General features: G+C 73.8%; 105 protein-coding genes, 4 tRNA genes, 3 pseudogenes and 1 riboswitch (1 of these 113 only partly in view). Of the genes and pseudogenes, 65 read left to right on the top strand and 47 right to left on the bottom strand.

Translation table 11 applies throughout. The annotated features are described in order from the left end of the window. The 3 genes in view from ACFP6A_RS08235 to ACFP6A_RS08225 are tightly spaced (at most 36 nt apart) and all read left to right on the top strand, a layout consistent with a single transcriptional unit that may run on beyond the window. Positions 1–408, top strand: partial view of a formimidoylglutamate deiminase gene (locus ACFP6A_RS08235; protein ID WP_379603023.1) — the 3' end only. The gene continues 918 nt to the left of window position 1, outside the view; 408 of the gene's 1,326 nt are visible here — the last part of the coding sequence; its start codon lies off the left edge, out of view; the stop codon is at positions 406–408. Further along, on the top strand, positions 405–1,550 hold the full coding sequence (hutI, locus tag ACFP6A_RS08230) for an imidazolonepropionase (RefSeq protein WP_379603022.1): 1,146 nt from the start codon (positions 405–407) through the stop codon (positions 1,548–1,550). The genes ACFP6A_RS08235 and hutI overlap by 4 nt, the downstream gene beginning before the upstream one ends. Positions 1,551–1,586: 36 nt before the next feature. Beyond that, positions 1,587–1,730, top strand: a complete 144-nt coding sequence (locus ACFP6A_RS08225) for a hypothetical protein (RefSeq protein WP_379603021.1) — start codon at positions 1,587–1,589, stop codon at positions 1,728–1,730. 40 nt (positions 1,731–1,770) lie between these two features. Here ACFP6A_RS08225 and ACFP6A_RS08220 read toward each other — a convergent pair whose 3' ends face one another. Then, positions 1,771–2,040 (bottom strand): DUF4235 domain-containing protein, encoded by a 270-nt coding sequence (locus tag ACFP6A_RS08220; protein WP_379603020.1) that lies wholly within the window; start codon positions 2,038–2,040, stop codon positions 1,771–1,773. Between the two features lie 54 nt (positions 2,041–2,094). Next, positions 2,095–2,201, top strand: a riboswitch (TPP riboswitch). Between the two features lie 74 nt (positions 2,202–2,275). Between ACFP6A_RS08220 and ACFP6A_RS08215 the strand changes: the two genes are divergently transcribed. The 7 genes from ACFP6A_RS08215 to ACFP6A_RS08185 all read left to right on the top strand — a co-directional run bounded on the left by ACFP6A_RS08215 (position 2,276) and on the right by ACFP6A_RS08185 (position 9,767). After that, positions 2,276–3,088 carry an ECF transporter S component gene (locus ACFP6A_RS08215; RefSeq protein WP_379603019.1) on the top strand — a complete coding sequence of 271 codons (813 nt, stop codon included), beginning with the start codon at positions 2,276–2,278 and terminating at the stop codon, positions 3,086–3,088. After that, the gene (locus tag ACFP6A_RS08210; protein ID WP_379603018.1) at positions 3,088–4,677 is read left to right on the top strand and encodes an ABC transporter ATP-binding protein; all 1,590 of its coding nucleotides are present in this window, start codon (positions 3,088–3,090) and stop codon (positions 4,675–4,677) included. Before ACFP6A_RS08215 ends, ACFP6A_RS08210 begins: the two co-directional genes overlap by 1 nt. Further along, positions 4,674–5,483 (top strand): energy-coupling factor transporter transmembrane component T family protein, encoded by an 810-nt coding sequence (locus ACFP6A_RS08205; protein WP_379603017.1) that lies wholly within the window; start codon positions 4,674–4,676, stop codon positions 5,481–5,483. The genes ACFP6A_RS08210 and ACFP6A_RS08205 overlap by 4 nt, the downstream gene beginning before the upstream one ends. 186 nt (positions 5,484–5,669) lie before the next feature. Then, positions 5,670–7,556, top strand: a complete 1,887-nt coding sequence (gene dnaK, locus ACFP6A_RS08200) for a molecular chaperone DnaK (RefSeq protein WP_379603016.1) — start codon at positions 5,670–5,672, stop codon at positions 7,554–7,556. Next, a complete protein-coding gene (gene grpE / locus ACFP6A_RS08195) occupies positions 7,553–8,209 on the top strand; it encodes a nucleotide exchange factor GrpE (RefSeq protein WP_379603015.1) in 657 nt (218 codons plus the stop codon). The genes dnaK and grpE overlap by 4 nt, the downstream gene beginning before the upstream one ends. A 64-nt stretch (positions 8,210–8,273) precedes the next feature. Beyond that, positions 8,274–9,293 carry a DnaJ C-terminal domain-containing protein gene (locus ACFP6A_RS08190; protein ID WP_379603014.1) on the top strand — a complete coding sequence of 340 codons (1,020 nt, stop codon included), beginning with the start codon at positions 8,274–8,276 and terminating at the stop codon, positions 9,291–9,293. 3 nt (positions 9,294–9,296) lie between these two features. After that, positions 9,297–9,767 carry a heat shock protein transcriptional repressor HspR gene (locus tag ACFP6A_RS08185; RefSeq protein WP_379603013.1) on the top strand — a complete coding sequence of 157 codons (471 nt, stop codon included), beginning with the start codon at positions 9,297–9,299 and terminating at the stop codon, positions 9,765–9,767. A gap of 104 nt (positions 9,768–9,871) precedes the next feature. On the opposite strand, the pseudogene ACFP6A_RS08180 reads toward ACFP6A_RS08185, so the two are convergent. Further along, positions 9,872–11,490 (bottom strand): annotated as a pseudogene (locus ACFP6A_RS08180) (alanine/glycine:cation symporter family protein). Between the two features lie 134 nt (positions 11,491–11,624). Here ACFP6A_RS08180 and clpB point away from each other — a divergent pair. From clpB to ACFP6A_RS08160, 4 genes are all read left to right on the top strand, one after another. Then, positions 11,625–14,240, top strand: a complete 2,616-nt coding sequence (gene clpB / locus ACFP6A_RS08175; protein WP_379603012.1) for an ATP-dependent chaperone ClpB — start codon at positions 11,625–11,627, stop codon at positions 14,238–14,240. Between the two features lie 61 nt (positions 14,241–14,301). Then, positions 14,302–15,156, top strand: a complete 855-nt coding sequence (locus tag ACFP6A_RS08170; RefSeq protein ID WP_379603011.1) for an alpha/beta fold hydrolase — start codon at positions 14,302–14,304, stop codon at positions 15,154–15,156. Positions 15,157–15,215: 59 nt separating this feature from the next. After that, positions 15,216–18,314, top strand: coding sequence for an efflux RND transporter permease subunit (locus ACFP6A_RS08165; RefSeq protein WP_379603010.1), 3,099 nt, complete (start codon positions 15,216–15,218; stop codon positions 18,312–18,314). A 117-nt stretch (positions 18,315–18,431) separates the two neighbouring features. Then, positions 18,432–21,389, top strand: a complete 2,958-nt coding sequence (locus ACFP6A_RS08160) for an EAL domain-containing protein (protein WP_379603009.1) — start codon at positions 18,432–18,434, stop codon at positions 21,387–21,389. A gap of 522 nt (positions 21,390–21,911) precedes the next feature. Here the strand turns inward: ACFP6A_RS08160 and ACFP6A_RS08155 are convergent. After that, a complete protein-coding gene (locus tag ACFP6A_RS08155; protein WP_379603008.1) occupies positions 21,912–22,811 on the bottom strand; it encodes an SDR family oxidoreductase in 900 nt (299 codons plus the stop codon). A 380-nt stretch (positions 22,812–23,191) separates the two neighbouring features. Here ACFP6A_RS08155 and ACFP6A_RS08150 point away from each other — a divergent pair, with 380 nt between their 5' ends. The 4 genes from ACFP6A_RS08150 (at position 23,192) to ACFP6A_RS08135 (ending at position 27,877) form a co-directional block, all read left to right on the top strand. Continuing rightward, a complete protein-coding gene (locus ACFP6A_RS08150) occupies positions 23,192–23,824 on the top strand; it encodes an SRPBCC family protein (protein WP_379603007.1) in 633 nt (210 codons plus the stop codon). A gap of 96 nt (positions 23,825–23,920) precedes the next feature. Beyond that, positions 23,921–24,793, top strand: a complete 873-nt coding sequence (locus ACFP6A_RS08145; RefSeq protein WP_379603229.1) for an FAD binding domain-containing protein — start codon at positions 23,921–23,923, stop codon at positions 24,791–24,793. Continuing rightward, on the top strand, positions 24,790–25,314 hold the full coding sequence (locus ACFP6A_RS08140; RefSeq protein WP_379603006.1) for a (2Fe-2S)-binding protein: 525 nt from the start codon (positions 24,790–24,792) through the stop codon (positions 25,312–25,314). The genes ACFP6A_RS08145 and ACFP6A_RS08140 overlap by 4 nt, the downstream gene beginning before the upstream one ends. After that, complete coding sequence (locus tag ACFP6A_RS08135; protein ID WP_379603005.1) at positions 25,307–27,877, top strand: xanthine dehydrogenase family protein molybdopterin-binding subunit; 2,571 nt, start codon at positions 25,307–25,309, stop codon at positions 27,875–27,877. The genes ACFP6A_RS08140 and ACFP6A_RS08135 overlap by 8 nt, the downstream gene beginning before the upstream one ends. An 84-nt stretch (positions 27,878–27,961) precedes the next feature. On the opposite strand, the gene ACFP6A_RS08130 is transcribed toward ACFP6A_RS08135, so the two are convergent. Further along, positions 27,962–28,753, bottom strand: coding sequence for an exodeoxyribonuclease III (locus tag ACFP6A_RS08130; protein WP_379603004.1), 792 nt, complete (start codon positions 28,751–28,753; stop codon positions 27,962–27,964). 39 nt (positions 28,754–28,792) lie between these two features. Between ACFP6A_RS08130 and ACFP6A_RS08125 the strand changes: the two genes are divergently transcribed. The 3 genes from ACFP6A_RS08125 to ACFP6A_RS08115 are packed head-to-tail and all read left to right on the top strand — an operon-like array spanning position 28,793 to position 30,875. Beyond that, a complete protein-coding gene (locus tag ACFP6A_RS08125; RefSeq protein WP_379603003.1) occupies positions 28,793–29,611 on the top strand; it encodes an SDR family NAD(P)-dependent oxidoreductase in 819 nt (272 codons plus the stop codon). Then, positions 29,608–30,204 carry an orotate phosphoribosyltransferase gene (pyrE, locus tag ACFP6A_RS08120; protein WP_379603002.1) on the top strand — a complete coding sequence of 199 codons (597 nt, stop codon included), beginning with the start codon at positions 29,608–29,610 and terminating at the stop codon, positions 30,202–30,204. The genes ACFP6A_RS08125 and pyrE overlap by 4 nt, the downstream gene beginning before the upstream one ends. A gap of 14 nt (positions 30,205–30,218) precedes the next feature. Beyond that, on the top strand, positions 30,219–30,875 hold the full coding sequence (locus tag ACFP6A_RS08115; RefSeq protein ID WP_379603228.1) for a TrmH family RNA methyltransferase: 657 nt from the start codon (positions 30,219–30,221) through the stop codon (positions 30,873–30,875). A 506-nt stretch (positions 30,876–31,381) separates the two neighbouring features. Here ACFP6A_RS08115 and ACFP6A_RS08110 read toward each other — a convergent pair. Beyond that, the gene (locus ACFP6A_RS08110) at positions 31,382–32,308 is read right to left on the bottom strand and encodes a DUF368 domain-containing protein (protein ID WP_379603001.1); all 927 of its coding nucleotides are present in this window, start codon (positions 32,306–32,308) and stop codon (positions 31,382–31,384) included. A gap of 48 nt (positions 32,309–32,356) precedes the next feature. Between ACFP6A_RS08110 and ACFP6A_RS08105 the strand changes: the two genes are divergently transcribed. From ACFP6A_RS08105 to fbaA, 6 genes are read left to right on the top strand one after another with little or no spacing between them, the layout of a single operon-like run. Then, positions 32,357–33,715: an FAD-dependent oxidoreductase gene (locus ACFP6A_RS08105; RefSeq protein ID WP_379603000.1), complete on the top strand. Its 1,359-nt coding sequence runs from the start codon at positions 32,357–32,359 to the stop codon at positions 33,713–33,715. Between the two features lie 3 nt (positions 33,716–33,718). After that, on the top strand, positions 33,719–35,593 hold the full coding sequence (locus ACFP6A_RS08100; RefSeq protein WP_379602999.1) for a hypothetical protein: 1,875 nt from the start codon (positions 33,719–33,721) through the stop codon (positions 35,591–35,593). Next, entirely contained in the window at positions 35,590–38,454 is a 2,865-nt protein-coding gene (locus ACFP6A_RS08095; protein WP_379602998.1) for an FtsX-like permease family protein, read from the top strand. The genes ACFP6A_RS08100 and ACFP6A_RS08095 overlap by 4 nt, the downstream gene beginning before the upstream one ends. Beyond that, complete coding sequence (locus ACFP6A_RS08090) at positions 38,451–39,461, top strand: ABC transporter ATP-binding protein (protein WP_379602997.1); 1,011 nt, start codon at positions 38,451–38,453, stop codon at positions 39,459–39,461. Before ACFP6A_RS08095 ends, ACFP6A_RS08090 begins: the two co-directional genes overlap by 4 nt. Beyond that, complete coding sequence (locus ACFP6A_RS08085) at positions 39,458–40,159, top strand: ABC transporter ATP-binding protein (protein ID WP_379602996.1); 702 nt, start codon at positions 39,458–39,460, stop codon at positions 40,157–40,159. The genes ACFP6A_RS08090 and ACFP6A_RS08085 overlap by 4 nt, the downstream gene beginning before the upstream one ends. Positions 40,160–40,192: 33 nt before the next feature. Beyond that, positions 40,193–41,215 carry a class II fructose-bisphosphate aldolase gene (fbaA, locus tag ACFP6A_RS08080; protein WP_379602995.1) on the top strand — a complete coding sequence of 341 codons (1,023 nt, stop codon included), beginning with the start codon at positions 40,193–40,195 and terminating at the stop codon, positions 41,213–41,215. A gap of 12 nt (positions 41,216–41,227) precedes the next feature. On the opposite strand, the gene ACFP6A_RS08075 is transcribed toward fbaA, so the two are convergent. Continuing rightward, the gene (locus tag ACFP6A_RS08075) at positions 41,228–41,641 is read right to left on the bottom strand and encodes an STAS domain-containing protein (protein ID WP_379602994.1); all 414 of its coding nucleotides are present in this window, start codon (positions 41,639–41,641) and stop codon (positions 41,228–41,230) included. Positions 41,642–41,724: 83 nt separating this feature from the next. On the opposite strand from ACFP6A_RS08075, the gene ACFP6A_RS08070 reads away from it, so the two are divergent. Then, positions 41,725–43,800 (top strand): SpoIIE family protein phosphatase, encoded by a 2,076-nt coding sequence (locus tag ACFP6A_RS08070; protein WP_379602993.1) that lies wholly within the window; start codon positions 41,725–41,727, stop codon positions 43,798–43,800. 21 nt (positions 43,801–43,821) lie between these two features. On the opposite strand, the gene ACFP6A_RS08065 is transcribed toward ACFP6A_RS08070, so the two are convergent. Beyond that, a complete protein-coding gene (locus ACFP6A_RS08065; RefSeq protein WP_379602992.1) occupies positions 43,822–44,184 on the bottom strand; it encodes an STAS domain-containing protein in 363 nt (120 codons plus the stop codon). A gap of 95 nt (positions 44,185–44,279) precedes the next feature. Between ACFP6A_RS08065 and ACFP6A_RS08060 the strand changes: the two genes are divergently transcribed. Continuing rightward, positions 44,280–44,696 carry a DUF3151 domain-containing protein gene (locus ACFP6A_RS08060; RefSeq protein ID WP_379602991.1) on the top strand — a complete coding sequence of 139 codons (417 nt, stop codon included), beginning with the start codon at positions 44,280–44,282 and terminating at the stop codon, positions 44,694–44,696. Positions 44,697–44,705: 9 nt separating this feature from the next. Here ACFP6A_RS08060 and ACFP6A_RS08055 read toward each other — a convergent pair whose 3' ends face one another. Beyond that, positions 44,706–45,668, bottom strand: a complete 963-nt coding sequence (locus ACFP6A_RS08055; RefSeq protein ID WP_379602990.1) for a diacylglycerol/lipid kinase family protein — start codon at positions 45,666–45,668, stop codon at positions 44,706–44,708. A 65-nt stretch (positions 45,669–45,733) separates the two neighbouring features. Here ACFP6A_RS08055 and ACFP6A_RS08050 point away from each other — a divergent pair, with 65 nt between their 5' ends. From ACFP6A_RS08050 to purD, 3 genes are all read left to right on the top strand, one after another. Next, on the top strand, positions 45,734–47,020 hold the full coding sequence (locus tag ACFP6A_RS08050; RefSeq protein WP_379602989.1) for an adenylosuccinate synthase: 1,287 nt from the start codon (positions 45,734–45,736) through the stop codon (positions 47,018–47,020). Between the two features lie 125 nt (positions 47,021–47,145). After that, on the top strand, positions 47,146–47,610 hold the full coding sequence (locus tag ACFP6A_RS08045) for an SRPBCC family protein (RefSeq protein ID WP_379602988.1): 465 nt from the start codon (positions 47,146–47,148) through the stop codon (positions 47,608–47,610). A 24-nt stretch (positions 47,611–47,634) separates the two neighbouring features. Then, entirely contained in the window at positions 47,635–48,888 is a 1,254-nt protein-coding gene (purD, locus tag ACFP6A_RS08040) for a phosphoribosylamine--glycine ligase (RefSeq protein WP_379602987.1), read from the top strand. A gap of 87 nt (positions 48,889–48,975) precedes the next feature. On the opposite strand, the gene ACFP6A_RS08035 is transcribed toward purD, so the two are convergent. Continuing rightward, the gene (locus ACFP6A_RS08035; RefSeq protein ID WP_379602986.1) at positions 48,976–50,448 is read right to left on the bottom strand and encodes a S10 family peptidase; all 1,473 of its coding nucleotides are present in this window, start codon (positions 50,446–50,448) and stop codon (positions 48,976–48,978) included. 86 nt (positions 50,449–50,534) lie between these two features. Here ACFP6A_RS08035 and ACFP6A_RS08030 point away from each other — a divergent pair, with 86 nt between their 5' ends. Next, positions 50,535–51,293 carry a class I SAM-dependent DNA methyltransferase gene (locus tag ACFP6A_RS08030; protein ID WP_379602985.1) on the top strand — a complete coding sequence of 253 codons (759 nt, stop codon included), beginning with the start codon at positions 50,535–50,537 and terminating at the stop codon, positions 51,291–51,293. A 160-nt stretch (positions 51,294–51,453) separates the two neighbouring features. Here the strand turns inward: ACFP6A_RS08030 and ACFP6A_RS08025 are convergent, their stop codons facing one another. The 3 genes from ACFP6A_RS08025 to ACFP6A_RS08015 all read right to left on the bottom strand — a co-directional run bounded on the left by ACFP6A_RS08025 (position 51,454) and on the right by ACFP6A_RS08015 (position 53,666). Continuing rightward, positions 51,454–51,729 (bottom strand): DUF2277 domain-containing protein, encoded by a 276-nt coding sequence (locus ACFP6A_RS08025; RefSeq protein ID WP_379602984.1) that lies wholly within the window; start codon positions 51,727–51,729, stop codon positions 51,454–51,456. A gap of 41 nt (positions 51,730–51,770) precedes the next feature. After that, a complete protein-coding gene (locus ACFP6A_RS08020) occupies positions 51,771–53,105 on the bottom strand; it encodes a DUF222 domain-containing protein (RefSeq protein WP_379602983.1) in 1,335 nt (444 codons plus the stop codon). 63 nt (positions 53,106–53,168) lie between these two features. Beyond that, entirely contained in the window at positions 53,169–53,666 is a 498-nt protein-coding gene (locus tag ACFP6A_RS08015; protein WP_379602982.1) for a GNAT family N-acetyltransferase, read from the bottom strand. Between the two features lie 66 nt (positions 53,667–53,732). On the opposite strand from ACFP6A_RS08015, the gene ACFP6A_RS08010 reads away from it, so the two are divergent. Next, a complete protein-coding gene (locus ACFP6A_RS08010) occupies positions 53,733–54,614 on the top strand; it encodes a phosphoribosylaminoimidazolesuccinocarboxamide synthase (protein WP_379602981.1) in 882 nt (293 codons plus the stop codon). Here the strand turns inward: ACFP6A_RS08010 and ACFP6A_RS08005 are convergent. Then, positions 54,592–55,254 carry an MBL fold metallo-hydrolase gene (locus ACFP6A_RS08005; RefSeq protein ID WP_379602980.1) on the bottom strand — a complete coding sequence of 221 codons (663 nt, stop codon included), beginning with the start codon at positions 55,252–55,254 and terminating at the stop codon, positions 54,592–54,594. The genes ACFP6A_RS08010 and ACFP6A_RS08005 overlap by 23 nt on opposite strands. 71 nt (positions 55,255–55,325) lie before the next feature. Here ACFP6A_RS08005 and purS point away from each other — a divergent pair, with 71 nt between their 5' ends. The 3 genes from purS to purL are packed head-to-tail and all read left to right on the top strand — an operon-like array spanning position 55,326 to position 58,548. After that, the gene (gene purS / locus ACFP6A_RS08000; RefSeq protein ID WP_379602979.1) at positions 55,326–55,589 is read left to right on the top strand and encodes a phosphoribosylformylglycinamidine synthase subunit PurS; all 264 of its coding nucleotides are present in this window, start codon (positions 55,326–55,328) and stop codon (positions 55,587–55,589) included. Further along, positions 55,589–56,272 (top strand): phosphoribosylformylglycinamidine synthase subunit PurQ, encoded by a 684-nt coding sequence (purQ, locus tag ACFP6A_RS07995; protein ID WP_379602978.1) that lies wholly within the window; start codon positions 55,589–55,591, stop codon positions 56,270–56,272. The genes purS and purQ overlap by 1 nt, the downstream gene beginning before the upstream one ends. Then, entirely contained in the window at positions 56,269–58,548 is a 2,280-nt protein-coding gene (purL, locus tag ACFP6A_RS07990) for a phosphoribosylformylglycinamidine synthase subunit PurL (protein ID WP_379602977.1), read from the top strand. The genes purQ and purL overlap by 4 nt, the downstream gene beginning before the upstream one ends. Before the next feature lie 393 nt (positions 58,549–58,941). Here the strand turns inward: purL and ACFP6A_RS07985 are convergent, their stop codons facing one another. Then, positions 58,942–59,970: a zinc-dependent alcohol dehydrogenase family protein gene (locus ACFP6A_RS07985; RefSeq protein ID WP_379602976.1), complete on the bottom strand. Its 1,029-nt coding sequence runs from the start codon at positions 59,968–59,970 to the stop codon at positions 58,942–58,944. Between the two features lie 46 nt (positions 59,971–60,016). Here ACFP6A_RS07985 and ACFP6A_RS07980 point away from each other — a divergent pair, with 46 nt between their 5' ends. Continuing rightward, positions 60,017–60,409 carry a sterol carrier family protein gene (locus ACFP6A_RS07980; RefSeq protein WP_379602975.1) on the top strand — a complete coding sequence of 131 codons (393 nt, stop codon included), beginning with the start codon at positions 60,017–60,019 and terminating at the stop codon, positions 60,407–60,409. Then, on the top strand, positions 60,406–60,663 hold the full coding sequence (locus ACFP6A_RS07975; RefSeq protein WP_379602974.1) for a hypothetical protein: 258 nt from the start codon (positions 60,406–60,408) through the stop codon (positions 60,661–60,663). Before ACFP6A_RS07980 ends, ACFP6A_RS07975 begins: the two co-directional genes overlap by 4 nt. A gap of 16 nt (positions 60,664–60,679) precedes the next feature. Here ACFP6A_RS07975 and ACFP6A_RS07970 read toward each other — a convergent pair whose 3' ends face one another. Continuing rightward, positions 60,680–61,303, bottom strand: a complete 624-nt coding sequence (locus ACFP6A_RS07970; protein WP_379602973.1) for a hypothetical protein — start codon at positions 61,301–61,303, stop codon at positions 60,680–60,682. An 80-nt stretch (positions 61,304–61,383) separates the two neighbouring features. Here ACFP6A_RS07970 and purF point away from each other — a divergent pair, with 80 nt between their 5' ends. Then, positions 61,384–62,850, top strand: a complete 1,467-nt coding sequence (purF, locus tag ACFP6A_RS07965) for an amidophosphoribosyltransferase (RefSeq protein ID WP_379603227.1) — start codon at positions 61,384–61,386, stop codon at positions 62,848–62,850. Between the two features lie 91 nt (positions 62,851–62,941). Next, entirely contained in the window at positions 62,942–64,057 is a 1,116-nt protein-coding gene (purM, locus tag ACFP6A_RS07960; protein ID WP_379603226.1) for a phosphoribosylformylglycinamidine cyclo-ligase, read from the top strand. A gap of 22 nt (positions 64,058–64,079) precedes the next feature. On the opposite strand, the gene ACFP6A_RS07955 is transcribed toward purM, so the two are convergent. Next, positions 64,080–64,352: a DUF3073 domain-containing protein gene (locus tag ACFP6A_RS07955; protein ID WP_379602972.1), complete on the bottom strand. Its 273-nt coding sequence runs from the start codon at positions 64,350–64,352 to the stop codon at positions 64,080–64,082. Between the two features lie 84 nt (positions 64,353–64,436). Continuing rightward, positions 64,437–65,471, bottom strand: coding sequence for a Glu/Leu/Phe/Val dehydrogenase dimerization domain-containing protein (locus ACFP6A_RS07950; protein ID WP_379603225.1), 1,035 nt, complete (start codon positions 65,469–65,471; stop codon positions 64,437–64,439). Between the two features lie 368 nt (positions 65,472–65,839). On the opposite strand from ACFP6A_RS07950, the gene ACFP6A_RS07945 reads away from it, so the two are divergent. Continuing rightward, positions 65,840–66,064 carry a BldC family transcriptional regulator gene (locus tag ACFP6A_RS07945; protein WP_379602971.1) on the top strand — a complete coding sequence of 75 codons (225 nt, stop codon included), beginning with the start codon at positions 65,840–65,842 and terminating at the stop codon, positions 66,062–66,064. A gap of 72 nt (positions 66,065–66,136) precedes the next feature. On the opposite strand, the gene ACFP6A_RS07940 is transcribed toward ACFP6A_RS07945, so the two are convergent. The 3 genes from ACFP6A_RS07940 to ACFP6A_RS07930 form a co-directional block, all read right to left on the bottom strand. Further along, positions 66,137–66,213, bottom strand: a tRNA-Phe gene (locus tag ACFP6A_RS07940). 31 nt (positions 66,214–66,244) lie between these two features. Then, positions 66,245–66,318, bottom strand: a tRNA-Asp gene (locus tag ACFP6A_RS07935). Positions 66,319–66,396: 78 nt separating this feature from the next. Continuing rightward, positions 66,397–66,469, bottom strand: a tRNA-Glu gene (locus ACFP6A_RS07930). A gap of 144 nt (positions 66,470–66,613) precedes the next feature. On the opposite strand from ACFP6A_RS07930, the gene ACFP6A_RS07925 reads away from it, so the two are divergent. Further along, positions 66,614–66,958 (top strand): metallopeptidase family protein, encoded by a 345-nt coding sequence (locus tag ACFP6A_RS07925; protein WP_379603224.1) that lies wholly within the window; start codon positions 66,614–66,616, stop codon positions 66,956–66,958. A 5-nt stretch (positions 66,959–66,963) separates the two neighbouring features. On the opposite strand, the gene ACFP6A_RS07920 is transcribed toward ACFP6A_RS07925, so the two are convergent. Then, complete coding sequence (locus tag ACFP6A_RS07920) at positions 66,964–67,986, bottom strand: DNA topoisomerase IB (protein WP_379602970.1); 1,023 nt, start codon at positions 67,984–67,986, stop codon at positions 66,964–66,966. Between the two features lie 47 nt (positions 67,987–68,033). On the opposite strand from ACFP6A_RS07920, the gene ACFP6A_RS07915 reads away from it, so the two are divergent. Beyond that, complete coding sequence (locus tag ACFP6A_RS07915) at positions 68,034–68,387, top strand: hypothetical protein (protein WP_379602969.1); 354 nt, start codon at positions 68,034–68,036, stop codon at positions 68,385–68,387. 89 nt (positions 68,388–68,476) lie between these two features. Here ACFP6A_RS07915 and ACFP6A_RS07910 read toward each other — a convergent pair whose 3' ends face one another. After that, a complete protein-coding gene (locus ACFP6A_RS07910) occupies positions 68,477–68,896 on the bottom strand; it encodes a ChaB family protein (RefSeq protein ID WP_379602968.1) in 420 nt (139 codons plus the stop codon). Between the two features lie 198 nt (positions 68,897–69,094). Here ACFP6A_RS07910 and ACFP6A_RS07905 point away from each other — a divergent pair, with 198 nt between their 5' ends. Next, on the top strand, positions 69,095–69,688 hold the full coding sequence (locus ACFP6A_RS07905) for a CueP family metal-binding protein (protein ID WP_379602967.1): 594 nt from the start codon (positions 69,095–69,097) through the stop codon (positions 69,686–69,688). Between the two features lie 199 nt (positions 69,689–69,887). Here ACFP6A_RS07905 and ACFP6A_RS07900 read toward each other — a convergent pair whose 3' ends face one another. After that, complete coding sequence (locus ACFP6A_RS07900) at positions 69,888–70,208, bottom strand: nucleotidyltransferase family protein (protein WP_379602966.1); 321 nt, start codon at positions 70,206–70,208, stop codon at positions 69,888–69,890. A 275-nt stretch (positions 70,209–70,483) separates the two neighbouring features. Here ACFP6A_RS07900 and ACFP6A_RS07895 point away from each other — a divergent pair, with 275 nt between their 5' ends. Together ACFP6A_RS07895 and ACFP6A_RS07890 are read left to right on the top strand one after the other, a co-directional pair. After that, on the top strand, positions 70,484–71,191 hold the full coding sequence (locus ACFP6A_RS07895) for a class I SAM-dependent methyltransferase (RefSeq protein ID WP_379602965.1): 708 nt from the start codon (positions 70,484–70,486) through the stop codon (positions 71,189–71,191). A gap of 118 nt (positions 71,192–71,309) precedes the next feature. Continuing rightward, complete coding sequence (locus tag ACFP6A_RS07890; RefSeq protein ID WP_379602964.1) at positions 71,310–71,459, top strand: hypothetical protein; 150 nt, start codon at positions 71,310–71,312, stop codon at positions 71,457–71,459. 2 nt (positions 71,460–71,461) lie between these two features. Here the strand turns inward: ACFP6A_RS07890 and ACFP6A_RS07885 are convergent. The 4 genes and pseudogenes from ACFP6A_RS07885 to ACFP6A_RS07870 all read right to left on the bottom strand — a co-directional run. Continuing rightward, a tRNA-Lys gene (locus ACFP6A_RS07885) sits at positions 71,462–71,534 on the bottom strand. A gap of 61 nt (positions 71,535–71,595) precedes the next feature. Beyond that, positions 71,596–72,585 (bottom strand): MFS transporter, encoded by a 990-nt coding sequence (locus ACFP6A_RS07880; RefSeq protein WP_379602963.1) that lies wholly within the window; start codon positions 72,583–72,585, stop codon positions 71,596–71,598. Between the two features lie 291 nt (positions 72,586–72,876). Beyond that, positions 72,877–74,490, bottom strand: coding sequence for a peptide chain release factor 3 (locus tag ACFP6A_RS07875; RefSeq protein WP_379602962.1), 1,614 nt, complete (start codon positions 74,488–74,490; stop codon positions 72,877–72,879). A 62-nt stretch (positions 74,491–74,552) separates the two neighbouring features. Then, positions 74,553–74,642, bottom strand: a pseudogene (locus ACFP6A_RS07870) (MerR family DNA-binding transcriptional regulator); the annotation flags it as partial. Between the two features lie 103 nt (positions 74,643–74,745). Between ACFP6A_RS07870 and ACFP6A_RS07865 the strand changes: the two are divergent. Continuing rightward, positions 74,746–75,075 (top strand): hypothetical protein, encoded by a 330-nt coding sequence (locus ACFP6A_RS07865; protein WP_379602961.1) that lies wholly within the window; start codon positions 74,746–74,748, stop codon positions 75,073–75,075. A gap of 105 nt (positions 75,076–75,180) precedes the next feature. Then, positions 75,181–75,621 (top strand): DUF2795 domain-containing protein, encoded by a 441-nt coding sequence (locus ACFP6A_RS07860; protein WP_379602960.1) that lies wholly within the window; start codon positions 75,181–75,183, stop codon positions 75,619–75,621. 5 nt (positions 75,622–75,626) lie between these two features. Here the strand turns inward: ACFP6A_RS07860 and ACFP6A_RS07855 are convergent, their stop codons facing one another. The 5 genes from ACFP6A_RS07855 to ACFP6A_RS07835 form a co-directional block, all read right to left on the bottom strand. Then, positions 75,627–78,152 (bottom strand): DEAD/DEAH box helicase, encoded by a 2,526-nt coding sequence (locus ACFP6A_RS07855; protein WP_379602959.1) that lies wholly within the window; start codon positions 78,150–78,152, stop codon positions 75,627–75,629. 4 nt (positions 78,153–78,156) lie between these two features. Beyond that, positions 78,157–78,879 carry a PspA/IM30 family protein gene (locus ACFP6A_RS07850; RefSeq protein ID WP_379602958.1) on the bottom strand — a complete coding sequence of 241 codons (723 nt, stop codon included), beginning with the start codon at positions 78,877–78,879 and terminating at the stop codon, positions 78,157–78,159. Positions 78,880–78,892: 13 nt separating this feature from the next. Beyond that, a complete protein-coding gene (locus tag ACFP6A_RS07845; protein WP_379602957.1) occupies positions 78,893–80,923 on the bottom strand; it encodes a TPM domain-containing protein in 2,031 nt (676 codons plus the stop codon). A 121-nt stretch (positions 80,924–81,044) separates the two neighbouring features. Beyond that, the gene (ribD, locus tag ACFP6A_RS07840) at positions 81,045–82,088 is read right to left on the bottom strand and encodes a bifunctional diaminohydroxyphosphoribosylaminopyrimidine deaminase/5-amino-6-(5-phosphoribosylamino)uracil reductase RibD (RefSeq protein ID WP_379603223.1); all 1,044 of its coding nucleotides are present in this window, start codon (positions 82,086–82,088) and stop codon (positions 81,045–81,047) included. A 37-nt stretch (positions 82,089–82,125) separates the two neighbouring features. Then, on the bottom strand, positions 82,126–82,776 hold the full coding sequence (locus ACFP6A_RS07835; protein ID WP_379602956.1) for an HAD family hydrolase: 651 nt from the start codon (positions 82,774–82,776) through the stop codon (positions 82,126–82,128). Positions 82,777–82,914: 138 nt separating this feature from the next. On the opposite strand from ACFP6A_RS07835, the gene galE reads away from it, so the two are divergent. After that, positions 82,915–83,931 (top strand): UDP-glucose 4-epimerase GalE, encoded by a 1,017-nt coding sequence (gene galE / locus ACFP6A_RS07830; RefSeq protein ID WP_379602955.1) that lies wholly within the window; start codon positions 82,915–82,917, stop codon positions 83,929–83,931. Here galE and ACFP6A_RS07825 read toward each other — a convergent pair. Further along, positions 83,916–84,959 carry a PHP domain-containing protein gene (locus tag ACFP6A_RS07825; RefSeq protein WP_379602954.1) on the bottom strand — a complete coding sequence of 348 codons (1,044 nt, stop codon included), beginning with the start codon at positions 84,957–84,959 and terminating at the stop codon, positions 83,916–83,918. The genes galE and ACFP6A_RS07825 overlap by 16 nt on opposite strands. A 124-nt stretch (positions 84,960–85,083) precedes the next feature. Here ACFP6A_RS07825 and ACFP6A_RS07820 point away from each other — a divergent pair, with 124 nt between their 5' ends. Together ACFP6A_RS07820 and ACFP6A_RS07815 are read left to right on the top strand one after the other, a co-directional pair. Next, complete coding sequence (locus tag ACFP6A_RS07820; RefSeq protein WP_379602953.1) at positions 85,084–86,586, top strand: metallophosphoesterase; 1,503 nt, start codon at positions 85,084–85,086, stop codon at positions 86,584–86,586. Between the two features lie 52 nt (positions 86,587–86,638). After that, positions 86,639–86,896, top strand: coding sequence for a hypothetical protein (locus tag ACFP6A_RS07815; RefSeq protein ID WP_379602952.1), 258 nt, complete (start codon positions 86,639–86,641; stop codon positions 86,894–86,896). Here the strand turns inward: ACFP6A_RS07815 and ACFP6A_RS07810 are convergent. Further along, the gene (locus tag ACFP6A_RS07810; protein WP_379602951.1) at positions 86,828–87,991 is read right to left on the bottom strand and encodes an APC family permease; all 1,164 of its coding nucleotides are present in this window, start codon (positions 87,989–87,991) and stop codon (positions 86,828–86,830) included. The two genes, ACFP6A_RS07815 and ACFP6A_RS07810, sit on opposite strands and share 69 nt — an antisense overlap. A gap of 96 nt (positions 87,992–88,087) precedes the next feature. On the opposite strand from ACFP6A_RS07810, the gene ACFP6A_RS07805 reads away from it, so the two are divergent. From ACFP6A_RS07805 to ACFP6A_RS07790, 4 genes are all read left to right on the top strand, one after another. After that, on the top strand, positions 88,088–88,342 hold the full coding sequence (locus tag ACFP6A_RS07805) for an ArsR/SmtB family transcription factor (protein WP_379603222.1): 255 nt from the start codon (positions 88,088–88,090) through the stop codon (positions 88,340–88,342). After that, entirely contained in the window at positions 88,332–89,087 is a 756-nt protein-coding gene (locus ACFP6A_RS07800) for an aquaporin (protein WP_379602950.1), read from the top strand. The genes ACFP6A_RS07805 and ACFP6A_RS07800 overlap by 11 nt, the downstream gene beginning before the upstream one ends. A gap of 50 nt (positions 89,088–89,137) precedes the next feature. Beyond that, positions 89,138–89,788, top strand: coding sequence for an arsenate reductase ArsC (locus ACFP6A_RS07795; protein ID WP_379603221.1), 651 nt, complete (start codon positions 89,138–89,140; stop codon positions 89,786–89,788). A gap of 98 nt (positions 89,789–89,886) precedes the next feature. Then, a complete protein-coding gene (locus ACFP6A_RS07790) occupies positions 89,887–90,309 on the top strand; it encodes an arsenate reductase ArsC (RefSeq protein ID WP_379602949.1) in 423 nt (140 codons plus the stop codon). Positions 90,310–90,318: 9 nt separating this feature from the next. On the opposite strand, the gene pstB is transcribed toward ACFP6A_RS07790, so the two are convergent. The 4 genes from pstB to pstS all read right to left on the bottom strand — a co-directional run bounded on the left by pstB (position 90,319) and on the right by pstS (position 94,427). Beyond that, positions 90,319–91,098 (bottom strand): phosphate ABC transporter ATP-binding protein PstB, encoded by a 780-nt coding sequence (gene pstB / locus ACFP6A_RS07785; protein WP_379602948.1) that lies wholly within the window; start codon positions 91,096–91,098, stop codon positions 90,319–90,321. A 25-nt stretch (positions 91,099–91,123) separates the two neighbouring features. Beyond that, positions 91,124–92,212: a phosphate ABC transporter permease PstA gene (gene pstA / locus ACFP6A_RS07780; RefSeq protein ID WP_379602947.1), complete on the bottom strand. Its 1,089-nt coding sequence runs from the start codon at positions 92,210–92,212 to the stop codon at positions 91,124–91,126. Positions 92,213–92,215: 3 nt separating this feature from the next. Then, a complete protein-coding gene (pstC, locus tag ACFP6A_RS07775) occupies positions 92,216–93,157 on the bottom strand; it encodes a phosphate ABC transporter permease subunit PstC (protein ID WP_379602946.1) in 942 nt (313 codons plus the stop codon). Positions 93,158–93,287: 130 nt separating this feature from the next. Then, positions 93,288–94,427: a phosphate ABC transporter substrate-binding protein PstS gene (gene pstS, locus ACFP6A_RS07770; RefSeq protein ID WP_379602945.1), complete on the bottom strand. Its 1,140-nt coding sequence runs from the start codon at positions 94,425–94,427 to the stop codon at positions 93,288–93,290. A gap of 227 nt (positions 94,428–94,654) precedes the next feature. Between pstS and ACFP6A_RS07765 the strand changes: the two genes are divergently transcribed. Genes ACFP6A_RS07765 through ACFP6A_RS07755 form a run of 3 tightly spaced genes read left to right on the top strand, consistent with a single transcriptional unit; the run spans position 94,655 to position 98,225 of the window. After that, complete coding sequence (locus tag ACFP6A_RS07765) at positions 94,655–96,019, top strand: hemolysin family protein (protein ID WP_379602944.1); 1,365 nt, start codon at positions 94,655–94,657, stop codon at positions 96,017–96,019. After that, positions 96,012–97,058 (top strand): hemolysin family protein, encoded by a 1,047-nt coding sequence (locus tag ACFP6A_RS07760; protein ID WP_379602943.1) that lies wholly within the window; start codon positions 96,012–96,014, stop codon positions 97,056–97,058. The genes ACFP6A_RS07765 and ACFP6A_RS07760 overlap by 8 nt, the downstream gene beginning before the upstream one ends. A gap of 51 nt (positions 97,059–97,109) precedes the next feature. Beyond that, positions 97,110–98,225 (top strand): AI-2E family transporter, encoded by a 1,116-nt coding sequence (locus ACFP6A_RS07755; RefSeq protein WP_379602942.1) that lies wholly within the window; start codon positions 97,110–97,112, stop codon positions 98,223–98,225. 10 nt (positions 98,226–98,235) lie between these two features. Here the strand turns inward: ACFP6A_RS07755 and ACFP6A_RS07750 are convergent, their stop codons facing one another. The 4 genes from ACFP6A_RS07750 to mshD form a co-directional block, all read right to left on the bottom strand. Further along, positions 98,236–98,409, bottom strand: a complete 174-nt coding sequence (locus ACFP6A_RS07750; RefSeq protein WP_379602941.1) for a CsbD family protein — start codon at positions 98,407–98,409, stop codon at positions 98,236–98,238. A gap of 110 nt (positions 98,410–98,519) precedes the next feature. Then, positions 98,520–99,494 carry an NUDIX domain-containing protein gene (locus tag ACFP6A_RS07745; protein ID WP_379602940.1) on the bottom strand — a complete coding sequence of 325 codons (975 nt, stop codon included), beginning with the start codon at positions 99,492–99,494 and terminating at the stop codon, positions 98,520–98,522. After that, the gene (locus ACFP6A_RS07740; protein WP_379602939.1) at positions 99,491–101,695 is read right to left on the bottom strand and encodes an RNA degradosome polyphosphate kinase; all 2,205 of its coding nucleotides are present in this window, start codon (positions 101,693–101,695) and stop codon (positions 99,491–99,493) included. The genes ACFP6A_RS07745 and ACFP6A_RS07740 overlap by 4 nt, the downstream gene beginning before the upstream one ends. A 545-nt stretch (positions 101,696–102,240) precedes the next feature. Beyond that, on the bottom strand, positions 102,241–103,188 hold the full coding sequence (gene mshD / locus ACFP6A_RS07735; RefSeq protein WP_379602938.1) for a mycothiol synthase: 948 nt from the start codon (positions 103,186–103,188) through the stop codon (positions 102,241–102,243). Positions 103,189–103,339: 151 nt separating this feature from the next. On the opposite strand from mshD, the gene ACFP6A_RS07730 reads away from it, so the two are divergent. Continuing rightward, a complete protein-coding gene (locus tag ACFP6A_RS07730) occupies positions 103,340–103,792 on the top strand; it encodes a thioredoxin family protein (RefSeq protein ID WP_379602937.1) in 453 nt (150 codons plus the stop codon). Further along, positions 103,785–104,207, top strand: coding sequence for a DUF4395 domain-containing protein (locus tag ACFP6A_RS07725; protein WP_379602936.1), 423 nt, complete (start codon positions 103,785–103,787; stop codon positions 104,205–104,207). Before ACFP6A_RS07730 ends, ACFP6A_RS07725 begins: the two co-directional genes overlap by 8 nt. 44 nt (positions 104,208–104,251) lie before the next feature. Here ACFP6A_RS07725 and ACFP6A_RS07720 read toward each other — a convergent pair whose 3' ends face one another. Beyond that, entirely contained in the window at positions 104,252–104,593 is a 342-nt protein-coding gene (locus ACFP6A_RS07720) for a NifB/NifX family molybdenum-iron cluster-binding protein (protein ID WP_379602935.1), read from the bottom strand. A gap of 59 nt (positions 104,594–104,652) precedes the next feature. On the opposite strand from ACFP6A_RS07720, the gene ACFP6A_RS07715 reads away from it, so the two are divergent. Next, positions 104,653–105,234: a low molecular weight phosphatase family protein gene (locus ACFP6A_RS07715; RefSeq protein WP_379602934.1), complete on the top strand. Its 582-nt coding sequence runs from the start codon at positions 104,653–104,655 to the stop codon at positions 105,232–105,234. Positions 105,235–105,302: 68 nt separating this feature from the next. Here ACFP6A_RS07715 and ACFP6A_RS07710 read toward each other — a convergent pair whose 3' ends face one another. Then, positions 105,303–106,586 carry an alkaline phosphatase family protein gene (locus ACFP6A_RS07710; RefSeq protein ID WP_379602933.1) on the bottom strand — a complete coding sequence of 428 codons (1,284 nt, stop codon included), beginning with the start codon at positions 106,584–106,586 and terminating at the stop codon, positions 105,303–105,305. Positions 106,587–106,777: 191 nt separating this feature from the next. Between ACFP6A_RS07710 and ACFP6A_RS07705 the strand changes: the two genes are divergently transcribed. Next, positions 106,778–108,025: an EAL domain-containing protein gene (locus ACFP6A_RS07705; RefSeq protein ID WP_379602932.1), complete on the top strand. Its 1,248-nt coding sequence runs from the start codon at positions 106,778–106,780 to the stop codon at positions 108,023–108,025. A 395-nt stretch (positions 108,026–108,420) separates the two neighbouring features. Here the strand turns inward: ACFP6A_RS07705 and ACFP6A_RS07700 are convergent, their stop codons facing one another. After that, the gene (locus tag ACFP6A_RS07700; protein ID WP_379602931.1) at positions 108,421–108,867 is read right to left on the bottom strand and encodes a hypothetical protein; all 447 of its coding nucleotides are present in this window, start codon (positions 108,865–108,867) and stop codon (positions 108,421–108,423) included. Between the two features lie 157 nt (positions 108,868–109,024). Between ACFP6A_RS07700 and ACFP6A_RS07695 the strand changes: the two genes are divergently transcribed. Then, a complete protein-coding gene (locus tag ACFP6A_RS07695) occupies positions 109,025–110,476 on the top strand; it encodes a sugar transferase (protein ID WP_379602929.1) in 1,452 nt (483 codons plus the stop codon). Positions 110,477–110,491: 15 nt separating this feature from the next. Here the strand turns inward: ACFP6A_RS07695 and ACFP6A_RS07690 are convergent, their stop codons facing one another. Then, positions 110,492–110,803: a hypothetical protein gene (locus ACFP6A_RS07690; protein ID WP_379602927.1), complete on the bottom strand. Its 312-nt coding sequence runs from the start codon at positions 110,801–110,803 to the stop codon at positions 110,492–110,494. 14 nt (positions 110,804–110,817) lie between these two features. Between ACFP6A_RS07690 and ACFP6A_RS07685 the strand changes: the two genes are divergently transcribed. Next, positions 110,818–111,936, top strand: a complete 1,119-nt coding sequence (locus ACFP6A_RS07685) for a glycosyltransferase family 4 protein (protein ID WP_379602925.1) — start codon at positions 110,818–110,820, stop codon at positions 111,934–111,936. 65 nt (positions 111,937–112,001) lie between these two features. Here ACFP6A_RS07685 and ACFP6A_RS07680 read toward each other — a convergent pair. Then, positions 112,002–112,178, bottom strand: a pseudogene (locus ACFP6A_RS07680) (IS3 family transposase); the annotation flags it as partial. Positions 112,179–112,395: the final 217 nt, after the last annotated feature.

Raw genomic sequence — 112,395 nt, 5'->3', positions numbered from 1 at the left:
GACGCGGGGTCGCCGCTGTGCCTGGGCAGCGACCAGCACGTGCTCGTCGACCTGCTCGCCGAGGCCCGGCTGCTCGAGGCCCACGAGCGGCTGGCCGCCGGTCAGCGCGGCCGGTTCACCCCCGGCGAGCTGGTCGCCGCGCTCACCGCCGACGGGCACGCGGCCCTGGGCCGTCCGGACGCGGGCCGGATCGCCGTCGGTGCGCCCGCCGACCTGCTCGCCGTCCGGCTGGACACCGTCCGTACCGCCGGCGCCGACCCGGAGCAGGCCGTGCTCGTGGCCGGCGCCCCCGACGTCGACACCGTCGTCGTCGGCGGGCAGGTCGTCGTCGAGGGCGGCCGGCACCGGCTCGGGGACGTGGCCGCGCTGCTCGCCGGCGCCGTCGCACCGCTGTGGGAGGACCGATGAGCACGCTGGTCACCGGCGTCGCCGAGCTCGTCACCCAGGACGCCTCGCTCGGCACCCTCACCGACGCCGCCCTCGTCGTCGACGCCGGGCGGGTCGCGTGGGTGGGTCCGGCGTCCCGTGCCCCGGACGCCGACGAGCGGGTGGACGTCGGTGGCCGGGCCGTCGTCCCCGGGTTCGTCGACTCCCACACCCACCTCGTGTTCGCCGGGGACCGCTCGGCCGAGTTCGCCGCCCGGATGCGCGGTGAGCGGTACGACGGCGGCGGCATCGCCTCCACCGTGGCCGCCACCCGGGCGGCCGGTGAGGAGGAGCTGCGCGTCCGGCTGCAGGGCCTCGTCACCGAGATGCGCCGGCAGGGCACGACGACCGTCGAGGTCAAGAGCGGCTACGGGCTGACGACCGCCGACGAGGTCCGGGCGCTGCGGCTCGCCCGGGAGGTGACGCCGGAGACGACGTTCCTGGGCGCCCACGTCGTCCCGCCGGAGCTGGCCGGCCGGCGCGAGGAGTACCTCGCCCTCGTCACCGGCGACATGCTCGCCGCCTGCGCGCCGCACGCCCGGTGGGTGGACGTGTTCTGCGAGCCGTCGTCCGCGCACGCCTTCGACGCCGAGGAGTCCCGGGCCGTGCTGCAGGCGGGCCGGGCCGCCGGGCTCGGGCTGCGGGTGCACGCCAACCAGCTCGGCCACGGCCCGGGGGTGCGGCTCGCGGTCGAGCTGGGGGCCGCCAGCGCCGACCACTGCACGTACCTGTCCGCCGCCGACGTCGACGCCCTGGCCGGGTCGGCCACGGTCGCGACCCTGCTGCCCGGGGTGGAGTTCTCCACCCGCTCGCCGTACCCGGACGCCCGCCGGCTGCTGGACGCCGGGGTGGTCGTCGCGCTCGCGACCGACTGCAACCCGGGCACGTCGTTCACCTCCTCGATGCCGCTGTGCATCGCGCTCGCCGTCCGGGAGATGGCGATGACGCCGAGCGAGGCGCTGTGGGCGGCCACCGCAGGCGGGGCCAGGGCCTTGCGCCGGGACGACGTCGGGCACCTCGGCGTCGGCGCCCGGGCCGACCTCGTCGTCCTGGACGCGCCGAGCCACCTGCACCTCGCCTACCGCCCCGGCGTCCCGCTGGCCACCCCCCTGCTCGGGCCGTGACGGCGCTGCGGCGGCGGGCCGTGGGAGGATGCCGAGGTGCTGCGTGCCCTGCGTCGACCGCGTCCGGGGGAGCCGTCGCTGCTGGTCCGGGCGCTCGCCGTGCTCGTCGTCGTCGGGATGGTGCTGGCCGCGGCGCCGGTACTCGTCCCGGTGCTGCGCTGGGTGGTCTCCCTGTTCTGAGTCTCTCCCCGGATTCTGAGTCTCGTCGGGACGCCCAGGGTCAGCCGACCTCCTCCAGCCCCTTCGGCAGGTGCCCGGTGGACTTGCGGTAGTAGTCGGCCGCCTTGCGGGTGGCGAGCATCCGGGCCAGGCCGACCAGGGCCCCTGACGCGGCCGCCCAGGCCACCGCCTCCTGCCACGACGTCGTCGGGGACTCGGGGTTGTTCGGCGGCTGGTGGCCGGTGCCCTTCACCCAGGCGGTCGAGAGCACCTTGCGGGCTGCGACGCCGGCGAGGACCGCGGACAGCAGACCCATGAGCTTCCACATCATGGGGCCACGGTGCCGCAGGCCTGCCCGGCCGGCAACCGGCGGTGTAGCGTGGACGGCGTACGACAGGGGAGCGCCGAGAGGCGCTGAGAGTGCGGACCCTCCGCAGACCCTTCGAACCTGAGCCGGTTAGCACCGGTGGAGGGAGTCGGGCATCTCGAGCAACCCCGCCGTCGCGGGCTCCTGCCCGCCGCCGGCGGGCGCGTTCCCCCTCCTGTGACCCACGGGAGGACACTCGATGAGCACCACGCACGACCGGCGCCGCGACCCGCGGGCGCCGCAGGACGACCCCAGCGGGCTGCGGCCCGCGACCGTCGTCGCCGTCCTCGCCGGCGCCCTGCTGTGCGCCGTCATCTGGGCCGTCGGCCTGCCGGAGGACCGGGCCCTGTTCGGCACCCCGCTGTCCGACCTGACCGTCCCGGCGGCCCTGCTCGCCGTCCTCGTCGGCGCCTGGCTGGCGGGCTGGACCTCCGCTCCCCGCCCGCGGTGGCGGGTGGTCGACATCGTCGTCGCCAGCGTCCTGGGCGTGGCCGGCGGGTTCCTGTTCGTGGCGTGGAACGCCGGCTGGGAGCCGATCTCCCGGGCGCTGGCGTTCTTCCCGCCGGCGTCCGGTCTGCTCGTCGGTGTCTGGCTGCTGCCCGCGGTCCTCGGCGCCCTCGTCGTCCGCCGCCCCGGTGCCGCGGTCTACACCGAGCTCGTCGCGGCCACGGTCAGCGCGCTCGTCGGCAACCAGTGGGGCTTCGCGACCGTCTGGTACGGCCTGCTCGAGGGCCTCGGCCCGGAGGTCGTGTTCGCGCTGCTGCTCTACCGCCGGTGGGGGCTGCCGACCGCGCTGCTGGCCGGCGCCGCCGCCGGCGTCGTCGTCGGCCTGCTCGACTCCTTCGTCTACTACCCGGAGTTCAGCGCCGCCTACAAGCTCGTCTACACCGGGTTGACGACGGTGTCCGGCGTGGTCATCGCCGGGCTGGGTGGGTGGCTGCTCACCCGTGCGCTGGCCGCCACCGGGGCGCTCGCGCCGCTGGCGTCGGGCCGGGACGCCGAGCGCGTCTGATGCCCTCGATCCGCGCCCGTGGCTGGGGGTGGCGGCACCCCGGCCGCCGAGCCTGGGCGCTGCGCGGGGTCGACCTGGACGTCGCGGACGGCGAGCGGGTGCTCCTGCTGGGTCCCAGCGGGGCCGGCAAGTCGACCCTGCTCGCCGGCATCGCCGGCCTGCTCGACACCGGACCCGACACCGGCGGGGACGCCGAGGGCGAGCTGCTCGTCGACGGCGTCCCGGCCGGGCAGGCCCGGGTCCGCGCGGTCGAGGCCGGCCGCGGACTGGCACCGACGGGGCTGCTGCTGCAGGACCCGCAGGCGCAGACGGTGCTGGCCCGCTGCGGCGACGACGTCGCCTTCGGCCTGGAGAACCACGGCGTCCCGCGCGAGGAGATCTGGCCGCGGGTTCGCCGCGCCCTGGACGACGTGGGGCTCGGTGTCGCCCTCGACCGGCCCACGGCCCGGCTGTCCGGGGGGCAGCGGCAGCGTCTCGCGCTCGCCGGGGTGCTGGCGCTGCGACCCGGCGTGCTGCTGCTCGACGAGCCGACCGCGATGCTCGACCCGGACGGCGCCGCAGGTCTGCGCCGGGTGGTCGCCGACCAGCTCGCCGCCACCGGCGCCACCGCCGTGGTCGTCGAGCACCGGGTGCAGGAGTGGCTCGACGTCGTCGACCGCGTCGTCGTGCTCGAACCGGGCGGCGGCGTCGTGGCCGACGGTCCCGCCGCGCGGGTCCTCGCCGAGCACGGCGAGCGTCTCGCCGCCGCCGGCGTCTGGGTGCCCGGCCGCCACCCGCTGCGGCTGGGTGCTGCCGGTGCTGCCGGTGCTGCCGGTGCTGCGAGCCCTGCCGGCCCTGCCGGCCCGGCCTGTCCGCCCGCGGCCTCGGGTGCGGCGTCCGGGCCGGTGCTGCTGCGCGCGGAGGGGCTCGCCGTGCACCGGCGCGGCCTGCCCGCGCCGGTGCTCACCGACGTCGACCTGACCCTGCGGGCCGGCCGGGGCGCCGCCCTCGTCGGACCGAACGGCTCCGGCAAGTCGACCCTCGCGCTGGCCCTCGGTGGCCTGGTGCGCCCCGGCGCCGGCCGGGTGCGGGCCGAGCCGCCCCTGGCCGACGGGGCCGCGGAGCAGCCGTACCGGTGGCGGCCGCGCGAGCTCGTCGCCCGGATCGGGTCGGTGTTCCAGGACCCTCGCCATCAGCTCGTCGCGACCACCGTCACCGAGGAGCTCGCGGTCGGACCGCGACGGCTCCGGCTGCCCGAGGACGTCGTCCGGGCCCGGGTGGACGAGCTGCTCGAGCGGCTGCGGCTGACCCACCTGGCGCGCGCCAACCCGTTCACGCTGTCCGGCGGGGAGCAGCGCCGGCTGTCCGTGGCCACCGCGCTGGCCACCCGCCCGCGGCTGCTCGTCCTGGACGAGCCGACGTTCGGGCAGGACGCCCGCACCTGGGCCGAGCTCGTCGGTCTGCTCGGCGACCTGCTCGCCGCCGGGACCGGCCTGGTCACCGCGACCCACGACGAGGAGCTCGTCGCCGCGCTGGCCGGCGACGTCTGGCGGGTGGGCGCAGGCGTCGTCCGCTCGCAGGTCCCCGCCGCGACGGCGGCGGCCCGGTGAGCGCCGTCGACCTCGGTGCCGGCGCGGCCGCCGCCGACCGGACCGCGCCGGTGGCTCGCGCCAACCCCGTCGCCAAGCTGGCCGTCGCCACCGTGCTGTCGTTCGGCCTGCTGCTCACCGTCGACGTCGTCACCGCCGGGACGGCGCTGCTGCTCGAGGTGCTCCTCCTCCCGCTGGCCGGGATGGGCCCGCTGGCCCTGGCCCGGCGCGGCTGGATCGTCCTGGTCGCCGCGGTGCCGGCCGCCGTCGTCACCGCCTGGTTCGGGGTCGACTCCGGCGCCGTGCTCCTGGGACTGGGGCCGGTGACCGTCACCGAGGGGTCGCTGACGGCCGGTGCCGCGATCGGGCTGCGGATCCTGGCGATCGGTCTGCCGGGCGTCGTCCTGCTGGCGACCACGGACCCCACCGAGCTCGCCGACGCCCTCGGCCAGGTGCTCCGGCTGCCGCACCGCTTCGTCCTCGCCGCGCTGGCCGCGATGCGGCTGCTCGGCGTGCTCGCGGAGGAGTGGCAGCAGCTGTCCCTGGCCCGCCGTGCCCGCGGACTCGGCGACGACCGGCTGCTCGGCCGGCTGCGCACCGCGCTCGGCCAGGTCTTCGCCCTGCTCGTGCTGTCGATCCGCCGGGCCACGACGCTCGCCACCGCGATGGAGGCGCGCGGCTTCGGGGTCTCCACCCAGCGGACCTGGGCCCGACCGAGCCGGCTGCACGCCGGGGACCTCCTCGTCGTCCTCGGCGGCGTCCTCGTCGTCGCGGCCGCGACCGCCGCCGGAGTTCTCGCCGGGACCTGGGAGCTCGTCCTGGCCTGACGGCCCCGGCGCCAGGTCCGGGAATGCGGCCGTCCACGCCGTAGTTGAGCCCAGCAGGCTCAGGTTTGGACAGCCGGATTTGACACCGGATCGGCAGGGACCAGACTTGAGTGAGGACGACTCAAGGCAGCTCGACCGCCCCGGCCCGGGTCGGAGGGCGCCGCAGACGCGAAGGAGAGCACATCCATGGCACGAGCGGTCGGTATCGACCTCGGCACGACCAACTCCGTGGTCGCCGTCCTCGAGGGCGGCGAGCCCACCGTCATCGCGAACGCCGAGGGCGGCCGGACCACGCCGTCCGTCGTCGCGTTCGCCAAGTCCGGCGAGCCGCTCGTGGGCGAGATCGCCAAGCGGCAGGCCGTGACCAACGTCGAGCGGACCATCCGGTCGGTCAAGCGCCACATGGGTACCGACTGGACGGTCGAGATCGACGGCAAGAAGTACACCCCGCAGGAGATCTCGGCCCGGATCCTGCAGAAGCTCAAGCGGGACGCCGAGGCCTACCTCGGCGAACAGGTCACCGACGCGGTCATCACGGTGCCCGCGTACTTCAACGACGCCCAGCGGCAGGCGACCAAGGAGGCCGGGGACATCGCGGGCCTGAACGTCCTGCGGATCATCAACGAGCCCACCGCCGCGGCGCTCGCCTACGGCCTCGACAAGGGCAAGGAGGACGAGCTCATCCTCGTCTTCGACCTCGGCGGCGGCACCTTCGACGTCTCGCTGCTCGAGGTGGGCAAGGACGCCGAGGACGGCTTCTCCACCATCCAGGTGCGGGCGACCAGCGGTGACAACCACCTCGGCGGCGACGACTGGGACCAGCGGATCGTGGACTGGCTGGTCGACCGGGTGAAGAACACGGCCGGCGTCGACCTGTCCAAGGACAAGATCGCCATGCAGCGTCTCCGGGAGGCAGCCGAGCAGGCCAAGAAGGAGCTGTCCTCGGCGACGAGCACGAGCATCAGCCTGCAGTACCTGTCGATGACCGAGAACGGTCCGGTGCACCTGGACGAGAAGCTCACCCGGGCGCAGTTCGAGCAGATGACCGCTGACCTGCTGGAGCGGACCAAGGAGCCGTTCCGCAACGTCATCAAGGACGCCGACATCACGGTCTCCGACATCGACCACGTCGTGCTCGTCGGTGGCTCCACCCGGATGCCCGCCGTCGCCGACGTCGTCCGCGAGCTGACCGGCGGCAAGGAGCCGAACAAGGGCGTCAACCCTGACGAGGTCGTCGCCGTCGGCGCCGCGCTCCAGGCCGGGGTGCTCAAGGGCGAGCGCAAGGACGTGCTGCTCATCGACGTCACGCCGCTGTCCCTCGGCATCGAGACCAAGGGCGGCATCATGACGAAGCTGATCGAGCGGAACACGGCCATCCCCACGAAGCGGTCCGAGGTCTTCACCACCGCCGAGGACAACCAGCCCAGCGTGCTCATCCAGGTGTTCCAGGGCGAGCGCGAGGTGGCGGCGCACAACAAGCCGCTGGGCACCTTCGAGCTGACCGGCATCGCGCCGGCGCCGCGGGGGGTGCCGCAGATCGAGGTCACCTTCGACATCGACGCCAACGGCATCGTCCACGTCTCGGCGAAGGACCGCGGCACCGGCAAGGAGCAGTCGATGACGATCTCCGGCGGCAGCGCGCTGCCCAAGGAGGAGATCGAGCGGATGATCCGGGACGCCGAGCAGCACGCCGAGGAGGACCGCCGGCGGCGCGAGGAGGCCGAGACCCGCAACGCCGCCGAGCAGCTGGTCTACTCGACCGAGAAGTTCCTCTCGGACAACGAGGACAAGCTGCCCGAGGACGGCCGCGCCGAGGTGCGCACCGCCATCGACGACCTGAAGAAGGCGCTCGAGGGCGAGGACATCGAGGCGGTCAAGTCCAAGCAGGAGGCGCTCGCTGCCGCAAGCCAGAAGCTGGGCTCCGCGATGTACGAGCAGTCGCAGACCGCCGACCAGGCGGGTGCCGGCGCGGCCGGCGCCGGTGCCGCCGGCGGAGCGGCCGCAGGGTCGCAGGGCGGCGGTGACGAGGACGTCGTGGACGCCGAGGTCATCGACGAGGACGAGAACAAGTGACGGACCAGGTACCCGACCCGACCCGACAGGTCGACGTCGAGGGCGCGGACGGCGAGACCCAGCAGGGTCCCGTCGTCCGCGACCGGCGGCGCCTCGACCCCGAGACCGGTCAGGTGCGTCAGCACCCGGACGACGCTGGCGCCGGTGCGCCGGACGCCGCCGCCGGGGGGACCGCCGGCGACGGGACGCAGGCCGAACAGGCGGGGCAGGGCGCGCAGGCTGAGCAGGGCGCGCAGGCTGAGCTCGTCGAGGAGCTGCGCGGCGACCTGCAGCGGCTGCAGGCGGAGTACGTCAACTACCGGCGCCGGGTGGACCGGGACCGGGACGTGGCCCGGGACGCCGGGGTGGCCGACGTCCTGGAGGCGCTGTTCCCGGTGCTGGACGACCTGTACTTCGCCCGCGAGCACGGCGAGCTGACCGACGGCCCGTTCGCCGCCATCGCGGACAAGCTGCACGCCGTCCTGGCCCGGTTCGGCCTCGAGCAGTACGGCTCCGTCGGCGAGCCGTTCGACCCGGCTGTGCACGAGGCGCTCATGCACAGCCACTCGGCGGAGGTCACCGAGACCACCGTCGTCCAGGTGCTGCAGCCCGGCTACCGGCAGGGTGCGCGGGTGCTGCGGCCGGCCCGCGTCGGGGTCGCCGACCCCGAGTGAGCCACCCGTGTGACGCAGGACGAGACAGAGCAGGACGAGACAGAACGGAGAGGAGGGAGCGGCGATGACCGGCCAGGACTGGCTGGAGAAGGACTTCTACGCGACGCTCGGCGTCGCCAAGGACGCCTCTCCGGCCGACATCAAGAAGGCCTACCGCAAGCTCGCCCGCACCCTCCACCCCGACGCCAACCCCGGCGACTCGCAGGCCGAGCAGCGGTTCAAGGAGGTCGGCGAGGCCTACGCGGTGCTCTCCGACCCCGAGAAGCGCGAGCAGTACGACGCCGTCCGCGCGATGGCCGGCGGGGCCCGGTTCACCGCGGGCACCGGCGGCTCGGCCGGGGGCTTCGAGGACCTGTTCGGCGGCCTGTTCGGTCAGCACGCCGGCGGGGGCCAGCGGGTGCGGTTCACCACCAGCGCCCCAGGCGGGGGCGGGGTGCCGCCGAACCTCGAGGACCTGCTCGGCGGGGTGTTCGGCGGCGGTGGCGCCGGCTACGGCGGGTACCGCGCCCCCCGGGGACCGCGGCGCGGCGCCGACGTCCAGGCCACGACGACCTTGCCGTTCACCGACGCGGTGCACGGGGCCACCGTGACCCTGCGCACCGCCGACGGCCGGACCGTCACCGCCCGCATCCCCTCCGGGGTGCGTGACGGGCAGCGGATCCGGTTGCGCGGCAAGGGTGAGCCGGGTGAGGCCGGAGCGCCCGCCGGAGACCTCGTCATCACCGTCGAGGTCGCCCCGCACCCGGTGTTCGAGCGCGACGGGGACGACCTGCGCGTCACCGTGCCGGTGTCCTTCCCGGAGGCCGCGCTCGGCGCGGAGATCCCGGTGCCGACCCTTGACGGCGGGACCGTGCGGGTCAAGGTCCCGGCCGGGACGCCGTCCGGGCGCACCCTGCGGGTCCGGGGCCGCGGCGTCCGGACCGCCAAGGGCACCGGCGACCTGCTCGTGACCGTCCAGGTGGCGGTGCCGCGCCGGCTGGACGGCGAGGCCCGTCGGGCAACCGAGGCGCTGCGCGACGCGCTGGCCGGTGAGGACCCGCGCGCTGACCTGATGGCTCGGGCGGCGCGCGCGGCGAGGGGGTGAGCCGTGCCGGGGCGGGAGCGCGCAGAACGCCGGCCGGACCGGTTCGACCCGGACGCGCCGGTGTTCGTCATCTCGGTGGCCGCCGAGCTCGCCGGCATGCACCCGCAGACCCTGCGCCAGTACGACCGGCTGGGACTGGTCCGGCCCCGGCGCACCGCGGGCCGGGGCCGGCGCTACTCGGCTCGTGACGTGGCGCTGCTGCGCGAGGTGCAGCGGCTGTCCCAGGAGGAGGGCGTCAACCTCGCCGGGATCAAGCGGATCCTGGAGCTCGAGCAGCAGGTCGGCGCGCTGTCCCGTCGGGTCGCCGAGCTGAGCGAGGAGCTGGACGGCGCGCTGGCCGAGCTGCAGCGCAGCCGCCGGGTGTTCGCCGCCGGGCCGGCCGGTGAGGTGGTCGCGGTGCCACGCGGTCGCCGCCCGGAGCGGTCCGTGCTGCGGACCGAGTCGGCCCTCGTCCTGTGGCGCCCCCGGCCCTGACTCTCCCCACGTCGTGCGGGCTTGACGTGGAGTGAGGGGGTCCCCGCCCCACGTCGTGCGGGCTTCACGCGGGGTGAGGGGGGTCCCCGCACGGGCGCCGCGGGCTATGCGGGCGGCATGTCCTCCCCGGTCCGCCGGAGCTCCGTGGCCCGGTCGGACCTGCCGGCACCGAGCCGGGCGAGCTCGCCGCTGCGCCGGTCCTCGAGGTACTCGCGCATCTCCTGCTTGACCACCGGCAGCAGCAGGTACACCGCGAGCAGGTTGACGAAGGCGCAGACGAAGAGCATGGCGTCGGCGAAGCCGAGGACCTCGCTGAAGGTCAGGACGGCCCCGGTGACGGTGAACGTGAGGAACACCAGCTTGTAGACGAGCTCGGAGGTCCGGCTGCGGCCGAACAGCGTCGTCCACGCCTTGAGCCCGTAGTAGCTCCACGTGATGAGCGTGGAGAACGCGAACAGTGCGACGGCGACCGCGAGCACGACCGGGAACCACGGCAGGGCGGTGGCGAAGGCGTCCGAGGTGAGGACGACGCCGTCGGCCGTCGTGCCGCCGGTCTCGGCCACCTCGGAACGGGCGGCGACGAAGCTGTCGGGCCGGGCGATGACGATGGTCAGCGCGGTCATCGTGCAGATGACGACGGTGTCGACGAACGGCTCGAGCATGGCCACGAAGCCCTCGCTCACCGGACGGCGGGTCTTCACCGCGGAGTGCGCGATCGCGGCCGAGCCGAGCCCGGCCTCGTTGGAGAACGCCGCCCGCTGGAAGCCGATGACCATGACGCCGACGACCCCGCCCGCCACACCCGTCGGGGAGAAGGCGCCGCTGAGGATCTCGCCGAACGCGCCGGGGACCTGCGGCAGGTTCATCCCGATCACGACGAGACAGGCCAGCACGTAGACGGCCGCCATCGCCGGGACGAGGCGGCTGGTCACCGCGCCGATCGAGCGCATCCCGCCGAGGATGACGAGCGCGACGAGGCCGGCCAGCACGAGGCCGAAGACGAACGCCGCGCCGGGAGAGCCCAGCGGCCCGTCGGCGCCCCCGGTGACCTCACGCGCCTGGGCGTAGGTCTGGTTGCTCTGGAACATGTTCCCGCCGGCGACGCCGAACAGGATGATCGCGAGGGCGTAGACGCCGGTGAGGGTCCTCGAGGCGAGGGAGCCGAACCGCTCGAAGGCGACCGGCAGGTACCGGAACGGGCCGCCGGTGACCGTGCCGTCCTCGTGGACCTCCCGGTACTTCACCCCGAGCGTGCACTCGGCGAACTTCGTCGCCATGCCGAGGAGGCCGGCGAGGATCATCCACAGCGTGGCACCCGGTCCGCCGAGCGCCACCGCGACGCCCACGCCGGCGATGTTGCCCAGCCCGACCGTGCCCGACAGCGCCGAGGTGAGGGCCTGGAAGTGCGGCACCTCGCCCGGGTCCCGCTCGTGCGAGTAGTGCCCCGGACCACCTCGGTGGACACCTTGATCCCGCGCGCCTGGATGAACCCGAAGTAGATCGTGATGATCAGGGCCGCGAGGACGAGCCAGCCGACGACGACGGGGAAGGAGACCCCCGCCACGGTGATCTCGGCGAAGACGACCCGGGTCGCGACGTCCGTCACGGGAGCGAACAGGTTGTTGATCGACTCCTCGACCCGTCCGAGGACGGTGGACTCGCCGGCAGTGGACGCGCTGGCGGTCGCCGCGACGGCGGGCGCCAGAGCGGTGGGGGACGCCATGGCGGACGGTGGTACCCCGGGGTGACGGACGTCGCAACCCGGCACATCTTCCGAACCTGACTTGAGCGGAACAGACTCAACTCTGTCCGGTGTTGACCTCGGCAGAGAACTGGTACGAGCCCCCAGGAGGGGAAATGGACTTCAAACCCACGACGAAGACCCAGGAGGCCCTGTCGAGCGCCGTCCAGCAGGCGGCCACCGCCGGGCACCCGCAGGTGGAGCCGGCGCACCTGCTCGCCGCGCTCGCGGCCCAGACGGACGGCGTCGCAGCGCACCTGCTCGAGGCCGTCGGGGCCGCGCCGGCCCAGGTCCTCGAGCGGGTCCGCGGCGTCCTGGCCGCGCTGCCGACGGCGTCCGGGGCGTCGGTGGCGTCCCCGCAGCTGTCCCGTGCGGCCTACCAGGCCATCTCCGCCGCCCAGGAGGAGGCCTCCGCCCTCGGTGACAGCTACGTGTCCACCGAGCACCTGCTTCTCGGCCTGGCCGCCGACACCGGGCCCACCGGCGACGTCCTGCGCTCGACGGGCGCCACCCGGGACGCGCTGGCGGCCGCCCTGCCCGAGGTCCGCGGCGGCGCCAAGGTGACCACCCCCGACCCGGAGGGCACGTACAAGGCCCTGGAGCAGTACGGCGTCGACCTCACCGAGCGGGCCCGCGAGGGCCGGCTCGACCCCGTGATCGGCCGGGACGCCGAGATCCGACGCGTCGTCCAGGTGCTGTCGCGGCGGACGAAGAACAACCCGGTGCTCATCGGCGAGCCGGGTGTCGGCAAGACCGCCGTCGTCGAGGGGCTGGCGCAGCGGATCGTCAACGGCGACGTGCCCGAGTCCCTGCGCGGCAAGCGCCTCATCGCCCTCGACCTCGGCGCGATGGTCGCCGGCGCCAAGTACCGCGGGGAGTTCGAGGAGCGGCTCAAGGCCGTCCTCGCCGAGATCGCCGCCGCCGAGGGGCAGATCATCACCTTCATCGACGAGCTGCACACCGTCGTGGGTGCCGGTGCCGCCGAAGGGTCGATGGACGCCGGCAACATGCTCAAGCCGATGCTCGCCCGGGGCGAGCTGCGGCTCATCGGTGCCACCACGCTCGACGAGTACCGCGAACGGATCGAGAAGGACCCGGCGCTCGAGCGGCGGTTCCAGCAGGTGTTCGTCGGTGAGCCGAGCGTCGAGGACACCATCGCGATCCTGCGCGGCCTCAAGGAGCGCTACCAGGCCCACCACAAGGTCGAGATCACCGATGCCGCTCTCGTCGCCGCGGCGACCCTGTCCGACCGGTACATCACCGGCCGCCAGCTGCCGGACAAGGCCATCGACCTCGTCGACGAGGCCGCGTCCCGGCTGCGGATGGAGATCGACTCCTCCCCGGTCGAGATCGACGAGCTGCGCCGGACCGTCGACCGGCTGCGGATGGAGGAGCTCGCGCTGTCCAAGGCGGACGACGAGGCCTCCCGGGAACGTCTGGAGCGGCTGCGCGCCGACCTCGCCGACCGCTCCGAGCAGCTCGCCGCGCTCAACGCCCGGTGGGAGGCCGAGAAGGCCGCGCTCAACCGTGCCGGCGAGCTGCGCCAGCAGCTCGACGAGCTGCGGGTGCAGGCCGACCGGCTGCAGCGCGAGGGCGACCTGGGTGCCGCCAGCGAGCTGCTCTACGGCCGGATCCCGCAGATCGAGCGAGAGCTCGCCGAGGCGGAGGCCGCCGAGAAGCAGGCCTCCGGGACGTCGATGGTCTCCGAGCGCGTCGGCCCGGACGACGTCGCGGACGTCGTGGCGGCCTGGACCGGGATCCCCGCGGGCCGGCTGCTCGAGGGCGAGACCGACAAGCTGCTGCGGATGGAGGAGTACCTCGGTCGCCGGCTGATCGGGCAGACCCGTGCCGTGCGGGCCGTCTCCGACGCCGTCCGCCGGTCCCGGGCCGGGGTCGCCGACCCCGACCGCCCGACCGGGTCCTTCCTCTTCCTCGGCCCCACCGGCGTCGGCAAGACCGAGCTGGCCAAGGCGCTCGCCGACTTCCTCTTCGACGACGAGCGGGCGATGGTCCGCATCGACATGAGCGAGTACGGCGAGAAGCACTCCGTCGCCCGGCTGGTCGGCGCCCCGCCCGGGTACGTCGGGTACGAGGAGGGCGGTCAGCTCACCGAGGCGGTGCGCCGCCGGCCCTACTCCGTCGTCCTGCTCGACGAGGTGGAGAAGGCCCACCCGGAGGTGTTCGACATCCTGCTGCAGGTCCTCGACGACGGCCGGCTCACCGACGGCCAGGGCCGCACGGTGGACTTCCGCAACACCATCCTCGTGCTGACCTCGAACCTCGGCTCGCAGTACCTCGTCGACCCGACGCTGGACACCGAGGCCAAGCACGAGGCGGTGCTCCGCGTCGTCCGGCAGACGTTCAAGCCGGAGTTCCTCAACCGGCTGGACGACGTCGTGGTCTTCGACGCGCTGTCGACGACCGAGCTCGCGCACATCGTCGACCTGCAGGTCGCGCGGCTCGCCGAGCGGCTCACTGACCGCCGGCTGCGCCTCGAGGTCACCGACGCCGCCCGGGAGTGGCTGGCCCTGGAGGGGTACGACCCGGCCTACGGCGCCCGGCCGCTGCGGCGTCTGGTCCAGCGCGAGATCGGCGACCAGCTGGCCCGCGCGCTGCTCAGCGGCGAGGTGCGCGACGGGGACACCGTGGTCGTCGACCGGCCCGCCGACGGCACTGCGCCGGACGCTCCGGGCCTCGTCGTCCGGGTGGCGGACGCCGCACCGGTCGGCTGACCCCGGGGGCTGAGCACGGTGGCTGCCGGGGCCGTCGGACCCCGTCCGTAGGCTCGCGTGCGTGCTCGACGAGCGGTTCGACCTGAGGCGGCCGGACGGCGCGGTGCTGGCGGTGCGGACCGCCGGCGCCGAGCGTCCGGCCGTCACTGCCGTGCTCGTCCACGGCTGGACGATGACCGGCGCGTCCTGGCAGCCGGTGGTCGACCGGGTGCTGGCCGAGCGTCCGGACGTGGCCGTCGTGCGCCCCGACCAGCGCGACCACGGTGACAGCCGGCCCGCACTCGGCGGCGGTGAGCCGAGCATCGCCGTGCTCGCCGACGACCTCGCCGCCGTCGTCGACCGCGCGGCCCCGCAGGGGCCGGTGGTCCTCGCCGGCCACTCGATGGGTGGGATGAGCGTCCTCGCCGCGGTGGACCGGCACCCCGAGCTGCGTGACCGGCTCGCCGGGGTGCTGCTCGTCAACACCGCCGCCGACCGGTTGCGGCCGCGTCCGTGGGTGGCGCGGGTGATGCGGCTGCTCGCGGCCGCACCCGCCGCCGTCCGGGTGCCCCGGGTCCCCGGGCCGCTCGCCCGCCGGTACGGCTACGGGCGCTCCGCCCCGCCGGACGTCGTCCGCCGGGTGCGGGCCGGCGTCCCGCCGCCGACCGCCCGCAGCACCGGCGGCTGGTATCTCGCCCTCAGCGTGTTCGACGGGACCGGCCACCTGCGGGCCCTGGACGGCGTCCCGGTCACCGTGCTCGCCGGCCAGCGGGACCGGCTCACCCCGCCCGAGCACTCCGCCCGGCTGGCGGCCCGGCTGCCCGGTGCCCGGGTGGAGGTCGTCCCGGGTGCCGGGCACATGCTGATGTTCGAGCACCCTGACCGGGTGGCAGCCGCGTTGCTCGACCTCCTGCCGGTGTCAGGCGGCCGATCGTGATGCGGCATGCTTCATCCGGCCCCTGGAGTACGCCGACCCCGACCCACCTGGAGTGACCGATGGTCCGCCTCGCCCGGCTGAGCCTCGCCAACCGCGCCATCGTGGCGCTCCTGACGTTGATGAGCGTGGTGGCGGGAGTCCTGGCCACCACGTCGCTGCGTCAGGAGCTCATCCCCTCGCTGGAGATCCCGGTCGCGGTCGTGGTCACCCCGCAGCCCGGGGCGTCGGCGGACGTGGTCGAGCAGCAGGTCACGACGGTGGTCGAGAACGCGGTGGGTGCCGTCGACGGCCTGGAGGGGACGACGTCCACCAGCACCAACGGACTGTCCGTGGTCACCGTGGAGCTGGCCTACGGCACCGACATGGACAACGCCGAGCAGGAGCTCCAGCAGGCGATGAACCGGGCGGCGCCCACCCTGCCGGCCAACTCCACCCCCACGGTCGTGGCCGGCAGCATCGACCAGCTCCCGGTCGTGCAGCTGGCCGTGGCGGACTCGGGGGCCGACGAGCGAGAGCTGGTCAGGCAGCTCGAGGACGAGGTGCTGCCCCAGCTGCGGACCATCGAGGGCGTCCAGGACGCGACCCTCACCGGCGCCCGGGAGCTGCAGGTCCTCATCACCCCCGACCCGGCCGCGCTGGGTGCCTCCGGACTGGGGATGGAGGCGATCACCTCCACCCTCGAGGCCAACGGCGTCGTGGTCCCGGCCGGCACGGTGGAGGACGACGGGCGCACGCTGAGCGTCGTCGTCGGTGAGCGCCTGACCACCGTCGAGGAGATCGCGGCCCTGCCGCTGCCGGCTCCGGCCGAGGGGCAGCCGCTGACCCTGGGCGACATCGCCACGGTCGAGGTCCAACCGGTGGCCGCCACCTCCTACGCGCGCACCAACGGCGAGCCGAGCCTGGCGCTCGGGGTCACCAAGACGCCGGACGGCAATGTGGTGAACATCTCCGAGGAGGTCCGTGCGCTCGTCCCCGAGTGGGAGGAGTCCCTCGGCGACGGCGTCGAGATCGAGGTCGTCTTCGACCAGGCCCCGTTCATCGAGCAGTCCATCGAGGACCTCAGCACCGAGGGCCTCCTCGGGCTCATCTTCGCGGTCCTGGTGATCATGATCTTCCTCATGTCGCTGCGCTCGACGCTGGTGACCGCGGTGTCCATCCCCCTGTCCCTGCTCATCGCGCTGATCGGGCTTTCGGTCGGGGGCTACACCCTCAACATCCTGACCCTCGGCGCGCTGACCGTCGCCGTCGGACGGGTCGTCGACGACTCGATCGTCGTCATCGAGAACATCAAGCGGCACCTCGGCTACGGGGAGGAGAAGTCCGCGGCGATCCTCACCGCCGTCCGGGAGGTCGCCGGGGCGGTGACGTCCTCGACGATCACCACGGCCGCCGTCTTCGTGCCGCTCGGCATCGTCGGCGGGCAGGTCGGTGAGCTGTTCCGGCCCTTCGCGTTCACCGTGGCCATCGCGCTGCTCGCCTCGCTGCTGGTCGCCCTGACCATCATCCCGGTGCTGGCCTACTGGTTCCTGCGCGGGAGCACGGACGGGTCCGCGGCGTCGGTCGAGCGCGAGCAGGTCGAGGAGCGCGAGCGCAACGGTGCCCTGCAACGCTCCTACCTGCCGGCCCTGCACGCGAGCCTGCGCCACCCTGTGCTCGTCCTGGTCGCCGCGGCCGTCGTGCTGGGCGGCACCGTCGGGCTGTCGACCCGGCTGGAGACCAACTTCATCGGGGACGCCGGGCAGAACACTGTCGCGATCAACCAGGAGATGCCGCCCGGCACCTCGCTGGAGGCCACCGACGAGGCGGCCCGGCGGATCGAGCAGGTCATCGCCGACGTCGACGGCGTGGACACCTACCAGGTCACCGTCGGCTCCGGCGAAGGGATCGAGGCGGTGTTCCTCGGTGGCGCCGGCGGGACCAACACCGCGACGTTCTCGATCACCACCGAGCTGGAGGCCGACGCCGACCGGATCCAGAGCGAGCTGCGCGACCGGCTGGCCGAGCTGGACGACGTCGGCGAGGTCACCGTCACCGCGGCGCAGGCGGGCTTCGCCCTGCCGCCGGTGGAGGTCCTGGTCCAGGCGGACGACGACGAGGCCCTGGCCGAGGCGGCCGCCGCCGTCCAGGAGGCCATGGGCCGGGTGGACGGGCTGACGGACGTGGTGAACAACCTCGCCTCGGACTCCCCGGCCGTGACCGTGGACGTCGACCGGCAGGCGGCCGCCGCGGCCGGGACGAGTGAGGCCGCGGTCGGGCAGGCGCTCGCCGGCCTGCTGCGCGGTGCCCCGGTGGGTGAGGCTGCTGTCGACGGGGAGACGGTGGACCTCGTGCTGCGGATGGGCGAGGCCCCGCCGGACGTCGAGGCGCTGCGCGCCGTCCCGGTGCCCACGGCGACCGGCGTGGTGCCGCTCGGTCAGATCGCCGAGGTCACCGAGACCGAGCAGCCCACCTCGCTGACCCGGCAGGACGGCGTCCGGACCGCGAACGTCACCGCCACCGCCACCGACCAGAACCTCGGCGGGGTCACCACCCGGCTGCAGGAGGAGCTGGACGCCCTGGACCTGCCCGAGGGAGCCGAGGCCGACATCGCAGGGATCAGCGCCGAGCAGGAGGAGGCCTTCGCCGACCTCGGCCTGGCGCTGCTCGCCTCGATCGCCATCGTCTACCTGATCATGGTCGCCACGTTCAGGTCCCTCACCCAGCCGCTGATCCTGCTGGTCTCCGTGCCGTTCGCCGCGACCGGGGCGCTGGGCATGCTGCTCATCACCGGCACGCCGCTCGGCGTACCGGCCCTGATCGGCCTGCTCATGCTGGTCGGCATCGTCGTCACCAACGCCATCGTCCTCATCGACCTGGTCAACCAGCACCGGCGACGGGGCCTGTCCGTCACCGAGGCGGTCGTGGAGGGGGCCCGCTACCGCCTGCGGCCGATCCTCATGACGGCCGCGGCCACGATCGGCGCCCTCATCCCGATGTCCCTGGGCCTCACCGGCGGCAGCGTCTTCATCTCCCAGCCGCTGGCGCTGGTGGTGATCGGCGGACTGACCACGTCCACCCTGCTCACCCTCGTGCTCGTGCCGGTGCTCTACGACATGCTCGGCCGGGCGGGGACCCGACGCGGCCGGCGGCACCGGCGCGCCGAGGCCAGTGCCGACTGACCGGTTCCCACCCGGGCGCCCGCCCGGGCGCCCGGCGGGGCGCCCGGCGGGGCGCCCGGCGGCGTCGTCCGGCCCCAGGACCTCAAGGAACGCCGGCAGGACGCCGAGACAGCGAGCATGACGGGGTTGGCGCGACCGCTGCCGGTGGCGCCCCGGCAGGTGCCGGGGCGCCTGCTCGGTGACGTCGCCGAGCTCGCCGCTCGGGTGCTGTCGGCGGCGCCGCACTCGGCGCTCGAGGTGGCCGCCGAGGGCGTGCACCGGCTCACCGCGGCTGACCTCGTGGTCGTCTCCACCGCGGAGGGCGGCAGCCAGCTCTTCCGGGTCGTCGTCGGGGACGACGGCGGGCCCGGGCCGCGCCCGGGCCAGGAGGTGCCGACCGCGCACAGCGTCGCCGGGGAGGCGCTGGCCACCCGGCAGGTGCAGGTCTGCCACGACGCCGCGGACGACCCGCGCGTCTCCGCCCGGTACAGCGAGCTGCACGCCATCCGGTCCTCGGTCGTCGTGCCGCTGCTCGTCAACGGGCGGCCGCACGGGCTGCTCGGCCTGCTCGGCCGGGCCCCGCGGCTCTTCGGGGACGACGACGTCGCCGTCGCCCAGCTCGTCGCCGGCGCGGTGGCCGCCCGGCTGCAGGACGCCGTCCGGGCCGCCGAGCAGGAGAGCCTGCTCGGCACCGTCTTCGACGCCCTGGACGAGGGGATCGTCGTCCGCTCCGTCCCGGACGGGATCGTCCTGGTCGCCAACACGACGGCCGAGAGGATCCTGGGGGCCGAGGACGACGGGCTGGTCGGCCGCCCGGTCCGTCCCGGGTGGCAGTGGTTCGACGAGGACGGCCGGGAGCTCGCCGTCGCCGACCTGCCGACGGCGACGACGCTGCGCACCGGCGAGCCGGTCCGCGACCGGCTCGTCCACGTCCACCGCGGCGACGGGGGCTCCGCCTGGTTGGAGCTCACCGCCCTGCCGGTGCACGACGACGCCGGCCAGATGACGAGCGTCGTCACTCGGGTCGCCGACGTCACCGCCCGGATCCGGGTGACCGAGGACCTGCGCCGCAGCCAGCGCCGGCTGGCCGCGGCGACCGCGGTGACCGGACTCGCCTGGTGGGACTACGACGTCCTGAACGACCGGCACGTCTGGTCCGACGCGATGTTCGCCCTCGTCGGGCTGGAGCCCGGTGAGCCGCCGGGGATCCAGGGGCTGCTCGACCGGGTCCACCCCGAGGACCGGGAGCTGCTCACCCCGGACGACAGGCAGGCTGGGAGCCGGGTGTTCCGGGTCGTCCGCGACGACGGCACGGTGCGCTACCTGCAGTCCTGGAGCGACGTCGTCCACGACCAGGACGGTCGGGTCCGGCACATCCACGGCACCACGCTCGACGTCACCGAGCGGGAGCAGTCGCTGCGAGCGGTGGCCGACTCCGAGGAGATGTTCCGCGCGGCGTTCGACGACGCCCCGACCGGGATGGCGATCATCTCCCTGGCCCCGGAGCGGGCCGGGACCGTGCTGCGCGCCAACACCGCGCTGGTGGAGATGCTGGGTGTCGGCCCGGACGGCCTCGTCGACCGGCCCATCACCCGGTGGCTGCACCCCGACGAGCTGTCCGACGCCGCCGCGGACCTCGCCCGGCTCGGCGCGGGCCGGCAGGTCGCCGCGCGCGACGTCCTGCTGACCCGCGAGGACGGGCGGCTGCTGCACGCGTGGGTCCGGTCGGCGGTGATGGGCGCCAGCCCCGGCGCCGAGCCGTGCGTCCTCGTGCACTACCTCGACGTCACCGACCAGCGCCGGGCCGAGGCCTCGCTGCGCCGGATGGCGATGACGGACACCCTGACCGGGCTGGCCAACCGCACCCGGTTCACGCAGACCCTGACCGCCGCCATCGGCCGGCTGCCCGCTGAGCCCGGCGACGGGACCGCGCTCGCCGCCCTCATGCTCGACCTCGACCGGTTCAAGCTCGTCAACGACGCGCTCGGCCACCCGGTCGGCGACGAGCTGCTCGTCGCGGTCGCCGGGCGGCTGCGCCAGGCCGTGCCTGCTCGCGGCGACGTCGCCCGTCTCGGCGGGGACGAGTTCGTCGTCCTCATCGAGGGCACGAGCACCCAGGCCGCGCTCGACGTCGCCGACCGGATCGCCGTGAGCCTGCGGGAGCCGTACGACCTGCCCTCGGGACGGCGGGTGGTGACCTCCGCCAGCGTCGGGGTGGCGATCGCCCGCACGAGCGGCCACACGACGTCCGACCTCATGCGGGAGGCCGACCTCGCGCTCTACCGGGCCAAGGACGCCGGCCGCGACCGGGTCGCCCTGTGCGACGACGAGACCCGGGCCCTGGCGGTGGCGCGGGTGGACGTCGAGAACGTCCTGCGGGCCGCGCTGGACGGTGACGGGCTGCGGGTGCACCTCCAGCCGGTCGTGGACCTGGCGTCGAGGACCGTCGTCGGGGCCGAGGCGCTCGTCCGGGTCGCCACCTCCGACGGGGTTCTGCTGCCGCCCGCCGCGTTCATCGGCGTGGCCGAGGAGACCGGGCTCATCGTGCGGGTGGACCAGTGGGTCGTCGAGCAGGTCGCCGCGTGGCTCGCCGGTCCCGGGGCGGACCTGCCCCACGTCGCGGTCAACGTCTCCAGCCGCAGCCTGCACGAGCCGGGCTTCGCCGACCAGGTCGTCGGCGCCCTGGCCCGCCACGGTCTACCGGGCCACCGGCTGCAGGTCGAGATCACCGAGACCGTGCTGCTCGAGGCCACCACCGAGGCAGACCAGGCGCTCGGCGTGCTGCGGGACGCCGGGGTCGCGGTTGGGCTCGACGACTTCGGCACCGGGTACTCGGCGCTGGCCTACCTGCAGCGGCTGCCGCTGGACTTCCTCAAGATCGACCGGTCGTTCGTCAGCCGGCTCGGCCAGCGGGACGCCGCCGCCGAGGCCACCGTGCGGGCCATCGTCGAGGTCGCGCACGCGCACCGGCTCCAGGTGACCGCCGAGGGAGTCGAGACTCGTGACCAGGAGCTCAGCCTGCGCGCTGCCGGCTGCGACTTCGGTCAGGGCTGGTTGTTCGGCCGCCCCACTCCCACCGCCACCTTCACCCTCTGACCCCCCACCACCCTCCCGTGATCATGCAATCCCGCCACCCTGCGCGACCCGCTGGCCCGCCCACCCTGTCGTGATCATGCAATCCCGCCACCCTCGGGCTGCCGTCCCGCCCGCAGAATGCTGGGCTGTTGGCGCGACACGCCGGCCAAACTGTGCCGAGCGCAGCATTCTGTGGTCGGGTCCCTGACCCGACGTTGGTCATGCAGTCCCGCCACCAGGGGGCATCTCCGAAATGCTCAGCTCGTGGAAATGCTTAGCTCGTGGCGCCACTGGGGCATATGTCGCATCAGCCGGGTGGTGTCGCGTCATTGGCCCACCGCAAAATGCTGAATCCGGGACAGCTCAGCCGGCGTGTCGAGCCAACAACCCAGCATTCTGCGGGCGGGACGGCGGCCCGAGGGTGGCGGGATTGCATGATCACGGGGGGTGGAAGGCCCGGCGGGGGGTGGAAGGCATGGTGGGGGCTGAGGGTGGCGGGATTGCATGATCACGAACAAGGGGGGTGGCTGAGGGCGGCGGGGGTTAGAAGACGGGTTTGCCGCCAGTGACGCCGAGGACGGTGCCGGAGACGTAGCTGGCGTCGGACGGCGAGGCCAGGAACACGAACGCCGGCGCCACCTCGCCGGGCTGGCCGGCCCGCCCCAGCGGGGTGCTCGACCCGAAGTTCGCCACCTTCTCCGCCGGCTGAGTCGCCGGCTGCAGCGGCGTCCAGATCGGGCCCGGGGCCACCGCGTTGACCCGGATCCCCCGCGGGCCCAGCTCGGCGGCCAGGTTCACCGTGAAGTTGTTGATCGCTGCCTTCGTCGCCGCGTAGTCGAGCAGCGACGTCGACGGCTCGTAGGCCTGGATCGACGTGCAGTTGATGATCGACGACCCGCGGCCGAGGTGCGGCAAGGCGGCGCGGGTGATCCAGAACAGCGCGTAGAGGTTCGTCTTGAGCACCCGGTCCAGCTGCTCGGTCTCGAGGTTCTCCAGTCCCTCGCTGCGGGCCCACTGGTAGCCGGCGTTGTTGACCAGGACGTCGAGGCCACCGAGCCCCTCGACCGCCGCCGCCACGACGTCCTGACAGGTCTGCTCCTCGCGGATGTCCCCAGGGCAGAGAACGGCCCGGCGTCCGGCGTCCTCGACCCAGCGGGCGGTCTCCTCGGCGTCCTCCTGCTCCTCCGGCAGGTAGCACACGGCGACGTCGGCGCCCTCGCGGGCGTAGGCGATGGCCACGGCGCGGCCGATCCCGGAGTCACCGCCGGTGACCAGGGCGCGCATGGCGTCGAGCCGGCCTGACCCGCGGTAGGTCTGCTCGCCGTGGTCGGGGACCGGCGTCATCTCACCGGTACGGCCGGGCGGTTCCTGCTGCTGCTCGGGGAACCCGCCATCGGCATCGAGCTTGCTCTGGGCGTTCTGGGCGATTTGCGACTCGGTCATGTCGTCGATGCTGCGACGGTCGCCGTCCGGCCGCATCCCGAGCGTCGCGGGGCAGGCGCCGGCTCAGTCGATCACCACGTCGTCTCGGCGACGTCTGCGGGCCGGCGAGTCGGGCCGTCGCAGCTCTGGACGTGTGGCCGGTGTCACAGGCTAGGGTGCATCCTGCAGCAGGGCAGTGAGCAGACCGGTGGGTCGACAGCCGTGGGGTCGGAGCCCGCGGCGTCGTCACCCGGTGCGGTTGGGACGACCGACGATCTGGCACCGGAGTCGAGTGACCCTCGGCGAGCCGACGTCTGGTGCAGCGGTCGGCGCCTCGGTCTTGGCGGGGCACGACCGGACGGCGACTTCGCAGCAGCACGGCAACGCGACGAAAGGGTCGGATGAAGATCACGCAGCAGTTCCACGTCGGCCGGGAGATGGCCGCGGTGTGGAACGCCTTCCAGGACATCCCTTCGGTGGCCCAGTGCCTGCCAGGTGCGTCGCTCACGGGCCAGGACGGGCCGGACACCTACACCGGTGTGGTCTCGGTCAAGCTCGGCCCCATGACGCCGACCTTCGAGGGGCGGGCCACGGTGAGCGCGGACGCCGCGTCGCACACCGGGACGATCAAGGGCGTCGGGTCGGATCGCCGCGGCGGCAGCCGAGGCGAGGTCGCGGTCGTGTACCGGCTCTCCGAGGACCCTCAGGACGGTGGCACCACAGTCGCCATCGAGGCAGACGTCACGCTCTCGGGCGCGGCAGCGCAGTTCGGCCGGACGTCGGTGCTGAACGACATCTCCGCGCGGCTGATCAGAGAGTTCGCGCAGTGCCTGGAGGCCAAGCTGTCAGCCGGCACCGCCGAGGCCAGGGCTGCCGTTGGCGCGCCCGAGGTGAACGGGTTGTCCCTCGCCCTCTCCAGTGCGGGCGCTCAGCTGCGACGCGCGGTGGAACGGGTCCCCGCCCCGGCAGTCGCCACTGTCGTCGTGGGTCTGGCGCTCGCCGTCCTCACGGCACTGCGGCGCAGGAGGCGATGACGACGTGGTTGTGATCCCCGCGGTCGTGGCCGCGTCACTGGCAGTTTCGCGTTCAGCTGTGGCCTGTGCGCCAGGGGCGGAGCCGTCTCCGTGAAGATGCCCGACTTCGTCTACCACCGTCCGGAGAGCCTCACCGAGGCCCTGGACCTTCTCGGTCGTCACGCCGGGGAGGCAAAGGTCCTCGCCGGCGGTCAGAGTCTGCTTCCGGTGATGGCCCTCAGGCTCAGTCAACCGGGGCACGTCGTCGACCTGGACCGGGTGACCGAGCTGGCGGAGCTCGCCCCGGGTCCGAGTGGTGGCGTGACCGTGGGAGCCATGGTCCGCCATGCCGACGTGGAACGGTCGGAGCTCGTCGCGCGCAGCGCGCCCCTGCTCGCCCGGACCGTGAACCTGATCGGCCACCCCGCCATCCGAAATCGGGGAACCCCGTGCGGCAGCCTGGCCCATGCCGATCCGGCCGCGGAGCTGCCGGCGCTGGCGCTCGCCACCGGGGCGGAGATCGTCGTCCGCAGCGCCACGCGCGAGCGGGTGCTGACGGCTCGTGACTTCTTCGTCAGCTTCCTCACCACCGCACTGGAACCCGACGAGATGGTCGTCGAGGTGCGCTTCCCCGCGCCGGGACCACGCACCGGCGGGTCGGTACGCGAGGTCAGCCGCCGGCACGGCGACTTCGCGCTCGTGGGTGTCTGCTGCTCGGTCACCCTGGCCGAGGACGGAACGGTGAGCGGCGCCGCCCTCGCCTACTTCGGCGTTGACTCCACTCCGGTGCGAGCGGAGGGTGCAGAGCGGCGACTGGTCGGCTCCGTGCTCGACGCCGCGGCCGCGGCCGCGGCCGCCCGGGAGGCGGCCCAGGAGCTGGAGCCGGGGGACGACCTCCATGCCACCGCGACCTACCGGCGGCACGTGGCGGAGCAGCTGACCAGGCGAGCGCTCGTCGAGGCAGCCGACAGAGCAGGAGGAGCTGCATGACCCAGCAGACGACGGTGACCCTCTCCGTGAACGGACGACAGCTCACCCGGGCCACCGAGGCTCGGCGCACGCTGGCCGACTTCCTCCGCGAGGACCTCTCCCTGACCGGCACCCACCTCGGCTGCGAGCACGGCGTGTGCGGCGCGTGCACCGTCCTGGTGGACGGCCGTCCTGCCCGTTCCTGCCTGATGCTGGTCGGCCAGGCCGACGGCAGGGAGGTGACCACGGTCGAGGGGCTCGCGGACGCCGACGGGCGCCTGCACCCGGTGCAGCAGGGCTTCAGTGACGGTCACAGCTTCCAGTGCGGTTTCTGCACGCCCGGCTTCGTCATGACCACGTACGCCTTCCTCAAGGAGAACCCGGCGCCCACGCGGGAGGAGATCCGGGAAGCCATCTCGGAGAACCTGTGCCGCTGCACCGGCTACCAGAGCATCATCAACGGCGTGGAGCTGGCCGCTCGCCTGCTGGCGGACTCCCCGACGGTCGACGCCCACACAGACGCGGAGGTCACCGGTGCGTGAAGCTGTTGCCGGACGGTTCGTCGGCACCCGGGTCAAGCGGGTCGAGGACCCCACCATCCTGACCGGGAAGGGCCGCTACGTCGCGGACGTGACCGCGCCGGACATGCTCCACGCGGCCTTCCTGCGCAGTCCAGTGCCGCACGCGCGGATCCGGAGGATCGACGTCTCGGCCGCCCGGAGGCTCCCCGGCGTCCACGTCGTCGTCACCGGCGAGGCGATGAAGCAGGTGACGAACCCGATGACCGGCCTCCTGGCGCTGGAGGGCCTGTACAACCCCTCCTTCTACTGCCTGGCGACCGACAAGGTGCGTCACGTCGGCGACCCGGTCGCGCTGGTGGTGGCACGCGACAGGTACATCGCCGAGGACGCCCGGCAGCTGATCGAGGTGGACTACGAACCGCTCGACCCGATCGGCACCATGGAGCAGGCCCTCGACCCGGCGCTGTCACCCATCTGGGAGGAGAACAAGAGCAACGTCGTGTACCGGGACTCGAAGTCCTACGGCGACGTGGACGCCGTGTTCGCGGCGGCCGACCGTGTGATCTCCGAGACCTTCCGCCAGCACCGGCACGCCCCCACCCCGATGGAGACCCGAGGAGCTGCGGCCGTCGTGGACCCGTCCACGGGCCGGCTCACCTACCACGCCGCCACCCAGTCCCCGCACCTGCTGGCCTGGGTGCTCGGGATGCTCACCGGGCGCACCCCGATCTGGCGATCGGCAGTTGACCTCGTGCGCAACCGGCGCAACGTCCGCGCCCTCGTCGAGGGCACCCGCGCGCTGCTCCGCGACCAGCCCGCACTGCTGGGAGCCGGGCAGTCCATGTCGCCCGAGTTCACCCGCCAGCTGCTCCGCAGGCCCGGCCGCATCCCGCCGCTGATCCGGTCCGTCCTGCCGCTCGTCGCCCACGGCGTGGAGCACACGCCGCAGGTGGTCGCCGAGAACGTCGGCGGCGCCTTCGGGCTGAAGACCTTCGTCGGGAAGGAGGACGTCGCGCTCGCCGCGGCGGCCCGCCGCCTCGGCCGCTCCATCAAGTGGATCGAGGACCGCAACGAGTCCCTCCTGGTGAGCGGGCAGGCGCGCGAGGAGACGCTCCACGTCGAGGCCGCGGTCAAGAACGACGGCACCATCCTGGGTCTGCGCGTCCGCATGACGATGGACCAGGGCGCCTATCCCGGTATCCCGTTCTCCGCGGCGTTCTTCGCCCAGATCATCCGCACCATGCTGCCGGGCCCCTACCGGCTGCAGGCCTACAGCTTCGACACCACGATCGTCGCCTCCAACAAGGCCACCTACGTCGCCTACCGCGGCCCCTGGGCCGCCGAGACCTGGGTCCGTGAGCGCATGATCGACATCATCGCCCGGGAGCTGCGCCTGGACCGGGCCCAGGTCCGCCTCGCGAACATGGTCCGCGACGACGAGCTGCCGACCACCATGATCACCGGTCCGGCGCTCGACGTCCGCATGTCCGCCAGGCGCACCCTGGAGACCGCTCTGGACAAGGCCGGGTACGCCGGCTGGGCGGCGGAGCAGCGCGCCGCCCGGGCCGAGGGGCGGTTGGTGGGCCTCGGTATCGCCACCTACATCGAGGCGGCTCCCGGGCCGCCCGGGTTCATGGACTCCGTCGTGCCCGGCTTCGGCGCGGCGATGGGCCGGGAGACGGCCCGCGTGCGGGTGGAGGTCGACGGCACGGTGAGCGTGCTGACCTCGCAGATGCCGCACGGCCAGGGGCACGAGACGACGCTGGCGCAGGTGGCCGCGGACGAGATGGGCGTGCCCATCGAGGCCGTGAAGGTCATCTACGGCGACACCCGGCGGGTGCCGTTCAGCATCATGGGCACCGGCGGGAGCCGTTCGGCCGCGATGGCCGGGGGAGCGGTCACCGTGACCGCCCGCGACGCGCACGACCGCCTGCTCGAGCTGGCCGCCTACCTCATCGAGGCCGACCCGGGCGACCTGGAGATCGTCGAGGGAGTCGTCCGGGTGAAGGGCATCTCCGGTCAGGGGATGACGCTCGCGGAGGTAGCCGGCGCGCTGGCCGCAGGAGACCGGCGGCTGCCGCAGGGCACCGAGACGCTCATCGACGTGTCGAAGGGCTGGGACGGCGGCGAGGGAGGATGGGCGCAGGCCACCCACGTCTGCTGGGTCGAGATCGACCGGGAGACCGGACAGGTGACCATCCCCCGGTATCTCGTGGCCGAGGACTGCGGGGAGATGATCAACCCGGCGATCGTGGAGGGCCAGGTCCGAGGCGGGGTGGCCCAGGGGGTCGGGGCCGTGCTGTACGAGCGGTCGGCCTACGACGAGTTCGCGAACTTCCAGGCGGGCACGTTCATGGACTACCTGGTGCCCACGGCGATGGAGATCCCGGAGATCGAGCTGCACCACGTCGAGACCCCCTCCGACATCGAGGCCAACTACCGCGGGGTCGGGGAGGGGGGCATGATCGGCGCTCCCGCAGCGATCACCAACGCCATCGAGGACGCGCTGTCCGCGGTCGGCGGACGGGTGACCGAGCAGTACCTCCCGCCGTCCCGGATCCTGGAGCTGGCCGGCGTCATCTGAGCCCGGTCCTCGGTGCTCTCAGCCGCCCCGCAGGCACGGGGGCTCGCACGGTGGCAGGCACGGGCGGCAGGCACGGGCCGCTCTCTAGTCGGCCAGGTCGACGACGACCGGGGCGTGGTCGCTCGCCCCCTTGCCCTTGCGCTCCTCCCGGTCGATGGAGGCGCCGGTGACGCGGCGCTGCAGCGCGGGGGACCCCAGCAGGAAGTCGATCCGCATCCCCTGGCGCTTCGGGAACCGCAGCTGGGTGTAGTCCCAGTACGTGTAGACCCCGGGGCCAGGGGCGTACGGGCGGACCAGGTCGGCGAACCCGGCGTCCACCACGCCGTGGAACGCGGCCCGCTCCGCGGGCGAGGTGTGCGTGCGCCCCTCGAAGAACGCCGGGTCCCACACGTCGTCGTCGGTCGGTGCGACGTTCCAGTCACCGCCGAGCAGGATCTGCGCGTCCGGGTCCTCGGCCAGCCACTGCCGGCCCGCCTCCCGCAGCGCCGCGAGCCACTGCAGCTTGTACTCCAGGTGCGGGTCCTCCAGCGAGCGGCCGTTCGGGACGTACAGCGACCAGACCCGGACGCCGGAGCAGGTCGCGCCCAGGGCCCGCGCCTCGGTCTGCTCGGAGTCCCCCCAGCAGGGCTGGCCGGGAAAGCCCACCTCGACGTCCGCGATGCCCACCCGGGAGGCGATCGCCACGCCGTTCCACTGGTTGAAGCCGACGTGGGCGACCTCGTACCCGGCGGCCTCGAAGGCCATCGCCGGGAACTGGTCGTCGGTGCACTTGGTCTCCTGCAGCAGGACGACGTCGACGTCGCTGCGCTGGATCCAGCTGGTCACCCGGTCGAGCCGGGCGCGCACAGAGTTGACGTTCCACGTGGCGAGGCGCACGGCTCGAACGTACCGGGCGGCCGCCGGTAGGTTCACGGCGTGCCCGACCAGACGACGTCCGACCGTGCCGACGGTCCCCCGCGGACCCGACCGACCGCCCTGGTGACCGGCGGCAGCGCGGGGATCGGGCTGGCGTTCGCCCGGCACCTCGCGGCCGACGGCTACGACCTCGTCCTCGTCGCCCGCGACCGGGCCCGGCTCGCGGACGCCGCGGCCAGGCTCCGCGCGGACCACGGCGTCGACGTCCAGGTGCTGCCCGCGGACCTGTCCGACCGGGACCAGCTGCAGCATGTGGCCGACCGCGTGGCGGACCCGGACCGCCCGGTGGACCTGCTCGTCAACAACGCCGGGTTCGCCGTCCACCAGGGCTTCCTGCGCAGCGACGTCCGCGAGCAGGAGCGGCTGCTCGACGTGCACTGCCGCGCCGTCCTCGTCCTCACCCACGCCGCCGGCCGAGCGATGGCGGAGCGGCGCAGCGGCACGGTCATCAACGTCTCCAGCGTCGCGGCGTACACCGCGGGCGGCACGTACGCGGCCGCGAAGGCCTGGACCACCGCGTTCAGCGAGGCGATGGCCATCGAGCTCGGCCGCCACGGCGTCACCGTGACGGCGCTGCTGCCCGGCTACGTCCGCACCGACCTCGTCGGCGACCGGCTGGCGGCCCGACTGCCCGACTGGGCGTTCGTCGACGTGGACCGGCTCGTGCGCACGGCGCTCGCCGACTCCCGCCGGGGACGCATCCTGTCGGTCCCCACGAAGCGGTACAGGGTCGCCGCTACCGTGCTGCGGGTGGCGCCCCGTTCCCTCGTGCGGCTCGCATCCGGCGGCCGGCCCTTGCGCCGGCGGACGCTGCGATGACCGCCGGACGCCCCGCGGACCCGGCGCACCGTGCCTCCCGCGACCGTGCCTCCCGCGACCGGCTGCGTGACCTCATCGCCCAGCTGGCCGTCGTCCGGGGCCGGGTCACCCTGTCGAGCGGCCGGGAGGCGGACTACTACGTGGACCTGCGCCGGGTCACCCTGCACCACGAGGCGGCTCCGCTCGTCGGTGAGGTGATGCTCGATCTGCTGGACGACGCCGGGCTGGCTCCCGACGCTGTCGGCGGCCTCACCCTGGGCGCCGACCCGGTCGCCACCGCCGTCCTGCACGCTGCCGCCCGGCGCGGCCGGGGCCTCGACGCGTTCGTCGTCCGCAAGCAGAGCAAGGCGCACGGGCTGCAGCGCCGGATCGAGGGCCCGGACGTCGCCGGACGCCGCGTCGTCGTCCTCGAGGACACCTCGACGACCGGTGGGTCGCCGCTCACCGCGGTGGAGGCGCTGGCCGAGGCCGGCGCCGAGGTGCTGGCCGTCGCCGTCGTCGTCGACCGGGACTCCGGTGCCCGCGAGCGGATCGCCGCCGCCGGGCTGCCGTACCTGGCGGTCTACGACAAGGGCGAGCTCGGGCTCGAGTGAACGGTTCTGCGCGTCTGCCGGGGGACGACGCAGCCCCGGACGACGGTAGCGAGGTGGGGGTCGGTCCGTGGCCTGGCGGCCCGGCATCCTGGCCCGACGACCCGCGCTACGACCCGGTGCTGCTGGCCGAGGGCGACCGGCGCAACGTGCTCGACCGCTACCGGTACTGGACCGTCGAGGCGATCGTCGCCGACCTCGACACCCGACGGAACCCGGTGCACGTCGCGATCGAGAACCTCCGGCACGACCTCAACATCGGCTCGGTCGTGCGGACCGCCAACGCGGTCAACGTCGCCGGCGTCCACGTCGTCGGCCGCCGTCGCTGGAACCGGCGCGGTGCGATGGTCACCGACCGGTACCTGCACGTCCACCACCACCCGGACGCCGCGCACCTCGCCGGGTGGGCCGCCGAGCGGCACCTGCCGCTGATCGGGCTGGACACCGGCCCGGACGCCGTCCCGCTGGAGACGTACGACCTGCCCCGGGCGTGCGTCCTGGTGATCGGCCAGGAGGGTCCCGGGCTGTCCGAGGAGCTGCGGTCGGCCTGCGAGGCCGTCCTGGCCATCACCCAGTTCGGCTCCACCCGTTCGATCAACGCCGGAGCGGCCGCCGCCGTCGGGCTGCACGCCTGGGTGCGCCGGCACGTGTTCCACCAGCGCCCCTCTCCCTGACCAGCCGCCACCCCCTCTCCGTGATCATGCAATCCCGCCACCCCGGCACGCCCCTCGCCCACTCGCAGAATGCTGGGTTGGTGGCACGACACGCCGGCAAAGCCGTGCGGAGCGCAGCATTCTGTGAGGCGGGGAAGCACCCGACCCATCGGCCCCACAGCTTTCGTGATCATGCAATCCCGCCACCTGCACAACCTCGCCCCGGGCGGAATGCTGGTTCCTGGCACGGCACGCCGGTAGGAGGGGTGGCTGGATCGAGGGTGGCTGGATTGCAATGAAGGCCTCATGACCGCTGGGGGGCCACCCGGCCAGACGAGAACGGGCCTCGACGGCCATGGCAGCCATGTCGGGTCAGGCGCCTGTGCCCACAGAATGCTGCGCCCGACACGGCTTTGCCGGCGTGTCGTGCCACCAACCCAGCATTCTGTGAGCCGGACGGCGGCCGCTGGGTGGCGGGATTGCATGATCACCGAGTGGGGGGTGCGGTGGGTGGCGGGATTGCATGATCACCGAGGGGTGGGGTTCTGGGTGGGGTCCTGAGCGGGCCTGAGGCGGCGCTCGGCGGCGATGAGCGAGAGCACGCCGATCGCTCCGAGCAGCACCAGGCCGACGACCGGCCACAGGTCCGGTCCCGGCGCGTACAGCTCCCGGTCGGGCCCCTGCCACGGCCACAGCGCGCGCAGGGAGCCGGCCATCAGCCCGGTCATCACCGCGAGCGTCACCGAGGGGTGGTGGCCGAGCAGGTACTGCAGCACCTTGACGAACGCCGAGAGGCCGACCACGGCGCCGGCGACGAACGCGCCGAGGTAGCCGAGGTCCCGGTCGTTCACCGCCGCCAGCGTCGGGGCGTACAGACCCAGGGTGAGCAGCAGGAAGGACCCCGACACCCCGGGCAGCACGAGCGCGCACACGGCAACCGCTGCCGCCACGGACACCACCGGTAGCGGCGGGTTGCTCACCGTCCCCGGCGGCAGGCCGGTCAGCAGCGCCGCGGCGACCGCGGCCACGACCGCGACGACGACCTCCCGGGCACCCCAGCGGCGAACCATCTGGATCGGCACCGACAGCGACGCGAGGATCATCCCGGCGAACACCGCCCGGGAGCCGACCGGGTGCTCCTCGAGCACCGGCTCGAGCACCGCGGCGCCGACGACGACGGCGACCGCCATCCCCGCGAGCAGTGGTAGCAGCACCGACCACTGCACGTCGGCGTGCTCCCGGCGGGCTTCCTCCCGTCGTCCGAGGAGCAGCAGCCGGACGGCGGACACGAGGTGCCCCGCCGAGGTGATCAGCGCGGTGTACACCCCGACGACGAGGGCGACGGTGCCACCGCTGACCCCCGGGACCACCTCCGCGGCACCGATGAGCGCCCCCCGGACGGCGTTCAACGGTGCCACCCAGCCGGTACGGACCGCGGCACGGGTGCTCGTCACGGCGTGACGGTACCCGCAGACGGCCCGCACGGGTGACACAGTGACCCCATGTCCCGACGACTCGTGGTGATCGGCGCGGACGCCGCCGGGATGAGCGCGGCGAACCAGGCGCTGCGCACCGCCCGCCGCACCGGAGCAGACCTCGAGGTCGTCGCCGTGGAGAGCAGCGACGTCGTGTCGTACTCCGCGTGCGGCATCCCGTACTGGGTGGCCGGCGACGTCGACGACGCCGACGACCTCGTCGCCCGCACCGCCGCGGAGCACCGGGACGCCGGGATCGACGTCCGGCTGCACACCGAGGCCACCGCCCTGGACCTGGACGCCGGCCAGGTCGAGGTCCGTGACCACGCGACCGGGACGACGTCCCGGCTGGGGTTCGACGACGTCCTGCTGGCCACCGGTGCCGCGCCGATCCTGCCGGACTGGGCCCGCGACGTCCCCGGCGTCCTGGCGGTCAAGACCCTCGCGGACGGCGCGGCCTGGCGGGAGCTGCTCGCCTCCGACCCGAGGGACGCCCTCGTCGTCGGCGGCGGCTACATCGGGGTCGAGATGGCCGAGACCCTCGCCCGCCGCGGACTGCGGACGACGCTCGTCACCCGCGGCGAGGAGCCGATGTCGGGGTCCTTCGAGCCGGCGATGGGGGCCCTCGTGCGCGCCGCGCTGGAGCGGGCCGGGGTCGAGGTCGTCACCGGCACCGAGGTCACCGACCTGGAGACCGGGCCGGACGGCCGGGTCCGCGCCGCCTGCGTGAACGGCGACCCGGTGCGCGGGGACGTCGTCGCCCTCGGGCTGGGAGTGCGGGCCCGCACCGACCTGGCCACCGGCGCCGGCCTGCCCGTCGGTGAGCGCGGCGGCCTCGTCCCCGACGACCGGCAACGGCTCACCGACGGGGTGTGGGCCGCCGGCGACTGCTGCGAGGTGCTCGACCGCACCCTCGGCCAGCACCTCTACGTCCCGCTCGGCACGCACGCCAACAAGGCCGGCCGGGTGGCGGGGACGAACCTCGGTGGCGGCGACGACCGGTTCCCCGGCATCGTCGGGACGGCGATCACCCGGGCCGGGGACGCCGAGGTGGCCCGCACCGGGCTCACCAGCCGGTGGGCCCGCGAGGCCGGCTTCGACGTCGAGGAGGTGCGGATGGACTCCACCACCGCGTCGGGCTACATGCCCGAGTCCGACCCGGTCACGGTCTGGGCGCTCGGCGAGCGCGGCACCGGCCGGCTGCTCGGCTGTCAGATCGTCGGCGGCCGCGGAGCGGGCAAGCGCATCGACACGGCCGCCACCGCGATGTGGGCCGGGCTCACCGCCGAGGACGTCGCGATGGCCGACCTCGCCTACGCACCGCCGTTCTCGCCGGTCTGGGACCCCGTGCAGATCGCCTGCCGCAGGCTGGCCGAGCGCCTGTAACCGGTGCTGCGCCTGCTCCTCGCCCGAGCGCGAGCCGCGGCCGCCCCGCTCGCGGCGGCCGCGGCGCTGCTGCTGCTCGCCGCAGGGGCGTCCACGGTCGCGCTCACCGACCCCGTCGAGCGGCTCGACGCGGAGGTCCGCCGGGCAGTCGCCGGCCTGCCCCCCGACCGTGGGGTCACCACGGTCCGCGCGGAGGTAGCCGATGACCCGGTCGCCCAGCACGACGCCGTCCTCGAGGACGTCCGACGGGTGGGCGCCGGTGGGTTCGCGGTGTCCCGCAGTGTCCGCGGCGCCCTCACCGGGGTCCTGGAGCCGGACGGCGCGGCCGGCCGGCGGGTCGTCCCGGTCGCCTACGACGAACCCGCCGCGCTGGCCGACCTCACTGCCGGGCAGTGGCCCGCTGCCGACGGACAGGGCGCACTGCACGCGGCTGCTGCGGAGGCGCTCGGCGTCGGCGTCGGCGACGTGCTCGTGCTCGACGGTCCCGACGGGCGCGTGCGGATCGAGGTCACCGGTACGTGGCGTCCCCACGAGCCGGGTGACCCCCGGTTCGGCGGGGACCCGCTCGAGGTGACCGGGGCCCGGGACGCGCGGACGCTGGGGCCCCTCGTCGTCCCGGACGTCGCGGCGGCCGGCCTCGACCCCACCCCGACCGTCCGCTGGCGGATCGCCGTCGACCCCGCCGCCGTGCGTGCCGACCGGCTCACGGTCCTGGCCGACGGCGTGGACCGGCTGCGGGACGTCGTCACCGGGGACCCACGGACCGGCCGGCAGGTGCAGGTCGGCGGGCCCGGCGGTGCGCCGCTGCGGGACCTGGCCGCCCGGGCGGCAGCGGCCCGGGCGGCGGCCCTCGTCCCGGCGGTCCTGCTCGTGGTCCTGGCGTCGGTCACGCTGCTCGCCGTCGGGGTCCGGCTCGCGGCGTGGCGCGCGGCCCAGACCCGGCTGCTGGCCGCCCGCGGCGCCTCCGCCGGCACGCTCGGCGGCCTCGCGCTCCTCGAGGTGGTGGCGCTGGCGGTGCCGGTGAGCGCGGTGGTCACCGTGGCCGGTGCCGGGCTGGCTGCCGGGACCCCCGACCGGTTCCCGGCTGGCACCGGGACGGCGCTGACCGCGGGCGGTGCCGCGCTGCTGGCCGGCCCGGCGCTCGTCGCCGCCTGGACGGCCGGCCGGCCCGCGGGTCGGCGCGCCGGTGACCCGGCGGGCCCCCCGCAGCCTGGTGGCCGCCGGACCGCCGTGCTGCGGGCCGGGACGGACGTCGTCCTCGTCTCGTTGTCCCTGCTGGCGACCTGGCGGCTGCGCCGGGACGGACCACTGGCGGCGGGCGGCGCCGTGGACGCCGTGGCCGTCGCCGCCCCCGTGCTGTGCCTGCTGGCCGGGGCGGTGCTCGCGGTCCGGGTGCTGCCGCCGGTGGCCGCCGCAGCGCTCGCGCCGCTGGCCCGCGGCAGCGGGCTCGTCGGACCGCTCGCCGCCTGGGACCTCATCCGCCGCCCGTCCCGCTACGGCCTGCCGGTGCTGCTCGTGGCCCTGGCGGCCGGCGCTGCCACTCTCGTCCTGGCGACGTCCCGGGCGGTCACGGGCGACGCACTCGTCGCGGCTGTCGCCGGACCCGTCGCCGTGCTGGCGCTCACGGCCGGTGGTCTGCTCGCCGTCGGCGGCAGTGCGGTGGTCGCCCTCGCCGACGCCCGGCGGCAGCGTCGGGAGCGTGCCGTGCTCGCCGCGCTGGGCACCACCGGCGGGCAGCTGCGGGCCGTGGCCGCCGGACGGACCGTCGCCGTCCTGCTGACCGGTCTGCTCGCCGGGTGGGTGACCGGGACCGTCGTCGCGCACCTCACGGTGCCGCCGCTGCAGGCCCTCGTCGCCGGGGCCGGGGTGCTCGGATGAGCCGGACGTCGGTGAGCAGCGTTCACCTCGTCCGCCGCCAGGTCCTCACCGACCGGGCTGCGGTGGCCGTGGTGGCCGTCGTCGTCCTGGTCACCGCCGGCCTCGCCGCGGCCCTGCCCCGGGCGCTCGACACGATGCGCACCGACGGGGTCCGCAGCACCGTCGCGGACACCGGCCCGCTGCAGCGCGACCTCGCCGTCGTCCTGTTCTCCCCACCGGCGGCCGACCGCTCCGGGACCTCGGACGCGCCCCTCCAACCGCTCCGCGACTTCCTGGCGGACGTCGTGGGCGGACTGCCGCCGGTCGTCGCCGAGCAGGTCGGGGACCCGGTGTTCAGCGTGGACTTCCGCGACATGGCGGTGGCCGGTACCGAGCCGGAGCTGCCGTCACCGGCCGACAACGCGTTCCTCGAGCTGACGGTCCAGGACGCCTTCGGCGAGCACGTCGAGTACGTCGCCGGCCGACCTCCGGAGCGGATCTCACTGACCGAGCGGGCCGACTCGTTGCCGGCCGACCCGGGGCGGCGGCTGCCGCTGGCCTTCACCCACGACGGCCTGGTCGAGGTGGCGGTCTCCGACCGGACCGCCGACGCCCTCGGCCTGCAGCTCGGATCCCGGGTCCGGCTCGCGGAGGCGAGTCTCACCCTTGACGTCGTCGGGCTCTTCGAACCGCTGGACGCCAGTGACGCCTACTGGGGGTTCGACACCCGGGTGCTGCGCCCGCAGCAGAACTACTCCAGCATCCTCGGCGTCACCTACACCGGTGTCGCCGTCGTCGGCGAGCCCGCCTACCCCGGGCTGGAGGCGCTGCTCAGCGCCGCGCGCCAGCCGGTCACCCTGCTGCGGCTCCCCACGACCGCGGCCGGCCTGGAGTCCCGGGACGTGCCCGCGCTCGTCGCCGCCCTGCGGCAGGTCGAGCAGACGCCCGTCGAGCTCCCGCCGCCCGTGCCTGGAGTGCCGTCTCCCGGCAGCGTCCAGCTCGCCACCGACCTCGAGGAGGTGCTCACCGGCCACCTTCGGGTGCAGCAGGCCTCGACCGCGGTCGTCTCCCTCGTCGTGGCCGGGCTGCTCGGGGTCGTGATCGCCGTCCTCGCCCTCGCCGGGCGGCTCGTCGTGGAGCGCCGCCGGCACTCCCTGGCCCTCGCCCTGGCGCGGGGCGCGTCGCCCGGCCAGCTGCGCGGGCTGCTCGCCGTGGAGGGTCTCGTCCTGGGCGTCCCGGCCGCCGTCGGGGGCTGGTTGCTCGCCGCGGCAGCCGTCCCTGGCTGGGGTGGGACCTGGGGTGTCGTCCTGCCGGCTCTGATCGGGCTGGCGCCCGCGGTGCTGCTGCCGCTGCTCGGTGCGCCGGCCCGGCTCGGTGCGCCGGCCCGGCTCGGGGGGCAGCGGTCGTCCCGTCGGGGGCCGCGGACCGTTCGGAACCGGCGGCTGCGGCTGGCGGGGGAGGCGGTCGCCGTCCTCGTCGCGGTGACCACGGTTGCCGTCCTGCGCGCCCGCGGGCTCACCGCCGGGACGGCCGGCCTGGACCCGCTGCTGGCCGCGGCCCCGCTGCTGGCCGCCCTGGCCGGTGCGCTCCTGCTCGCCCGGGTCTATCCGGTGCCGCTGCGGGCGCTGACGGTCGCCCTCGGACGCCGCCGGGGCGCGGTCGCGTTCATCGGCGCCGCCCGGGCCAGCCGGGACCCGGCCGGCGGCATCCTGCCGCTCGTCGTCCTCGTGCTCGCCCTCGCCACCGCGGTCACCGGCTCCGTGGTGACCGCGACGACGGACCGTGGCGCCCGGGTCGCGGCCGCTCAGGAGGTCGGTGCCGACGCCCGGGTCAGTGCGCTCGGCGTGGACGCCGAGGAGGCGGCCGCGGCGGCGGACGTCGAAGGTGTCGCCGCCGTCGCCCCCCTGGCCACCGCCCCGGCCCAGCTGCGCACCGACCGCAGCACGACCGACGTCACCCTCGTGGCCGCGGACGCCGCCGGCCTGGCAGCCGTGCAGGCCGGCGTCCCCGGGGCCCCGGCCTACCCCGACCGGCTGTGGACGCCGGACCCCCAGGACGCCGGGGACGCCGTCCCGATCCTCGTCCGCGACGGTGTCGCCACCCCCGGGACACGGCTGCGGCTGGCCGTCGGCAGCAGCACGGTGGACGCCGTCGTCGTCGGGACCGGCCCCCGCGACCTGCCCGCGCTGCGGAGCCCGCAGCCGTGGGTCGTCGCCGACCGCGGGCTGCTCGTCGCCGCCGGCGGCGACGTGCCGGCGGACTCTGTGCTCCTCGTCGACCTCGTCGACTCCCTCGACCCGCCCGACCCCGAGGGCGGCGCCGCTGCCGACGGGTCCACAGGCGCAGAGCCGCTCGCGGCCGTCACCGAGGCCGTGCGGGCCGCCGTCGGCACCGAGGCCCCGGTGCTGACCCAGGCCGGCGCCCTGCAGCGCGCCCGCGGCGAGCCGCTCGTGGCGGGCACCCTCGACGCGTTCGCCGTGTCGGCCGTACTGGCCGGCGCCCTCGCCGCGCTGGCCGTCGTCCTCACCCTGCTGATCACCGCTCCGGCACGTGGTCGGCTGCTGTCCCGCCTGCGCACCCTCGGGCTCTCCGCGCGGCAGGCGCAGGCGCTGGCGGTGTGGGAGGTGGCTCCGCTCGCCGTGGCCGCGGTGACCGCCGGGGTGCTGCTGGGAGTCGTCGTCCCGTGGGCGGTGCTCCCGGCGGTGGACCTGCAGGCCTTCACCGGCGGGACCGGTCCGCCCCCGTTCTCCGTGGACGTCCTGGCGGTGGTGGCCATCGCCGGCGGCGTCGTCGCGGGCGTCGCGGTCGCGGTGGCCGGTACCGTCGCGGCCAACCGCCGGTTGCGGCTCGGCGGCGTCCTGCGGGTGGGAGACGACGAATGACACAGGCACGGGCCGGTGGCTGGGGCGCCGGGGCCGCCATCGTCTGCGACAACCTCGTGCGGATCTACACGGTCCCGGCCACCCGCGGCGAGCAGCGGGTGGAGGTCGTCGCCCTGCAGGGGCTGGACCTGGTCGTCGAGACCGGGGAGGTCGTCGCCCTCGTCGGGGCCTCCGGGTCCGGCAAGTCGACCCTGCTCGGGATCCTCTCCGGCCTCGACGAGCCGACCGCGGGGACTGCCCGGGTCGGCGGGCACGACCTGCTGGGGATGGGACGCCGCGAGCGGGTCCGGTACCAGCGGCACACCGTCGGGTTCGTCTGGCAGCAGACGGCGCGGAACCTGCTGCCCCACCTCACCGCGGTGGAGAACGTCGCGATGCCGATGGCGTTCGCCCGTGTGCCGGCCCGCCGGCGGCAGCGGCGCGCTCTCGACCTGCTCGACCTGCTCGGCGTCGGCGCCCAGGGCGACCGGCGCCCCGGGCAGATGTCCGGCGGTCAGCAGCAGCGGGTCGCGATCGCGGTCGCCCTGGCCAACTCCCCGGAGGTGCTGCTCGCCGACGAGCCGACCGGCGAGCTGGACTCCGTGACCTCCGCGGAGGTGCTCGAGGCGTTCCGGGACGCCAACCGCGAGCTCGGGGTCACCGTCCTGCTCGTCACCCACGACCCGCTGGTGTCCGAGCACGTCGGACGTACCGTCGCCATCCGGGACGGGCGCACCTCCTCGGAGGTGCTGCGGCGTGTCGAGGTCGACGAGCACGGTCGAGAGCGGCACGTCGCCGAGGAGTTCGCCGTTCTCGACCGCGCCGGGCGGCTGCAGCTGCCGCGAGACTTCATCGGCGCGCTGGACCTGCGCGACCGGGTCCGGCTGGCGCTGGAGCCGGACCACGTCCAGGTCCGTCCCGACACGTCAGGTGCCGCCGTCGACCCCGACGGTCCCGCTGTCGACCCCGACGGTCCCCGCGCCGGCCAGCAGGACGACGGGCCCGCGGCGGGCGGAGCCGACCGGTGAGCGGGCCGGTCCTGGCCGCCTGCGACCTGCGCCGGACCTACCGGACCGCGGCAGGCGACGTGCACGCTGTCGACGGCGTCACGCTCGAGGTCCCGCCCGGTCGGCTGGTCGTCGTCCGGGGTCGGTCGGGGTCGGGCAAGACCACGCTGCTCAACCTGCTCGGCGGCCTGGACCGCCCGGACGCCGGACGGGTGCTGCTCGGTGACCGCGACCTCACGGCGATGGACGACGCCGAGCTCGTCGAGGTGCGGCGGCGCGAGGTCGGGTACGTGTTCCAGTCGTTCGGGCTGCTGCCGGTGCTGTCCGCGGCCGAGAACGTCTCCGTGCCGCTGCGGCTGCTCCGCACCGACCCGGCCGAACGGGACCGCCGCGTCGCCGAGCTGCTCGACCTGGTCGGTCTGGCCGCTCACGCGGCGCAGCGCCCGGCCGAGCTCTCCGGCGGGCAGCAGCAACGGGTGGCCGTGGCGCGGGCGCTGGCCGGTGAGCCCCGGCTGCTGATCGCCGACGAGCCGACCGGCCAGCTCGACTCCGGCACCGCCCGCCAGGTGCTGGGCCTGCTGCGCGAGCTCGTCGACCAGCGCGGCGTCAGCGTCGTCGTCGCCACCCACGACCCCGCGCTCGTCGACCTCGCCGACGACGTCCTCGAGCTCACTGACGGCCGCCTTGCCGCCGATCCCCGTGTGGAAGGATCGCGGTGAACGTGTCCGCGACGAGTACCAGGAGCAGCGACCATGCCCATCGCCACCCACGAGGTCTACGCGGAGATGCTCGACCGCGCGAAGGCCGGCTCGTTCGCCTACCCGGCGATCAACGTGACGAGCTCGCAGACCCTCAACGCGGCCATCCGCGGCTTCGCGGAGGCCGAGAGCGACGGGATCATCCAGGTGTCGACCGGAGGGGCGGAGTACCTGTCGGGCCCCACGGTCAAGGACATGGTGCTCGGGGCGCAGGCGCTGGCCGAGTACGCCCACCACGTCGCCAAGGCCTACGACGTCCAGATCGCCCTGCACACCGACCACTGCCCCAAGGACAAGCTCGACGGCTACGTCCGGCCGCTGCTGGAGATCAGCCGGCAGCGGGTCGCCGAGGGCCGCGAGCCGCTGTTCCAGTCCCACATGTGGGACGGCTCGGCGGTGCCCCTGGAGGAGAACCTGCAGATCGCCCGTGAGCTGCTCGAGCAGTGCCGCCAGGCCAACGTCGTCCTCGAGATCGAGGTCGGGGTCGTCGGCGGCGAGGAGGACGGCGTGGTGGGCGAGATCAACGAGAAGCTCTACACCACGCCGGAGGACGCCATCGCCACCGTCGAGGCGCTCGGCACCGGCGAGAACGGCCGCTACCTCACGGCGCTGACCTTCGGCAACGTGCACGGCGTGTACAAGCCGGGCAACGTCAAGCTGCGTCCGGAGATCCTCAAGGCCGCGCAGGAGGCGGCCGGTGAGCGGACCGGTGTCGAGCGGCCGTTCGACCTCGTCTTCCACGGCGGGTCCGGCTCGACCGCCGAGGAGATCGCCACCGCCTGCGACTACGGCGTCGTCAAGATGAACGTCGACACCGACACCCAGTACGCCTTCACGCGGCCGGTCGCCGACCACATGTTCCGCAACTACGACGGCGTGCTGAAGGTCGACGGCGAGGTCGGCAACAAGAAGCAGTACGACCCGAGGGCGTGGGGCAAGGCCGCCGAGGCCGGTATGGCGGCCCGGGTCGTCGAGGCCTGCCAGCACCTGCGCTCGGCGGGCCGGCGGATGCGCTGAGCGCCGTGCCGGTCAGGCCGGGTCGTCGGACGGCGTCGTCGGGTCGACACCTGGGTCGGTGTCGGTGACGTCGAGCACCTCGCGGATCGCGGTGACGTCGATGAGGAACCGGACCAGGTCCGGCGGGCGGATCAGCACCAGCCGCCCCTCGCAGCGCGACGCCAGCCGAGCGAGGAACGCCACGCCGGTGGAGTCCATGAACGACACGTACCGGGCGTCCACCTCCACCGGCCGGCCGGCGTCCTCCGCCTCCGCGGCTGCCTCGATGAGGTCCGGTCCGAGCTCGGCGTCGATCTCGCCGGTGAGCACCACCCTGGTCTTGCGGCCGCCGAGGATGACGTGCACGGACCCCGGGTCCGCCGGACGACCGGAGGACCCGGTGGCGTCGCCGCCGAGGGGCGTCCCGCTGGTGTTACCGTCCCGCACCGTGCCTCCCGGACCCCCTCGACGGCCCCACTGCGGAGCCGTCACCACGGACCAGTCGGAACGCTAGACGATCGGAGCCGCGCGTGGCCAAGCGAGTGCGGGACGGTCTCGAGGACGTCGTCAGCCGGCTGACCAGCCTCGTCCAGGAGCAGGACGCCGCGGTGCTCGTCCTGGACGCCGCCTCCGGGCTGGTCGTGCACGTCAACCGTCGCGCCGCCGCGATGGCCGGGGACGTCGCCGTCCCGCTCGCCGTCGAGGAGTGGCGCCGTCGCGCCGGGCTCACCACCGGCGACGCCGCCGCCTGGGACCGCGCCGTCCGCGGGGAGGCGGTCAGCGCAGCGCTGGACGGCTGGCGGCTGGACGCCGCGCCTCTGGACCGGGCCGGGGACGGCGCGGCCGGGTCCGTGCTCGTCGTCCTGGTCCCGGCCTCGGCCTCGGATCTGCCGGCCGTGGACGTCCCGGCGTCCACCCCGGACGCCGACGGCGCAGCGGGTGCCCAGCTCGCCGACGAGCGCCGGGCCCGGCAGCGGCTCGCGGTGCTCGTCGACGTCGCCGAGGCGGCCGTCGAGCTCGACTCCCCGCTGGCCCTCCAGCGGGTCGCGGACGTCCTCACCCCGCGCGTGGTGCCGTGGTGCGCCGTCCTGGTCGCCGACGGGCACGTGCGGGTCGTGGCCACCGCCGGGGACGTCCCCCCGCCCGGGCGGGACGCGGCCGGGCTGCCGCGCCCCGCAGAGACCGACCCGGCCGCCGACCCGGTGGCCGGCCAGCTGGTCGGCCTCACCACCGGTCCGCTGCGGGTCGTCGGGCACGCCCGGTACCCGGACGGGACCCTGACCCGCTGGCTGGAGACCCAGCTGTGCCTGCACGTGGAGCCGGACGTCGTCCCGCCGGGGGAGTGCCTGAGCCTGCCGGTCCCGGGACGGCGCGGCGTCCTCGGCCTGCTCGTCGTCGGCATCCCGGACGGCGGGCTCGCGGACGACGACCTCGCCCTGCTCCAGGAGTCCGCCCGGCGGGTGGGGCTGTCGCTGGAGAACGCCCGGCTCTACGCCCGGGAGCACCAGCTCGCCGAGACTTTGCAGCGCACGATGCTGCCCGAGCAGTCCGGGGTGCCCGGCCTCGACGTCTGGTCGTTCTACGCCCCCAACCTCGACCACGCCCAGGTGGGTGGTGACTGGTACGACGTCCTGCAGATGGGCCCGGACGCCGTCGGTCTCGTCGTCGGCGACGTCGTCGGCCACGACGTCGAGGCGGCCGCGGCCATGGGCCAGCTGCGCTCCGTCGTGCGCGCCTACGCCTACGAGGCCGACGACCCCGGTCAGGTGCTCATGCGGGTGGACCAGCTCGTCACCGGGATGCGGATCCCCCGCTCGGCCAGCCTCGTCCTGGTGACGCTGGCACGGGTCGACGAGGGAGTGTGGGAGCTGCAGTGGTCGCGGGCCGGCCACCTGCCGCCGCTGCTCGTCAGCGGCGGTGAGGTGGCGGTGCTCTCCGAGGGCGGCGGGACGCTCGTCGGTGTCGGTGACCGTCCCCGGCACACCGGCTCGCGCACCCTCGGGCCCGGGGACGTTCTCGTGCTGTATACCGACGGGCTCATCGAGCGTCGGTCCCGCCCGCTGATGGACGGGCTGCAGATGCTCCGCGAGGTGTGCGCCGACCTCACGGCGACCGACGCCGCGGGCATCGGCGAGGAGCTGCTCGCCGCGCTCGGCGACGAGCCGGAGGACGACATGGCCGTGGTGGTGCTGAGGGTTCCCGAGGACGACACGACCGCGGTCGTCCCCGGCGACGGGCCCCGGCAGCGACGCTGGCAGCTGCCGGGCGACCCCTCGTCCATCGGCCGGGCGCGGCACCTCACCGTGCAGGCCTGCCGGGCGTGGTCCCTGGGCTGCGCGTCCGAGGCCGAGCTCGTCGTCTCCGAGCTGGTCGGCAACGCCGTGCTGCACGGCTGGGGTCCGGTGGGCCTGCGGCTGCGCCACGGCGCCCGCGGTCTCGTCATCGAGGTCGACGACGCGAACCCCTCGCCGCCGGCCGCCGTCGAGGCAGCGGACCGTGGGGTCGGCGGGTACGGCCTGCACGTCGTGCAGCGGCTCGCCGAGTGGGGCTGGCACCGGTCGGGCGCGGGGAAGACCGTCTGGGCCAGGGTGCCGGACCGGGTCTGAGTCCTTCGGTCGGCGCGTCCCTCAGCCGCGCTCGACCCGCCAGGGTCCGGCCGCGGCCGTGTCGGTGCTGCCGCAGTGGTGCTCGTCGTCGATCCGGAACAGGTCCAGCACCCCGCACACCTCGAGCACGAACCGATCCCGCTCGGACACCCCCCGCAGCACCGTCACCCCACCGCGTCGTCCCAGTGCGTCGGCGAGCGAGATGAGAAAGCCGGCACCGGTGGAGTCGAGGAACGTCGTCCGGCACATGTCCACGACGAGCAGCTGGCGACGCAGCCCGCTCACCCGGGCGGCGATCTCGGGGAACTGGTCCCGCTCGGCGAGGTCGAGGTCCCCGACCACGGTGAGCACCGTCGACGTCGACGACGACTCCAGCTGGATCACGACCCGGCCCTCCACGGTGCGGCAGCGCTCCCGCCGCTGGCCTCGGGAGCCACCTCGGCGGAGTGTCACGGTAACCCTCGGTGCACGATGGGTGCATGTCCACCGCTGGCGAGAACCTGCTGGGCGGCCCGCCGCCCACCCTGCTGCCCGAGGACCACCCCGACACCGAGGTCGCCCGTGCCCTGGCCGGTGACGCGTCCCCGCTCGAGCTGGCCGCCTCGCACCCGGCGTCCAGCCTGGCGTGGGCCGTGCTCGCCGAGCAGGCCCTGGCCGACGGGCGGGACGTCGAGGCCTACGCGTACGCCCGGACCGGGTACCACCGCGGGCTCGACGCGTTGCGGCGCGCCGGCTGGCGCGGCCACGGACCGGTCCCGGCCTCGCACGAGCCGAACCGCGGCTTCCTGCGGGCCCTGGCCGCGCTGGGCCGGGCAGCCGCCGCCATCGGGGAGGACGACGAGGCGCAGCGGGTCGCGGCGTTCCTGCTGGACTGCGACCCGACGTTCACCGGCTGACCGCCGGCCTCACACCCGCAGCGCCCAGGCGCCGGGCTCGACCGTCCACGTCCGCCGGTCGAACGGTCCGGAGACCTCGCCGTCGGTGTCGACGGGGAACGACTCGCCGTCGGTCACCTCGACGGTGACCCGGCGGGCGCGGGCCCGGCGGACGTCGTCCCGTTCGACGTGCTCGCCGCGGCGCAGCGCCAGGGCGTAGCCGACCCGGGCCAGCGGTCCGGTGGCCGTGGCGACGACGACGTCCGCCAGCCCGTCGTGGGGGTCGGCGTCCGGGGCCAGCGGAGTGCCGCCGCCGATCGACGAGCCCAGCCCGATGGCCACCATGAGCACCGGCTCGGTCCCGTCGTGGAGCACGACGTCGTCCGCGGCCACCCGCAGGTGCCAGCCGTCGGCGGCGACCCCCGCCCGCAGCGCGCCGACGGCGTAGCCGGCCCGGCCGAGCAGTCCCTTGGCATCCTCGGCGCGGGCGGCCGCCTCGGCGCCGACGCCGACGTGGACGGCGTTGACGGCGATCGTGCCGTCGTCCGCGCGAAGCAGCTCCAACGGGGTCGGCGAGCCGGTGAGCGCCCGGCGCGCCGCCGCGGCCGGGTCCTCCAGCGGCAGCCCGAGCGCGCGGGCGACGTCGTTGCCCGTGCCCAGCGGCACCAGGCCGATCGGACGCTCCGGGCCGAGCCGGCCGAGGGCGTCCAGCCCGGCCACGCAGGCCGACAGCGTCCCGTCCCCACCGAGCAGGACGAGCTGTCGCTCGCCGAGCACCTCGAGCGCGGCGCGCAGCTCGCCGGTGTCCGCCGGGACGACGAGCTCGACGTCGGCGAGGGCGCGCAGGGCGACGGCGGCCTCGGCGAGCGCCTCCTCCTGCGCCGACCCGGCGGCCGGGTTCGCCAGGGCGAGGACCTGGGGCCGCGGCGGTGACCCGGTGCCGCGGGTCGCCGGGTCCAGTGGTCGCGTCCGGTCCGCGGGGGTGTGGCTCACGTGTCCTCCGGTAGCCTCGCTGGGCGGTTGGTCCGTTCTCGTCGTCCAGGAAAGCAGGTATCCCGATGCCCGGCATCGTGCTCGTCGGCGCCCAGTGGGGTGACGAGGGCAAGGGCAAGGCGACGGACGCCCTGGGCGCCCGGGTCGACTACGTCGTGAAGTTCAACGGCGGCAACAACGCCGGTCACACCGTGGTGGTCGGTGGCGAGCAGTACGCGCTGCACCTGCTGCCGGCGGGGATCCTCACCCCGGGGGTCACGCCCGTCATCGGCAACGGCGTCGTCGTCGACCTCGCCGTCCTGTTCGAGGAGATCGACGCGCTGACCGCCCGGGGCGTCGACTGCTCCGCGCTGCAGGTCTCGGCCAACGCGCACATCATCGCCCCCTACCACCGGGTGATCGACAAGGTCGGTGAGCGGTTCCTCGGCAAGCGCCGGATCGGGACCACCGGCCGGGGGATCGGCCCGGCCTACGCGGACAAGATGAACCGGGTCGGCGTCCGGGTGCAGGACCTGTTCGACGAGCACATCCTGCGGCAGAAGGTCGAGGGGGCGCTCGACCAGAAGAACCACCTGCTGGTCAAGGTGTACAACCGCCGGGCCATCACGGTCGACGAGGTCGTCGAGGAGCTGCTCTCCTACGTCGACCGGCTGGCGCCCATGGTCCGGGACACCGCCCTGGAGCTGCACCGGGCCCTGGGCCGGGGCGACACCGTGCTGTTCGAGGGCGGGCAGGCCACGCTGCTGGACGTCGACCACGGCACCTACCCGTTCGTCACGTCGTCCAACGCCACCGCCGGCGGTGCCTGCACCGGCACGGGCGTGCCGCCGAACGCGATCGACCGGGTGATCGGGGTCGCCAAGGCGTACGTCACCCGGGTCGGGGAGGGGCCGTTCCCGACCGAGCTGCACGACGAGTGGGGCCAGCGGCTGCGGGAGGCCGGCGGCGAGTACGGCACGACGACGGGCCGGCCCCGGCGGTGCGGCTGGTACGACGCGGTCGTCGCCCGGTACTCCGCGCGGATCAACGGGATCACCGACCTCGTGCTGACCAAGCTCGACGTGCTGACGGGCATCGAGCGGATCCCGGTGTGCGTCGGCTACCGGGTCGACGGCCGGCTCGTCGAGGAGATGCCGTTCTCGCAGAGCGACGTCCACCACGCCGTCCCGCAGTACGAGTACCTCGAGGGGTGGACCGAGGACGTCAGCAGCGCCCGTGTCTTCGAGGACCTGCCGCCGGCCGCGCAGCGCTACGTGCTCGCGGTCGAGGAGCTGAGCGGGGCACGGATCTCCGCGGTCGGGGTCGGGCCGGAGCGTGAGCAGACCGTCGTCCGGCACGACCTGCTGGGCTGACGGCAGGCGGCTGACGCGCAGCGCGCTGACGGCTAGCGCGCTGACCAAAGCCCCTTGCCCCTGCGCGCCTGCGGCGTAGCGTGGATCCAGAGGGCGCCGCGCCCCTCCCGCTGGAGGTGGTCACCGTGAGCAGTCGCGCACGACTCGTCGTCCCGATCGGGGTGGACGACCTCTACTCCTGGCTCCACGACGTCGCCAACTGGCCGCAGTTCCTCGAGGGACTGGAGGCCGTGGAGCCGCTCGGCTACCACCGTTACCGCTGGCAGGTGACGTTCGGACGGCGTCCCGGCACCTGCGACGTCGTCGTCTCGGTCGATCCCCAGGAGCACCGCTTCTCCTGGCGGCACCTGGCTGGCACCCCGTTCGACGGGACGATCCGGCTGACGCCGGTGACCGAGGACCGGACCCAGGTCGATCTCGTCGTCGACGTCAAGCCGCTCGACCTGCTCGACGGGGTCGTCGACCTCGGCGGCCGGGACGACTGGATGGCGGAGCGGGACCTGCAACGGCTCCGGGACGTCGTGGCGGCCCGCGGCGCGCTGCGGGCGGCGGCCCGCGGCGCGCTGCGCCGGGACGGCGAGGCCGTCTGACCCGTCGGCGGTAGGTTCGCCGGCGTGAAGGTCCTCGTCGTCGGGTCAGGTGCCCGCGAGCACGCCCTCGTCCGAGCTCTCGACCTCGACCCGCAGGTGGACGCCGTCGTCGCGGCCCCCGGCAACCCCGGTATCGCCCAGGTCGCGCGGTGCCGCGACGTGCACCCGGCCGACGGTGCGGCCGTGGCCGCGCTGGCACAGGAGGAGGCGGCCGACCTCGTCGTCGTCGGTCCCGAGGCGCCGCTCGTCGCCGGGGTCGCGGACGTCGTCCGGGAGCGCGGGATCGCCTGCTTCGGGCCCAGTGCCCTGGCCGCTCGCCTGGAGGGGTCGAAGGCCTTCGCCAAGGAGGTGATGGCCGCTGCCGGCGTGCCGACCGCCATGGCGCACGTGTGCACCACCGGCGCCCAGCTCGACGACGCCCTCGACGCGTTCGGGGCCCCCTACGTCGTCAAGGCCGACGGGCTCGCCGCCGGCAAGGGCGTCCTCGTCACCGACGACCTCGCGGCGGCGCGCGCCCACGGGCTGTCGTACCTGGACCGCCCGGACGGCGCGGTGGTCGTCGAGGAGTACCTCGACGGTCCCGAGGTGTCGCTGTTCTGCCTCAGCGACGGTGACACCGTCGTCCCGCTCGACCCGGCGCAGGACTACAAGCGGCTCGGCGACGGCGACACCGGGCCGAACACCGGCGGCATGGGGGCGTACTCGCCGCTGCCGTGGGCGCCGGAGTCGCTCGTCGACGACGTCGTCGAGCGGGTCGCGCAGCCCGTCGTCGACGAGATGCGCCGGCGCGGGACCCCGTTCACCGGACTCCTCTACTGCGGCCTCGCGCTGACCTCCCGCGGGCTGCGGGTGGTGGAGTTCAACGTCCGGTTCGGTGACCCGGAGACCCAGGTCGTGCTCGCCCGGCTGGCCAGCCCGCTCGGCGTCGTCCTGCACGCCGCGGCGACCGGCGGGCTCGCCGACCTCGGCCCGCTGCGCTGGCACGACGAGGCGGCCGTCACCGTCGTCCTCGCCGCGGCCGGCTACCCCGGCGCCGTGCGGACCGGTGACGTCGTCGACGGCGTGGACGACGCGGCCGCGCTGGACGGCGTGCACGTCCTGCACGCCGGCACGGCCACCGACGCACAGGGTCGGCTGGTGACCGCCGGCGGTCGGGTGCTGTCCGTCGTCGGGGTGGGCGCGGACCTCGAGGAAGCCCGACGCCGTGCCTGCGCCGGGGCCGACCTCATCACCTGGGACGGCGTCCAGCTCCGCCGCGACATCGCCCTCCCCCGCTGACCCCCCCACATCACTTCGTGATCATTCAATCCCGCCACCCCGCACAGTCCTCCCCGCCCCTGCCGTGATCATGCAACCCCGCCACCCTCAGCCGGCACCGCAGGCCTCCTGGACCCACGCGGCGAGGTCGGCGGACTGCTGCACCCGGCTCGGCTCGTGCACGTACATCATGTGCCCGGCCTCGTAGTAGGCGAAGGAGACGTTGTCCCGCAGCTCGGCCGGGATCCGCAGGTGCGCCACCGCGTACTCGGCGGCGTGGTAGGGCGTCGCGCCGTCGTGGTACCCGCAGGCGATGTGCACCTTGAGGTGCCGGTTGGCCCGCATGGCCTGCGCCAGCTTCCCGGTGACCGACACCCCGCGCCCCTGGAACTCCTCGTAGGACCACGGCTGGACGCGGTCGGTGAGGATCTCGTAGGGCAGGTCGTTGCGGTACTCCAGCGTCGAGCGGACGTAGTGGTTGAAGGCCGCCGCGTACGGGCCGTGGATGGCCAGGTAGGACGGGTCGTGCTCCATCCGCTCGCCGGCGTTGTCGGGGTCCCAGCCGGTGAAGCGGCCGTCGAGCCGGCCGACGGTCAGTCGGCGGGAGCGCAGGAGCTCGGTGAAGAAGCGCAGGTGCTCGATCCGCAGGTCGGCGCGGTCCACGTACTCCTCGCTCAGCCCGCTGAGACGGGCGATCCGGGCGACGTGCTCGGCCCGCGTCTCGTCGTCCAGCCGGCTGCCCTGGGCGAGCGCCCACGGGTAGCGGCCGGCGGCGTAGCGCTCGGCCTCCTCCAGGACGTCGCGCAGCGGCCGGTCGCCGTGCAGGCCGTGGTAGTGGGCGATCGCCGCGTACGTCGGCAGGAACAGCGGGTACGGCGTCTCGTTGCCCTCGGTGAACCGAATGGTCCCCATGTCGAGCACGGCCGAGATGAGCGCGATCCCGTTGAGGTACATGCCGTAGCGGCTCTGCAGGTGCTCGGCGAGCGCCGCAGCGCGCAGCGTGCCGTAGGACTCCCCGGCGAGCAGCTTGGGGCTCAGCCACCGGTCGTTGCGCGTCGTCCACAGCCGGATCACCTCACCGACGGACTCCAGGTCGCCGGTGTAGCCGTGGAAGTCCTTCAGGCTGCCGTCCTGCACGGGCCGGGAGTAGCCGGTGGAGACCGGGTCGATGAACACGAGGTCCGCGACGGCGAGCAGGGTCTCGGCGTTCTCGGTCAGCCGGTACGGCGGCGGCAGCAGGTCGCCGGCGTCACCCATGAGGACGCGGCGGGGTCCCAGGAGCCCGAGGTGCAACCACACGGACGACGACCCCGGGCCGCCGTTGAAGGCGAACACCACTGGCCGTTCGGCCGGGTCCGCGCCGTCCAGGGTGTAGGCGGTGAGGAACACCTCCGCGGTCGGGCGGTGCCCCTTGAAGGTTCCGTCCTCGAGCACCTCCTTGCGCAGCACGATGCGTCCGGCGGTTGCCGTGTAGGCGAGGGTGCCGGACGGCGTGTCGACGGTGTGCGCCGTCGTCACCAGGTCGTCGGACGGCGTCGGGTGGGCGTCGGTGGTGGGGCTCTCGTTCGTCTCGTCAGCCACGCGCCGACCCTAACCAGCCCCCGCAGTAGGTGCTTAGCCCGGATAACCGGTGGACGGCCACTCCGTCCGGCGGTCAGGGTGGAGTCATGGACATCACGGACTACCAGCGCCAGGAGGACATCTGGGACGCCGAGGCTGCTCGGGCTTACGACACCCCGGGCAGCGGGATGTTCGCGCCCGAGGTCCTGGGACCGACTGTCGACCGCCTTAGCGGCCTCGCAGGTGGGGGCCGCGCGCTGGAACTGGCGATCGGCACCGGAAGGGTCGCAATCCCGTTGGCCGAGCGCGGCGTGCCGGTGACGGGCATCGAGCTCTCCCAGGCGATGGTGGACCGCTTGCGCGAGAAGGTGGACGACGCGGCTCTTCCGGTGGTGCTCGGCGACATGGCCAGCGCGCGCGCACCAGGGGCATTCACCCTCGTCTACCTCGTGTACAACACGATCTCCAACCTCGTGACCCAGGCCCAGCAGGTCGCGTGCTTCCGCAACGCGGGGCGGCATCTGGTGCCGGGCGGTCGCTTCGTCGTCGAGCTCGAGGTGCCCGGCCTACGGGTCTTGCCCCCTGGGCGCGAGGCGGTGGTTTGGCACCACGAGCCCGGCTACCTCGGCCTGGACACCTACGACGTCGTCGCCCAGCGGCTGGTGTCGCACCACATCCGTTTCGGCGAGGGTCGACAGGCACGGATCGCGCGAGGACCTCACCGCTACGTCTGGCCCGCCGAGATGGACCTCATGGCGCAACTGGCCGGCCTCGAGCTGGAGTCACGCCACGCCGACTGGCAGGCCACCGAGTTCACCGCGGACTCGGCGTCCCACGTCTCGGTCTACCGCTTGCCGGGCGGCTGATGTCACGGCCGAACCTGGACCCGTCGTCGGGACGGGCCGCCGCCGGGCCCGTCGTGAGAGCGGCCGCCGCCAGCACGGCGGCGAGTACAGCGAGGACGGCGTGGCGACGGTTGCCCATGTCGGCTCCTTCGAGGTTCCCCGAGGAGTCGATCACAGCACGTCAGCCGCGGGAGCGGCCACCGGTTGGGCCGGATGTGGCAAGGCGGCGGAGCGGCGGCTCGGTCGCGGGAGGCTGGCGCCGCTCGGGGAGCTCCGCGAGCAGCTCGGTGGTCGCCTGGGCGATCTGCTGGACGGCGCGGTCGACTGCGTCCTGGGTTCGGGGTGAGAGCGACGACAGGCCGCCGACCTTGCGCACGTACTGCAGCGCGGCAGCGCTGATCTCCTCCTGGGTGGCAGGGGGCTCCAGCCCTCGGAGGGCGGTGATGTTGCGGCACATGGAACCGAGGCTACGGCTGAACCGAGGCTATGGCTGCTCTCTCATGTCAGCGACGGTCTCAGGTGGGGGTTGCGCCCCAGCCACCGAGTGACGAGGCGGTCGAGGGCTGGTTGCCAGGGAGGTGGTGGGACGTGGGGTGATCGCCCGTCGGGCGGGTGCCAGACGACCGTGGTGCCGACGAGCTCGCCGCGCCAGCCCTGCCGGTGCACCAGGCGGTGGTGGAAGCCGCACAGGCAGCAGCCGTTGCGTTCGCTGGTGGGCCCGCCGCTGCGGTAGGAGGTCAGGTGGTGCAGGTCGCACCAGGAGGCGGGCCGGGTGCAGCCGCCGAAGGTGCATCCGCGGTCGCGTTCGATGATCGCGGCGCGGATCCGCGGCGGGAACGCGTACACCGTCTGGCCGACGTCCAGTGGCTGGCCGGCGCCGTCGACCAGGACCGGGACGACCTCGCCGTCGCAGGCCAGCATCCGCACCGTCTCCAGGCTGACGGGGTGCCCGCAGGACAGCGTTCCGCCGTCCACACCGGGCACGCCTGGTCCGACCAGCAGCGCCGGCAGCGTGGTGGACACCACGAGCCGGGGCCGGGGCCGGGCGGCCGGCTCGCCGTCCCTGCCGGCAAGAGCCCGTTCGCAGATGTGCACCAGTGCATCGGCCAGGCGCTGGCGGGCCGGGCGCTGGTCCGGGACGCCGTCGACCGCCGGGTGCGGTGCGGCGTGCGCGGTCAGCGCGTCGTGCACGCTCTGCCCGGCGACCGGGTCCAGCGTGCCGGAGAGCCACCAGGTGCCGTCGTCGTCCTGGGTCATCGCGAACGCGTTCGTGCGGGTCTGGGCGTCCTCGTCGCGGGCCATCTGGTCGTCGGCGCCGGGGTCCAGCCGGGCGCGCAGCCGGTGCCCGACGCGGGCTAGGCGCCGCGGGTCCAGGGTCTCGGCGTGCTCCAGGAGGAACTGCTCTGCCTCGGCCCGGGTGACGTCGTCCACCCCCGGCGCCAGCCGGTCGATCGTGCGGTGCACCACTTGGGCGTGGTCCAGGGTGATCGCTCCGGCCGACAGCCGGCCTGCGGTGACGGTCAGCGGCCCGTCCAGCGCGGCGGCCAGCGCCACCCGGGCACCGGCCTTCTCCGGGCGGGTGTTGGTCGCGTGGGCGGACCACTCCGCCGTGCTTGCCGCCCCCGACGGCGCTCCCACGTCCCGCCGGTCGGCCTCGGCCAGCAGCCGCAGCCGCGCTGCCTCCAACGTGGAGGCGACCGCCTCCAGCGTCACCACCGCGTCACGCACCTGCGCGTCCGAGCAGCGCCACCACTGAGCCCCGGCCGCCTCGATCACGGCGCGCTGCACCTCGGCGACCACTTCGCCGGGATGCGGGGCCGTTCCCTCGACCATGACTCGAACATACATTCGACCGCCGACAGTCCGCTCCCGTCGTCCACAGGAGAGGCGGACCGGTCAGCTACTGGTCGGAACCCAGAAGCGCAGCCGCTCCCCCACCGAGTCGGTGGCCACCCCGCCGCACGCCTCGATGATCCGGCGCGAGGCGACGTTGGTCCGAGAGCACGTCAGGAGCGCCGGGTCGACGCCCAGCCCATGAGCCACCGGCAGGGCCTTTCGCAGCATGAGAAGGCCGTAGCCCTGGCGCCGTCTCGACGGCTTGACCTCGTACCCGATGTGGCCGCCGTACGTAGTGAGCCTCTCCGTCAACCGGTGCCGGATCGACACCCGTCCGAGCCACTCATCGCCGTCCATCAGCCACAAGGTCGTGGATGGTACGAGCCCGAGCGGCGCCATGACTTCCTCCAGTCGCTCGCGGCGGGTCTGCTCCACGAACGCGTCGAAGGTGTCAGGCTCGCCAAGATCGTCAGGGTCCAGGTCCAGATGAAGGCCCTCCGCCTGAAGCTCGCGCAGTGCTGCCACGAAGGACTCTCGTAGCCCACCGTTCGGCTCCACCAACTCCACCCTCGCCAGCCTGCCACCGACACAGGCCTGCCACCGACACGTGGAAGGATCACCCGCGTGACGCCCGCCACCGCACCACCCGCCCTCCCCGGCTGGCGGCACCTCTACTCCGGCAAGGTCCGTGACCTCTACGTCGACGAGAGCGACGACTCCCGCGTCCTCGTCGTCGCCAGCGACCGGATCAGCGCGTACGACCACGTGCTCGCCACTCCCATCCCGGACAAGGGCTCGATCCTCACCGCGCTGACGCTGTGGTGGCTCGAACGCCTCGACGTGCCGAACCACCTGCTCAGCACCGACGTCCCGGCCGCGGTCGCCGGCCGCGCCATGGTCTGCAGGCGGCTCGAGATGGTGCCGGTCGAGTGCGTCGCCCGCGGCTACCTCACCGGCTCGGGGCTCGCGGACTACCGCGCCACCGGGGCGGTCTGCGGCGTCGAGCTGCCGCCAGGTCTGGACGACGGCAGCCGGCTGGAGGCGCCGATCTTCACCCCGGCGACGAAGGCCGCGCTCGGTGAGCACGACGAGAACGTCACCTTCGCCGTCGTCGCCTCCCAGGTCGGCGCCGAGCTGGCCGAGCGGCTCCGCCGCCTCACGCTCGACGTCTACGCCACCGCCGAGGCGCTCGCCCGCGACCGGGGCGTCATCGTCGCGGACACCAAGCTGGAGTTCGGCTTCGACCCCGACGGCGTCCTCACCCTCGGCGACGAGGTGCTGACCCCGGACTCGAGCCGGTTCTGGCCGGCCGACCAGTGGCGGCCGGGGCGCGCCCAGCCCAGCTTCGACAAGCAGTACGTGCGGGACTGGCTGACCAGCCCGGCGTCCGGCTGGGACCGGGCGTCCGACGTCCCGCCCCCGCCCTTGCCGGACGACGTCGTCGAGCGGACCCGCGCCCGTTACGTCGAAGCCTACGAGCGGATCACCGGTCGCCGCTGGCGCTGAGCCGGACGGCGCCCTGACCGCGCAGGTCGCGGACCTCACCCCCGCCGTACGCGGCGAGCTGGCGCAGGTACAGGCCGCGGCCGGTCTCGTTGAGCAGCCCGTCGTGGACCGGCACGAGCGTCGGCGCTCCCACTGCGCGGGCGAACGCCGCGGTCTCCTTGAACGCGCACCACGGGGCGTTCAGCGGGACGGCCAGCACGTCGACGCCGTCCGGGACGTCCTCGTAGGCGTCGCCCGGGTGGAACAGCGTCGGCTCCCCGTCGGCGGACAGCAGCAGTCCGACGTTGCCGATCCGGGGGATCTCCGGGTGGATCTCGGCGTGCCGGCCACCGCGGCCGGTGACCGTCAGTTCCCCGACCTGCACCTCGTCACCGGGGTGCAGCGGCTCGGCGGCGATGCCGACCTTGACCATCTCGGCCGCCAGGGCCGGCTCGGTGAGCAGTCGTGCCTCCCCGTTCGCCTCCAGCAGCTGTGGGAGCTTCTCCTCGTCGACGTGGTCCGGGTGGGCGTGGGTGATCAGGACGGCGTCGAGTCCGGTGAGCGTCTCCCAGCCGGTGGCGAAGGTGCCAGGGTCGATGAGCACCCGGGCCCCGGCGGACTCGACGAGCAGGCAGGCGTGGCCGATGTGCGTGACGCGCATGGGACCACCCTGCCCCCCGCCCGGTAGCCTGAGCAACGCCCCGCCCCTCCTCCTCCCCGGAGCGCCTCACCATGGGACGTGTCGTCGTCGACGTCATGCCGAAGCCAGAGATCCTCGACCCCCAGGGCAAGGCGGTGGCCGCCGCGTTGGCCCGGCTGGGGTACGGCCAGTTCACCGGCGTCCGCCAGGGGAAGCGGTTCGAGCTCGAGGTGGACGGCGAGGTCACCGACGAGCACCTGGCCGCGGCGCGGGACGCCGCGGCCACCCTGCTGAGCAACCCCGTCATCGAGGACGTCGTCCGGGTGGCGGCCGAGCAGGTCCGGGCCGGCCGCTGATGCGGGTCGGCGTCGTCACCTTCCCCGGATCCCTGGACGACCGGGACGCCGCCCGTGCCGTCCGCGCCGCCGGCACCGAACCGGTGCCGCTGTGGCACGGGGACGACGACCTGCGAGGCGTCGACGCCGTCGTCCTGCCGGGCGGGTTCTCCTACGGCGACTACCTGCGCTGCGGGGCCATCGCCCGGTTCGCCCCGGTGATGGAGCCGCTGGTGCGCGCCGCCGAGGGCGGGCTGCCGGTGCTGGGCATCTGCAACGGGTTCCAGGTGCTGTGCGAGGCGCACCTGCTGCCAGGGGCGTTGATCCGCAACGACTCCCGGTTGTTCGTCTGCACCGACCAGCGGCTGCGCGTGGAGCGGGTGGACACCCCGTGGACGAACGGGTTCACTGCCGGGGAGGAGATCGTCGTCCCGCTGAAGAACGGTGAGGGCGGCTACGTCGCCGACGAACGGACCCTCGACCAGCTCGAGGACGAGGGGCGGGTCGTCGTCCGCTACCTCGGCGGCAACCCCAACGGCTCCTACCGTGACATCGCCGGCGTCAGCAACGCCCGCGGCAACGTCGTCGGCCTCATGCCGCACCCCGAGCACGCCATCGACGACGTCTTCGGCCCGGGCGCGGACGGCCTGCGGTTCTTCACCTCCCTCGTCGGCGCCGCGCTCGAGCAGGCGGTGTCCGCGTGAGCGGGGTCGACACGGTGGCCGTCGCCGCCGCCACCCCGGACGTCGAGCAGCCGTTCACCGAGCTGGGCCTCACCGAGGACGAGTACGGCCGGATCCGGGAGATCCTCGGCCGCCGACCGACGTCCGCCGAGCTGGCGATGTACTCGGTGATGTGGAGCGAGCACTGCTCCTACAAGTCCTCCAAGGTGCACCTGCGCCAGTTCGGCGAGAAGACCACCGACGAGATGCGCGCCAGGCTGCTCGTCGGCATCGGGGAGAACGCCGGCGTCGTCGACATCGGGGACGGCTGGGCGGTCACGTTCAAGGTGGAGAGCCACAACCACCCCTCGTTCGTCGAGCCGTACCAGGGCGCGGCCACCGGCGTCGGTGGCATCGTCCGCGACATCCTGGCGATGGGGGCCCGCCCGGTCGCCGTGATGGACCAGCTGCGGTTCGGCGCGATCGACCACCCGGACACGGCCCGCGTCGTCCACGGCGTCGTCGCCGGCGTCGGCGGCTACGGCAACTGCCTCGGCCTGCCGAACATCGGCGGGGAGGTGGTCTTCGACCCCGTCTACCAGGGCAACCCGCTCGTCAACGCACTGTGCGTCGGCGCCCTGCGCCACGAGGACCTGCACGTCTCGGCCGCCACCGGCGCCGGCAACCTCGTCGTCCTGTTCGGCGCCCGCACCGGCGGCGACGGCATCGGCGGCGTCTCGGTGCTCGCCTCGGAGACCTTCGAGGAGAGCGGGCCGAGCAAGCGGCCGAGCGTCCAGGTCGGGGACCCCTTCGCCGAGAAGGTGCTCATCGAGTGCTGCCTCGAGCTGTACCAGGCCGGCGTCGTCGTCGGCATCCAGGACCTCGGCGGCGCCGGGCTCTCCTGCGCGACGAGCGAGATGGCCAGCAACGGCGGGACCGGCATGCGGGTCCGCCTCGACGCTGTGCCGCTGCGGGACCCCTCGCTGGCGCCCGAGGAGATCCTCATGTCCGAGTCCCAGGAACGGATGATGGCCGTCGTCCGGCCGCAGGACGCCGAGCGCTTCCTGGAGATCACCCGCAAGTGGGACGTCGAGGCGACCGTCATCGGCGAGGTCACCGACGACGACCGGCTCGTCGTCACCTGGCACGGGGACGTCGTCGTCGACGCCCCGCCGCGCAGCGTCGCCCACGAGGGCCCGGTCTACAACCGGCCGTTCGCCCGCCCCGCCGAGCTCGACGTCCTGCAGGCCGACCGGGCCGAGTCCCTGCCCCGCCCCACCACCGGCGAGGAGCTGCGCGCGACGCTGCTGCGCCTCGCCGGCTCCGCCAACCTGGCCGACCGGTCCTGGGTCACCGACCAGTACGACCGGTACGTGCTCGGCAACACCGCCCTGGCCATGCCGGACGACGCCGGCGTCGTCCGGGTGGACGAGGAGACCGGCCGCGGGGTCGCCCTGGCCACCGACTGCAACGGCCGCTACGTCCGGCTCGACCCGTACGCGGGCGCGCAGGCGGCGCTCGCCGAGGCCTACCGCAACGTCGCGACCGCCGGTGCCACCCCGATCGCCGTCACCGACTGCCTGAACTTCGGTTCACCGGAGGACCCGGGCGTGATGTGGCAGTTCGACGAGGCCGTCCGCGGCCTGGCCGACGGCTGCCGCGTCCTCGGCGTCCCGGTCACCGGCGGCAACGTCTCCTTCTACAACCAGACCGGGGACACCCCGATCCACCCCACCCCGGTGGTCGGCGTCCTCGGCGTGATGGACGACGTCACCCGGCGGACGCCGTCCGGCTGGGGCGCCGAGGGGCTGGCCCTGTACCTGCTGGGGACCACCCGGGAGGAGCTGTCCGGCTCGGAGTGGGCGTGGGTGGAGCACGGGCACCTCGGGGGCCGGCCACCAGTGGTCGACCTGGACGCCGAGCGGCGGCTCGGGGAGATCCTCGTCAACGCCTCGCGGGACGGCCTGCTGGACGCCGCGCACGACCTGTCCGACGGCGGGCTGGGGCAGGCGCTCGTGGAGGCGTCGCTGCGGTTCGGCGTCGGCGCCCGGGTCTGGCTGGACGAGGTGTGCGAGCGCGACGGCGTCGACCCGTTCGTCGCGCTGTTCGCGGAGTCCGCGGCCCGCGTGCTGGTCGCGGTGCCGCGCAGCGAAGAGGTGCGGTTCACCGACATGTGCAGCGCCCGCCGCTTCCCGCACGCGCGGATCGGGGTCACCGACGACTCCGGGGTCCTCGAGGTGCAGGGGCAGTTCGAGGTGCCGCTGGAGGAGCTGCGCGCGGCGTGGCAGTCGACGCTGCCCGCCGCCTTCGCCGACTGACCTCCCCCTCCGCGATCACTCGACAATCCCCTCGTCGTGATCAGTCGAAATGCCCTGTCGGTGATCAGTCGAAGTACCCTGTTGGTGATCATGCAATCCCGCCACCCACAGCGCGCGCCCACTCAACCCTTATTGGTGATCATGCAATCCCGCCACCCAGCGGCCACCCGACAGCGCCCACCCGTCTACGCACAGAATGCTGGGTTGGCGGCGCGACACGCCGCTACAGCTGTGTCGAATCCAGCATTCTGTGACCCTGCGGGTGGCGGGATTGCATGATCACGGGGAGGGGCGTGCGGGGTGGCGGGATTGCATGATCACGGGGAGGGGCGTGCGGGGTGGCGGGATTGCATGATCACGGGGAGGGGCGTGCGGGGTGGCGGGACTGCATGATCACGGGTGGAGGAGGACCTTGATGGCACGGCGTTCGTGCATGGCCCGGTAGGCCTCGGCGACGTCGTCCAGCGGCAGCTCGAGGTCGAACACGCGGCCTGGGTCGATCGCGCCGGACCACACGTCGTCCAGCAGCCGGGACAGGTAGGCCCGGACCGGGGCCACCCCGCCACGCAGCGCGACGTTGCGACTGAACATGTCCCGGACCGGCACCTCGACGCCGTGCGGGATGCCGACGAACCCCACCGTGCCACCGGGGCGCACCGCCGCGAACGCCTGCTCCATCGCCGGACCGGTGCCGACGCACTCCAGCACGGAGTCGGCGCCGGTGCCACCGGTGAGGTCGAGCACCTCCGCCGCCCCCTCGGCGCCGCGGGACTCGACGACGTCGGTCGCGCCGAACGCGCGGGCCAGCTCCTGGCGGGGCGCGTGCCGGCTCATCGCGATGATCCGCTCGGCACCCATCCGGGAGGCCGCGAGCACGCCGCACAGGCCGACCGCCCCGTCCCCGACGACGGCGACCGTGCCGCCCTCCCGGACCCCCGCCGCCAGGGCCGCGTGCCACCCGGTGCCCATGACGTCGGAGAGGGTCAGCAGCGAGGGCACGAGCGCGTCGTCCGGGACCTCGGGGGTGGCCACGAGGGTGCCGTCGGCGAGCGGCACCCGGGCCCATTCGCCCTGGCAGGCGTCGGTGTCCCTGCCCCACGCCAGGTCCTGGCGGCACGAGGTCTGGACGCCGTTGCGGCAGTGGTCGCACACGCCACAGCTGATCGCGAACGGCGCGATGACGAAGTCGCCCGGGCGGACGGTGCGGACGGCGTCGCCGACCTCCTCGACGACGCCGACCATCCCGTGCCCGATCCGGCGCGGTGCGCTGACCCGGCTCTCCCCGCGGTAGGGCCACAGGTCCGAGCCGCAGACGCAGGTCGCGGTGATCCGGACGACGGCGTCGGTGGGCTGCTCGACGACGGGGTCCGGCACCTCGACCAGCCGGACGTCGAACGGGGCGTGGATCTCGGTGGCGCGCACGGTCCTCATCCTGCCCGGACAGGCGGAACTGGCACGATCCGGGGTCGTGCCACCTCGCCGCCGCACCGACCCGGACGCCGGGCGGGCCGCCGTCCGGGCCTGGCTCACCGACCCCGGGCTCGTCGACCGGTCCACCCTGGGCGTCGCCGTCCGCTGGACCCTGGAGCAGCTCGCGGACGCCGTCCCCGGCCGCAGCGTCGAGGTGCGGGTGCCGCCGTTCGGTGTCGTCCAGTGCGTCGAGGGACCCCGGCACACCCGGGGGACGCCGCCCAACGTCGTGGAGACCGACCCGGCGACGTGGCTGGCGCTGGCCACCGGCCGGCTCACCTGGGCGCAGGCGGTCACCGAGGGCCGGGTCAGCGCGTCGGGGCAGCGCGCCGACCTGACCGGCGCCCTGCCCGTCGCAGCCGCCGCGGCGCTGGGTACCGTCGAGCCGTGAGCCAGCGTGAGCCGACACCCGAGGAGCTGCGGGACGCCGTCCGCGGGCGTCGCCGGCGCGAGCCCCGGTACGTGGCGTTCCTCGTCACCGGCGCGGTCGTCGGGGTGGTCGCGGCCGCGCTGCTGACGTTCCTGGGGGACCCGGGGCAGCAGTACACCCGCGGGTCGCTGTTCGGCTACCTCGCGACGATTCTCGGCGTGCTCGGCGGACTGGCGGCGGGAGCCGTCGCCGTCCTGCTCGCCCGGCGGGACTGACCCGCCGCCCCGCAGGTCAGCGGACGGGCAGGACGAGCTCGTCGCCGGACCGCTCGAACCCGACCCGGGTGAAGTAGTCGTCGGCGTCGGTCATCCGGTGGTTGGCGACCAGCCGCCGGAAGCCCAGCTCGGAGAGGCGACCCCCGCGGCGGTACACGAACTTGCCGACGGAGAAGTCCCGGAACCGGGGCAGCACGTAGTCGAGCTCGACCCGGGCGGTGCCGTCCCCGGCGTCGGACAGCAGGACGACGCCGACGGTCTCGGTCTCCCGCAGGACGAGGAACGCCCAGCGGCCGGGGGCCGCGCCGTCCCAGACGAACCCCGGGTTGTGGAGCTCGATGTCGTCGGCGTGCCGGCGCAGCACGTACCGCAGGTAGTCCTCGGTCGGCCCCACCTCGACGACCTCGTAGGTGGTCTCGTCGTCGCGGGTCCCCAGCAGCCGGGACAGGTGGTAGATGTTGATCACCGCGATCGCGACGTTGACCGCGGCCATCGGCCACACGCCGATCAGGGCGTTGTAGACGACGAGCACGAGCGACGCGACGAGGTTGAAGGTCCGGAACCGCAGCACGCGGGTCTGCCACAGCGACCAGACGAGCAGCGCGGAACCGGCCCAGCCGACGACCTCGAGCCATGCCATGGGCCGCGATCGTAGGCGCCGTCCCGCTCGGTTGCCCGCCCGGCCTGTGCGACGATGAGGCCGTGGCCCGCGGCGACGGCATGCTGACCCACGACCTGTTCCCCGGCGAGAAGGGGCCGCAGGACGCGTGCGGTGTCTTCGGCGTGTGGGCGCCCGGCGAGGAGGTCGCCAAGCTCACCTACTTCGGCCTCTACGCGCTGCAGCACCGCGGGCAGGAGTCCGCGGGCATCGCGACGAGCAACGGCCGGCAGATCCTCGTCTACAAGGACATGGGCCTGGTGTCGCAGGTGTTCGACGAGGCCGCTCTCGGGTCGCTGCAGGGGCACGTCGGGATCGGGCACACCCGGTACTCCACGACCGGGGCGAGCCGGTGGGAGAACGCCCAGCCGACGCTCGGCGCCACCGCCGGCGGGACGGTGGCCCTCGCGCACAACGGCAACCTGACGAACACCCACGAGCTGCGGGACCTCGTCGAGGAGCTCTACGGGCGGGCGGCCCGCGGCGAGCTGGCCCGCGGCAACACGACCGACACCGCGCTCGTCACCGCGCTGTTCGCCGGGGACCCCGACCACACCCTCGAGGCGACCGCGCTGGAGGTCCTGCCGCGGCTGCGTGGTGCCTTCAGCCTCGTGTTCATGGACGAGCAGACCCTCTACGCCGCCCGAGACCCGCACGGCATCCGGCCACTGGTCCTCGGCCGCCTGGAGCGGGGCTGGGTGGTGGCCAGCGAGACCGCCGCCCTCGACATCGTCGGCGCGAGCGTCGTCCGGGAGGTCGAGCCCGGTGAGCTGATCGCGGTGGACGCCGAGGGGCTGCGCGCCACCCGCTTCGCCGAGCCGACGCCGACCGGGTGCGTCTTCGAGTACGTCTACCTGGCCCGGCCCGACACGACCATCGCCGGGCGCGCCGTCCACGAGGCGCGGGTGGAGATGGGCCGGCGGCTGGCCGCCGAGCACCCGGTCGAGGCGGACCTCGTCATCCCCACCCCCGAGTCCGGGACGCCGGCCGCGATCGGTTACGCGGAGGCCTCCGGCATCCCGTACGGGCAGGGCCTGGTGAAGAACGCCTACGTCGGGCGGACCTTCATCCAGCCGAGCCAGACGATCCGCCAGCTCGGCATCCGGCTCAAGCTCAACCCGCTGCGGGACGTCATCCGGGGCAAGCGGCTCGTCGTCGTCGACGACTCCATCGTGCGCGGCAACACCCAGCGGGCGCTGGTGCGGATGCTGCGGGAGGCCGGGGCGGCGGAGGTGCACGTGCGGATCTCCTCGCCACCGGTGCGCTGGCCCTGCTTCTACGGCATCGACTTCGCCAGCCGGGCGGAGCTGATCGCCTCCGGCCTCGGCGTCGAGGAGGTGCGCGCCAGCATCGGCGCGGACTCCCTCGGCTACGTGTCGCTCGACGGCATGATCGCGGCGTCCGGCCAGTCCGCGGACCGGCTGTGCACCGCCTGCTTCACCGGCAGCTACCCGGTGCAGATCCCCGTCGACGAGCCGCTGGCGCGTCAGCTGCCCGGGCAGGAGGAGCTGCCCCTGGTGGCTGGGTAGGCTCGACCGGGTGGGCCACCACCAGCACGGCAACCACCAGCGCGGCAACCACCAGCACGGCAACCACCAGCACGACGCCGCTGCCGCACCCGTGACCTACGCCGGTGCCGGCGTCGACGTCGAGGCCGGCGACCGGGCGGTCGAGCTGATGAAGGCCTCGGTGGCCCGCACCCACGGGCCGGAGGTGCTCGGCGGGGTCGGCGGTTTCGCGGGGCTGTTCGACGCGAGCCGGCTGCTGGGCATGCGCCGCCCCCTGCTGGCCACCAGCACCGACGGCGTCGGCACCAAGGTTGCCGTCGCCCAGGCCCTGGACCGGCACGACACGATCGGGTTCGACCTCGTCGGGATGGTCGTCGACGACATCGTCGTGTGCGGCGCCGAGCCGCTGTTCATGACCGACTACGTGGCGACCGGGCGGGTCGTACCCGAGCGGGTCGCCGCGATCGTCGACGGCATCGCCCGCGCCTGCGCGCAGGTGGGCTGCGCGCTGGTCGGCGGGGAGACCGCCGAGCACCCCGGCCTGCTCGCGCCGCACGAGTACGACCTGGCCGGCGCGGCCACCGGCGTCGTCGAGGCCGACGACCTGCTCGGGCCCCACCGGGTCCGGGACGGCGACGTGCTCGTCGCGATGGCCTCCTCCGGGCTGCACTCCAACGGCTACTCCCTGGTGCGCCGGGTGCTCGAGGTCGCCGGCTGGGGCTACGACCGGTACGTCGCCGAGCTGGGCCGCACGGTCGGGGAGGAGCTGCTCGAGCCGACCCGGCTGTACACCCGACCGTGCCTGGACGTCGTCCGGGACCCGGAGTGCGCGGTCCACGCCCTCACCCACGTCACCGGCGGCGGGCTGGCCGCCAACCTCGCCCGGGTGCTGCCCGCGCACCTCGACGCGACCGTCGACCGGTCCACCTGGACCCCGCCGCCGGTGTTCGCGGTGGTCCGGGACCTGGGGTCGGTGCCCCAGCCGGACCTGGAGCGCACGCTCAACCTCGGCGTGGGCATGGTCGCCGTCGTCGCCCCGGACGGCGTGACCCGGACGGTCGAGCGGCTGCAGGCGGCCGGCGTCCCGGCCTGGGTGCTGGGTCAGGTGGGCGCGGCCCAGGACGGCGGGGACGGCGGGGACGCCGGGACGGACACGGACATGGTCCGGGGGGCCAAGGGGGTGCACGGAGGCGGGGTGCGGCTCGAGAGCACGCACCCCGGTTGGTGACCCGTCCGGTCAGACGACAGCGTCAGCTGTTGCCGGCCGCCCAGCGGTCGTACGGGTCGTAGGAGTCGTCGTCCTCCTCCTCGGTGCCCGTGGCCACGTCGTCCTGCTCCGGGGCAGAGCCCTCACCCCGGCTGGCCAGCTCGCGCTGCAACGCCTCGTAGTCCGTCTCCGGGCTGTAGTACTTCAGCGCCCGGGCGACCTTGGTCTGCTTGGCCTTCTGACGGCCGCGCCCCATGGCGTCGACCCCCTCATGCGTCGTCCCGGAGCGGGCTCGGTGGCGGCCCCGGAGGCTCATCTGTTCTCCGGTGGAACGGTACAGCGTCCCCGGGTGTTCCGGCACATCAGGGGGTGGCGGCCCGCCGACGTGGGCCGGCGAGGGTCAGCGGCGGGTCCAGATCCGGCCGAGCGAGCCGACCTGCGCCATCCGCTGCTCGGCCAGGTGGTCGGCCGCGGCGGCCGGGGTGGTGCCCTGCTCCTGCGCGGTGCGCAGCACCCGCAGGGTCGCCTCGAAGATCTGCCCGGCCCGCTGCCGGGCCCGGTCGAAGGAGAACCCGTGCAGCTCGTCGGCGACCTGGATCACGCCGCCGGAGTTCACCAGGTAGTCCGGGCAGTACAGCACCCCGGCGGCCGCCAGGGTGTCGGCGATCCCGTCGTGGGCGAGCTGGTTGTTCGCCGCGCCGCACACGACGGCGGCCCGCAGCACGCCGGCGACCTCGTCGTCCAGGGCGCCGCCCAGCGCGCACGGGGCGTACACGTCGAGGTCGGTGCGGACGAGCTCGCCGGTGTCCTGGACGGCGTCCACCTGGGGGAACCGCCGCTGGACGTCCTGCACCGCGCGCTCGTCGACGTCCGTGACGACGATCTCGGCGCCCTCGGCGGCGAGGTGCTCCACCAGGTGCCGGCCGACCTTGCCGACGCCGGCGACCCCGACCCGGCGGCCGGCGAGGCTCGCCGCGCCCCAGCGGAACTCCGCGGCCGCGCGCATCCCCTGGTAGACGCCGTAGGCGGTCAGCACGCTGGAGTCCCCGGCGCCGCCGTCGGCCTCGCTGCGACCGGTGGCGAAGTCGGTCTCCCGGGCCACGACGTCCATGTCCGCCACGTAGGTGCCGACGTCGCAGGCGGTGTAGTAGCGCCCGCCGAGAGACTGCACGAAGCGGCCGTAGGCGCGCAGCAGCGCCTCGGTCTTGTCGGTGGCCGGGTCGCCGATGATGACTGCCTTGCCGCCGCCGTGGTCCAGGCCGGCGAGGGCGTTCTTGTACGCCATCCCCTTGCTCAGGGCCAGGACGTCGGTGAGGGCCTGCGCCTCGGACTCGTAGGGGTAGAAGCGGGTCCCGCCCAGGGCCGGTCCCAGCGCCGTGGAGTAGATGCCGATGATCGCCCGCAGCCCGGTGCGCTCGTCGGAGCAGAACACCACCTGCTCGTGCCCGGTGCCGCGGTCGAGGACGACGGCGCCCTCGGCGTGTCGGCTGGGCCGGGGGTCGGTGGTGGCGGTCGGGCTGGGTGCAGCGGTCACGGTGGTGACTCCTCCTCGGATCCCCCGGGTCGCGGGGAGCCCCTCGCCCTTGAGGGGCCGCTGACAGCCTAGGTGGTGACTGCGCGTAGTGAGGCGGTCAGCACATGTTGTAGTCACCGTGCGCGGGGGATAGTCCGTTCGTGCTATAGCGAGGTGGTGGAAGTCCGGCGACAATGGTGGAGTCCGACATGTTCTCCCCACTGGTTGTGAGCGGCCTGTCCCCTTCAGTCCCCTCGGCCGACCACGGAGAGCGACGATAAGGAGATGCCATGACCACCCGCGGCACTGACAACCGCCTGCGCGACGCGGAGGCCCTGCTCACCCCGGCGGAGGTCGCCGCTCTGTTCCGGGTCGACCCCAAGACGGTCACCCGCTGGGCGAAGGCCGGCAAGCTGTCGTCCATCCGCACCCTCGGCGGCCACCGCCGCTACCGGGAGTCCGAGGTGCGGTCCCTGCTGGAGGGCATCCCGCAGCAGCGCCAGCACAGCGAGTGAGTTCCTCACGCACGAACGGGCCCGCAGCCGGAGTGGCTGACGGGCCCGTTCGTGACGTTCATGGAGGGTGTGTGGTGGCCAGGGGCGGGGTCGAACCGCCGACCTTCCGATTTTCAGTCGGACGCTCGTACCAACTGAGCTACCTGGCCAGTGGCGCTCCGGGAGACCCGGACCGCTGAGCGACCCCGACGGGACTTGAACCCGCGACCTCCGCCGTGACAGGGCGGCGCGCTAACCAACTGCGCTACGGGGCCTTGCGATGGTGCCGAGCAAGGCTACTGCCTGGTGCTGCTGGTGCTGTCTGCGTGGAACCCTAACCGTGCTGCTTGCCGTACCCCCAACGGGATTCGAACCCGCGCTACCGCCTTGAAAGGGCGGCGTCCTAGGCCGCTAGACGATGGGGGCCTTGCTGACAGCCCCTCGCCAGTAGACCAGGACGTCGGACCGTCGAGGACGCCGTCAGCATACGGGCAGGTGGGCCGGATGCCAAAAGGCGGGCCCGGCGCGTGTCCTCGCCCGACATCCGGGGAGGATGCCGTCGTGGTCCAGATGAGCGACGAGGAGTTCGAGGACGCCGTCTCCGACGCCCTCGACCAGGTGCCAGAGGAGCTCACCCGGCTGATGTCGAACGTCGTCGTCCTCGTCGAGGACGAGCCGCCGGCGGAGGAGCCGGACCTCCTGGGCCTCTACGAGGGCACGCCGCTCACCGAGCGCGGCGAGTGGTGGGCCGCCGGGGCGCTGCCGGACCGGATCCTCATCTTCCGCAACCCCACGCTGCGGTTCTGCCGGACCCGCGAGGAGGTGGTCGAGGAGGTCGCCGTGACCGTCGTCCACGAGATCGCCCACCACTTCGGCATCGACGACGACCGGCTGCACGAGCTCGGCTGGGACTGACCGGCTCAGGAGCGCAGCAGCCGCAGCACGGCCCGCTCGATCGCCCCGTGGGTGGCCGGCTCGCCGAACGCCGCCCCCTCGCCGAGCCGGCTGAGGGCCGGCTCGATCGTGCGGCCGTCCTCGTACAGGTCGACGAGACGCGGGTCCACGTAGGACGCCCGGGCCACCGCGGGGGTGTTGCCGAGGTACTCGCTCACCTCCCGCATCGCCCGGGCCACCGCCCGCTTGCGGGCCGTGGGCGACGACGCGGCGCGGCTGGAGACGGCCAGGGCCACGGCCGCCAGCACGGTGCCGTGCCAGGTGCGGAAGTCCTTGGCGGACACCTCGCCGCCGACGACGTCCTTGACGTAGGCGTTGATGTCCGCGCTGGTCACGTCGACCCAGCGCCGTCCGCTGCGGTAGGCCAGCAGCTCCTCCCCGCCGCCGCGGCGCCGGCGCAGGGCCTGCACGACCTCCCGGACCGGCTCGTCGGCGAGGGCGACGAGCCGCTGCCGGCCGGACTTGGCGACGTACTCGAAGACCACCTGCTCGCCCTCGACCCGGCAGTGCTGCTTGCCGATCGTGGCCAGGCCGTAGCTGCCGTTGGCCTCCGCGTAGGCCTCGCCGCCGATCCGGAAGAACCCGAGGTCGAGCAGCCGGAACGCGGCGGCGAGGACCCGCTCGGCCGGCATCCCGTCGAGAGCCAGGTGCTCGGCGACGCGGCGCCGGGCCCGGGGCAGCCGGGCCGCGACGTCGAGCACCCGGTCGTGCTTGGCCTCGTCGCGCTGCTGGCGCCACACCGGGTGGTAGAGGTACTGGCGACGGCCCGCGTCGTCGGTGCCGACTGCCTGGATGTGCCCGTTCGGGTGCGGGCAGATCCACACCTGCCGCCACGCCGGGGGGATGACGAGCTCGCGGCACCGGGCCGCCTGCTCCGGGGGCAGCCGGTCGCCGTTCTCGTCGAGGTAGACGAACCCGCGCCCGGCTCGGCGACGGGTCCACCCCGGGGAGCTCGGAGACACCCGGCGAAGTCGCGGCACAGACCGCATGCTGCGGCACACTGGCCAGGACCGCACCCCGGCCGAGGAGGAACGCCGTGGACGACCTCGACGTCGCGCTGCTGCGGGCTCGCGCGATGGTGCTGCACGACGTCCAGGCCCGCACCGGCGACGCCGACGACGTGACCGAGCTCGTCGACGTGGTCGAGGACGCGGTCGCCGCCCGGCGGTGGTGGGTTCAGCAGTGGCCGGACGGCGCCGGGTACGTGGCCGGGATGGTCGCTCAGGACGTGCAGGACCGGCTGCTGGAGACCGAGGGGCGGTGGCCGACCTGCGCGGTGCACACCGACGAGCCGCTCGAGCTGGACCCACCGGTGGCCGCCGACCCGTGGTGGGTGTGCGAGCACGGGTGCGGGCGGGTGGCGCCGCTCGGGGCGCTGCCACCCGCCTGAACGTGCCGCCTCAACCGGACGCGGCCCCGGACGCCGACATGGAGAACCTCAACCCGCGCGAGGGCTGAGCGTCGCCGAGCGGTCGGGGATCAGTCCCGGGCGTCCCGGCTGGCCTTGTCGTTGGCCTTGCGGATCGCCTCGACGAGCTCGTCCTTGGACATCGACGAACGGCCCCGGACGTCGAGGCGCTGGGCGATCTCGTAGAGGTGCTCCTTGGTGGCGTTCGCGTCGACGCCGCCCGCGGTCTCCCGGCCGGTGTCCCGACCGCCCTCGGCCTGGGCGTCCGACGGTCCGGGGGAGTCCTTGGGCTCCCAGTGGTCGCCGACCTTCTCGTAGCTGTGCTTGAGCGCCGAGTACGCCGTCCGGTGGGCCCGTTCGCCCTCGCCGTACTCCTCGGCGGCGGCATCGTGCGCCTTGGTGAAGGTGCGCTGGGCCTTCTTCGGGGAGCGCTTCAGGGTGTCGGGCAACTCGCTGCGCTTCGGGTCGCCCCTCTTCGTCGTCTTCGGCACGGTGCTCACCTCCAGGTGCGGTCGGTCCGTGCTCCCTCCACTGTCGCGCGGCAGCGCGGGGCCGCAACTTGAGCAACCGGGCCGGCGGGACGGCGGGCCGGCGTCGACGGGATGCAGGTGGGGACCAAGGGCCCGGCGCGGGTTCGCACCGGGTCTGCCTACCCTCGTGGGGTCGTACCACCAGAGAGGAAGACGCCCGTGCGCCACCGCCACCACCTGACCACCGTCGCCGCGCTGTCCGCGCTGCTCGTCGCCGGCTGCTCGTCGTCCGCGGAGCCGGAGGCGTCCGGCACCTCCGGGGCCGGGACGGACGTCGAGCTGCTCGCCGATCACGACCTGGACGGCCGCAGCCCGGTGGAGATCATCGACCACCTGGAGACCCTCGAGGGTGAGGAGCGGCCGTCCACGCTGATGGCGTCGGTGCGTCCGGACGAGCTGCTGCTGACCGGCTCGGGCGGCACCGAGGTCGGGCTCGAGCTGCCCGACGACCGCTTCTACGTGTCGATCGCCCCGTACGTGCAGCAGACCCACGAGTGCTTCTACCACTCGCTCACCACCTGCCAGGGCGAGCTCGCCGGTCAGGACGTCGACGTCCGGATCACCGACGACGAGACCGGTGAGGTGCTCGTCGAGGAGACCCGGACCGTGGAGGGCAACGGCTTCGTCGGCTTCTGGCTACCGCGCGACCTCGACGGGACGCTGGAGGTCGACTACGACGGGCTCTCCGCCGAGGCCGACCTGCGGACCGACGCCGAGGCGCCCACCTGCGTGACGACGCTGCAGCTCACCTGACGGGGAGGCGCAACCCGTCCGGCCCCACACCCGGGTGATCGCCGCCCCAGGAGGAGTCGCGACCGGTTCCGGGCCGGACGACGTCCGGAGGGGGATGCGACTCCTCCCCAGGTGGCGATCAGCGATGGCCTGGCATGCCAAGGTTGCGCAGCACGATCGCGTTGAGGATGTCGGCGAACCGTTCTGCATCTCCAGCGGGTCACACGGCCACCGAGTCGGCGAGAGCACGTGCAGAAACCTCACTGCGCAGCAGCGACGCGGCCACGACGTCCACGCGAGTTCCCAGGACCTCGCTCAGTTCCTCGGCGATGCCGGCAAGCCGAAGCAGCTCGTTCCCTCCGCCTGGCATGAGATCGACCAGGAGGTCGATGTCGCTCTCGGGTCTTGCGTCGCCGCGCGCCACCGATCCGAAGAGTCGGGGGTTGGTGGCCCGGTAGCGCTTGAGGATCGCGTCGAGGGCGTCGCGATGCGCCAGGATCGCTGCGCGCAGCGATGCACTCTCGGCGGTCTCGATCCTCATGAAACGAGCGTAGTGGTGGCACCCTCTGCCGGCGACGACCTGCGGACGGACGCCGAGGCGCCCACCTGCGTGACCACGCTGCAGCTCACCTGGCGGCCTGGCGCAGCCGGTCCAGCCCTCACCCGGGTGATCGCCGCCGGAGGAGGAGTCGGGACCGGTTCCGGGCCGGACGACGTCCGGAGGGAACGCGACTCCTCCCCAGGTGGCGATCAGGGCCCGCGTGCTCCTGATTGACTCGGCCCCTGAGTGCACCACGCCGGACAGAAGGAGCGACGATGCCCTGGTTCGATGCGCACGCACACGACTACGACGCCTGGTACGACACCGAGCTCGGCAGGTACGTCGACGGTGTGGAGAAGGGTCTGGTCGAGGAGCTGGCGCACCCAGTGGCGGGGGAGTCCGCGCTCGACATCGGCTGCGGCACCGGCAACCACTCCATCTGGCTCGCTGAGAAGGGTCTCGTCGTCACCGGCCTGGACGAGTCCCCGGCGATGCTCGAGGTCGCCGCAGGGAAGACCGCAGGCTCCGACCTCGCCGTCGACTGGGTGCTGGGTGATGCCAGCGCGATGCCGTTCGAGGACGGTCGCTTCGACCTGGTCGTGGCGGTCGCGGCCGTGGAGTTCGTCGACGACCGGGCAGCGGTGCTCCGTGAGGCCTGGCGGGTGCTCAAGCCCGGTGGCCGGCTGGTCCTGGGGCTGCTGACGCGCGACAGCCCCTGGGGCGAGCTCTACCTGCAGGACGCCCGCGACCGGCCGGGCAGTGTCTTCGCCAAGGCCCACCTTTTCACCGAGGACGAGCTCCCAGGTCTGCTCGACGCGCCGTACACCTTGCGCAAGGGGCTCTACCACCCGCCCGACCCGGACCTGGACCGCCGGGTGGCGGAGCACCTGGAGAGAGAGAGCCAGGCGCTTCAGCGGGATCGGGCCGGCTTCTTCGCGGTCCGCTGGCTGAAGGACGTTCGCCGGCTGAAGGAGGAGACGTGATGCCTGCCAGTTGTCGCTCTACCCGCTGGGCACCGGCGACTTCAGTGCCCTGATCAGCGACGCCGTAGCGAGCCTGGAGTCGCTGAAGGAGCGCGGTGCGCGGGTATAGGTGGGCAGCATGAGCACGGTGGTGACCGGCCCGGACGATGTGGTGTGGGAGGCCGTCCGGCTGCTCTTCGACACCGCCGCCGAGAACGGCCAGCGAATCGTTCTGACCGCCACGTTGTCGAACGCGTGCGGCTGCGACGTGACGACCTCGCAAGGCTGAGGTGGGCCCCGTGGGGCTCGAACCCACAACCCGCGGATTAAAAGTCCGCTGCTCTGCCAGTTGAGCTAGAGGCCCCGGCGGGTCAGGGTACGCCCGGGCGGCTGCGGCCGGTCCGTGGACCGCTCCTTCGGACCGCTCACCTCTGGTCGACGTGCAGCGCCCGCACCGCCGGTTCGTTGCCGCGTGGCGGCCGGACGGCCAGTGCGGCGACGGCTACCGCGAGCGGGAGGGCCGCCGTGCCGAGCAGTGCGCCACCGTAGGAGCCGGTGGCCTCGTGGACCACCGCGAACAGCAGCGGCCCGAACGCGGTGGACCCCACGCTGACGGCGTCGACGAAGCCGCGGATCGACCCGAGGTGGGCGGTGCCGAAGTACCGTGGGAACGCGGCGGCCTCGAGCGTGCGGATGCTGCCCCCGGCGGCGCCGATGAGGACACCGAAGACGACGGCGGACCAGCCGGGGCCCACGACGGTACCCGCCACGAGGCCCGCCGCGAGCAGGCCCATGGACGCTGAGGTCACCCAGCGCGGGCTCGTCCGGTCGACGAGGGCACCGGTGGCCAGGGTGGCGGTGAGGGACGCGACGGTCTGCGGGATGAAGTTTTCGGCCGCCTCGACGGGTGACAGGCCCCGCTCCCCGAGCAGGCTGATCTGGTGGAAGGCCACCGCGGTCGACAGCATCCCCGACGCGGCGACCCCGGCGGTGACGACCCAGAAGAACGCGTTGCGCATGGCGACCGCGCGGGTGACCCCATCCGTGTCCGGACGGGCCCCGTGGTCCAGGGGTGCACGGCCGCCGACGTGCTGGCCGACGTCCTGGGGCCGGTCTCGCATCCCCCACAGCGCCAACGGAATCACGACGAGCCAGACCGCGACCCCCTCGACCGCCCAGGCGGTCCGCCACCCCATCCCGGAGATGAGCCGCTCCAGCCCGACAGGCGCCAGCGAGATGCCGGCGGCGCCGACGGCGCTCACCAGGCCCAGGGCGGTCCCACGGCGGCGGGCGAACCACAGCGACGTCGCCGTGGTCGCGACGAGACCCAGGGCACCCTGGCCGGCCAGCCGGATGCCCATGAACCCGGCGGTCAGGCCGACGATGGTGGAGACCGTGGAGAGGCTGACGAGCACCGTGCCGAAACACCGCTCCGACGACGGCCATCATCCTGCGCACCCCGTAGCGGTCGAGGGCTCGGCCCACCCACGGCAGGGTGGCCGCTCCGGTCAGCGTGCCGATGAGGTAGGCGGTGGAGACCGCCGAACGGCTCATCCCGAGGTCGGCGATCATCGGGTCGACGAACGCGGAGACCGCCGCGGTCTGACCCGGCGCAGTGGCGGCGAGCGCGAGCGCCGAGTAGCCGACGATGCGGCGGCCGTAGAAGTCCCGAGGTGTGCGCAGGACGCGCGTGGTGGGGGGTGCGGTCACGCGCTGCGGTCCGCGGCGAGCGGCTCCAGGACCAGACGCGGGTGGTCACGCTGGACCGCGCTGAGCCGCCACGCGTCGGAGAACACTGCCAGCGGCGTGCCGTCGATGCGCCAGAGCACCTCGACGTTGCGCTGGGCGTCCAGCACTTCGACGTCGGTGGGGATGGTCCGGCGGGCGACGGAGTACCCGAGCGGCTCCAGGATGACCGGGGCGTGGAACTCGTGCTCCATCCGGTGGGTGACGACGTCGAACTGCATCGGCCCGACGGCTGCCAGCACCGGAGACTGGTCGCCGCGCCGGTCCGAGCGCAGGACCTGGACGACGCCCTCGGAGTCCAGCTCGGCCATCCCGCGCTGGAACTGCTTGTACCGGCTGACGTCCCGGGCCCTGGCGACGACGAAGTGCTCCGGCGCGAAGGCCGGGATAGGCGGGAAGGTGACCGGCTCGTCGGCGTAGAGCGTGTCGCCGACGTGCAGTGACGAGGCGTTGACGAGGCCGACGACGTCACCTGGCCACGCCTCCTCGGCCCCGGAGCGGTCCGACCCGAACACCTGCTGGGCGTACTTCGTGGAGAAGGACCGCCCGGTGCGGGAGTTGACGACGGCCATTCCGCGTTCGAAGTGCCCGGAGCAGACTCGGACGAAGGCCATCCGGTCCCGGTGGGCTCGGTCCATGCCCGCCTGGACCTTGAACACCTGCCCGCTGAACGGGGCACCGACCGGTCGGGCGTGACCGTCCGCCGCGCGCCGGGCGGAGGGCGCGGGGGCCGAAGCCAGCAGGACGTCGAGGAGCTGGTCGACACCGAAGTTCAGCACCGCGGAGGCGAACAGCACCGGGGTGCTCGCCCCCGCGGCGAAGGTCTCGGGGTCGTGGACGGCGCCGCTCGCCTCGAGCAGGGCCACCTCCTCGACCGCCGTGTGCCAGACGTCGCCCTCGCGCTCGGCGGCCGTCCCGGCGTCCAGCCGATCCTGGGGGGCGCGGGTCGCGCCGCCGGCGGTGCGGCTGAACCGCACGTAGTCACCGGTGCGCCGGTCGAGTACGCCGCGGAAGTCACCGGCGATACCGACCGGCCAGGTGAGCGGCGTTGGCACCATTCCCGTTCGAGACTCGATCTCGTCCATCAGCGCGAGTGCCTCCTGCCCCGGGCGGTCCCACTTGTTGATGACCGTGATCACGGGCAGGCCGCGGTAGGCGCACACGTCGAACAGCTTCATCGTCTGCCGTTCCATGCCCTTGGCGGCGTCGACGAGCATGACCGCGCAGTCGACCGCGGCGAGCACGCGGTAGGTGTCCTCGGAGAAGTCCGCGTGTCCGGGGGTGTCGAGCAGGTTGACGACGTGGTCGCGGTACTCGAACTGCAGTGCTGCCGAGGAGATCGAGATGCCACGGGCGCGTTCCATCTCCTGCCAGTCCGAGACGACTCCGCGGCGTCCGGACTTCGCCTTCACGTGCCCGGCCTCGGCGATGGCGCCGCCATGCAGCGCGAGCGCCTCGGTCAGTGTCGACTTGCCGGCGTCGGGGTGGGAGATGACGGCGAACGTCCGGCGGCGGGCCGCCTGCGCGGTCACGGGGTCGGCTGCGGGTTCGGGGTCGGGGACCTGTGCCGTCACCGGCAGTCCTCCGTCGGGCGAGCACGCCCGTGGCGGGCCAGGTGGACGTCGATCTGACGCCGCACGAGCCCGACCTCGTCGTAGTACCGGATGGTGCGCAGGCTGACGACGGTGGTGGCAGCGACCTCGCCTATTCGCAGGTGCTTGCTCATCGCGGGCGACACTACCCTCACGTAGCGGAAGGTCCGTGAGGTCGGTGACGGGCGGCACCGCGCCGCCGCCGGGCTGGCGCCGGGACGTCGGGAGGAGCAGTAGGTGGTTGAACTGAGGTGCCCCCAGTGTGGCGAGCAGGACGACCTGCGCGGGCGCCGCAGCGACGACGGCACCCGGATCGCCTGTCAGGCCTGCGGTTGTGACTGGCAGCGTGACGTGACCCCTCGGTGCGCGACGTGCGGGGGTGGCGACCTCGTGGAGCGGCCGCAAACGCTCACCGCGTTCTCCCGGGGAACCCAGCTGTCCGTCCTGGGCTGGCGCACCGTCCCGCTGTGCCCGGCCTGCGACGGGGACGAGCTCCTGCGCAGCGAGCGGGCGGGTGGACCGCTGCGCCCGGCCTACCGGCCTGCCGCGATGCACCCCCGCTCCTGACGGCCCGGGTCCGACTCCGGTCACGGTGCCCAGGTGCGGTGTACGTCCCCCGGCGTGGAGTCCGATGTGAGGTGTGAGACCGCGACAGGTGGGTAGTGCCTGGGCATGGGACGCAACAGCCAGCACCCGACCGGAAGCCAACCGTCGCACGACGCCGGCACCACCGCCGACGAGGCCGCCGCCCACGAGACCCAGGGCCTGGTCCAGGGCGGCCACTCCTCCCGGGCCGAGGAGTGGCGTGACCCCCAGGCCTCCGCCGAGGGTGAGCCGCGGGCGTCCTGGACGCCGGGGACCCCGGAGCAGCCCGGGACGCCCGCGGGGATGACGAACGAGGACGTCGAGCGGCGCAGTGAGATCGCCCGGTTCCTCGGCAAGGACCTGTGGCCGGCCGACCGGGACACCCTCGTCTCCACCGCCCGCGGCAACGGTGCTCCGGACGACGTCATCGGCGCCCTGTCGTCGCTGCCGGACGGGACGTACGAGAACGTCCAGGACGTCGCCAGGGCCCTGGGCATCGGCACCGAGGAGGGCCGCGTCGGAGGCTGAGCCGCTCAGAGCTGGTCGACCGCCGTGACCGTGACCACGGCCGTGCCCTCCTCGTCGCTGGCGTCCAGGTCGACCTCGGCGCTCAGCCCCCAGTCGTGGTCTCCCGCCGGGTCGTCGAAGATCTGTCGCACCCGCCACCGGCGCGGTGCGCTGGTGTCGACGATGAGCAGGTGAGGGCCGCGGGCGTCCGCGCCGGTGAGGATCTCGCCGTGCTCGGCGAAGTACGGCTCGAGCGCGTCCCGCCACGCCTGCCCGGTCCAGCCAGCGGCGGCGTCCAGCTCCTCCAGCGCGCTCCAGTCCCGGCGGGCCGCGAGCTCCACCCGCCGGAACATCGCGTTGCGGACCAGGACGCGAAAGGCGCGCTCGTTCGCGGTGAGCGGCCTCGGCGGGCGCGCCGCGGCGGGGGGCTCCGGGGCGGCTGCAGGGACCCGGTCCGGGTCGGTCAGCTGCTCCCACTCCTCGAGCAGGCTGGAGTCGGTCTGCCGCACCGTCTCCCCGAGCCACTCGACGATGTCGACGAGCTCGTCGGTGCGGGCCCACTCCGGGACCCCGCCGCGCAGCGCCCGGTAGGCGTCGGCGAGATAGCGCAGCACCAGCCCCTCGGACCGGGCCAGTCCGTAGAACCGGACGAGCTCGCCGAACGTCATCGCCCGCTCGTACATCTCCCGGACGACGGACTTCGGCGAGAGCTCGTAGTCGGCGACCCACGGGTGACCCTGTCGGTAGGTCTCGTAGGCGGCGTCCAGCAGGTCGGCCAGCGGCCGCGGGTGCGTGACGTCCTCGAGCAGCTCCATCCGCTCGTCGTACTCGATGCCGTCCGCCTTCATCTGCGCGACCGCCTCGCCGCGGGCCCGGGAGCGCTGCGCCGTCAGGACCTGCCGCGGGTCCTCCAGGGTCGCCTCGATCACCGACACGACGTCGAGGGCGAACGTCTCGGCGTCCGGGTCCAGCAGCTCGATGGCTGCCAGGGCGAACGTCGACAGCGGCTGGTTGAGGGCGAAGTCCGCCGGCAGGTCGACGGTGAGCCGGACCCGGCGGCCCTCGGCGTCCGGCTCGGGGAGCTGCTCGACGACCCCGGCGGCGAGCAGGGACCGGTAGGCCGCGATGGCCTCCTTGACGTGCCGCACCTGCGCGGCCGGCGGTTCGTGGTTGTCCCGCAGCAGCCGCCGCATGGCCACGAACGCGTCACCCGGGCGCGCGATGACGTTGAGCAGCATCGAGTGCGTGACCCGCATGCTGCTCGTGAGCGGCTCGGGCTCGGAGGACACCAGCCGCTCGAACGTCTTCTCGCTCCAGGACACGAAGCCCTCGGGAGGTTTGCGCCGCACGACCTTTCGGCGCTTCTTCGGGTCGTCACCGGCCTTCGCGAGCGCCTTGAGGTTCTCGACCTCGTGCTCGGGGGCCTGGACGACGACGGTGCCGGCGGTGTCGTACCCGGCCCGGCCGGCGCGGCCGGCGATCTGGTGGAACTCGCGGGCCTTGAGGTGCCGCTGCCGGACGCCGTCGTACTTGCTGAGCGAGGTGAGGACGACGGTCCGGATCGGCACGTTGATGCCGACCCCGAGGGTGTCGGTGCCGCACACGACCTTGAGCAGACCGGCCTGGGTGAGCTGCTCCACCAGCCGCCGGTAGCGCGGCAGCATCCCGGCGTGGTGGACGCCGATCCCGTGCCGCAGCAACCGGTTCAGTGTCGGGCCGAACCCGGCGGAGAACCGGAAGCCGGCGATGAACTCCCCGATCCGGTCCCGCTCCTGGCGGGTGGCGACCTGGGCGCTGGTCAGGGCCTGGGCCCGCTCGAGCGCCGCGGCCTGGGTGAAGTGCACGACGTAGATCGGTGCCTGGTGGGTCTCCAGCAGCTCGGTGAGCGTCTCGTGCAGCGGTGTGGTGGCGTAGGAGAAGAACAGGGGCACCGGTCGCTGCGCGGACGCCACCTCCACGGTCTGGCGGCCGGTGCGCCGGGCCAGGTCGGCCCGTAGCGCCGTGGTGTCACCGAGGGTCGCGGACATGAGCAGGAACTGGGCGCGGTTGAGCTCCAGCAGCGGGACCTGCCAGGCCCAGCCGCGGTCCGGCTCGGCGTAGAAGTGGAACTCGTCCATGACGACGAGCCCGATGTCGGCGTCCGGGCCCTCGCGCAGGGCCACGTTGGCGAGCACCTCGGCGGTGCAGCAGATGATCGGTGCCCCAGCGTTGACGCTGGCGTCCCCGGTCATCATGCCGACGTTCTGGGCGCCGAACACCTCGCACAGAGCGAAGAACTTCTCGCTCACCAGCGCCTTGATCGGCGCGGTGTACACGCTGCGCCGCCCCGTGGCGAGGGCCGCCAGGTGCGCGCCGGTGGCGACGAGGCTCTTGCCGCTGCCGGTCGGCGTCGCCAGGACGACGTTGCTGCCGCTGAGCAGCTCGATCAGGGCCTCGGTCTGCGCGGGGTACAAGTCCATGCCCTGGTCGGCGACCCAGCCGGAGAACGCGTCGAAGACGGCGTCCGGGTCGTCTCCCAGGTCACGACCGGCGAGGACGTCGGTCAACGGCACCAGGTCAGGACCCGCTGCGCGCCTTGAGCTCGGCCAGCCGGGCCTCCACCTCGGCGTCCCGCGAGTGGTCCTTGAGCTCCTCGAACTGCGACTCCAGCGAGGACGACGCGAGCTCGGCGCGACCGGCGACCATGGCCTCCTCCCGGCGGACCTTCTCCTCGAACCGGGAGATCTCCGAGGTCGGGTCGAGCAGGTCGATGGAGGACACGGCCTCGTGCACCTGGGCCTGCGCAGCGGCGGACTTCTGCCGGGCGACGAGCTGGTCGCGGGTGCGCTGCAGCTCGTCGAGCTTGGCCTTCATCTGCTGCAACCCGGTCTTGAGCTTGTCCACGACCTCGGTCTGGGCGGTGATGGTGGGCTCGGCGGCACGGACCTCCGCCTCGGCGGAGAGCTGCCGCTCGATCGCGATCCGCGCCAGCCCGTCGAACCGGTCGGCCTCCGCGGTCTGCCCCTGGGCGCGCAGCTCGTCGGCCTTGCGGGAGGCGGCCAGCGCCTTGCCCTCCCACTCCTTGGCGGCGCGCTGGTCCTCGTCGCGGTCCTGCTCGGCGAGGCGCAGGTTGCCGATGGTCTGCGCGATCGCCTCCTCGGCCTCGCTGATGCTGGAGCGGTAGTCGCGGATCATCTGGTCGAGCATCTTCTCGGGGTCCTCGGCGGCGTCCAGCATCGCGTGGATGTTCGCCCGGGCGAGCTGGGCGATGCGGCCGAGGACTGTCTGCTTCTGCGCCATGGTGGCAGTCTGCCTAGAAACGGCCGCCGCCGCCACGACGTCCGCCCATGCCACCGCCGAACCCGCCGCCGCCGCCGCGACGGCCGGCCCCGCCGAACCCTCCACCGAAGCCCCCGCCTGCGCGGCTCCCGCCTCCGAGCCCCCCGCCACCGAGGATCTGGCCCAGCAGGATCCCGGCGAGCATCCCGCTGCTGTTGCTGCGGCCGCCGGCGATCCCGCCGCCGAAACCCCCGCCGTAGCCGCCGCCCTGGCGGCGGTACCAGTCCTCGACGTCCGCCCTGGCCAGCCGGCCCGCCTCCTCGGCGAGCCGGTCGGCGTGCTGGGCGGCGGTGAGCGCCGCCTGGGGATCGTGCGGGGCGACTCGCTCGGCCTCGGACAGCTGGTGCTGCGCCTGGGCGAGGCGGGTGCGGGCCGGGCTCTGGACGGCGCCGCGCCGGGTGGCGATGAAGTCCTCCACCGCCTGGATCTCCGCCCGGGCGGCCACCAAAGCCGATTGCAGGTGCGCCTCGGCGCGACGGCGGGCCTCGGTCTCCTCCCGGTGCGCCCCGCGGGCCCGCTCCAGGGCTGCGTCGGCCTCCACGACCCGGTGCAGCGCCCCGAGCGGGTCGGCGGCCTGCGTCTGCTCGGCCTGCCGCAGCGCGGCCTCGGCGGCCGCGACGTCCTGCTCCGGCACGTGCTCGCCGCGGGCCTCGCGGACGTCCGCGCGCAGCTCGGCGAGTGCCTCGGGCAGCCGGGAGACGGCCTCGGCGAGATCCGCGCCCGCGCGCTGGACGGCGTCCAGCAGCCGGCCGGCCTGGGCCACCGCCTGCTCGGCGGCCTGCACCCCGTCGGCCGCCCGGGCCCGGGTCTCGGTGCTCTGCAGCGCGGTGCGGGCGTCGGCGACCGCCGTGCGGGCGAACTCGATCCGGGCCCGCGCCTCCTCGACGTTGTGGGCGACGCTCTGCAGTGCCGAGTCGGCGTACCGGAGGCGCAGCTCGACCAGCTCTGCCTCCGCGGTCGGGACGCGGGACTCCACCTGGGCCGCGTCGCGCTCGATGGCGTTGAGCCGGGCCGGCGCGTCCGCGAGCAGGTCGCGCAGGGCGTCGAAGGCCTCGGCCTCGGCGTCCAGCACGTCGTTGGCGCGGGTCGTCACCTCGATGATCTCGGTGAGCAGCGCCCGGCGCTCCTGATCGGTCTCCGGCCGGTCGTCGTCCAGCTGCTGGCGGATGGCGAACCCGCGGGCCAGGGCGGCCCGGGCCTGTGTCAGCGCCTGCTCGAACCCGGCGGTCCGCTCGCTGCCGAACTCGGCGACGGCGAACCCCAGCTCGGTCTCGCTGGAGCGCACCGCGTCGTCGGTCTCGACCAGCAGGCGGTTGGCCTCCCGCTCCAGCTCCTCGGTGCTGCGCTGCGGCGGGCCGGCGGGGGACCCGCCGGCGGCCGAGGCGCTGCGGCGGCGCCGGCTGACCAGGACGGCCCCCAGGGCGAGGACCCCGGCGCCGGCGAGCAGCCAGGGCAGGGCCGAGGCGATCCACGACCCGGCCGAGCCGCCGTCCGGGTCGTCTGCGGCCGCCGGGGCCTCGTCGGCAGGCGCGTTACCGGTGAGCGCGGCCCGGTACCCCGAGGCGGCCGCGACCACCGCGCCGTCCCAGTCGTCCACGGCGAGGGCGGACTCGACGTCCCGGGCGACGTCCTGCAGCTGCTCGTCGGTGATCTCGGCGGCGGCGTCCACCGAGTACGCCCACGCGCGGTCCTCGACCGCCACCGCCATCAGGTAGTCGTCGACGCCGAGGTCGGACTCGATCGCGGTCTGGTCTGCCCACTGCTGGGCGGGCAGTCCGTCGAAGGTGTCGACGAAGACGACGAACAGCTGGACGCCCGTGTCGCGTCGCAGCTCCTCCAGGGCCGTCTGGACGTCGGAGCCGGACAGCACGCCGGCGGCGTCGGTGACCTGCTCGTCGAGGCGGCCCGGGGGCTCGGCAGACGCCGTGGACGGCGCGAGCAGGGCGAGCAGGGCGAGCAGGGCGGCGACGAGGAGGGCGGGCAGCAGCCGGGTGCGACGGGTCACGGTGGTCAGTGTGCCCGCCCCTGCGTCGTGCCCGCAGAGTGCGACGGGAGGGTGGCGGGATTGCATGATCACGAGGGGGGGAGGGGGTGGCGGGTCGCGGGAGGGTGGCGGGATTGCATGATCACGAGGGGGGTGGGGGTGGCGGGGCGAGGGGGCGGAGGGTGAGGCGCAGGTCGGGGCCGACCCGGACGACGTCCTCGAGGGTCAGCCGGACGGCGTCCGCGATCGTGCCGATCCCGGCGTCCTCGAGCGCCGCGGGCCCGGCGCCGAGCAGGGCCGGCGCGACGTAGGCGACCACCCGGTCGACGAGTCCGGCCCGCCAGAACGCCCCGGCCAGGTGCGGGCCGCCCTCGAGCAGCACGTGCCGCCGCTCCCGCGCGAACAGCTCGCGCAGCAGTGCCTCGAGGTCGAGGTGGCCGTCGGGGCCGGTGCCGACGTCGGCCGCGGTCGCCACCCAGGTCGGCGCCGTGTCGTCCCGGACGCGGGCCGCGGCCGGGGTCCGCCCGTGGGTGTCCGCGACGACGCGCAGCGGCTGGCGCGCCGCGAGGATCCCCTCGGCGCCCCGGACGGTCAGCGCCGGGTCGTCGGCGAGCACCGTGCCGACCCCGGCGAGCACCGTGTCGACCTCGGCCCGCAGCCGGTGCACGTCCGCCCGGGCCTGCGCCGAGGTGATCCACCGGCTCGTGCCGTCGGCCGCGGCGACCCGGCCGTCGAGGGAGGTCGCGACCTTCCACGTGACGAACGGGCGGCCCCGCCGGACGGCGGTCAGCCAGGGCTCGTTGACCCGCTCGCAGGCGTCGGCCTCGACGCCGACCTCGACGCTGAGCCCGGCGGCTCGCAGGGTGGCGGCGCCGCCACCGGCGGCCGGCGACGGGTCCGCTGTGCCGATGACGACGCGGGTGACACCGGCCTCGACCAGCGCCCGGGTGCACGGCCCGGTGCGGCCGGTGTGGTCGCACGGCTCGAGGGTGACGACCGCGGTCGCGCCGCGGGCTGCCGCGCCGGCCGCCCGCAGCGCCACCACCTCGGCGTGCGGGCCGCCGGCGTGCTCGTGCCAGCCCTCGCCGACGGTGAACCCCTCCGGGGACAGCAGCACGCACCCCACCACCGGGTTCGGCAGTGTCGTCGTCCGGCCGCGGGCGGCGAGCCGGACGGCTCGGCGCATCGCGGCGACCTCGGCGGGGGCGGCCACGCGCTCAGGTCTACCGCAGCAGCTCCTCGACCCGGGGCGCGAGGTCGGCGGGCGTGTCGAGGAGATCGAGGACGGGGTGCTCGGCCCGCAGGTCGGTGTCGCAGAACCCGCCGCTGCGTAGCAGCACGCACTGCATCCCGACCGCCGCCGCGGCCCGGGCGTCCCACGGGGTGTCGCCGACGACGACGCCGCCCGACCCGCCGGTGGCCGCCAGCGCGGCGGCGAAGATGTCTCCGGCCGGCTTGGAGGTGTCCACGTCCTCGGACGTCGTGACGCCGGCCAGGTGCTCGTCGACGTCCAGCAGCCGGCGGGCGGCGTCCAGGTGCTTGGCCTTGCCCGAGGAGGCCAGGACGACCCGCAGCCCGGCGCGCGCGCACGCCCGGACGAGGTCGCTGGCACCGGGCAGCGGGCGGACCTGATCGACGAGGTCGTCGTACCGGGCCTCCCACGCCTGCCGTAGGGCGTCGCCGTGGTCGCGTTCGACGTCGTCCCCGGCGACCGCCGCCGGCAGCCGGTCACCGCCCATCCCGACGGCCCGGTGGATGCGGGCCGCCGGGACGTCGACGCCGACGCCGGCGAACGCCGCCCGCCAGGCGACGACGTGGTGGTAGGTGGAGTCGACCAGTGTCCCGTCGACGTCGAGCAGCACGGTGTCCGTCACCGGGTCACCCTGGCACGGCGCCGGTCCGGCGACCATCCGGCAGCGCCCCGCAGCGGGTCGGTCACGCTGTGCTGTTTCGGGCTCCCGGTTCCGGCGTTCGCACCTCGGCGCACCGCAGGGTGTTCCTACCGTCGCGGTATGAGGACGCTGGTGACGGGCGGTGCCGGGTACATCGGCAGCCACACGGTCGTCCAGCTCGTCGAGTCCGGCCACGAGGTCGTCGTCCTGGACAACCTCTGCACCTCCCGCCGCGCGGCCCTGGACCGGGTCGCCGGCCTCGTCGGCGCCCCGGTCCCGCTGCGCCAGGTCGACGTGCGCGACGAGGCGCAGGTGCAGGCCGTCCTGGACGACGTCCGGCCGGACGCCGTCGTCCACTTCGCCGGGCTCAAGGCGGTCGGTGAGTCCGTCGGCGACCCGGAGCAGTACTACCGCACCAACGTGGCCGGGACGCTGAACCTCGTCCGCGCCATGCAGCGCGCCGGGTGCCGGGTGCTCGTGTTCAGCTCCAGCGCGACGGTGTACGGCGACCCCGCCGCGGTGCCGGTGCGCGAGGACTTCCCGCTGCAGCCGACGAACCCCTACGGCCGATCGAAGCTCATGGTCGAGCAGGTGCTCCGTGACGTCGCCGCGGCCGACCCCACGTGGCGCGTCGCGCTGCTGCGGTACTTCAACCCGGTCGGAGCCCACCCCTCGGGCCGCATCGGGGAGGACCCGCTCGGCGTCCCGAGCAACCTGCTGCCGTACGTCTGCCAGGTGGCGGTCGGCCGGCGGGACCGGCTGCACGTCTTCGGCGACGACTACCCCACCCCGGACGGGACCGGGGTACGCGACTACATCCACGTCGTCGACCTCGCCGCCGGTCACCTCGCCGCGCTGCACGCCCTCGGCCACCGCACCGGCTGCCACGTCTGGAACCTCGGCACCGGTCGCGGGTACAGCGTGCTCGAGGTGGTCGCCGCCTTCGAGCGGGCCGCCGGGCGGGCGGTGCCCCACGACGTCGTCGACCGCCGCCCCGGGGACGTCGCGGTCTGCTACGCGGACCCGGCGCAGGCGGAGGCCGACCTCGGCTGGACGGCGAAGCTCGGGATCGAGGAGATGGTCCAGGACGCCTGGGCCTGGCAGGCCGCCAACCCGCAGGGCTACCCGCCCGGCTGACCCTGACCCGACTGGGTATGCCGTCCGGTCCAGGCCAGCAGCCGCCCGGCGTCCCAGGTGTTGACCACCCGGTCGGTCGGCACCCCGGCCTCCTGCGCCCGGGCGGCGCCGATCTGCTGCCAGTCCAGCTGGCCCGGGGCGTGCGCGTCGGTGTCCACGGCGAACAGGCAGCCGGCGTCGAGCGCACGGCGCAGCAGCCGCATCGGCGGGTCGAGCCGTTCCGGCCGGGAGTTGATCTCCACGGCGACGCCGCGGGCGGCGCAGGCCGCGAACACCGCGTCGGCGTCGAACTGCGACTCCGGGCGGGGGGAGCGGGGACCGGCCACCAGCCGGCCGGTGCAGTGCCCGAGGACGTCGGTGTGCGGGTTCGCCACCGCGCCGAGCATCCGCCGGGTCATCTCCGCGGCGTCCGCGCGCAGCCGGGAGTGCACCGACGCGACGACGACGTCGAGCCGGCCCAGCAGCTCCTCGGTCTGGTCCAGGCCACCGTCCTCGGTGATGTCCACCTCGATCCCGCTGAGGATCCGGAACGGCGCAAGGCGCTCGTTGAGCCGGTCGACGACGTCCAGCTGCTCGGCGAGCCGCTCCGGCGACAGGCCGTGAGCCACGGTCAGCCGCGGCGAGTGGTCGGTCAGGGCGATGTAGTCGTGCCCGAGCTCGACGGCGGTGAGCGCCATCTCCTCGACCGGGCTGCCGCCGTCGGACCAGTCGGAGTGCACGTGCAGGTCACCGCGCAGCGCGGCGCGCAGCTCCTGCCCGCCCTCGGCCAGCACAGCCGCCTCGTCCTCCAGGCGCTGCAGGTACGCCGGGACCTGCCCGGCGAGGGCCTCGGTGGCGATCCGGGCGGTCGTCGCGCCCACCCCGGGCAGGTCCGTCAGGCTGCCGCCGCGGGCCCGGCGGGCCAGCTCGTCGTCGTCGAGCCGGGCGAGCGCGGCCGCCGCGGTCCGGAACGCCTTGACCCGGAACGACGGCGCCGAGGAGCGCTCGAGCAGGAAGGCCACGCGGCGCAGGGCGTCGACGGGGTGCACGCCGGTCATGCTGCCCGCAGCCGCGCGCTGGTGCGAGACGGGCCGGACGCGAGACGGGCCCAGTCCCCGCGTCGCGGCGTCCTGGTCGGGCACCGGGGTCCTCCCGGGGCAGAATCGCACCACGATGACCCTGCCGACTCGTGTACGTCGCGGCCTGCGCTCCCTGGCGCTGGCCGCCGTCCTCGTCGCGGGCGGGGCCACCGGCTGGGCGCTGGCACCTCCGGCGTCGACGTACCTCGGCCCGCTGGAGCTCGAGGTCGAGGTCGTGCCGAGCCTGCACCCGGGCGCGGCCGTGCAGCTGCCGCCGGTGGGGGAGGTCCGGTTCGCCACCCACCAGGCACCTGTGGCGGTCAACGCCTCGGTGACCTCGGTGGACCTGGACAGCGCCGAGGCCCTCGTCGACTCCCCGCAGGGGCTGCTGGCCCTCCAGGTCGCCGCACCGCAGGTGCTGCGGGACGTCGTCACCAGGGCTGCGCTCAGCGCGGCCGCCAGCGCCCTGCTCGGCGTCCTCGTCGTCACCGCGCTCGTCTACCGCCGGCCGTGGACCGTGCTGCGCGCCGGCTCCGGCGGGCTCGTCGCGGTGCTGGCCCTGGTCGGGATCACGGCTCTCACCGCCGACCCGGCCGCCCTGCAGCAGCCACGGTTCACCGGCCTGCTCTCACGCGCCCCGTACCTGGCCGGGGCCACGACCGGGGCGCTGGACCGCCTGGAGTCCTACCGCAGCGGCCTGGCCGACTTCGTCTCCGCGGTCAGCACGCTGTACACGACCGCCGACCGGGTCCCGATCCTGCCCGCCGCCGACGGTGTCACCACCGTGCTGCACGTCTCGGACATCCACCTCAACCCGCTCGGTCTCGACGTCACCCAGCGGCTCGTCGACCAGTTCGGGGCGGCCGCCGTCGTCGACACCGGGGACATCACGACGTGGGGCACCCCGGTGGAGTCCACGTTCCTCGACGGGATCGGCGACATCGACGTCCCGTACGTCTTCGTCCGCGGCAACCACGACTCCCGGGTGACCCAGGCCGCGGTCGCCGCGCACCCCAATGCCGTGGTCCTCGACGGGGACGTCGCCCAGGTGGCGGGGCTGACGTTCGCCGGGATCGGCGACCCCCAGTTCACCCCCGAGGAGGGGCAAGGCGCCGGCGGCCAGGAGCGCCGGGAGGTCGTCGGACGGTCGGTGGAGCGGCTCACCGAGGTGATCGAGGGCTACCAGCGGCGCACCGACGACCGCGTCGACGTCGCCCTCGTGCACGACCCGAGCAACCTGGACGCCGTCCTGGGCCGGGTGCCGCTCGTGCTGGCCGGGCACTACCACTACCGGGTCGTGCGCCGGGACGACACCGGGACCCAGGTGATGGTCCAGGGGTCCACCGGCGGGGCGGGGCTGTCCGCCGCCGGGCTGCGCCGGCTCGAGGACGGCGAGCCGCTGCCGCTGACCGCGACCCTGCTGCACTTCGCCGCCGAGGGCGAACGGGCCGGTGAGCTGCTCGCCTTCGACGAGGTGACCGTCGGCGGGCTCGGCCTGACGTCGGTGACCGTGGAGCGCACGGTCGTGGACCCTCAAGCGGCCGATGCCGCCGAACCCGTGACGGCGCCGACGTCCCCGGCTAGCGTGGGCCGGTGAGGGACGGGGCTGCCCGAAGGCAGTAGGGCGCCCCGAGGCAGAAGGGACTGGCGTGGACGCAGGCGGCACCTCCCGGCTGGCCGACGAGGCGCTCGCGGAGGAGATCGAGATCTACAGCGACCTCGTCCTGGCCGCCACCGAGTCCCCGTGCCGGCTGACCGTGCAGCAGATCGACGCCGCCCTCGGCCTGACCCAGCCGCCGTCGGGCTCGGCCGACCCGCCGGCGCGCTCCGCCGACCGGTCAGCGGACGACGAGCGACAGGGCCACGGTGAGGCAGCCGACCAGCCCGATCACCGGGACGACGCGTGAGCCCGCCGACCGGTCGAGGGTGAGCGCGGCCGCGTTGGCGACGGCGTAGTAAATGAGCACGGCCACCGAGGAGACCGCGATGGCCCCGCGCAGGTCGCTGACCAGGACGAGGAGCGACACCACCACCCCGACGGCGACGTCGGCGCGGTGCGGGACGCCGTAGCGCGGGTGCACGGCGGCCAGCGCGTGGGGCAGCCGGTGGTCCCGCGCCATCGCCAGCGTCGTCCGGGACACCCCCAGCAGCAGGCCGAGCAGCGACCCTGCCGCGGCCGCCACCGCGGCCACCCGGACCACCGGCTCCAGCCACGCGGTACCGGCCACTGCTGCTGCCAGCGGCGTCGGTGACGCCGCCATCCCACCGGGGCCCAGCGCGACCAGCAGTGCGACCGCGACCAGCACGTACAGACCCAGGACGACGGCGAGGGCGATGAGGATGGCGCGGGGGATCGCGCGCTCCGGGTCGCGGACCTCCTCCCCGAGGGTGGCGATCCGCGCGTAGCCGGCGAAGGCGAAGAAGAGGAAGCCGGCCGCCGCCAGGACGCCGGACACCCCGGGTGCCACCGGCTCCAGCGCGGCGCCGGCTCCGGTGTCCGGGCGGGGGCCGAGGACGGCGGCCGCGGACGCGACCACGAGCACCGCGATCACGAGCACGACCAGGACGCGGGTGGCCAGGGCCCCCTTGCGCACCCCGCGGTAGGTCAGGGCCACGGACAGCAGCACGGCCGCCACGGCGACCGCCCGCTGCGCGTCGGGCCACGCGTAGGAGCCGATGGTCAGTGCCATCGCGGCGGCGCTCGCGGACTTGCCGACGACGAACGCCCAGCCGGCCAGGGCGCCCCACCCGGGGCCGAGGCGCTCGCGGCCGTAGACGTAGGTGCCGCCCGACTCCGGGTAGCGGGCGGCCAGCCGGGCGCTGGAGACGGCGTTCGCGTACGCGACCACGGCGGCCACGGCCAGACCGCCGAGCAGCCACGACCCGGCGGCGGCGGCCGCCGGGGCGAACGCCGTGAACACCCCGGCCCCGAGCATCGAGCCCAGACCCACGACGACGGCGTCCGTGGTCGTGAGCCTGCGGGCCAGGCGCGCGCCGTCCATGGCGATGACGGTACCGCCGGGGTGTGGTTCAATCAGCACGTGCTGGTATCAGCCGCCGTTGATGTGAGTCGGCTCGCGCGGGCCCTGGCGGACCCGATGAGGGTGCGGATCCTCGACCTGCTGACCGAGGAGCAGCTGTGCACCTGCCACCTCCAGGAGATCCTGCAGGCGGGGCAGACCCTGGTCAGTCACCACCTGCGCGTGCTCCGGGAGGCAGGGGTGGTGCAGGCGCACCCGCACGGTCGCTACACCTACTACGGCCTGACGCCGGACGGTCTGGACGCGTTGGCCGACCTCGTCGGACGCCTCTCCTCCGCCGCGGCCGAGGAGCCCCCCCGCCGTGCCTGCTGAGTCGGCTCCGGCGCTGCCGCGACGGCTGGTGGCCGAGGCGCTGGGGACGGGCCTGCTCGTCGCGGTCGTCGTCGGCAGCGGCATCATGGCCGCTCGGCTCTCCCCGCAGGACGTCGGCCTGCAGCTGCTGGAGAACTCCGTCGCCACCGCCCTCGGGCTCGCCGTCCTCATCGCCTGGCTGGGACCCGTCTCCGGCGCCCACCTCAACCCCGCGGTCAGCCTGGCCTCCTGGTGGTGGGGCCGGCCTGGTGGACCCCGACCGGGTACGGGTCTGAGCGGGCCGGAGGTCCTGCCGTACATCGGCGCACAGGTGGGCGGCGGGCTCGCCGGCTCGGTCCTGGCCTCGCTGATGTTCGAGCTGGCCCCCGTCCAGGTCTCCGGCACCGAGCGGGTCGGCGCCGGGACGCTGCTGGGTGAGGTGGTCGCCACCTTCGGGCTCGTGGCGCTCGTCGGCGCCCTGGTCGCCGGACGTCGCGAGCACCTGGCCGCGCCCCTCGTCGGCGCCTACATCGGCGCCGCCTACTGGTGGACGTCCTCGACGTCCTTCGCGAACCCCGCCGTCACCGTCGGGCGGAGCATCACGGACACGTTCGCGGGGATCGCTCCCGCGTCGGTCCCCCCGTTCGTCCTCGCCCAGCTCGCCGGCACGGTCCTCGCCCTGGGGGCCCTCGCCGTCCTGCACCCGGTGACCGGCGAGGACGCGCTCGTGACACCGGCACCAGCACTGGGAGATGAGACGACGTGAGCACCCAGGACGACGTGAGCAAGCAGGACGACGTGAGCAAGCAGGACGACGTGAGCACCCAGGCCTCTGGCCGCGGCTCCAGCGACAGCACGGACCACAGCGCGGTCCTGCGCCGGGTCGCGGACGACCTCGCCGCTCGCTACCGCGGGGTGATGACGAGCCAGGAGGTGGACGACCTCGTCCAGGACTCCTACCAGCTGCTCGCCCGGGGGGCGGCGGTGCGGGCCTACCTGCCCCTGCTGGCACGGCACTTCGCCGCCACCCGGATCACCGACCTGGCCCAGGTGCGCGGGCTGACCGGTCGCCCGGTGCCCAAGGTCGTGTTCCTCTGCGTGCACAACGCCGGCCGCTCCCAGATGGCCGCCGCCCTGCTCGAGCACCACGCCGGCGGCAGGGTGGACGTCCGCTCCGCCGGCTCGGAGCCGGTGGGGGAGCTCAACCCGCTGGTCGTCCAGGCGCTCGGCGAGGTGGGGATCGACCTGCGCACCGCCTACCCCAAGCCGATCACCGACGAGGTCATCCGCGCCGCCGACGTCGTGGTGACGATGGGCTGCGGCGACGCCTGCCCGATCGTGCCCGGGACGACGTACCTGGAGTGGGACCTGCCGGACCCGGCCGGTCTGTCCCTGGACGGCGTCCGCGAGCTGCGCGAGGAGCTGGACCGGCGGGTGCGGGCCCTGCTGGCCGAGCTGACCGAGTGAGCCAGCCCACGTCGTCCGGACCCGGACGACGAGCGACAGGACGCACCAGCGACATGACCAACGAGATGAACGAGACGAACGAGCGACAAGGAGATCCGATGGACCGCGTACCCGAGGTGCTGTTCGTCTGCGTGCACAACGCGGGCCGCTCCCAGATGGCCGCGGCACTGCTCCAGCACCACGGCGGTGACCGGGTCCGGGTGCGCTCGGCGGGGTCGGCGCCGGCGGACACGGTGAACCCGGCTGTCGTCGAGGCGATGGCGGAGGTGGGCATCGACATCCGCCAGGAGGTGCCCAAGAAGCTGGAGGACGAGGCGGTTCAGGCCTCCGACGTCGTCATCACGATGGGCTGCGGGGACGCGTGCCCGTTCTACCCGGGCAAGCGGTACCTGGACTGGGACCTGCCGGACCCGGCGGGCAAGGGCGTGGAGGACGTCCGGCCGATCCGGGACGAGATCGACCGGCTGGTGCGGGGGCTGCTCGCCGAGCTGGACGCCGAGCTGGACGCCGAACGCGGCTGACGCCGGCTGTCAGCCGAAGCGGCCGGAGATGTAGTCCTCGGTCGCCTTGACCTTCGGGTTCGAGAAGATCGTCGCGGTGTCGTCCATCTCGATGAGCTTGCCCGGCATCCCGGTCCCGGCGATGTTGAAGAAGCCGGTGCGGTCGCTGATCCGGGCCGCCTGCTGCATGTTGTGGGTGACGATGACGATCGTGTACTCCTTCTTCAGCTCGTCGATGAGGTCCTCGATCGCCAGGGTCGAGATCGGGTCGAGCGCCGAGGCCGGCTCGTCCATGAGCAGCACCTGCGGCTCCACCGCGATGGCTCGAGCGATGCACAGCCGCTGCTGCTGCCCACCGGACAGGGACGACCCAGGCCGGTTGAGACGGTCCTTGACCTCGTTCCACAGGTTGGCGCCCCGCAGTGACCGCTCCACGAGGTCGTCCAGCTCGGAGCGCGGCATCCGCTTGTTGTTCAGGCGCATGCCGGCGGCCACGTTGTCGTAGATGGACATCGTCGGGAAGGGGTTGGGCCGCTGGAACACCATCCCGATCTTCCGGCGGACGTCGACCGGGTCGACGGTCGGTGCGTACAGGTCCTGCCCGTCGATCACCACCTTGCCCTCCACGCGGGCACCCGGGATCACCTCGTGCATCCGGTTCAGCGAGCGCAGGAACGTGGACTTGCCGCAGCCAGAGGGCCCGATGAGCGCGGTCACCGAGCTCGGCTCGATGGTCATCGAGACCTTCTCTACGGCGAGGAACTTGCCGTAGTAGATGTCGAGGTCGGAGACGTCGATGCGTGTGGACACGGAGGGCATCCTTCGGGAGCGCTAGTCAGAGGGCGGTCTTTGGAGCGAACAACCTGGAGATCAGCCTGGCGGCGACGTTGAGCGCCATCACGATCACGATGAGGGTGAGAGCCGCTGCCCACGCCCGGTCGATGTACGGGTCACGAGGCACCCCGGGCGAGACGTACGAGTAGTAGGCGAACACCGGGAGCGTGGCCATCCGACTGTTGTCGAAGGGATTGAGGTTCACTGCTGTCGTCGTGCCGGCGACGATGAGCAGCGGAGCGGTCTCACCGATGACGCGGGCGATGGCCAGGGTGACGCCGGTGCCGATGCCGGCGATCGCCGTCGGGATGACGACCCTGGTGACGGTGCGCCACTTCGGCACTCCGAGGGCCAAGGCTGCCTCCCGCAGCTCGTTCGGGACGAGCCGCAGCATCTCCTCGGTGGACCGGACGACGACCGGGATCATGAGAACGGACAGCGCCACGGCCCCGGCGAAGCCCATCCGCACCCCGGGGCCGAAGAAGATGACGAACAATGCGTAGGCGAACAGGCCCGCCACGATCGACGGGATACCGGTCATCACGTCGACGAAGAAGGTGATCGCCCGAGCGAGACGGCCGCGACCGTACTCGACGAGGTAGACGGCCGCCATCAGCCCGATGGGTACGGACATCAGAGTCGCCAGACCCGTCACGATCAGTGTCCCGAGGATCGCGTGGTAGGCCCCGCCGCCCTCGCCGACGACGCCCCGCATGGACCAGGTGAAGAACTGCGCGTCGAACCGCGCGATGCCGTTCTGGAGCACGGTCACGATCACCGAGACCAGCGGGGTGAGCGCCACGAGGAACGCCGAGCTGACGACCACGGTGACGAGTCGGTCGAACGCCCGGCGGGGACCCTCGACGACACGCGCCCAGGTGTAGACGGTGAGGATCAGCACCACCACGGTGAGGACGACGAAGAGCGCCACCTGGAACCCGGTCAGCGACAGCACGGCGGCGGAGAAGGCGGCCGCCCCGGCGAGCACGGCCCACGGGCCCCATGGGGGCAGTTGGCGTGCTACGCCGGGTCTGCGCGATCCGCGGCCAAGGTCACTGGGTCGCAGCTGCCGGGGAGACTCGGTGGTCATGGGTCAGTTCGCTCCGGAGAACTCGGCACGGCGCGAGATCACCCAGCGCGCCAGCATGTTGACACCCAGCGTGATGACGAACAGCACGAGGCCGGTGAAGATCAGGGTGTTGACGGCGATCCCGGTGGACTCGGGGAACTGCAGCGCGATGTTCGCCGCGATCGTCGACGGGTTGCCGGAGCTGATGAGGTTGATGGTGATGCCCCCGGAGACGCTGAGCACGATGGCGACCGCCATCGTCTCCCCGAGGGCCCGGCCGAGTCCCAGCATCCCGGCGGCGATGATCCCGGGCCTTCCGAAGGGCAGCACCGTCAGGCGGATCATCTCCCAGCGGGTAGCACCCAGGGCCAGCGCAGCCTCCTCGTGCAGTTTGGGCGTCTGCAGGAACACTTCCCGGGTGACGGCCGTGATGATGGGGAGCACCATCACGGCGAGGACGATCCCGGTGGTCAGCATGGTGCGCCCGGTAGCGGACGCGGGTCCGGCGAACAGCGGGATGGAGCCGGCGTTCTCCTCCAACCAGAACCCGAGCTCGGCCAGCGGGGGAGCCAGCACCTGGACGCCCCACAGGCCGTAGATGATGCTCGGTACCGCGGCGAGCAGGTCGACGACGTAGCCGAGCCCGGCCGCCAGGCGGCGCGGCGCGTAGTGGCTGATGAACAGCGCGATGGCGACGGCGAACGGCGTCGCGATGAGCAGCGCCAGGGCCGCCGAGAGCAGCGTGCCGAACGCCAGTGGCGCCACGTAGGCGAGCACCCCGCCGTCCCCGGGGATCTCCTCGGCAGGCGCGATGATCGCGGGCCACGCCTCGACGAGGAGGAAGGCGGCCACCCCCGCCAGGATGACGAGGATGAGGATGCCGGTGCCCTTGGCGGTGCCGGCGAAGATCCGGTCCCCGGGCCGCTGCGCCGAACGGCGGGCTCGGGTGCTGGTGGTCGCGGTCACGATCCCTTCCCGGTGTGATGGATTCCGCGGGGCTCAGGCGACGGAGCATGCCACGGCGGTCCCCCGACGTGCGACGACCCGGGCAGTCACTCCTGACGAGATGACCACCCGGGCCGAGTTTCGCACGGTCTCAGCTTGCAGCGGAGATCTCGTCGAACGCTGCCTGGTAGGTCTCGCGCTGCGAGTCGGAGATGGGCGCCGAACCGGCCGCGTCGGCGGAGGTCTGCTGGCCCTCCTCACTGATCACGTAGGTGAGGAACTCCCGGACCAGGTTGGCCGTCGTCTCGTCCTCGTAGCTGGTGCAGGCCAGGTGGTAGGAGACCAGCACGATCGGGTAGGTGCCGGACTCGGTGGTGTCCCTGGCCAGGTCGATCGCGAAGCTGTACTGGGGACGACCCTCGACCCGCTCCGAGGCCTCGACCACGGCCGCGGCCGCCTCCGGGGAGTACTCGACGAACTCCTCACCGACACCGACCGCGACGGTACCGAGGTCACCGGCCTGGCTGGCGTCGGCGTACCCGATGGTCCCTTCGCCGCCCTGGACGGCGCCGACGACCCCGGAGGTGCCCTGGGCGGCCTCGCCGCCGGAGACCGGCCAGTTCCCGCTGACCTCGTGCGGCCACGCATCGGGTGCGGCGGCGGCGAGGTACTCGACGAAGTTCTCGGTCGTGCCGGACTCGTCCGAGCGGTTGACCGGCGTGATCGGCAGGTCCGGCAGGTCCACGTCCGGGTTGTCCTCGGCGATCGCCGGGTCGTTCCAGTTGGTGATCTCCTGGTTGAAGATTCCCGCGATCGTCTCGGGACGCATGTTGAGCGAGTCGATGCCCTCGAGGTTGAAGATCACCGCGATCGGCGAGATGTAGGTGGGGGTCTCGATGAGCTCACCCGGGGCGCACCGCTCCTGCGCCTGCGGGAGCTCCTCCTCGTCGAGGTAGGCGTCGGAGCCGCCGAAGTCCGTGCCGCCGGCGACGAACTGCTCCCGGCCACCGCCCGAGCCGATCGGGTCGTAGTTGACGGTCACGTCGGGGTACTCGCTGGTGAACCCGGCGATCCAGGCCTCCATCGCCGCGGCCTGGGAGCTTGCCCCCGCGCCCGCGATCGTCCCGCTCAGCTCCTGGTCGGTCTCTGCGCCGGCGTCGGTCTCTGCGCCGGCCTCGGTGTCCGTGTCGGCCGCCGGCTCCTCGTTTGCGGCGCCGCAGGCGGTCAGGCCGAGGGCCAGGATGACGGCCGCCGGAAGGAACGCCGCGCGACCCGTGATGCTGCGCTTCACGTAGCTGCCTCTCTCACGTCGTGCGATCGCGACGGGTGCCGCGACCTCTGCTGACGGGGTGGACGCTAGGGAGCGGAGGTGACGCGTCGCGGCGACATGGGTGAACGCCGAGTGAACGCACGTGGGTCATTCGTTGACCCGCTGGGCACGTGGCGGCGGCCGGAAGGTGAACCGGGCGGGTCCCCTCTAATCTGTCCCACCATGACCTCACATCCGGGGCCCTGCTGATGCCCGAGCTCCTGCTCCTGGGTCTCGCGGTTCTGCTCATCGTCGCCAACGCCCTGTTCGTCGCCGCCGAGTTCTCCCTGGTCACCGTCGACCGCCCCTCGGTGGAGCGTCTCGCCGAGACCGGGGACCGCCGGGCGGGGGGTCTGCTCGCCGCGCTGCGGCGGCTGTCCACCCAGCTGTCCGGGGCCCAGCTCGGCATCACCGTCACCTCGCTCGTCGTCGGCTACCTCGCCGAGCCGTCGCTCGGGGAGCTCCTGCGCGGGCCGCTGGGTCTCACCGGCCTGCCGGACGCCGCGGTCACGGGGACCGCGTTCACCGTGGCCTTCGTCGTCGTCACCGCCACCCAGATGGTGTTCGGCGAGCTGGTCCCGAAGAACTGGGCGATCGCCGAGCCGATGCGGGTCGGTCGGGCCGTCGCCGGGTTCCAGCGGGGCTTCACCTGGGCCGCCGGGCCGCTGCTCGTCGTCCTCAACGGGATGGCGAACGGGATCGTGCGGGCCCTGGGGATGGAGCCGGCCGAGGAGCTGGCCTCCGCCCGCAGCGGCGCCGAGCTCGTCTCGTTGGCCAGGCGCTCGGCCGAGCGGGGAACCCTGGAGGAGAGCACCGCCGAGCTGCTCGCCCGCTCCATCGAGTTCGGCGACCGGCGCGCCGCCGACGTGATGACCCCCCGGCCCAGGGTCCGGTTCGTGGAGGCCGGCCAGGCGGTCGCCGACGTCCTGGAGCTGGTGTCCGCCACCGGCCACGCCCGGTTCCCGGTCATCGAGGACGGCGTCGACGACGTCATCGGGATGGTCCACTTCAAGCACGCCGTCGCCGTCCCACCGCAGGAGCGGGCGACGCGCACGGTGCGCGAGGTGGTGCACGACCTGCCCGCGGTGCCCGCGAGCATGGAGCTCGACCCGCTTCTCGGCGTGCTGCGCCGGTCGGGCCCGCAGATGGCCCTCGTCGTCGACGAGTACGGCGGCACCGACGGCATCGTCACCCTCGAGGACCTCGTCGAGGAGATCGTCGGGGAGATCGAGGACGAGCAGGACCGGCCCGTCGGCCGGGTCCGCGAGCTGCCCGGCGGCGGCTGGGTGCTGTCCGGCCTGCTGCGCCCCGACGAGGTGCAGGACCTCACCGGGCTGCGCCTGCCGGACGCCGAGGAGTCCGACACCCTCGGCGGCCTGGTCACCGAGCACCTCGGCCGGATGCCCGCCGTCGGCGACTCGGTCGACCTCGTGGCCGCCGACGTCGAGGACCGGGACGCCGACGGCGTGCCCGCCCCCGTGCCGGTCACCCTGGAGGTGACCCGGCTCGACGGCCGCCGGGTCGACCGGCTGCGGTTCACCCGGCACCCGGTGCCGGAGGGTGACGATGAGTGACCTCACCGCCCTCGGCGTCGCCGTCCTGCTGCTCATCGCCAACGCCTTCTTCGTCGGCGCCGAGTTCGCGCTCATCTCCGCCCGCCGCACCCAGATCGAGCCTCGCGCCCAGGCAGGGTCCCGGTTCGCCAGGACCACCCTTCGGGCGATGGAGAACGTCTCGCTGATGATGGCGGGCGCCCAGCTCGGGATCACGATGGCCTCGCTCGGTCTCGGCGCGGTCGGCGAGCCCGCAGTCGCGCACCTGCTCGAGCCGCTGTTCGAGGCCGCCGGGCTGCCCGAGGGGCTCGTGCACCCCGTCGCCCTCGTCGTCGCACTGGCGATCGTCGTGACCCTGCACATGGTGCTCGGCGAGATGGTGCCGAAGAACATCGCGATCGCCGGTCCGGAGCGGTCGGCGATCGCCCTCGGACCGCCCCTGTACGCGTTCGTCACCGCGCTCAAGCCGGTCATCCTCGCCCTCAACGCGCTCGCGAACGTCGTCCTGCGCATCCTTCGGGTCGAGCCGCAGGACGAGGTGACCTCGGCGTTCACCGCCGACGAGGTCGCCGGCTTCATCGCCCAGTCCCGGCGGGAGGGCCTCCTCGACGACGACGAGCACGACCTGCTCACCGGTGCCCTGGAGTTCACCGACGCCACCGTGCGCTCCGTCGTCCTGGGCGTCGACGACCTCGTCACGGTCCCCGAGGACGTCAGCGTCGCCGACCTCGAGTCGGTCTGCGCCCGCACCGGCTTCTCCCGGTTCCCCGTCGTCGACGGCCGCGGTGACCTGTCCGGCTACGTGCACCTCAAGGACGTGCTCGGCACGCCCGCGGCCCGGCGCGCCGAGCCGTTGCACCGCAAGTGGGTGCGGCCGCTCGTCACCGTCGGGGTCGACCAGCAGCTGCGAGACGCGCTGGCGACCATGCAGGCCCGCGGTGCGCACCTGGCCCGGGTCGTCGACCCTCACGACGACCGGCTCGTCGGCGTCGCCGCGCTCGAAGACGTGCTCGAGGAGCTGGTCGGCGACGTCGTCGACGCCGGCCAGCACCGGCAGTGACATGCCGCCGTCGGTGGGCCGTGGGAGGGTTCCGCCGTGCGACGTGAGCCGATGAGACCAGACCGGGACCCGGCCAGACCGGACCGGGACCTGTGGGCCGACGGGCTCGGACGGGCCGCCGTCCGCAGCCTGCAGGTGCTCCTCGTCGTGACGCTCGTCGTCGTCGTCGCCTACGCCGGGGTGTCCCTGCGTCTCGTCGTCGTGCCCTTCCTCATCGCCACCCTGATCGCCGCCGCCGCCGCGCCGCTGGTGGCCTGGCTGGGCCGGCGAGGGGTGCCGCGAACCCTCGGGGTGTGGCTGACCATGCTCGCCGGCCTGGCCGCGATCGGCGGGACCGGGTGGCTCGTCGGCCGCGCGGTCAGCGATCAGTGGGACCAGCTGGTGCAGGGCGCCCGGGACGGTCTCGACGAGCTCGTCCGGTTCCTCACCGAGGGGCCGCTCGGGCTGAGCCAGCAGCAGCTGGACGCGGCGCTTCAGTCCCTCACCGAGCTGCTGCAGAGCTCCGGCGTCCAGTCCGGGGCGATCTCGGGTGCCACTCTGGTCGCCGAGGTGATCACCGGCATCCTCCTCGGCTTCGTGCTGCTGTTCTTCGTGCTCCGTGACGGGGACCGGATCTGGGCGTTCATCCGGCAGTTCCTGCCCCAGCGTGCCGACGACCGCTACGAGGTCGTCGCCACCCGCTCGGTCGACGTCCTCGGCGGGTACGTGCGGGGGACGGCGGTCATCGCCTTCGTCGACGCCGTCCTCATCGGCATCGCGCTCGCAGTGCTCAAGGTGCCGCTCGCCCTGCCGCTCGCCGCCGTCGTGTTCCTCGGCGCCTTCGTGCCGCTCGTGGGGGCCACCGTGGCCGGGGCGCTCGCCGCGCTCATTGCCCTGGTCTCCAACGGCCTGATCACCGCGCTCATCGTGGTCGCGGTCGTCGTCGCCATCAACCAGATCGAGGGGGACGTGCTCGCCCCGGTCGTCCTGGGCCGCAGCCTGTCGCTGCACCCACTGGCCATCCTGCTCGCCCTGACCGCCGGGACGATCCTGGCCGGGATCATCGGGGCCATCCTCGCCGTCCCGTTCGCTGCCGTGGCGTGGATGGTCGTCTCGACCTGGCGGGAGCCGCCCCCGGACGGCGAACCGCCGGAGCCGTCCGCGGATCCGTCGGAGGCGGTTCCCTGACCGGGGGTGACTACCTCTTGAAGGCGTCCTTGACCTTCTCGCCGGCCTGCTTGAGGTCGGCCTTGGCCTGGTCGACGCGGCCCTCGGTCTCCATCTCCTCGTCGCCGGTGGCGCGGCCGGCGGCCTCCTTGGCCTTGCCGCCGAGGTCCTCGCCCTTGTTGCTCAGCTTGTCGTCCATCCCCATGGCGCAGTCCTTTCGAGAGGGTCTCTCCGGCCGGTCGGCCGACCTGCTCCACGGTAGGACTGCCGGGGCGGACCGGCATCTCGATCACCCGCGGCGGGCGGCCGCCGCCGTCAGTCGCAGGGCCGGTGCCGCTCGGTGGCGACCACCCTGCCGCTGCGCCGCGACACGTGCAGCACCAGCACCTCCGCCGGCGCCAGGAACGGATCCCGCCGCGGGATGCCGTCCGCGACACCAGGGGTTGCGTTGCCGGCCAGCCCGCCGAGCAGGGTGCCCAGCACCGGGCGGTGCGTGCACACCACGGCGGACTCCCCGCGGGCCAGCAGCCGGGAGACGTATGCGCGGACCTTCGTCGGGTCCTCCCGGTGCCCGTCCTCCGACAGCCGGCCCTTGGTCCGCAACGGCGTGCCGGTCGCCCGGACGAACGGCTCGACGGTCTGCGTGCACCGGGCGGCGGGGCTGCTCACCACCCGTGCCGGGCTCCAGGCGCCGAGCAGACCGACCAGGGCCGCGGCCTGCTCGCGCCCCCGGGGGTCCAGGGGCCGCTCGTCGTCCGGGCCGGGCCACGTCGCGCGGGCGAGGGCGTCCCCGTGACGCAGCACCAGCAGCGCGTAGGTGTCCAGGATCCCTTCGGCGTCCGCGTCGAGGAGGGCCTGCAGCTGCTGGCGGTCACCGCGGCGGGTGAGCCGCTGCATCGCCTCGTCCGCACCGACCCACTCCGCACGGTCGACCTCCTGGGGCCGCGGCGGCGCCGGCAGCTCGGCGTCCGGGACGTGCGCGGCCCAGTACGCGACGTGCTTGTCCAGCGAGGACGCCAGCCGGTAGCGCGCCGGGGGCAGCGGGATGCCGAGGGTGACCCGCAGGCCGGTCTCCTCCTCGACCTCCCGGACGGCGGCCACCGCGGCCGGCTCGTCGTCGTCCAGCTTGCCCTTCGGCCACGACCAGTCGTCGTAGGCGGGGCGGTGGACCAGCAGCACCTCCAGGGTGCCGTCCGGACGACGCCGCCAGCACAGGGCGCCGGCCGCCAGGACGGTGCCGCAGCGGCCGTCCCGGCGGGCGGACCGGCCGGCGTCCTGCGCCACGGTCACGTGAGCCGCCGGGTGGCCGGCTGCCCCCGGTTGAGGTCGATGAGGTGCTGCTGAAGGTCTCGCAGCGGCTTGCCGTCCTCGTCGACGGCGTGCCGCGTCCACACGCCGTCCGGGCCGAGGTGCCAGGACGACGTCCGGTCGTCCACCGCGAGCGCGACGAGCTCGCCGGCGGTCGCGATCAGCTCGGGGTCGGTGAGTCGGACGAGCGCCTCCACCCGCCGGTCGAGGTTGCGGTGCATCATGTCCGCGCTGCCGATGTACGCCAGCGGGTCGCCGCCGTTGGCGAACCAGAACACCCGGCTGTGCTCGAGGAAGCGGCCGAGCACGCTGCGGACCCGGATCGTCTCGGACAGCCCCGGCACCCCCGGACGCAGCGCGCAGATGCCGCGGACCGAGATGTCCACCGGCACACCGGCCCGGGACGCCCGGTACAGGGCGTCGATGATCGCCTCGTCGACCAGGGAGTTGAACTTGAGCCGCACGGCGGCGGGGCGGCCGGCGCGGTGGTGGTCCACCTCCCGCTCGATGTGGTCGATGAGGCCGTTGCGCAGGTAGTGCGGGGCGACGAGCAGCCGGCGGTAGGTGGTCTTCGGTGCGTACCCGGAGAGCTGGTTGAACAGCTTGGCCAGGTCCTCGCCCACGTCGTCGTCGCAGGTCAGCAGGCCGAGGTCCTCGTACAGACGAGCGGTCTTGGGGTTGTAGTTGCCCGTGCCGACGTGGCAGTAGCGCCGCAGCCGTCCCGCCTCCTGCCGGACGACGAGACTGAGCTTGGCGTGGGTCTTCAGGCCGACGATGCCGTAGACGACGTGCACGCCTGCCTGCTCGAGCTTGCGGGCCCAGGTGATGTTCGCCTGCTCGTCGAAGCGTGCCTTGATCTCCACGAGGGCCAGCACCTGCTTGCCGGACTCGGCGGCGTCGATGAGCGCGTCGATGATCGGCGAGTCGCCGCTCGTGCGGTACAGCGTCTGCTTGATCGCCAGCACCTGCGGGTCGTCGGCCGCCTGCTCCAGGAAGGCCTGCACGCTCGTGGAGAACGAGTCGTACGGGTGGTGCAGCAGGATGTCTCGTTGCCGGATCGCCGCGAAGACGTCGCTGGGCTTGGCTGTCTCCCGGCCCTCGGTGAGCTGACGGTGGGTGCGCGGCACGAACTTCGGGTAGTGCAGGTCGTTGCGCTCGAGGTCCGCGACGTCGTTGAGCCCGCGTAGGTCGAGCGGCTCGGGCAGGTCGTAGACCTCCTTGTCGTGGACGCCGAGCTCGCGCACGAGCAGGTCCCGCACTCTGCTTTCGGCGTCTGCGGCGAGCTCGAGCCGCACCGGTGGCCCGAACCGGCGACGTAGCAGCTCCTTCTCCAGCGCCTGGAGCAGGTTCTCGGCGTCGTCCTCCTCGACCTCGAGGTCCTCGTTGCGCGTCACCCGGAACGTGTGGTGCTGCAGCACCGTCATGCCCGGGAAGAGCTGGTCGAGGTGCACGGCGATGATCTCCTCGAGGGGGACGAACCGGGCGCCGCGCCCGGTCGTGTCGACCTCCACGAAGCGAGGCAGCAGTGGCGGCACCTTGACCCGGGCGAAGTGCTCCTTGCCCGAGGTCGGGTTCTGCACGACGACGGCGAGGTTGAGGGACAGCCCGCTGATGTACGGGAAGGGGTGGGCCGGGTCCACCGCGAGCGGGGTGAGCACCGGGAACACGTTCTGCCGGAAGAACGCGTGCAACCGGGCCTGCTCGGCGTCCGACAGGTCGTGCCAGCGGACCAAGGTGATGTTCTGCTGGGCCAGGGCGGGGCGCACCGACTCCGTGAACACCCGGGCGTGGCGGGCGGTCAGCTCGTGGGCGCGCTCGCTGATCGCGTCGAGGACCTCACGCGGCTCGAGCCCGGACGCCGCGGTGACGGCGAGGCCGGTCGCGATCCGGCGCTTGAGCCCGGCCACGCGGACCATGAAGAACTCGTCGAGGTTGCTCGCGAAGATCGCCAGGAAGCGGACCCGTTCGAGTAGCGGCTGGGTCTCGTCCTCGGCGAGCTCCAGGACCCGCTCGTTGAACGCCAGCCAGCTGAGCTCCCGGTCGAGGAAACGGTCGGCGGGCAGCTCGGCCTCGTCGGCGCCGGCCGAGGTGACGGTGGCCGCACGCGTCAGCCCGGTGGAGGAGGCCCGGGTCGAGCTCTCCCCGTGCCGGAGGCGGCTGGTCCGGGTGGCCGGCTGACTCATGCCCGCATCATGACAGGCACACCCCCCACCCGCCCCGTCCCTCCCTCGGTGATCATGCAATCCCGCCACCCTGCGCGCCCCCACCCCCTCGGTGATCATGCAATCCCGCCACCCCTTCCGCCCTGCCCCCGTCCCTCCCTCGGTGATCATGCAATCCCGCCACCTCGCACAGGGCCTCGTGGCCCCGCGGCCGGCCCGCAGAATGCTGCGTTCGGGGCGCGACATGCCGGCTAGGCCGTGACGGACCCCGCGCGCGAACGAGGTCCGTGACCGAGAGCGGGCCCAGCGTCGCAGGGTCGCCGGAGCCGCCAGCGCCGCCACAGTCACCAGAGCTGCCAGACCGGCCAAGGCCGCGAGGGTCCATCTGCTGTCGCCGACGCGGTCGAGGTGGGGCCCTGGGGCGGTCATACGACCCCGTCTCGATGTGGACGTGTTCCGGGGTGGCGGGATTGCATGATCACCGAGGGGGGCGGGGGCGGGCAGGGTGGCGGGATTGCATGATCACCGAGGGGGGCGGGGGCGGGCAGGGTGGCGGGATTGCATGATCACCGACGGGTGGGGAGGGGGTGGGCGTACTGGACGTCGGCGGAGGAGCGGGTGAACCCGAGCCCGGAGTAGACCCGGACGGCGGGGTCGTTGTCCGCCTCGACGTACAGCAGCACCTCGCCGAGATCCTGGCGGGCCAGGTGGTGCAACCCGGCCAGGGTGAGCACCCGGCCGAGCCCCCGCCCCTGTGCCGCGGGGGCGACCCCGACGACGTACACCTCTCCGACTGGCCGCTGGTCGCCCTCGGCGGGGTGGGTCTTCGTCCAGTGGAACCCGAGCATCTCCCCGGTCGCGGCGTCCTCGGCGACGATGAAGCCGTCGGCGTCGAACCACGGCTCGGCCATCCGCTCCCGCAGGTCCCGCACCGTCATCGCGCCCTGCTCCGGGTGCTCCGCGAAGGCGGCGGCGTTGAGCGCGACCCAGGCGTCGTCGTCCTGACCGGGCCGGAAGGCGCGCAGCCGCACCCCCGGCGGCACGGTGAGGTCGGGCAGCGGGTCGGTCGCCGGGCGGCGCATGACCCACAGCTCGCGCACCTTCACCAGCCCGAGGGCCGCAGCCAGCGCCCGGGCCGCCGGCAGGTCGCCGTGGGCCCAGAACCGCGTCCGGGGCCCGTGGTCCAGGACGGCGGTGACCAGCCGGCGGCCGATCCCCCGCCGGCGGTGGTACGGGTGGACGACGACCTCGGCCGACGCGCCGTCCGCGCCGGTGGCATCGTCCCCGCCGGTGGCATGGTCCCCGCCGGTGACGCCGGCCCAGCCGACGACGTCCGAGCCGGCGAGCGCGAGGACCAGCCGGAGCCCGTCCCCGCCCCGGCGCAGGGCGAGGTCGGTGTGCTCCGACACCGGGCTGGCGCCGTCCTGCGCGACGGCGGCGGCCACCAGGGCGGTGACCGCCTCGACGTCCTCGGGAGCCAGGTGGTCGGGGGTCGTGATCCGGACGTCGTTCACCCGGCGCAGCCTACGAGTCGCGGCGACTGCCGCACGGGCCGGCGATCTCGCGCGGCCCGGCCCGGTGCCCGTGTCGCCGACGTGTCTGAACAACTCGTCCGTGATGCGGACGCCGGGAAGTGCCAGGACCGAGGTGCGGTTCCCTGCCGACGTGACCGACAGCCTCATCGTGCGCTTGCTGCTCCTGGCGCTGGTCGCCGCCTTCGCCGTCGTGGCCGGGCTGTGGCTGCGCCGCCGGGACGGGAGGGACCACGCCGTGCAGACCAGTGAGGTGCTGACCTCTACCGACCTGGGCGGCGCCGCCCTCGGTGAACGGGCCACGTTGGTTCAGCTGTCCAGCGCGTTCTGTGCTCCGTGCCGCCAGGCCAGGGCCGTGCTCGGACGTCTCGCCGCCGCGACGCCCGGGGTGGCGCACGTCGAGCTGGACGCCGAGCACCACCTCGACCTCGTCCGTCGCCTCGACGTGCGGCGCACCCCGACGGTGCTCGTGCTGGACGCCGCCGGCCGGGTGGTGCGCCGGGCGTCCGGGGCCCCGACGCTCGAGCAGGCGGCGCACGCCCTGGCAGCGGCCGTGCCGCAGGCCGCGGAGGTGCGGCATGGCTGACCTGGCCCCCATCGACGTCCGCGGCCCGCGCTTCGCCGCCGGGGTGACGACGGTCGTGCTCGCGCTGGTCATGGTGCTCGGCGACGGGACCCCCGGGGTGGCCCTGCTCGCCGTCCAGGCTGTCGTGTTCGCGCTCGGCGCGGTCGGGCGCGGCCCGTACGGCTGGGTGTTCGCGCGGCTCGTGCGCCCCCGGCTCGGCCCCACCCGCGAGACCGAGGACCCGCGGCCGCCGCGGTTCGCCCAGGCCGTGGGCCTGGTGTTCGCGCTGCTCGGCCTGGTCGGCGGGCTCACGGGCGTGACGTGGCTGTTCCTGCTGGCGGTGGCGGCCGCGCTGGTCGCCGCGTTCCTCAACGCGGTGTTCGCGTTCTGCCTGGGCTGCGAGCTGTACCTGCTGCTCAGGCGGGTGACGGCCTGACGGCCTGACGGCAGGCACTCCTGACGGCACGCACCACGGCGGGACTACTCCGCGGCCGACTCCGCCAGGGCGGCACGGACCGCCTCGCGGGCGGGGCCACCGGCACCGAGCACGGTGCGGATCTGCATCGTGCCGAGCATGCGCGTCATCCCCTCGCCCATGTGGCCGGCGACGACGACGTCGACGTCGTGCTCCCGCAGGAAGCGGGCGATCCGTGCGTGGTGCGACCCCTCGGTGCCCTCGTCGTGCAGGACGTCCCAGCGGACGTCGTGCTCCTGCCAGTCGGTGATGTCGCCGTCCTCGACGACGGCGACGGCGACGCGCTCGGCCTTGCCCCACCGCCGTCCGGTGCTGCCGTCGGACTCCAGGGGGATGCATACGTTCATGAGCCCAGTAGACACCCGGGGCCGGCCGACGTCGTCGGCGCACTCGCCAGACTGGTGCCGTGACGTTCCGCATCCTCACCGTCTGCACCGGCAACGTGTGCCGCTCCCCGATGGCCGAGCGGTTGCTGCGCAGCGGGCTGGCGGCCCGCTGCGGCGAGCAGGCCGCGACCGTCGAGGTCTCCAGCGCGGGGACCGGCGCCCTGGTCGGGGAGGCGATGACCGACCCGACCCGTGACCTGGTCACCCGGCACGGCGGGGACGCCGCGGGGCACCGGGCGCGGATGCTCGCCGAGCAGATGGTCGCCGAGGCCGACCTCGTGCTGCCGCTGACCCGGGCTCACCGCGCCGCGGTCGTCACGCTGCACCCCCGCGCGGCGCGGCGGACCTTCACCCTCCGTGAGGCCGCCCGCCTGGCCGGGGCCGTCGACCCCGCCGAGCTGCCCGAGGGCCCGCTGGAGGCGCGGCTGCGTGCGCTCGTGCCCGCGCTCGCCGCCAAGCGGGGGTTCGTGCCGGTCACCGACCCGGCCGAGGACGACGTCGTCGACCCCTACCGGCGCGGCGAGGAGGTGTACGCCGCGATGGCCGCGTCGCTCGTGCCGGCGGTCGAGGCGCTGCTCGACGCGGCGTGCGGACAGCGGTGACGCGGCGGCCGGGCGCGGACCCGGTCCCCGCGTGCCGTTCGCCGCGGGTCGCCACCCGCCCCGGGCGGTCAGCTGCTCGGCAGCAGGGACTCCGTCAGCACCCGGCCCTGGACGGCGGCCGGCGGGTCGGCGTCCAGCAGCGCCGAGACCGTCGGGGCGACGTCCACGTGACGGGGGTCCGCCGGAGCCGCGCCGGGACGGATCCCCTTGCCGGACAGCAGGAACGTCACCGAGATCTCCTGGGACGTGCCGTGCCGGCCGCGGGTGTACGGGGCGTCCGCGGCGAACATCGCCCACCCGGGCTCGGGCTCGACGACGAGGTCCCCGTACTGGGGTGCCATCCGCCAGGCCGCCTGCTGCTCCTTGTCCACCACCGAGTCGATGCCCTCGACCGAGGCGATCGCCGCCCGGACGACGTCCAGCGCGCCCGGGTCGGCGGCGGCGTCGCCGATGAGGTGCACCGAGGTCAGGCCGCCGCCGGCCAGGACGACGTCCGTGCCGGGCGCGGGGCTGCGGCCCGAGGAGACCCACTGCGCCTCGTACCCGGTGGCGTCCACCGCGGCCTCCGTCTGTGGACCGTTGACCCGGTCGTAGGAGGTCATGCCGTGGTCGCCGACCAGGACGAACGTGGTCTGGTCGTACGACCCGGCGCGGCGGGTGGCCTGGACGACCCGGCCCACCTGCTCGTCGACCCGCCGCAGCGCCTCCTCGATCTCGGTGCTGTCGTCCCCGGTGGCGTGGCCGGCGGCGTCCAGGTCGTCGCAGTAGACGGCGAGCAGGTCCGGCACCTCCGGGACGACGACGTCCTGGTCGCCGGAGCGGACCGGCCGCCCGTCGAGGATCGCCACGGCGTCGTCCCCGCGGCGAGTGCAGTCCCCGCCCGGCTGGGTGTACAGGCCCTGCGGGTCGCCGTACTGGACGCCCTTGTTCTGCAGGATGAACCACTGCACGGACGCGATCGTGCGGCCCTGCCGGCGCAGCGACTCGCCCAGGCCCTCCACCGCGCTGGCCCGGGACTGACCTCGGACGACGCCGGCCTCCTCGTCGTAGTAGTAGGCCGCGTTGAGGTGCCGCTCCGGCCACGCGCCGGTGGAGACCGACGTCCACGACTGGTTGGTCACCGTCGCCATGACCCCGGTGCCGGTCGTGACCGACCCGCGCCGGGCGAGCGCCTCGATGTTGGGTAGCGGCACCCGGCCGTCGAGGTACTCGGCGTCGAAGCCGTCGATCGCGAACAGGACGACCTTGGGCTCCGGCGGGGCGGCGGTGGCGGGACCGGCGCCGACGGCGGCGGCCAGGGCTGCGGAGGCGAGGGCACCGGCGGTGAGCGCGGCGGGGCGGAGGTTCGGCATGGGCCTGGACGGTAGGCAGGCGGGTGGACCGGCGAGGGACCGCCGCGCCAGCACACCGTGAAGAACGGGTGAAATCCGGCATTCGGTACCTGAGCGTCGATGCGCCTGCGCCGTAGCCGGTCCGTTCCGGTAGGGACCTTGGTCACCTGCACGACCTCAAGTGCCACCCGGTCCCGCCGATATGTGGCGTTATGCGCGAGGACCGGGAGACGTCAGGCCGGACGTGGGTGCCGATGGGGCGGGCGCTGGCCGCGTCGACGCGCCTGCCGTGGCCGGTGGCCGGTGCCCTCACTGCGGCCTGGATCGCCGGCGCCTGGCTCGCCACCCTCGCGGCCGGAGGTTCGCGCACGGTGCTGCCGCACCTGTTCTACGTGCCGGTCATCCTCGCAGCCAGCCGGTTCGGCTGGCGCGGTGCGACGCTGACCGCGGTCGCGGCCGGCCTGGTCGCCGGTCCGTTGACGCCGGTCGACGTGGCCAGCTGGACGCCGCAGCCCGTGCTCAACTGGATGGGCCGGCTGGTCGCCTTCCTCGTCGTCGGCAACCTCGTGGCCTGGCTGACCGCGGAGTCGCACTGGAGCGTCGTCCAGCGGGTGCACGACGTCCGGGTCTCCGCATCCATCCAGCGTGCCCTGGCGCGTGGCGAGCTGTGGGTCGCCTACCAGCCGGTCGTCGAGCTGGACTCCGGCCGGGTGCGTTCCTTCGAGGCGCTGTGCCGGTGGACGCACCCTCAGCGCGGACCGGTGCCGCCGGCGGAGTTCATCCCGGCCGCCGAGCGCACGCCGGTCATCCATCGGGTCGGGGCGTTCGTGCTGCGCACGGCGCTCGCCCGCCTGGCGGAGATGCTGCGGGACGACGACCGGCTCGTCATGTCGGTCAACGTCTCGGCCGCACAGCTCACGGACCCCGGCTTCGTCGCTACGGTGCGGCGGGCGCTGTGGGAGGCCGACGTCCCGGCCCCGCGGCTGTGCCTGGAGCTGACGGAGACCGCGATCCTCGCGGACGTGCCCGCTGCCGTCAGGCAGCTCAAGGCGCTGCGGGCGCTCGGCGTGCTCATCGCCTTGGACGACTTCGGCGCCGGGGAGTCGTCGTTGGCCTACCTGCACCAGTTCGACGTCGACATCGTCAAGGTGGACCGGTCCTTCGTGGCGGCGGCGCCGGGCAACCCCAAGTCCACCCGCATGGTGAACGGCATCGTCAAGCTCGCGACGTCCCTCGGGGCCGTGGCGCTGGCCGAGGGCATCGAGACGGACGCCGAGCGCGACGTACTGCGTGCGGCGGGCTGCCACTTGGGCCAGGGGTACCTGCTCGGCCGCCCCGAGGACGGCGCGGCGGCTGCGCAGCGGGTGACGGCTCAGAGGTCCGCGGGAGGCGAAGGCCGCCTGACCCGGGCAGCGCGCCCCTCGGGCCCGGTCGACCCGCCCCGGGGTTCGCGCCGGTAGTGGTGGTGATGTGGCCTCTACGCGGGCCGGATGACCACCATTTCCGGCGCGAACCTGTGGCGAGGACGGCGGTGGGGCGTCACCGTGTGTCCCATGTCAGGCCGGCCGGCCGACTGACCCCCGTGCCGCAGTGCGGCGGTCAGACCTGATGCCGTACGCAAACCCCCTGGACGTCGCGCCGGCCGCGCCCATGCGCCGCACCATGGTGTCCGCACCCTGAGCCGACCTGACGCCTTCCCTTGGGGGGTTCGCGCCCGTAGTGGTGGTGATGGGGGGTCTACGCGGGCCGGATGACCACCACTACCGGCGCGAACCTCCGGTGGGGGACGGCGGTGGGGGACGGCGGTGGGGGACGGCGGTGGGGGACGGCGTGGGGCCACGGCGCGTACCCGACGTCACCTGCCGAGGAGCGTTGCCGTCGTGAAGATGGCGGTCATCACGGTGATGACACCGATCATCCACCGGGTCTGGGTGACCATGCCTGCCATCAGGTCGGCACGCAGGGTCTCGAGGCGCGTGGCCAGGTCGGCGATGTCGTCCTTGACCTCGGTGCGGACGCCGGCGATGTCGTCCTTGAGCTCGGTGCGTAGGTACGCGATGTCGTCCTTGAGCTCGGTGCGTAGGTACGCGATGTCGCCCCTGAGCTCCGTGCGGACGCCGGCGATCGTCGCCGTCAGGTCTGCCCGCAGCAGGGCGGTCTCGTGCTCGACGTCGCCGCGGCGGGCGAGATCGCTCCACCCGGCCGGCGGGAGGTGGTTCATGAGCACATCAGCCGCCTCGGTCCCCAGCGCGCATGCCGCCTGTTCGTACAGCAGGTGACGCGATGACTCGTCGACTGCCATGGTGCCACCTTCGGTGATCGCCGGCCCAGGATCCGCCCCCCGAGACCGCCTCTCAGCGTCGCAGAACCCATCCGGCGTCCAGCGCTTGTCCACAACCTCGCTGCTAGCCTCCCCGCCACGGGGCCCGGGGGCCCCGGGGGAGGACGGGGATCGCGGCGTGCACACGGGCCGGACGGCAGTTCGCAGGACGACGTGGGCGGCCCGCTACAAGCGGCGCCTCGCGGTCACCGACGCGCTCGTCCTGCTGTGGGCCGTGCTCGGCGCGTACCTCACGCGGTTCGGCATGGACGACGCCGCCGCCCTCGACCTTGGCGGCTTCGCGCCGAGCTACCTGGCGCTGTCCCTGTTGCTGGGTGTGGTCTGGTTCGGCGCCCTGACCTCCTTCGACACCCGCGACCCGACGGTGATCGGTGTTGGCTACGAGGAGTACCGGCGCGTCGTGGACGCAAGCGTGCGCCTGTTCGGCCTCATCGCGATCGTCGCCTACCTGACGCGGACCGACGTGGCCCGCGGCTTCCTCCTGCTCGCCTTGCCCGCCGGCCTGGCCATGCTGCTGGTCAGCCGGTGGATGTGGCGCAAGTACCTGCACCTGCAGCGTCGCTTTGACCGCTGGTCCGACCGGGTCGTGGTTGTCGGCGCGGCGGGCCACGTGCGCGACCTGACGAAGAGCCTGCAGCGGGAGAAGCACGCCGGCTACCACGTCGTGGGCCTGTGCGTCTCCGACGTCGACGAGCGAGGTGCCCAGGAGCTGCGTGACGAGCTGGGCGTCCCCGTCCTCGGCGACCCGTCGGACGTCGTCCGCTTGGCGGGGGAGGTGGGCGCCAGTGCCGTGGCGGTCGCCAGCGTGGAGCGGTACGAGGAGCTCAGCGACCTCGGCTGGCAGCTCGAGGGCACCGGTACCGACCTCATCGTGGCCCCGAGCCTCGTGCAGGGCGCCGGCCCACGGGTGCACACGCGCCCGGTCGGCGGTCTCGCGCTCCTGCACGTCGAGGCGCCGCGCTACGTCGGAGCCAACAAGGTCGGCAAGACGCTGTTCGACCTCGTCGTCGCGTCGGCGTGCATCGTGGTGCTGAGCCCGCTGCTGGTCACGATCGCGCTGCTCGTGCGGTTCACCGACCCGGGTCCCGTCATCTACCGCCAGCGCCGGATCGGCCTGAACGGCGCGCCGTTCGACATGCTGAAGTTCCGCACCATGGTGGTGGACGCCGACACGCGGCTGGCCGAGCTGATCGCGGCCAACGAGGCGGCCGGGCCGTTGTTCAAGATGCGCGACGACCCGCGCGTCACCCGGGTGGGCCGGGTGCTGCGCCGGTACAGCCTGGACGAGCTGCCGCAGCTGTTCAACGTCCTGAACCGCACGATGAGCCTGGTGGGCCCGCGTCCGCCGCTGCCGCACGAGGTGGCGACGTACGAGGAGCGTGTGGCGCGGCGTCTGCTGATGCGACCGGGGATGACCGGGCTGTGGCAGGTGAGCGGCCGGTCGGACCTGTCGTGGGAGGACAGCGTGCGCCTCGACCTCTTCTACGTCGAGAACTGGTCGATCACCGAGGACCTGCTCATCCTCGCCAAGACGCTGCGTGCCGTGGTGAGCAGTCGCGGCGCGTACTGACGGTGCGCCAGATGGTCACGTCAGCACGTTCGCCGCGGTGAACACCGTGGCCAGCACGGTCAGGACGCTGACCATCCACCGCGTCTGGGTCACCATCTCGCCCCTGAGGTCGGCGCGCAGGCCCGCCAGTTCGCTCTTGAGGTCGGTGCGCAGGCCCGCCAGTTCGCTCTTGAGGTCGGTGCGCAGGCCCGCCAGTTCGCTCTTGAGGTCGGTGCGCAGGCCCGCCAGCTCGCTCTTGAGGTCGGTGCGCAGACCGGCCATCTCGCCCCGGAGGTCGGCGCGCAGCAGTGCCGTCTCGTGCTCGACGTCGGAGCGCCTCGCACTCACGCGCGGAGCCCGCCGTGTCCGCTGATGAGGAGGCGGTCGGCTCTCGGGTGCTGATCATCGGCCAGCTGCCGCCCCCGATCCACGGCTCGTCAGCGATGACTCGTCTGCTTGCCGACCGGCTGGCGGGTGCCGGCTATACGGTCGACGTTGTGAGCAAGGATCTCAGCCGGAGCGCGTCAGAGATCGGCTCGGTCACCCCTCGGAAGCTCCTCCGAGCGTTCGGATCCATCAGGCGGATCCGTCGCGCCGTGAAGAGGGGCGCACCTGATGTCTGCGTGTTCTTCGTGAGCAATCGCCTTGCCTCGTTCCTGCTCGACTGTAAGATCGCGGCCTGGCTTCGACGTCGACGGCTGCCCTACATCAGTTACATCCACGCCAACGGGTACGCGGCCCTCGCCCGACGTTCTCCCTGGCTTGGCAGCCAGGTGCAGACGTTGCTCGGCGGCAGCCATGCCGTCGTCGTGCTCGGGGAGGCGATGAAGCCCGATGTCCTTCCCTTCACCGAAGATGCGATCGCCATCCCGAACGCCGTTCCCGACGTCGCGGGCGACTACCCCCCAGAGTCGAGGCGAGCGCAGCGCGTCACGTTCATGTCGAACCTCCTTCCCGAGAAGGGCGCGGACGCATTCATCAGTCTCGCCGCCGCGCTGCATGCCTCCCATCCGGACGCGGAGTTCATCGTCGCCGGCACCACCAGCGACCAGGGCTATCTCTCGTCGCTTCAGGACCGGGCTTCCGAGTACGGCCTCGGCGACAACCTCCGGTTCACCGGCCACGTGAGCGGGGACAAGAAATGGCGGCTGCTCGCGTCAACGGACGTCTTCGTCTTCCCGTCCACCTACCCGCTCGAGGCGCAGCCTCTGACCGTCGTTGAGGCGATGTCGATGTCGATTCCGGTCGTCGCATACGACACGGGCGGCCTCGCTGACCTCGTGCCGCCGTGCACCGGGCGCCTTGTCCGGCCCGGTGACATCGGCGGCCTCGTCACGGCCGTCGCCGAACTGCTCAGCGACGTCGACCTCTGCCGCGCATCGCGCAAAGAATCGCGCGAGGCATACGAGCGGAATCACTCAGTTGAGGCCTTCACCCATTCCTGGCGGTCACTGCTGGCCCGCGTCGTCAGTCGCGGCTGAGCCCTGATCCACGTGCGCCGTGAGTGGGCTGGTGGATCTTATGCGGACGGTGACATTTGCATGTTTCATGCGGCGATTGAGTAGTTTTGCTTGTACTCGTCGACGACCTCGGACGGAGTCTTGTAGCGCAGGCCTGAGTGAAAACGTCGACGATTGTAGAACACTTCGATGTACTCGGCAATAGCTGCGCGGGCCCTTTTCCGGGTCGGGAACACGGTGCGGTACCCGACGACGGCCTTGGACCTGAGTTCGGTCACCCACTCACGGTGGGGTGGGGTGGCGCGCCGTTGACCTGGGACGATGCCGCGCTGGGCGGGCAGATTCAGGCACTAATTGGTGCCTTAGCCTCGGTCTTTCATGCTGCCGGTGGGTGGAGTCCGGATCGCCGATTTTGAGTGGTCCAGGTCACCCGGGCGGGTCGGGGGTATGGCAAGGGCCCGGCTGTCGCGCCGAGTGGGC

This window comes from Quadrisphaera sp. GCM10027208 (assembly GCF_042658805.1).
In the GTDB taxonomy this organism is placed as follows: Bacteria; Actinomycetota; Actinomycetes; order Actinomycetales; family SCSIO-59966; genus SCSIO-59966.
This window is presented reverse-complemented; position numbering and strand designations above follow the sequence as displayed.

What these genes read in the sequence shown, in the direction of transcription:
- ACFP6A_RS08095 (WP_379602998.1), top strand. Translation starts at nt 35,590, where the DNA reads ATGAGCCGGACGTCGGTGAGCAGCGTTCACCTCGTCCGCCGCCAGGTC.
- ACFP6A_RS08190 (WP_379603014.1), top strand. Translation starts at nt 8,274, where the DNA reads ATGACCGGCCAGGACTGGCTGGAGAAGGACTTCTACGCGACGCTCGGC.
- ACFP6A_RS07725 (WP_379602936.1), top strand. Translation starts at nt 103,785, where the DNA reads ATGGCTGACCTGGCCCCCATCGACGTCCGCGGCCCGCGCTTCGCCGCC.
- ACFP6A_RS07895 (WP_379602965.1), top strand. Translation starts at nt 70,484, where the DNA reads ATGCCCTGGTTCGATGCGCACGCACACGACTACGACGCCTGGTACGAC.
- ACFP6A_RS07925 (WP_379603224.1), top strand. Translation starts at nt 66,614, where the DNA reads ATGAGCGACGAGGAGTTCGAGGACGCCGTCTCCGACGCCCTCGACCAG.
- ACFP6A_RS07890 (WP_379602964.1), top strand. Translation starts at nt 71,310, where the DNA reads ATGAGCACGGTGGTGACCGGCCCGGACGATGTGGTGTGGGAGGCCGTC.
- ACFP6A_RS07900 (WP_379602966.1), bottom strand. Translation starts at nt 70,208, where the DNA reads ATGAGGATCGAGACCGCCGAGAGTGCATCGCTGCGCGCAGCGATCCTG.
- ACFP6A_RS07790 (WP_379602949.1), top strand. Translation starts at nt 89,887, where the DNA reads ATGGACCGCGTACCCGAGGTGCTGTTCGTCTGCGTGCACAACGCGGGC.
- ACFP6A_RS08020 (WP_379602983.1), bottom strand. Translation starts at nt 53,105, where the DNA reads ATGGTCGAGGGAACGGCCCCGCATCCCGGCGAAGTGGTCGCCGAGGTG.
- ACFP6A_RS07820 (WP_379602953.1), top strand. Translation starts at nt 85,084, where the DNA reads ATGACCCTGCCGACTCGTGTACGTCGCGGCCTGCGCTCCCTGGCGCTG.
- ACFP6A_RS08140 (WP_379603006.1), top strand. Translation starts at nt 24,790, where the DNA reads ATGACCCAGCAGACGACGGTGACCCTCTCCGTGAACGGACGACAGCTC.
- ACFP6A_RS07920 (WP_379602970.1), bottom strand. Translation starts at nt 67,986, where the DNA reads ATGCGGTCTGTGCCGCGACTTCGCCGGGTGTCTCCGAGCTCCCCGGGG.
- ACFP6A_RS07755 (WP_379602942.1), top strand. Translation starts at nt 97,110, where the DNA reads ATGAGACCAGACCGGGACCCGGCCAGACCGGACCGGGACCTGTGGGCC.
- ACFP6A_RS07710 (WP_379602933.1), bottom strand. Translation starts at nt 106,586, where the DNA reads ATGCCGAACCTCCGCCCCGCCGCGCTCACCGCCGGTGCCCTCGCCTCC.
- ACFP6A_RS08150 (WP_379603007.1), top strand. Translation starts at nt 23,192, where the DNA reads ATGAAGATCACGCAGCAGTTCCACGTCGGCCGGGAGATGGCCGCGGTG.
- purQ (WP_379602978.1), top strand. Translation starts at nt 55,589, where the DNA reads ATGCGGGTCGGCGTCGTCACCTTCCCCGGATCCCTGGACGACCGGGAC.
- ACFP6A_RS08105 (WP_379603000.1), top strand. Translation starts at nt 32,357, where the DNA reads ATGTCCCGACGACTCGTGGTGATCGGCGCGGACGCCGCCGGGATGAGC.
- ACFP6A_RS07955 (WP_379602972.1), bottom strand. Translation starts at nt 64,352, where the DNA reads ATGAGCCTCCGGGGCCGCCACCGAGCCCGCTCCGGGACGACGCATGAG.
- ACFP6A_RS07765 (WP_379602944.1), top strand. Translation starts at nt 94,655, where the DNA reads ATGCCCGAGCTCCTGCTCCTGGGTCTCGCGGTTCTGCTCATCGTCGCC.
- ACFP6A_RS07945 (WP_379602971.1), top strand. Translation starts at nt 65,840, where the DNA reads ATGACCACCCGCGGCACTGACAACCGCCTGCGCGACGCGGAGGCCCTG.
- ACFP6A_RS08145 (WP_379603229.1), top strand. Translation starts at nt 23,921, where the DNA reads ATGCCCGACTTCGTCTACCACCGTCCGGAGAGCCTCACCGAGGCCCTG.
- ACFP6A_RS07750 (WP_379602941.1), bottom strand. Translation starts at nt 98,409, where the DNA reads ATGGGGATGGACGACAAGCTGAGCAACAAGGGCGAGGACCTCGGCGGC.
- ACFP6A_RS08030 (WP_379602985.1), top strand. Translation starts at nt 50,535, where the DNA reads ATGGACATCACGGACTACCAGCGCCAGGAGGACATCTGGGACGCCGAG.
- ACFP6A_RS08155 (WP_379603008.1), bottom strand. Translation starts at nt 22,811, where the DNA reads ATGACCGAGTCGCAAATCGCCCAGAACGCCCAGAGCAAGCTCGATGCC.
- dnaK (WP_379603016.1), top strand. Translation starts at nt 5,670, where the DNA reads ATGGCACGAGCGGTCGGTATCGACCTCGGCACGACCAACTCCGTGGTC.
- ACFP6A_RS07700 (WP_379602931.1), bottom strand. Translation starts at nt 108,867, where the DNA reads ATGGCAGTCGACGAGTCATCGCGTCACCTGCTGTACGAACAGGCGGCA.
- hutI (WP_379603022.1), top strand. Translation starts at nt 405, where the DNA reads ATGAGCACGCTGGTCACCGGCGTCGCCGAGCTCGTCACCCAGGACGCC.
- pstA (WP_379602947.1), bottom strand. Translation starts at nt 92,212, where the DNA reads ATGACCACCGAGTCTCCCCGGCAGCTGCGACCCAGTGACCTTGGCCGC.
- ACFP6A_RS08160 (WP_379603009.1), top strand. Translation starts at nt 18,432, where the DNA reads ATGACGGGGTTGGCGCGACCGCTGCCGGTGGCGCCCCGGCAGGTGCCG.
- ACFP6A_RS07760 (WP_379602943.1), top strand. Translation starts at nt 96,012, where the DNA reads ATGAGTGACCTCACCGCCCTCGGCGTCGCCGTCCTGCTGCTCATCGCC.
- purF (WP_379603227.1), top strand. Translation starts at nt 61,384, where the DNA reads ATGCTGACCCACGACCTGTTCCCCGGCGAGAAGGGGCCGCAGGACGCG.
- ACFP6A_RS08050 (WP_379602989.1), top strand. Translation starts at nt 45,734, where the DNA reads ATGCCCGGCATCGTGCTCGTCGGCGCCCAGTGGGGTGACGAGGGCAAG.
- pyrE (WP_379603002.1), top strand. Translation starts at nt 29,608, where the DNA reads ATGACCGCCGGACGCCCCGCGGACCCGGCGCACCGTGCCTCCCGCGAC.
- ACFP6A_RS08210 (WP_379603018.1), top strand. Translation starts at nt 3,088, where the DNA reads ATGCCCTCGATCCGCGCCCGTGGCTGGGGGTGGCGGCACCCCGGCCGC.
- ACFP6A_RS08025 (WP_379602984.1), bottom strand. Translation starts at nt 51,729, where the DNA reads ATGTGCCGCAACATCACCGCCCTCCGAGGGCTGGAGCCCCCTGCCACC.
- ACFP6A_RS07705 (WP_379602932.1), top strand. Translation starts at nt 106,778, where the DNA reads ATGCGCGAGGACCGGGAGACGTCAGGCCGGACGTGGGTGCCGATGGGG.
- clpB (WP_379603012.1), top strand. Translation starts at nt 11,625, where the DNA reads ATGGACTTCAAACCCACGACGAAGACCCAGGAGGCCCTGTCGAGCGCC.
- ACFP6A_RS08060 (WP_379602991.1), top strand. Translation starts at nt 44,280, where the DNA reads ATGTCCACCGCTGGCGAGAACCTGCTGGGCGGCCCGCCGCCCACCCTG.
- ACFP6A_RS07970 (WP_379602973.1), bottom strand. Translation starts at nt 61,303, where the DNA reads ATGGCATGGCTCGAGGTCGTCGGCTGGGCCGGTTCCGCGCTGCTCGTC.
- ACFP6A_RS07810 (WP_379602951.1), bottom strand. Translation starts at nt 87,991, where the DNA reads ATGGACGGCGCGCGCCTGGCCCGCAGGCTCACGACCACGGACGCCGTC.
- ACFP6A_RS07740 (WP_379602939.1), bottom strand. Translation starts at nt 101,695, where the DNA reads ATGAGTCAGCCGGCCACCCGGACCAGCCGCCTCCGGCACGGGGAGAGC.
- fbaA (WP_379602995.1), top strand. Translation starts at nt 40,193, where the DNA reads ATGCCCATCGCCACCCACGAGGTCTACGCGGAGATGCTCGACCGCGCG.
- ACFP6A_RS07805 (WP_379603222.1), top strand. Translation starts at nt 88,088, where the DNA reads ATGAGGGTGCGGATCCTCGACCTGCTGACCGAGGAGCAGCTGTGCACC.
- ACFP6A_RS07850 (WP_379602958.1), bottom strand. Translation starts at nt 78,879, where the DNA reads ATGGCGCAGAAGCAGACAGTCCTCGGCCGCATCGCCCAGCTCGCCCGG.
- ribD (WP_379603223.1), bottom strand. Translation starts at nt 82,088, where the DNA reads ATGCGCCGAGCCGTCCGGCTCGCCGCCCGCGGCCGGACGACGACACTG.
- ACFP6A_RS08005 (WP_379602980.1), bottom strand. Translation starts at nt 55,254, where the DNA reads ATGCGCGTCACGCACATCGGCCACGCCTGCCTGCTCGTCGAGTCCGCC.
- purS (WP_379602979.1), top strand. Translation starts at nt 55,326, where the DNA reads ATGGGACGTGTCGTCGTCGACGTCATGCCGAAGCCAGAGATCCTCGAC.
- ACFP6A_RS07720 (WP_379602935.1), bottom strand. Translation starts at nt 104,593, where the DNA reads ATGAACGTATGCATCCCCCTGGAGTCCGACGGCAGCACCGGACGGCGG.
- ACFP6A_RS08215 (WP_379603019.1), top strand. Translation starts at nt 2,276, where the DNA reads ATGAGCACCACGCACGACCGGCGCCGCGACCCGCGGGCGCCGCAGGAC.
- ACFP6A_RS07860 (WP_379602960.1), top strand. Translation starts at nt 75,181, where the DNA reads ATGGGACGCAACAGCCAGCACCCGACCGGAAGCCAACCGTCGCACGAC.
- galE (WP_379602955.1), top strand. Translation starts at nt 82,915, where the DNA reads ATGAGGACGCTGGTGACGGGCGGTGCCGGGTACATCGGCAGCCACACG.
- ACFP6A_RS08220 (WP_379603020.1), bottom strand. Translation starts at nt 2,040, where the DNA reads ATGATGTGGAAGCTCATGGGTCTGCTGTCCGCGGTCCTCGCCGGCGTC.
- ACFP6A_RS08090 (WP_379602997.1), top strand. Translation starts at nt 38,451, where the DNA reads ATGACACAGGCACGGGCCGGTGGCTGGGGCGCCGGGGCCGCCATCGTC.
- ACFP6A_RS08165 (WP_379603010.1), top strand. Translation starts at nt 15,216, where the DNA reads ATGGTCCGCCTCGCCCGGCTGAGCCTCGCCAACCGCGCCATCGTGGCG.